95 protein-coding genes and 1 tRNA gene (1 of these 96 only partly in view) are annotated in these 96,815 nt (G+C 46.2%); 36 read left to right on the top strand and 60 right to left on the bottom strand.

The genetic code is table 11. The annotated features are described in order from the left end of the window. Both PMG71_RS17920 and PMG71_RS17915 read left to right on the top strand, forming a co-directional pair. The coding region (locus PMG71_RS17920) for a hypothetical protein (protein WP_283755082.1) at positions 1 to 194 on the top strand (194 nt) is incomplete at its 5' end. 193 nt (positions 195 to 387) lie between these two features. Further along, positions 388 to 2,517, top strand: a complete 2,130-nt coding sequence (locus tag PMG71_RS17915) for a PAS domain-containing sensor histidine kinase (RefSeq protein ID WP_283755081.1) — start codon at positions 388 to 390, stop codon at positions 2,515 to 2,517. A gap of 73 nt (positions 2,518 to 2,590) precedes the next feature. Here the strand turns inward: PMG71_RS17915 and PMG71_RS17910 are convergent, their stop codons facing one another. Further along, positions 2,591 to 3,184 carry a hypothetical protein gene (locus tag PMG71_RS17910; RefSeq protein ID WP_283755080.1) on the bottom strand — a complete coding sequence of 198 codons (594 nt, stop codon included), beginning with the start codon at positions 3,182 to 3,184 and terminating at the stop codon, positions 2,591 to 2,593. A 186-nt stretch (positions 3,185 to 3,370) separates the two neighbouring features. On the opposite strand from PMG71_RS17910, the gene PMG71_RS17905 reads away from it, so the two are divergent. Continuing rightward, positions 3,371 to 4,603: a hypothetical protein gene (locus PMG71_RS17905; protein WP_283755079.1), complete on the top strand. Its 1,233-nt coding sequence runs from the start codon at positions 3,371 to 3,373 to the stop codon at positions 4,601 to 4,603. A gap of 48 nt (positions 4,604 to 4,651) precedes the next feature. Here the strand turns inward: PMG71_RS17905 and PMG71_RS17900 are convergent, their stop codons facing one another. Further along, on the bottom strand, positions 4,652 to 5,575 hold the full coding sequence (locus tag PMG71_RS17900) for a DUF1848 domain-containing protein (RefSeq protein WP_283755078.1): 924 nt from the start codon (positions 5,573 to 5,575) through the stop codon (positions 4,652 to 4,654). A gap of 93 nt (positions 5,576 to 5,668) precedes the next feature. Here PMG71_RS17900 and rsmD point away from each other — a divergent pair, with 93 nt between their 5' ends. The 3 genes from rsmD (at position 5,669) to PMG71_RS17885 (ending at position 8,356) form a co-directional block, all read left to right on the top strand. After that, positions 5,669 to 6,208 (top strand): 16S rRNA (guanine(966)-N(2))-methyltransferase RsmD, encoded by a 540-nt coding sequence (gene rsmD / locus PMG71_RS17895; protein WP_347179320.1) that lies wholly within the window; start codon positions 5,669 to 5,671, stop codon positions 6,206 to 6,208. Positions 6,209 to 6,328: 120 nt separating this feature from the next. After that, positions 6,329 to 7,033 carry a hypothetical protein gene (locus tag PMG71_RS17890; RefSeq protein WP_283755076.1) on the top strand — a complete coding sequence of 235 codons (705 nt, stop codon included), beginning with the start codon at positions 6,329 to 6,331 and terminating at the stop codon, positions 7,031 to 7,033. A gap of 27 nt (positions 7,034 to 7,060) precedes the next feature. Further along, positions 7,061 to 8,356: an RsmB/NOP family class I SAM-dependent RNA methyltransferase gene (locus PMG71_RS17885; protein WP_283755075.1), complete on the top strand. Its 1,296-nt coding sequence runs from the start codon at positions 7,061 to 7,063 to the stop codon at positions 8,354 to 8,356. Positions 8,357 to 8,401: 45 nt separating this feature from the next. Here PMG71_RS17885 and PMG71_RS17880 read toward each other — a convergent pair whose 3' ends face one another. After that, positions 8,402 to 8,881 carry a hypothetical protein gene (locus PMG71_RS17880; RefSeq protein ID WP_283755074.1) on the bottom strand — a complete coding sequence of 160 codons (480 nt, stop codon included), beginning with the start codon at positions 8,879 to 8,881 and terminating at the stop codon, positions 8,402 to 8,404. An 83-nt stretch (positions 8,882 to 8,964) separates the two neighbouring features. Here PMG71_RS17880 and PMG71_RS17875 point away from each other — a divergent pair, with 83 nt between their 5' ends. Next, positions 8,965 to 9,261, top strand: a complete 297-nt coding sequence (locus PMG71_RS17875; RefSeq protein ID WP_283755073.1) for a hypothetical protein — start codon at positions 8,965 to 8,967, stop codon at positions 9,259 to 9,261. 6 nt (positions 9,262 to 9,267) lie between these two features. Continuing rightward, the gene (locus PMG71_RS17870; RefSeq protein ID WP_283755072.1) at positions 9,268 to 9,663 is read left to right on the top strand and encodes a type II toxin-antitoxin system VapC family toxin; all 396 of its coding nucleotides are present in this window, start codon (positions 9,268 to 9,270) and stop codon (positions 9,661 to 9,663) included. A 122-nt stretch (positions 9,664 to 9,785) separates the two neighbouring features. Here the strand turns inward: PMG71_RS17870 and PMG71_RS17865 are convergent, their stop codons facing one another. Both PMG71_RS17865 and PMG71_RS17860 read right to left on the bottom strand, forming a co-directional pair. Then, positions 9,786 to 10,235, bottom strand: coding sequence for a type II toxin-antitoxin system VapC family toxin (locus PMG71_RS17865; protein ID WP_283755071.1), 450 nt, complete (start codon positions 10,233 to 10,235; stop codon positions 9,786 to 9,788). Positions 10,236 to 10,238: 3 nt separating this feature from the next. Continuing rightward, complete coding sequence (locus PMG71_RS17860; RefSeq protein WP_283755070.1) at positions 10,239 to 10,490, bottom strand: hypothetical protein; 252 nt, start codon at positions 10,488 to 10,490, stop codon at positions 10,239 to 10,241. A gap of 247 nt (positions 10,491 to 10,737) precedes the next feature. On the opposite strand from PMG71_RS17860, the gene PMG71_RS17855 reads away from it, so the two are divergent. Further along, a complete protein-coding gene (locus PMG71_RS17855; protein ID WP_283755069.1) occupies positions 10,738 to 10,950 on the top strand; it encodes a hypothetical protein in 213 nt (70 codons plus the stop codon). Between the two features lie 129 nt (positions 10,951 to 11,079). Then, positions 11,080 to 11,655 carry a Uma2 family endonuclease gene (locus PMG71_RS17850; protein WP_283755068.1) on the top strand — a complete coding sequence of 192 codons (576 nt, stop codon included), beginning with the start codon at positions 11,080 to 11,082 and terminating at the stop codon, positions 11,653 to 11,655. 156 nt (positions 11,656 to 11,811) lie between these two features. Here PMG71_RS17850 and PMG71_RS17845 read toward each other — a convergent pair whose 3' ends face one another. From PMG71_RS17845 to PMG71_RS17805, 9 genes are all read right to left on the bottom strand, one after another. Continuing rightward, positions 11,812 to 11,937, bottom strand: a complete 126-nt coding sequence (locus PMG71_RS17845; RefSeq protein ID WP_283755067.1) for a hypothetical protein — start codon at positions 11,935 to 11,937, stop codon at positions 11,812 to 11,814. 157 nt (positions 11,938 to 12,094) lie between these two features. Continuing rightward, on the bottom strand, positions 12,095 to 13,051 hold the full coding sequence (locus tag PMG71_RS17840) for a DUF4344 domain-containing metallopeptidase (RefSeq protein ID WP_283755066.1): 957 nt from the start codon (positions 13,049 to 13,051) through the stop codon (positions 12,095 to 12,097). A 51-nt stretch (positions 13,052 to 13,102) separates the two neighbouring features. After that, entirely contained in the window at positions 13,103 to 13,945 is an 843-nt protein-coding gene (locus PMG71_RS17835; RefSeq protein WP_283755065.1) for a S1 family peptidase, read from the bottom strand. A 73-nt stretch (positions 13,946 to 14,018) separates the two neighbouring features. Continuing rightward, positions 14,019 to 14,903 (bottom strand): S1 family peptidase, encoded by an 885-nt coding sequence (locus PMG71_RS17830; protein WP_283755064.1) that lies wholly within the window; start codon positions 14,901 to 14,903, stop codon positions 14,019 to 14,021. Positions 14,904 to 15,016: 113 nt separating this feature from the next. Next, positions 15,017 to 15,595: a COP23 domain-containing protein gene (locus PMG71_RS17825; protein ID WP_283755063.1), complete on the bottom strand. Its 579-nt coding sequence runs from the start codon at positions 15,593 to 15,595 to the stop codon at positions 15,017 to 15,019. A gap of 234 nt (positions 15,596 to 15,829) precedes the next feature. Next, positions 15,830 to 16,294 carry a hypothetical protein gene (locus PMG71_RS17820; RefSeq protein ID WP_283755062.1) on the bottom strand — a complete coding sequence of 155 codons (465 nt, stop codon included), beginning with the start codon at positions 16,292 to 16,294 and terminating at the stop codon, positions 15,830 to 15,832. An 87-nt stretch (positions 16,295 to 16,381) separates the two neighbouring features. Then, entirely contained in the window at positions 16,382 to 17,461 is a 1,080-nt protein-coding gene (locus PMG71_RS17815) for a tetratricopeptide repeat protein (RefSeq protein WP_283755061.1), read from the bottom strand. A gap of 363 nt (positions 17,462 to 17,824) precedes the next feature. Further along, entirely contained in the window at positions 17,825 to 18,265 is a 441-nt protein-coding gene (locus tag PMG71_RS17810; protein WP_283755060.1) for a type II toxin-antitoxin system VapC family toxin, read from the bottom strand. Beyond that, positions 18,249 to 18,503, bottom strand: a complete 255-nt coding sequence (locus PMG71_RS17805; RefSeq protein ID WP_283755059.1) for a hypothetical protein — start codon at positions 18,501 to 18,503, stop codon at positions 18,249 to 18,251. Before PMG71_RS17805 ends, PMG71_RS17810 begins: the two co-directional genes overlap by 17 nt. Before the next feature lie 558 nt (positions 18,504 to 19,061). On the opposite strand from PMG71_RS17805, the gene PMG71_RS17800 reads away from it, so the two are divergent. Further along, positions 19,062 to 23,162, top strand: coding sequence for a WD40 domain-containing protein (locus PMG71_RS17800; RefSeq protein WP_283755058.1), 4,101 nt, complete (start codon positions 19,062 to 19,064; stop codon positions 23,160 to 23,162). Positions 23,163 to 23,192: 30 nt separating this feature from the next. On the opposite strand, the gene PMG71_RS17795 is transcribed toward PMG71_RS17800, so the two are convergent. The 3 genes from PMG71_RS17795 to PMG71_RS17785 form a co-directional block, all read right to left on the bottom strand. Beyond that, positions 23,193 to 23,753 (bottom strand): DUF4276 family protein, encoded by a 561-nt coding sequence (locus tag PMG71_RS17795; RefSeq protein WP_283755057.1) that lies wholly within the window; start codon positions 23,751 to 23,753, stop codon positions 23,193 to 23,195. After that, on the bottom strand, positions 23,753 to 24,937 hold the full coding sequence (locus PMG71_RS17790) for an AAA family ATPase (RefSeq protein ID WP_283755056.1): 1,185 nt from the start codon (positions 24,935 to 24,937) through the stop codon (positions 23,753 to 23,755). The genes PMG71_RS17795 and PMG71_RS17790 overlap by 1 nt, the downstream gene beginning before the upstream one ends. 81 nt (positions 24,938 to 25,018) lie before the next feature. Beyond that, a complete protein-coding gene (locus tag PMG71_RS17785; RefSeq protein ID WP_283755055.1) occupies positions 25,019 to 25,597 on the bottom strand; it encodes a Uma2 family endonuclease in 579 nt (192 codons plus the stop codon). Between the two features lie 156 nt (positions 25,598 to 25,753). Here PMG71_RS17785 and PMG71_RS17780 point away from each other — a divergent pair, with 156 nt between their 5' ends. Then, the gene (locus tag PMG71_RS17780; protein WP_283755054.1) at positions 25,754 to 26,479 is read left to right on the top strand and encodes a CorA family divalent cation transporter; all 726 of its coding nucleotides are present in this window, start codon (positions 25,754 to 25,756) and stop codon (positions 26,477 to 26,479) included. 53 nt (positions 26,480 to 26,532) lie between these two features. On the opposite strand, the gene PMG71_RS17775 is transcribed toward PMG71_RS17780, so the two are convergent. Further along, positions 26,533 to 27,108 (bottom strand): Uma2 family endonuclease, encoded by a 576-nt coding sequence (locus PMG71_RS17775; RefSeq protein ID WP_283755053.1) that lies wholly within the window; start codon positions 27,106 to 27,108, stop codon positions 26,533 to 26,535. A gap of 401 nt (positions 27,109 to 27,509) precedes the next feature. Here PMG71_RS17775 and clpB point away from each other — a divergent pair, with 401 nt between their 5' ends. Beyond that, on the top strand, positions 27,510 to 30,128 hold the full coding sequence (clpB, locus tag PMG71_RS17770) for an ATP-dependent chaperone ClpB (protein WP_283755052.1): 2,619 nt from the start codon (positions 27,510 to 27,512) through the stop codon (positions 30,126 to 30,128). Positions 30,129 to 30,187: 59 nt separating this feature from the next. On the opposite strand, the gene PMG71_RS17765 is transcribed toward clpB, so the two are convergent. Beyond that, positions 30,188 to 30,559, bottom strand: coding sequence for a hypothetical protein (locus PMG71_RS17765; RefSeq protein ID WP_283755051.1), 372 nt, complete (start codon positions 30,557 to 30,559; stop codon positions 30,188 to 30,190). Positions 30,560 to 30,675: 116 nt separating this feature from the next. Between PMG71_RS17765 and PMG71_RS17760 the strand changes: the two genes are divergently transcribed. Beyond that, positions 30,676 to 30,903 (top strand): hypothetical protein, encoded by a 228-nt coding sequence (locus tag PMG71_RS17760; protein ID WP_283755050.1) that lies wholly within the window; start codon positions 30,676 to 30,678, stop codon positions 30,901 to 30,903. A 49-nt stretch (positions 30,904 to 30,952) separates the two neighbouring features. Here the strand turns inward: PMG71_RS17760 and PMG71_RS17755 are convergent, their stop codons facing one another. Together PMG71_RS17755 and PMG71_RS17750 are read right to left on the bottom strand one after the other, a co-directional pair. Next, the gene (locus tag PMG71_RS17755) at positions 30,953 to 31,183 is read right to left on the bottom strand and encodes a hypothetical protein (RefSeq protein ID WP_283755049.1); all 231 of its coding nucleotides are present in this window, start codon (positions 31,181 to 31,183) and stop codon (positions 30,953 to 30,955) included. Positions 31,184 to 31,310: 127 nt separating this feature from the next. Beyond that, positions 31,311 to 31,886, bottom strand: a complete 576-nt coding sequence (locus PMG71_RS17750) for a Uma2 family endonuclease (protein ID WP_283755048.1) — start codon at positions 31,884 to 31,886, stop codon at positions 31,311 to 31,313. 184 nt (positions 31,887 to 32,070) lie between these two features. Between PMG71_RS17750 and PMG71_RS17745 the strand changes: the two genes are divergently transcribed. After that, a complete protein-coding gene (locus PMG71_RS17745) occupies positions 32,071 to 32,988 on the top strand; it encodes an alpha/beta fold hydrolase (protein WP_283755047.1) in 918 nt (305 codons plus the stop codon). Positions 32,989 to 33,041: 53 nt separating this feature from the next. Here the strand turns inward: PMG71_RS17745 and glyQ are convergent, their stop codons facing one another. After that, positions 33,042 to 33,914: a glycine--tRNA ligase subunit alpha gene (glyQ, locus tag PMG71_RS17740; protein WP_283755046.1), complete on the bottom strand. Its 873-nt coding sequence runs from the start codon at positions 33,912 to 33,914 to the stop codon at positions 33,042 to 33,044. Positions 33,915 to 34,045: 131 nt separating this feature from the next. Between glyQ and PMG71_RS17735 the strand changes: the two genes are divergently transcribed. After that, positions 34,046 to 34,546, top strand: coding sequence for a tellurite resistance TerB family protein (locus PMG71_RS17735; RefSeq protein ID WP_283755045.1), 501 nt, complete (start codon positions 34,046 to 34,048; stop codon positions 34,544 to 34,546). On the opposite strand, the gene PMG71_RS17730 is transcribed toward PMG71_RS17735, so the two are convergent. The 6 genes from PMG71_RS17730 to PMG71_RS17705 all read right to left on the bottom strand — a co-directional run bounded on the left by PMG71_RS17730 (position 34,543) and on the right by PMG71_RS17705 (position 40,255). Then, positions 34,543 to 35,565 (bottom strand): methyltransferase, encoded by a 1,023-nt coding sequence (locus tag PMG71_RS17730; RefSeq protein ID WP_283755044.1) that lies wholly within the window; start codon positions 35,563 to 35,565, stop codon positions 34,543 to 34,545. The two genes, PMG71_RS17735 and PMG71_RS17730, sit on opposite strands and share 4 nt — an antisense overlap. Positions 35,566 to 35,909: 344 nt before the next feature. Next, positions 35,910 to 36,611, bottom strand: a complete 702-nt coding sequence (locus PMG71_RS17725) for an enoyl-CoA hydratase/isomerase family protein (protein ID WP_283755043.1) — start codon at positions 36,609 to 36,611, stop codon at positions 35,910 to 35,912. A gap of 3 nt (positions 36,612 to 36,614) precedes the next feature. Next, a complete protein-coding gene (gene dpgA, locus PMG71_RS17720; RefSeq protein ID WP_283755042.1) occupies positions 36,615 to 37,685 on the bottom strand; it encodes a 3,5-dihydroxyphenylacetyl-CoA synthase DpgA in 1,071 nt (356 codons plus the stop codon). 25 nt (positions 37,686 to 37,710) lie between these two features. Continuing rightward, positions 37,711 to 38,442 carry an enoyl-CoA hydratase/isomerase family protein gene (locus PMG71_RS17715; RefSeq protein ID WP_283755041.1) on the bottom strand — a complete coding sequence of 244 codons (732 nt, stop codon included), beginning with the start codon at positions 38,440 to 38,442 and terminating at the stop codon, positions 37,711 to 37,713. 4 nt (positions 38,443 to 38,446) lie between these two features. Continuing rightward, complete coding sequence (locus PMG71_RS17710) at positions 38,447 to 39,859, bottom strand: aldehyde dehydrogenase family protein (RefSeq protein WP_283755040.1); 1,413 nt, start codon at positions 39,857 to 39,859, stop codon at positions 38,447 to 38,449. Between the two features lie 168 nt (positions 39,860 to 40,027). Further along, positions 40,028 to 40,255 carry a hypothetical protein gene (locus tag PMG71_RS17705; protein ID WP_283755039.1) on the bottom strand — a complete coding sequence of 76 codons (228 nt, stop codon included), beginning with the start codon at positions 40,253 to 40,255 and terminating at the stop codon, positions 40,028 to 40,030. Positions 40,256 to 40,380: 125 nt separating this feature from the next. Here PMG71_RS17705 and PMG71_RS17700 point away from each other — a divergent pair, with 125 nt between their 5' ends. Further along, positions 40,381 to 40,932, top strand: a complete 552-nt coding sequence (locus tag PMG71_RS17700; RefSeq protein ID WP_283755038.1) for a Uma2 family endonuclease — start codon at positions 40,381 to 40,383, stop codon at positions 40,930 to 40,932. A gap of 99 nt (positions 40,933 to 41,031) precedes the next feature. Then, the gene (locus tag PMG71_RS17695; RefSeq protein ID WP_283755037.1) at positions 41,032 to 41,925 is read left to right on the top strand and encodes a hypothetical protein; all 894 of its coding nucleotides are present in this window, start codon (positions 41,032 to 41,034) and stop codon (positions 41,923 to 41,925) included. A 175-nt stretch (positions 41,926 to 42,100) separates the two neighbouring features. Here PMG71_RS17695 and rpmA read toward each other — a convergent pair whose 3' ends face one another. The 6 genes from rpmA to PMG71_RS17665 all read right to left on the bottom strand — a co-directional run bounded on the left by rpmA (position 42,101) and on the right by PMG71_RS17665 (position 49,331). Beyond that, entirely contained in the window at positions 42,101 to 42,367 is a 267-nt protein-coding gene (gene rpmA / locus PMG71_RS17690; protein WP_283755036.1) for a 50S ribosomal protein L27, read from the bottom strand. A 51-nt stretch (positions 42,368 to 42,418) separates the two neighbouring features. Next, positions 42,419 to 42,787 carry a 50S ribosomal protein L21 gene (rplU, locus tag PMG71_RS17685; protein ID WP_283755035.1) on the bottom strand — a complete coding sequence of 123 codons (369 nt, stop codon included), beginning with the start codon at positions 42,785 to 42,787 and terminating at the stop codon, positions 42,419 to 42,421. A gap of 389 nt (positions 42,788 to 43,176) precedes the next feature. After that, on the bottom strand, positions 43,177 to 44,529 hold the full coding sequence (locus PMG71_RS17680) for a hypothetical protein (RefSeq protein WP_283755034.1): 1,353 nt from the start codon (positions 44,527 to 44,529) through the stop codon (positions 43,177 to 43,179). A gap of 198 nt (positions 44,530 to 44,727) precedes the next feature. Next, positions 44,728 to 45,066, bottom strand: a complete 339-nt coding sequence (locus PMG71_RS17675; protein WP_283755033.1) for a hypothetical protein — start codon at positions 45,064 to 45,066, stop codon at positions 44,728 to 44,730. 161 nt (positions 45,067 to 45,227) lie between these two features. Then, on the bottom strand, positions 45,228 to 48,512 hold the full coding sequence (locus PMG71_RS17670) for a CHAT domain-containing protein (protein WP_283755032.1): 3,285 nt from the start codon (positions 48,510 to 48,512) through the stop codon (positions 45,228 to 45,230). Positions 48,513 to 48,761: 249 nt separating this feature from the next. Then, entirely contained in the window at positions 48,762 to 49,331 is a 570-nt protein-coding gene (locus PMG71_RS17665) for an REP-associated tyrosine transposase (RefSeq protein ID WP_283755031.1), read from the bottom strand. A gap of 505 nt (positions 49,332 to 49,836) precedes the next feature. On the opposite strand from PMG71_RS17665, the gene gyrA reads away from it, so the two are divergent. Further along, complete coding sequence (gene gyrA, locus PMG71_RS17660; RefSeq protein WP_283755030.1) at positions 49,837 to 52,440, top strand: DNA gyrase subunit A; 2,604 nt, start codon at positions 49,837 to 49,839, stop codon at positions 52,438 to 52,440. A gap of 376 nt (positions 52,441 to 52,816) precedes the next feature. On the opposite strand, the gene PMG71_RS17655 is transcribed toward gyrA, so the two are convergent. The 4 genes from PMG71_RS17655 to PMG71_RS17640 all read right to left on the bottom strand — a co-directional run bounded on the left by PMG71_RS17655 (position 52,817) and on the right by PMG71_RS17640 (position 54,850). Beyond that, a complete protein-coding gene (locus tag PMG71_RS17655; RefSeq protein ID WP_283755029.1) occupies positions 52,817 to 53,446 on the bottom strand; it encodes a ribonuclease D in 630 nt (209 codons plus the stop codon). A 54-nt stretch (positions 53,447 to 53,500) separates the two neighbouring features. After that, the gene (locus PMG71_RS17650) at positions 53,501 to 53,695 is read right to left on the bottom strand and encodes a hypothetical protein (protein WP_283755028.1); all 195 of its coding nucleotides are present in this window, start codon (positions 53,693 to 53,695) and stop codon (positions 53,501 to 53,503) included. Positions 53,696 to 53,707: 12 nt separating this feature from the next. Further along, positions 53,708 to 54,307 (bottom strand): hypothetical protein, encoded by a 600-nt coding sequence (locus PMG71_RS17645; RefSeq protein WP_283755027.1) that lies wholly within the window; start codon positions 54,305 to 54,307, stop codon positions 53,708 to 53,710. Between the two features lie 72 nt (positions 54,308 to 54,379). After that, positions 54,380 to 54,850 carry an endonuclease V gene (locus PMG71_RS17640; RefSeq protein WP_283755026.1) on the bottom strand — a complete coding sequence of 157 codons (471 nt, stop codon included), beginning with the start codon at positions 54,848 to 54,850 and terminating at the stop codon, positions 54,380 to 54,382. A 315-nt stretch (positions 54,851 to 55,165) separates the two neighbouring features. Here PMG71_RS17640 and PMG71_RS17635 point away from each other — a divergent pair, with 315 nt between their 5' ends. The 5 genes from PMG71_RS17635 (at position 55,166) to PMG71_RS17615 (ending at position 57,896) form a co-directional block, all read left to right on the top strand. Further along, positions 55,166 to 55,393 carry a hypothetical protein gene (locus PMG71_RS17635; protein ID WP_283755025.1) on the top strand — a complete coding sequence of 76 codons (228 nt, stop codon included), beginning with the start codon at positions 55,166 to 55,168 and terminating at the stop codon, positions 55,391 to 55,393. Continuing rightward, the gene (locus tag PMG71_RS17630; protein ID WP_283755024.1) at positions 55,390 to 55,857 is read left to right on the top strand and encodes a PIN domain-containing protein; all 468 of its coding nucleotides are present in this window, start codon (positions 55,390 to 55,392) and stop codon (positions 55,855 to 55,857) included. Before PMG71_RS17635 ends, PMG71_RS17630 begins: the two co-directional genes overlap by 4 nt. Positions 55,858 to 56,002: 145 nt before the next feature. Further along, positions 56,003 to 57,424 carry a slr1306 family protein gene (locus PMG71_RS17625; protein WP_283755023.1) on the top strand — a complete coding sequence of 474 codons (1,422 nt, stop codon included), beginning with the start codon at positions 56,003 to 56,005 and terminating at the stop codon, positions 57,422 to 57,424. A 97-nt stretch (positions 57,425 to 57,521) separates the two neighbouring features. Next, a complete protein-coding gene (locus PMG71_RS17620; protein ID WP_283755022.1) occupies positions 57,522 to 57,740 on the top strand; it encodes a UPF0175 family protein in 219 nt (72 codons plus the stop codon). Positions 57,741 to 57,752: 12 nt separating this feature from the next. Next, positions 57,753 to 57,896: a DUF3368 domain-containing protein gene (locus PMG71_RS17615; RefSeq protein ID WP_283755021.1), complete on the top strand. Its 144-nt coding sequence runs from the start codon at positions 57,753 to 57,755 to the stop codon at positions 57,894 to 57,896. Between the two features lie 268 nt (positions 57,897 to 58,164). Here the strand turns inward: PMG71_RS17615 and pruA are convergent, their stop codons facing one another. Then, the gene (pruA, locus tag PMG71_RS17610) at positions 58,165 to 61,152 is read right to left on the bottom strand and encodes an L-glutamate gamma-semialdehyde dehydrogenase (protein ID WP_283755020.1); all 2,988 of its coding nucleotides are present in this window, start codon (positions 61,150 to 61,152) and stop codon (positions 58,165 to 58,167) included. A 182-nt stretch (positions 61,153 to 61,334) separates the two neighbouring features. Here pruA and PMG71_RS17605 point away from each other — a divergent pair, with 182 nt between their 5' ends. Continuing rightward, positions 61,335 to 61,460, top strand: coding sequence for a hypothetical protein (locus PMG71_RS17605; protein ID WP_283755019.1), 126 nt, complete (start codon positions 61,335 to 61,337; stop codon positions 61,458 to 61,460). Positions 61,461 to 61,603: 143 nt separating this feature from the next. Here PMG71_RS17605 and PMG71_RS17600 read toward each other — a convergent pair whose 3' ends face one another. After that, a complete protein-coding gene (locus tag PMG71_RS17600) occupies positions 61,604 to 62,995 on the bottom strand; it encodes a BCD family MFS transporter (protein ID WP_283755018.1) in 1,392 nt (463 codons plus the stop codon). A gap of 385 nt (positions 62,996 to 63,380) precedes the next feature. On the opposite strand from PMG71_RS17600, the gene PMG71_RS17595 reads away from it, so the two are divergent. The 3 genes from PMG71_RS17595 (at position 63,381) to PMG71_RS17585 (ending at position 64,772) form a co-directional block, all read left to right on the top strand. Next, positions 63,381 to 64,352, top strand: coding sequence for a sirohydrochlorin chelatase (locus PMG71_RS17595; RefSeq protein ID WP_283755017.1), 972 nt, complete (start codon positions 63,381 to 63,383; stop codon positions 64,350 to 64,352). Then, complete coding sequence (gene sipA, locus PMG71_RS17590; protein WP_283755016.1) at positions 64,349 to 64,573, top strand: regulatory protein SipA; 225 nt, start codon at positions 64,349 to 64,351, stop codon at positions 64,571 to 64,573. Before PMG71_RS17595 ends, sipA begins: the two co-directional genes overlap by 4 nt. 125 nt (positions 64,574 to 64,698) lie before the next feature. After that, a tRNA-Asp gene (locus PMG71_RS17585) sits at positions 64,699 to 64,772 on the top strand. A gap of 663 nt (positions 64,773 to 65,435) precedes the next feature. On the opposite strand, the gene PMG71_RS17580 is transcribed toward PMG71_RS17585, so the two are convergent. The 6 genes from PMG71_RS17580 to ffh all read right to left on the bottom strand — a co-directional run bounded on the left by PMG71_RS17580 (position 65,436) and on the right by ffh (position 70,688). Then, positions 65,436 to 66,401, bottom strand: a complete 966-nt coding sequence (locus PMG71_RS17580; RefSeq protein ID WP_283755015.1) for a PhoH family protein — start codon at positions 66,399 to 66,401, stop codon at positions 65,436 to 65,438. Between the two features lie 40 nt (positions 66,402 to 66,441). Further along, the gene (locus tag PMG71_RS17575) at positions 66,442 to 66,840 is read right to left on the bottom strand and encodes a KH domain-containing protein (protein ID WP_283755014.1); all 399 of its coding nucleotides are present in this window, start codon (positions 66,838 to 66,840) and stop codon (positions 66,442 to 66,444) included. A gap of 4 nt (positions 66,841 to 66,844) precedes the next feature. After that, on the bottom strand, positions 66,845 to 67,108 hold the full coding sequence (gene rpsP, locus PMG71_RS17570) for a 30S ribosomal protein S16 (RefSeq protein ID WP_283755013.1): 264 nt from the start codon (positions 67,106 to 67,108) through the stop codon (positions 66,845 to 66,847). 138 nt (positions 67,109 to 67,246) lie between these two features. Next, positions 67,247 to 67,873: an RloB family protein gene (locus PMG71_RS17565; RefSeq protein WP_283755012.1), complete on the bottom strand. Its 627-nt coding sequence runs from the start codon at positions 67,871 to 67,873 to the stop codon at positions 67,247 to 67,249. Positions 67,874 to 67,875: 2 nt separating this feature from the next. Continuing rightward, on the bottom strand, positions 67,876 to 69,132 hold the full coding sequence (locus PMG71_RS17560) for an AAA family ATPase (RefSeq protein WP_283755011.1): 1,257 nt from the start codon (positions 69,130 to 69,132) through the stop codon (positions 67,876 to 67,878). 107 nt (positions 69,133 to 69,239) lie between these two features. Further along, positions 69,240 to 70,688, bottom strand: coding sequence for a signal recognition particle protein (gene ffh, locus PMG71_RS17555; protein WP_283755010.1), 1,449 nt, complete (start codon positions 70,686 to 70,688; stop codon positions 69,240 to 69,242). Between the two features lie 344 nt (positions 70,689 to 71,032). Between ffh and mrdA the strand changes: the two genes are divergently transcribed. Continuing rightward, entirely contained in the window at positions 71,033 to 72,826 is a 1,794-nt protein-coding gene (mrdA, locus tag PMG71_RS17550) for a penicillin-binding protein 2 (RefSeq protein ID WP_283755009.1), read from the top strand. Between the two features lie 28 nt (positions 72,827 to 72,854). On the opposite strand, the gene larB is transcribed toward mrdA, so the two are convergent. From larB to hpsL, 10 genes are all read right to left on the bottom strand, one after another. Continuing rightward, a complete protein-coding gene (gene larB, locus PMG71_RS17545; RefSeq protein ID WP_347179324.1) occupies positions 72,855 to 73,634 on the bottom strand; it encodes a nickel pincer cofactor biosynthesis protein LarB in 780 nt (259 codons plus the stop codon). Positions 73,635 to 73,644: 10 nt separating this feature from the next. After that, positions 73,645 to 75,411, bottom strand: a complete 1,767-nt coding sequence (locus tag PMG71_RS17540; protein WP_283755007.1) for an ABC transporter substrate-binding protein — start codon at positions 75,409 to 75,411, stop codon at positions 73,645 to 73,647. Positions 75,412 to 75,543: 132 nt separating this feature from the next. Further along, on the bottom strand, positions 75,544 to 76,062 hold the full coding sequence (locus PMG71_RS17535; RefSeq protein ID WP_283755006.1) for a DUF3122 domain-containing protein: 519 nt from the start codon (positions 76,060 to 76,062) through the stop codon (positions 75,544 to 75,546). After that, entirely contained in the window at positions 76,059 to 76,655 is a 597-nt protein-coding gene (locus PMG71_RS17530) for a Tll0287-like domain-containing protein (RefSeq protein ID WP_283755005.1), read from the bottom strand. Before PMG71_RS17530 ends, PMG71_RS17535 begins: the two co-directional genes overlap by 4 nt. Before the next feature lie 286 nt (positions 76,656 to 76,941). Further along, entirely contained in the window at positions 76,942 to 77,094 is a 153-nt protein-coding gene (locus PMG71_RS17525; protein ID WP_283755004.1) for a hypothetical protein, read from the bottom strand. A 295-nt stretch (positions 77,095 to 77,389) separates the two neighbouring features. Beyond that, on the bottom strand, positions 77,390 to 78,262 hold the full coding sequence (locus PMG71_RS17520; protein ID WP_347179323.1) for an FkbM family methyltransferase: 873 nt from the start codon (positions 78,260 to 78,262) through the stop codon (positions 77,390 to 77,392). Between the two features lie 78 nt (positions 78,263 to 78,340). Further along, positions 78,341 to 79,507 (bottom strand): hormogonium polysaccharide biosynthesis glycosyltransferase HpsP, encoded by a 1,167-nt coding sequence (hpsP, locus tag PMG71_RS17515; RefSeq protein ID WP_283755002.1) that lies wholly within the window; start codon positions 79,505 to 79,507, stop codon positions 78,341 to 78,343. 168 nt (positions 79,508 to 79,675) lie between these two features. After that, on the bottom strand, positions 79,676 to 80,845 hold the full coding sequence (gene hpsO, locus PMG71_RS17510) for a hormogonium polysaccharide biosynthesis glycosyltransferase HpsO (RefSeq protein WP_283755001.1): 1,170 nt from the start codon (positions 80,843 to 80,845) through the stop codon (positions 79,676 to 79,678). 25 nt (positions 80,846 to 80,870) lie between these two features. Then, complete coding sequence (hpsN, locus tag PMG71_RS17505) at positions 80,871 to 81,863, bottom strand: hormogonium polysaccharide biosynthesis glycosyltransferase HpsN (protein ID WP_283755000.1); 993 nt, start codon at positions 81,861 to 81,863, stop codon at positions 80,871 to 80,873. Positions 81,864 to 81,889: 26 nt separating this feature from the next. Further along, positions 81,890 to 83,584, bottom strand: a complete 1,695-nt coding sequence (gene hpsL / locus PMG71_RS17500; protein WP_283754999.1) for a hormogonium polysaccharide biosynthesis protein HpsL — start codon at positions 83,582 to 83,584, stop codon at positions 81,890 to 81,892. Between the two features lie 139 nt (positions 83,585 to 83,723). Between hpsL and ndhM the strand changes: the two genes are divergently transcribed. Continuing rightward, positions 83,724 to 84,062: an NAD(P)H-quinone oxidoreductase subunit M gene (gene ndhM / locus PMG71_RS17495; RefSeq protein WP_283754998.1), complete on the top strand. Its 339-nt coding sequence runs from the start codon at positions 83,724 to 83,726 to the stop codon at positions 84,060 to 84,062. A 10-nt stretch (positions 84,063 to 84,072) separates the two neighbouring features. On the opposite strand, the gene PMG71_RS17490 is transcribed toward ndhM, so the two are convergent. Then, on the bottom strand, positions 84,073 to 84,357 hold the full coding sequence (locus PMG71_RS17490; RefSeq protein WP_283754997.1) for a hypothetical protein: 285 nt from the start codon (positions 84,355 to 84,357) through the stop codon (positions 84,073 to 84,075). Positions 84,358 to 84,540: 183 nt separating this feature from the next. Here PMG71_RS17490 and PMG71_RS17485 point away from each other — a divergent pair, with 183 nt between their 5' ends. Further along, entirely contained in the window at positions 84,541 to 85,950 is a 1,410-nt protein-coding gene (locus tag PMG71_RS17485) for a NupC/NupG family nucleoside CNT transporter (protein WP_283754996.1), read from the top strand. Positions 85,951 to 86,073: 123 nt separating this feature from the next. Next, a complete protein-coding gene (locus PMG71_RS17480) occupies positions 86,074 to 87,393 on the top strand; it encodes an aminopeptidase P N-terminal domain-containing protein (RefSeq protein WP_347179322.1) in 1,320 nt (439 codons plus the stop codon). A 352-nt stretch (positions 87,394 to 87,745) separates the two neighbouring features. On the opposite strand, the gene PMG71_RS17475 is transcribed toward PMG71_RS17480, so the two are convergent. Both PMG71_RS17475 and PMG71_RS17470 read right to left on the bottom strand, forming a co-directional pair. Then, a complete protein-coding gene (locus PMG71_RS17475) occupies positions 87,746 to 88,582 on the bottom strand; it encodes an ABC transporter permease (RefSeq protein ID WP_283754994.1) in 837 nt (278 codons plus the stop codon). 76 nt (positions 88,583 to 88,658) lie between these two features. Then, a complete protein-coding gene (locus PMG71_RS17470; RefSeq protein ID WP_283754993.1) occupies positions 88,659 to 89,951 on the bottom strand; it encodes a glutamate-5-semialdehyde dehydrogenase in 1,293 nt (430 codons plus the stop codon). Positions 89,952 to 90,080: 129 nt separating this feature from the next. Here PMG71_RS17470 and PMG71_RS17465 point away from each other — a divergent pair, with 129 nt between their 5' ends. Continuing rightward, complete coding sequence (locus PMG71_RS17465) at positions 90,081 to 90,530, top strand: SRPBCC family protein (RefSeq protein WP_283754992.1); 450 nt, start codon at positions 90,081 to 90,083, stop codon at positions 90,528 to 90,530. Between the two features lie 15 nt (positions 90,531 to 90,545). After that, positions 90,546 to 91,472, top strand: a complete 927-nt coding sequence (locus PMG71_RS17460; RefSeq protein ID WP_283754991.1) for a tetratricopeptide repeat protein — start codon at positions 90,546 to 90,548, stop codon at positions 91,470 to 91,472. A gap of 37 nt (positions 91,473 to 91,509) precedes the next feature. Here the strand turns inward: PMG71_RS17460 and PMG71_RS17455 are convergent, their stop codons facing one another. Then, positions 91,510 to 91,953 carry a DUF29 domain-containing protein gene (locus PMG71_RS17455; protein ID WP_283754990.1) on the bottom strand — a complete coding sequence of 148 codons (444 nt, stop codon included), beginning with the start codon at positions 91,951 to 91,953 and terminating at the stop codon, positions 91,510 to 91,512. A gap of 118 nt (positions 91,954 to 92,071) precedes the next feature. On the opposite strand from PMG71_RS17455, the gene PMG71_RS17450 reads away from it, so the two are divergent. Together PMG71_RS17450 and PMG71_RS17445 are read left to right on the top strand one after the other, a co-directional pair. Then, positions 92,072 to 95,041, top strand: coding sequence for a hypothetical protein (locus PMG71_RS17450; RefSeq protein WP_283754989.1), 2,970 nt, complete (start codon positions 92,072 to 92,074; stop codon positions 95,039 to 95,041). Between the two features lie 122 nt (positions 95,042 to 95,163). Further along, positions 95,164 to 96,815: the 5' portion of a helicase-related protein gene (locus tag PMG71_RS17445; protein ID WP_283754988.1), read on the top strand. It continues 1,993 nt past the right edge of the window; 1,652 of the gene's 3,645 nt are visible here — the first part of the coding sequence; the start codon lies at positions 95,164 to 95,166; its stop codon lies beyond the right edge, outside the window.

Here is a 96,815-nt window from a genome sequence, read left to right as displayed (position 1 = left end):
AATACCTTCGCCATTTTCCCGTAGGTTGGGTTGAACGAAGTGAAACCCAACGTATTTGTTGGGTTTTCGGCTGTCGCCGACATGCACGTTCCTCAACCCAACCTACGAATCAAGGCATTTTTGGTTTTGGCGAAGGTATTGTTTGGGTAATTGAGGTAGCTTGTCAAATGGGTAAAATATCAGAAGCAGGGTGAGTTTAAGAAAAACTTGTTTAGATCAATCCAGTCAGCCGAGCGGGTGTGCCTACCCTAATCTTTTACTATTTGCAAGTAACTGACGTTATTTTTATAAAGTTTTGTAAACAATATTAAGATCATCTCCAAAACTCTCCCTTATACTCAAAGTATTCAGAAATTCTCAAACCATAAAAAAACTCATATGTACCTTTTGAAATCTGACACCCCTTATAAAACGCCATTAAAAGCTCAAGGGACTTCCATGGATGAACATCGAGCAAATCCCCTATTCAATCAAGCACCGATAGGAATGCTGGAATGGTCTCTAGAAGGTAAGATTCTGAGGATTAATCCTCGATTTTGCCATCTGATTGGTTATCACGAATCAGAGTTACAAGGCCATTCGTTGATGGAAATTATTCATCCCGATGATATGGAGAGCGATCGCACCTTTCTCGATCAACTCCTAGAGGGAGAGTTGCAAAGCTTCATGCAAGAAAAACGCTATCTGCATCAAGATGGCTCCATGACTTGGGTTAATTTAGCGGTTTCCCTACTGCATACGAGTTCCTCTAGTCCTCCCACATTGCTGGGAGTGGTGACGGATACGAGCGAACGTCAAGCGGTATTGCGCGATCGCCGCAAGGCACAACGAGCCTTAAAAGAGAGCGAACGGCGCTTTCGAGCTATTTTTAATTCTTCCTTTGGATTTATTACCATTCTCTCTCCAGAAGGACAAGTTTTAGAAGCAAACCACACCATCCTAGAGTTTGCCGGAGTGCAACTTTCGGATGTCATCGATCAAGATTTATGGAAAGCACCTTGGTGGCCGCAAGACTGTGCGAATCAGGAACAGCTCAAAGCCAAGATTAAGCAAGCAGCTAAGGGGAACATCCTGCGCTCAACCGTTGATTTTTTGGGAGTCAACCAGCAAAAAGCTACAGTAGATTTTTCCCTGAAACCGGTGATGGATTCCTGTGGAAAAGCCGTGATGCTGATTGCTGAAGGGCGAGATATTAGCGATCGCCAAGCCTTGCAACAAGAACTGGTTTGGCGCGATCAGCTTTGGAATGCTTTCTTCAATGCGGCTCCGATTGGCATGGCAATTCTGGACAAAAAAATGCGCTTTGTGCAAGTCAACGAAACCCTAGCCACAACCAATGATAGTGCGATCGGCGATCATCTGAGCAAAACCATTAGCGACATTAACCCCCATCGAGCCAAAACCCTCGAACCGCAGCTCAAGCAAGTTTTAGCCACAGGTCAACCCTTACTCAATGTGGAAGTTTCCCATGAAACCCCACGGTTATCAGGAATTGTACGTCACTGGCTGGAAAACTATTTCCCCCTCACCACCGAGCAAGGCCAATCGAAAGGAGTGGGGATGATCTGCATTGATATGACCGCTCGCAAACAGGCAGAACAGGCTTTACGCCATTCTGAATCCTTGTTAATCGAAAAAAATCAACAACTTCAGGAAACCTTATGTGACCTGAAACGTACCCAATCCCATTTAATTCAAGCGGAGAAAATGTCCTCTCTGGGTCAAATGGTCGCCGGATTAGCCCATGAAATTAATAATCCGGTGAATTTTATTTATGGGAATTTGGCTCATGCAGAAACCTACATGAAAGACTTAGTAGAAATTCTGCAATTGTATCAATACCATTATCCCCAAACCCATCCGGCGATCTCCGAAATGAGCGAAATCAAAGACCTGGATTTTCTGCTCGAAGATTTGCCAGAACTCCTCCATTCTATGACCGTAGGGACAGAGCGCATTAGAGAAATTGTCAAATCCATGCGGACTTTTTCTCGTTTAGATGAATCAGCCGTGAAGTCCGTTGATATTCATGAAGGGATTGATAGCACTTTGCTGATTCTGCACAATCGCATGAAAGTTAAACCCGATTATCCTGGAATTGAGGTGATTAAAGAGTATGGAAAATTGCCCAAAATCGAGTGTTATGCGGGGCAACTGAATCAGGTGGTGATGAATATCCTCAGTAATGCAATTGATGCCATTGATGAATCCCTTTGCTCGAAACAAGGCCATTTAGAAGAACCCCGTGAGGGTCAAATTCGCATTACTACCCAATTGTTAGATTCAGACTGGGTAGAAATTCGCATTAAAGATAATGGGATGGGCATTCCAGAGCGGGTTAAACAACGGTTGTTCGATCCATTCTTTACTACTAAACCAGTAGGGAAAGGTACAGGTTTAGGCTTATCAATTAGTTACCAAATTGTGGTCAAAAATCATGGAGGTAAAATGGATTGTCATTCGATTCCAGGAGAGGGTACAGAGTTTATTATTCAAATTCCCTGCCAACAAGGATAATGCTGGGCGAAATCATCGGTAATGGGGGAATTACTCACCAGGTTGTAGGGGCGAAAAATTTTTCGCCCCTACTTTATCCCTCACCAGCGAGATAAATAAGAATCCCTAGCAAGCGCTCGATTGGCTCTATGGGATAGGCTTCTAGATCAATGGTTAAATCCGTATGTTCTAATTTCAGAAATTTCCACAACTCTCCATTGGTGACGCAACCATAAATCACCCGATCTGTCCGTTGGTTAAACAGTTGTGCTGCCACCATTTCTGCTCCGCATTGCCCTAGCCCTGCATTGAGGTTTTCTGGCTTGGCTTCTACTAGCATAATTACTGGATTTTCTAAGACTAAAAGACGGGGCGATCGGGCAATTAAAAAATCGACATAGCCGACTAATTGTCGGGTTTCATCAATATTGAATTCTCGTCCAGAAAATAGGCTAATTTGATGGGAGGATAACCGACGCACGGCGGTTAAAATGGGATTGATAATCCATTCACTGCGAGCTTTTTCATTGCCCTGAGCTAGGGCAAGGGGCAGATTTTCCGCTAGGGTTTCTTTCAGAAGGGTATCGGCTTCAATGGGGGGAACTGGGGATAAGAAATGAAGGGTTTCGTGAAGGGTTAAACCCAACTCGTTTTGAACTCGCAGGAGATCGAATTTGCTATAGGCCATGGCAGCTTCTCCAAAGTATCAGATTGACAGAGGAAACCTCTATACAAGATGCTTCGATCAATGTAACCCCAAAGGGAGCAAGATTGCTATAGCACAGCAATAGGCTTTCCTAGGGCGATCGTGATAAAATTAGTTTTATAAAGTACACCCCCATTAGAGTAATTACCAAGTAATAGGACAAGTCGGATGATAACACATTTTTTTTTAGCCAACTTAGGAGGAACTCTAAATTTAGTTGCGAGTGCTTTTCTCGGTGGAATTATAGGGGCAACATCTACCTTTATTCTCTTTCTCATTTTAAATAAAAAATATGAGCAAGAAATCAAAAAAATTAACAGTTACACAGCCAAATTAAAAAGTCTTGAAAATAATGTTTTCACCCTCAAGCATAAAACCCTAGATCTAGTTAAACAAGTAGGGAAGCTTCAAGAGGAAAAAGCCCAATTACAAGCCAAGATTGACGAGCTGAACAATTTAGCTTTGAATCTTGAAGGTCAAGCTAAAAAAGTTACTCCAGAGATTGGGAAAACTTTTAAAGAAAAACCGATCAAAAAAATAGGGCTATACCAATACATTTTAGAGGGTTTGGAAAAATCTATTGATTTTTATAATCCCCAAAATTATCCCCGCTTTGAAGATTATTTACAATCCCTAAAAAAACCAGCCGAGCAATTGTGGGAATCTTATAGATCGAATCAGGTTATAGTGAATTACTCCGATGCCTCAACTCAAGCAGCTTACTTAATACGTTATTACCCCCATTATGTCCAAATGACTTATGAAATTTTACAAAAGTGTTCAGAAACTTTTGCTTTTGGGGAAAAGGTAAATGCTTGCTTTTTTGGAGCAGGGCCTTGTCCAGAAGTCGCTGGTTTAGCTCAATTTTTAACCCAGTATTATCCCCAAACTAAGGAGATTTTTGTGCAAGTTTACGATATTGCTTCTGATCAATGGGCCCTGAGTCGAACAATTACCAAAGATTTCGTGATTCCCAAATTGTGGAAAGGTCAATTTTCTGGGAATGCTCGTAATTTAGATTTATGCTCGGCTAATAGTTTTCAGGCAGTTGCAGACGCGATCGAGAATAGTCATCTTTTTGTCTTTCAAAATTGTCTGAATGAAATATGGAATATATCGACGACGAAAGAGAATATTAAGTTTTTGCTTGAATCTGCTCCTTTAAACAGTTTTATTGTTATTGGAGATCTTCGCTATGCTCAAAACCGCTATATATTAGAAGATATTGCCAAATTTGTTCAAAGAAATGATGATTATAAAATCATCGTGCTAGATGAATTAGACGTACGCTCTTCCTTAAGAATCCCTCAGATAGTGATACAAAATTTGCTAACAAGTGAAGGGTATTTAATTCCTCGATCCCGCATTAAGTTTATGTTTTTAGTAATTGGCAAATTCTAATGAATACAGAATTGATAATTATTCATTCTATCGGGTGAAAATTTCTAACTATTTTACCTCTGATTCAGGTTCGAGATCGTGCCATCCGACTAAAGAAGGCGAATTCGGATTATGTGTTCGGTAATTTTCTCTTGCTTTATCAATGCTGGTAGTTGCATAACAGTATTGACACCCAAACAAACAGCTATTATACATGCCAATATCGCGGCTTTTTACGCAACCGCAAGCTTCTCGCTGCCCCGTATCTTTCTTATGACTGACTTCTATGCCAAAAATTTCCTTGATATAATCATCATCTATGCATTTACCATGGTGAATGCTATAGGATTCTAAGTCATAGGGTTCTGCACAACTAAAAAGCTGAATCTTGTGTTTTTGAGCAATCTTTTCTATTGAGGGTAAAAATTTTTCAAACCCTTGTGGAGTTTCTTCTAAGGGATAAAAGGTAATCGCTTTTTCGGTTTCAATCTTTTGGAGACGATCGTTATTTTTGCGATACCGATCCATAAAACTAATTACGCATCGGTGGGTATAACCAGAGAGTTGACTGGCAATATGCTTATATTGCTGAAGATGAAAATCTATATCAGTCTCTTGACTAAAAACAATGGGATCGTATCGCCAAATTACTTTTTGGCTACCGATGAGATGGGCTAATTTTTGAAATATTTTAATGGCAAAAGATAAAGGGGTTTGATTCTGGTCTAGAAAACTGGGGTTATTCATTACTGTGAACTGAAAGTAGTATTGATATCCCAGTTCATCTAAGAGTGCTAAAGATGACAGTAATGGGTGGGGGTTGCGCGTCCAGAATACAATGACTTCAACCTCTTTTGGAGTCAAATTAATGCGGGAAAGTTGTTGGGGATTAAAAGGATTGGGGACGATGCAGTAACCGGCTCGAATCCGGTTGATAAACCATTGATGATAAAAGGCAGGAATATCAGTTCGTCTACTGGCGCTAATAATCATTTGGCTTTCACTTTAGATGGGAGTAAGATAATTATCTGTTATGCTAACAAAGTTATTCAGTAGATAGCAAGTCTAACTCTAGTCTCAGCAAATTTGCTTATGCGTATTTATGGTAATCGTGCGATTAAAACGCTTGCGGGTTCTCTGACTCGCCCGACGGCGGGACGGGTGCGGGAGGCGGTGTTTAATATTTGGCAAGGTTCGATCGCCGGTTGTCGTTGGTTAGATTTGTGCGCTGGCAGTGGTTCCATGGGAGCGGAAGCGCTCTGTCGGGGGGCGAGTTGGGTGGTGGGGATTGAAGCCTCTTCTCGTGCTTGTGGGGTGATTCGTCAAAATTGGCAACAGATGGCATCAGCAGAGCGATTTCAGGTGCTTTGTGGGGATGTTCTGAAGCGGGTACAGCGCTTAGAAGGAGAGAGTTTCGATCGCATTTATTTCGATCCGCCTTACCAAAGTTCGTTGTATGAGCCGGTGTTGGAGGCGATCGCCGATCTCGATCTGCTCTCCGATACCGGAGAACTTGCGGTTGAACATTCCCCCCAACTCCCTCCTCCAGACGAGCTGAATGGCTTGGAAATTCTTCGGCAAAAGGTTTACGGCAATAGTGCGGTGACGTTTTATCAAGTCCATTGATCTTCTTAGAGAGGTCAAAATCGAGTAAATAGGACATAATATGAATGAGGGGTCAAGCCCCCCACTCTAGTTTCTGCGGAAAATAAAGTATTCTAGATTACATTTTTAGGACGGAGGGTTATGACACCAGCACAACAGATGGCTCGCTTAAAACAGAAGAAACCGGATAAAAACCCGCCTCAATTTCCCCTATCTGATAGAGTATCAACAACTCCGGTTGTGGAATCTTGGGTTTCTATGGGGGACTCGGATTTACCTCTGTACTTGAAGTCATTTCAGATTCCCTCCGAGAGAACTATCTATCCCTTCGATCGCTTGAGTGAACAACCAACGGCCGTGTCTAATGCTGCGGATATCACAGAATCTGGGTTACCATTCTCTGCTGGGGAGGGGATTCATTTGGATTTAGAGAGCTTGCAGGGGTTTGAGGTGGTGAACCATCAGTTTGAACAGTGGGGTATTCAGTTTCGGAATGCGATCGCCCTTCAACCTTCTAATCCGGCTTATCCTCCGAAAACGGGCACGATGGTATTGATTGCTGGGCCAAAAAGTGGTTGGATGGAAGTGCTGTTTAACCGCCCGATTCGGGGATTGAGTTGTTCTGTGACTAGCTCGCGACGGGTGACGTTGACGGGGTTTAATAGAGAGAATGAGGCGATCGCCCATACGGAGTTGCCGGAAGCGAATCTGGCAGACTCTCAGGGATCTCTGGCTCCCAATGCTCTGTTGACCTTAACGACGCAGACAGCAGAGATTTACCGGATTAATTTTTCGGCTTTTGATGGACAATTTAGTGTGGATGAGTTCTATTTTCATTGGGATTAGCGATCGCTTGGGGTTGGTCATTGGGTGATGGGTAATGGTTCTTCTAAACTTCTAAAGCAGTTTAGCGATCGCCTGTGGAGCGATACCGAATTGCGCGATCGGTTTATCCAAGCGTTCGATAACCCCCCTCCCTTGCATCCCTGTATTCTCTGGTGCGAAGACCCCCCTTTAGAACGTCCCTTTGCCGTGGAAACTCCCCAACCTTGGCAACCGGAGCGGGTGGATCGGCTCAGTTTAGGAGCGCAACCCGGAAAACATCCAGCCCACGATCGCGGAGCTTACTATTGTCTGGACTTTTCTTCTGTATTTGCAGCCTCTCCTCTATTGCACCTCTCAGGGATTCAAACGGCGATCGATGTTTGCGCCGCTCCCGGAGGTAAAAGTTTATTCACCTGGCATACTCTGCAACCGGACTTACTGGTTTGCAATGAAGTCGTCGGTAAGCGCTTAGGAACCCTAATGGCAAACTTGAGGCGGTGTCAAGTTTCTAACGTTTCAGAACCGGAGGAGGCGATCGGGCCAGACAGTATGACCCCCGTTTCCTCTGGGATGCCGTACAGTGTCGATCCCCCTAAATCCCCCTTAGAAAGGGGGACTTTTACTGCCCCCCTTTCTAAGAGCGAAACTTTTACTACCCCCCTTTCTAAGAGCGAAACTTTTACTACCCCCCTTTCTAAGAGCGAAACTTTTACTGCCCCCCTTTCTAAGAGCGAAACTTTTACTACCCCCCTTTCTAAGAGCGAAACTTTTACTGCCCCCCTTTCTAAGAGCGAAACTTTTGCTGCCCCCCTTTCTAAGGGGGGTTGGGGGGATCAAAATGCACCTAATAAAAGCGAAAAGCGCTGTATCGCCACCCAACTCGATCCCCAACGGCTTGCCCAACAATTTCCCCAAGCCTTCCAACTTGTCCTCGTTGATGCACCCTGTAGCGGTCAATCCCTACTTTTAAAACAGAAAAAAGTCCCCGGATGTTTTCATAAAGTCACCCTTAATCGTAATGCTAACCGGCAAAAGCGGATCGTTGGCAATGCCGCCCAATTAGTCGCCCCCCAAGGCTATTTACTCTACATGACTTGCACCTATTCCCTCGAAGAAAATGAGCAAATTTGTAACTGGTTACTGAAAAAATATCCCCATTTCCAACCTGTTTCGGTTCCCCATCTTCTCGATTATCAATCCCATCTGAGTGACCTGCCCTGTTATCGTCTCTGGCCTTATCAAGGCTTAGGAGCAGGCGCATTTACTGCCCTATTTCAAAACCAAAACTTAGGTGAAGTGAGAGCTATTTCTAGAGAAGATTTAGCTGCAATTAATCGATTATAGAAGTTTTCGCTGCTATGGTGTTCCTGACTCATAGCGGAAAGTGCTTTAATAGTATTCTTGGACTAAACGGGGATTGAGTTTAGCTAAATTAGATACGAGATGACCGGGAATGAGATTCGGGGGTTGTGGGAGGGTTAAACCACACCACTGGGCTACATCTACAGATAGGGTAACGCAGTCCGGGCCTTTACCAATACAGTAGGTTAATTTTCGGTATTTGCTTAAAATCTGGGGAATAGTTTGCTCTAAATGGGAGTCAGGAATTTCAAATTTGACTAAGTGTTTGATGTAGGGGGTTCTATTGGAGCGATCGATGTATCCAGGACAGAGGGGGAATTTGGGGATTTTCGGTTTGAAGGCATACCATTCTGATTGATGGTGGTATTCAAACAAACAGACAGAATGAGGAAAACCGGTTTCGCTAATGACGGTGAGATATCCCATAACCTTCTCTGGATAGAAAGATTTCCTCATTTTAAGCGATCGCGAGGCAACCCTTGTAGCGAGTTGGGCACAACGAGCCATGATTTCTTCCCAAGTCCGATCGCCCCTCTCACGTCTGGGAGTTATAATATCTCTAGCCAGCCCATATTGTAGGGGAGAAGGTTATGGCCCAAGTTTTACCAGCGCAAGATGTCGTCATCAGTCGAATTTCTGCGATCGTCGATCGCTTATTCCAAGAAAACGAGAAGTTCAGAGAGCGATTAGAAAAAGATGAAGTGATGAGCATCTTTTCTAACCTATTGACACAAGTGGATGCCCAGGAACTTTGTTCTGTGGATGAGTCGGATTTGACCGAGCGAGTCGAGCGGGTAATGGTGAGAGAGGCTGTTGCTGGAACGTTGAACGACCTAACGCCAGAACAGATGGCTATTTTTGATGCCGCAGTGGAAGGTCGATGGTAAGTCACGATGGGTTATCTACTGGATACGAATATTGTCACGGCAATTTTGAAGAATAATAGAAAAGTACAGGAGAAAATGGGAAACCTAGATGTTTTAGCTGAAAATGTTTTTGTCGCCGGAATGACTTACTATGAAATCAAACGAGGATTGATTGCTAATGGAGCGACTCGTCAGCTTAATGATTTTCAAGACTTATGTGAGAAATATCAGGTAATCGTGGGCGATTTGGCGATTTTCGAGAGAGCGGCGCAAATTCATGCCAATCTAAAACGGAAAGGAGAGCCAATGGAAGATGCAGATATTTTAATTGCGGCAACGGCGATCGCCCATAATCTGATTCTGGTGTCCCATGATTCAGATATGCAGAGGGTTGAAGATTTGAGGTTAGAGGATTGGCTTTAGGGTAGGCTGGAGGTGGAAAGATGTGGCAGTCTAATCTTGAGGTTTCGTTAGAGGCGATCGCCCATCTCGCTTCTGGAAGTTATAATATCTGTGGAAGGTCGATGGTGAGTTACTATATTTGATCAGCTTGCCAACCAGGATTCTAAGGGTAGTGCTTTCACTGCTTGCATCCGTTGAAAATCCCTGTCTCCTGAAACAAGGGTTAATCCGTTGCGTAAGGCGATCGCCGCAATCCACAAGTCATTTTCACCAATTCCCAAGTTTTCTATCCTGATTTTTCTACGCTTATTTCTCTCTTTGGGGCCAAAATACTCTAAAATTTCTGCCTTAAACTCAGCATAAATATTGGCAGTCACTTCATCAATGCGATAAATGCGAATATCTTCGAGAAACAGGTTTACCTGCGCCAGATTTCTAGCTTTTTGTTCCGACTTATAGGCCATGTATAGCAATTCACCCTGAACGATGACACAGGTAGCAACTTGTGATTCCCCCACCTCAATAATGCGGTTGATTACGGGCCTATCTCCCTGAATAATGCGGCTACAATGATTGGTGTCGAGTAGATACATAGATTAAAACTCTAGAGGGCTACGGGTTTCGTACACGCTCTCTAAGCACTCTTCCAAGTCATTACCGGCCCAGGTTCCTGCATGTCTTAATAAGGAACGGCCGGAAGCTGGGCGAAATGAGGGGGGTTTTTCTGAAGACAGGGTTTGAGGTGGATTGGAAAGTACCGTCACGCGCACGCTACATCCAGCGAGTTGGGCTGAATGGGCCATAATTTCTTCCCAAGTTCCCTCTATTTCTATAGGTTGTTGTGTCATCGATCGCTAACCTGCAAGCACGATTAGGTTGATTATAACCTTACTGGAGGAAGACTTCTGGGATTTATAATATCTCTAGCCTGTCCATATTGTAGGGGAGAAGCTTATGACCCAAGTTTTTCCAGCGCAAGATGTCGTTATCAAGCGATGCAAATTACCCAGTTCAAATAATGACTGTTGTTGTCTCCGACACTTCTCTCATTGGCTATGGTACACTTAGAATTAAGTCTATCAGATAAACAAGGAAATGGTACAAATTACCACAATAGAATTACCAGAAAACTTACAGACTTTACTAATCGAAGTTGAAAAAACTAAGATTCCGCTTACGATTCTTCATGACGGAAAACCGTTAGCCATTGTTTATCCTGCTACTAACCCCATTGCCCGTCCCAGCTTTGGAGTAATGAAAGGGACGGGTGAAATTGTGGGAGATACAGCGCTTCGCGCTAGGGAATAGGGAATAGGGAATAGGGTTGTGGTACATGGCTTTGAGCCTTTAAGACTTTACACCATAACAGCGAAAACTGCTGTATGTTAGAATTTCGATACGTTTAGCGTTAATCACCCTCATCACAGAAATAAAAACATGACAGCATTGATTTTGAATAATCCAGAAACCGCTTCGATTACGGATGAACAATTTTATCAACTTTGTGCTGCCAACCGTAACTTAAGATTAGAACGAACTGCTCAAGGGAACTTAATGATTATGCCACCGACGGGAGGAGAAACCAGTAAGCGTAATTCTGACATTAACCTAGAGTTATCTCTATGGAATAGAGAAACCCAATTAGGAATTGTCTTTGATTCATCGGGTGGGTTTACGCTTCCGAATGGGGCAGATTATTCCCCCGATGCTTCTTGGATACCCTTAGCGAAATGGGACGCTTTAACCGCAGAACAGAAGACGAAATTTTTACCATTATCTCCCGATTTTGCGATCGAACTGCGTTCGCCTAGCGATTCCTTAAAGCTACTACAAGGAAAAATGCAGGAATATATAGATAATGGTACTCGCTTAGGTTGGCTGATTAACCCAAAAAACCATCAAGTTGAAATTTATCGTCAGGGACAAGAAAAACAAGTTTTAGACCATCCTCTCACTCTATCAGGAGAAGATATTTTACCGGGATTTACTTTAAATCTTCAATTGATTTGGTAAAACTCTATATCCCAGAAAAAGATCGCATCCTGATGGGTTCGGAATGCGATCGCGTGTCTCCAATTCAAATTTAAGGGGCTTGTTGTGGCGATCGCCCCCTGGACACCCAGAAAGGCGATCGCGCCGGTTTACTGAAGTTGGCTCAGTATAGTTATTCTAATTAAGAATGGGACATGGTTGTAGGGGCGAACGGCCGTTCGCCCCTACATATACCGTCGTTGTAGCGATATCAATGTCTGGATTTCGACGCAGCAATTTCCAAAATTGGTGAGATTGCTTCATTCCGCTCCGCTCCATTCGCAATGACATACTATAACTGATCCATAAAAAAAAGACCGCATCCTGATGGGTTCGGAATGCGATCGCACTGCACTGCTCCAAGCTTCAGAATCGACAACATCCTTGAGAGTGTCTCTATCATCAGCATTGACTCAATGGCTTACCAAATATACTCAGAATTAGAAGAACTCGCCGGAGCTGAACTGGGACTCGAAGATCGATTTTCTCTGCGATGAGGTTCCATCATTCTGTTAAACTCTTTCTGGGCATTTTCATACTCATATGAACATTTTATCTCTCTTGATTGCAACGTATTCCTAGCTAAATCATTGCCAAAAAGAGTTGGATCTTCTCCATGCCATAGACAATAAATATTATAAAATCTTTGTTCAGTTACAGGATGTTCATCATAGTAAGCAGGTTTTTTATCCTCGTCTGTACTTATCAACCAACCAAACCAAATTAATGTGGCCTGCTTGTCTTCTTTACTGCTGTCTGTGAATAGAAGCGCAGCTATGGTATCTGCTTCAATTTCTTCTGCTGTCATTCCCATTGGACGTTCATCGAAAACATCCATCAAAGCGTGAGCTAATTCATGATAAAATACAAAGAGAAATCCTGAGACTGCTATCTTTTGTGATCTAAAGTTGAACCTCCAATCTTCTAGAAGGTCATCCAATCCTGCCTCTTTTAAGGTATCGTAAGTTTCGGTAAGTAAATTTATACACAGTCTTATTGATTTACTTATACTATTATATGACGAATTAAACGAATCACATTGTTGAATATTGATAGTTATGTCTTCAGGAAGGTAGTACCCGTTCGTTATGGTTGTTGCGGCTTCATCAAAGGCTCCAATCTGACGCAATCCTTCAATTACTTCACGACTACGGGCATCGGTTCCTTCATGGTAAACCACCCGAACTCTACCACCTCCAGAGCGTTGGGCTTGCAGCCAGCGTTCCTCTATTCCTTCTGTAGATAAACCCTCAGTTCTTGCTTCCCTTGCAGATACAGCAGCACTAGCGACTGGCATCACATTCGAGAAAACCATCGCTAAAGTAAATGTCACAAATTGGTTGAGAATCGTTTGGGTCGTGCGGTTTAGATTAAACATAATTAAAGTAACTCCATAATGAACGGGTTCAACGTCAAAGGTTTCTATGATTTACCAAATTCTGCCATCGGCAGGAGGTGGGGGAACCGTTTGGGGATTGATGGGTCTAGGAGCCACCCTAGGAACCACCGGAGTCTGGCCAGAAGTAGCCAAATTCAAATCCAATCCCATTGATTGAGTTATGGGGGTTAAGCGATGAATCGGAATTCCCAACTTCCACGTTTCATCCATCGGCTCTTGGGAGAGGGCCCAACCCTGAACCGGTTGACAATGGATTCCCACCACTTGTCCGGCACTGTTCAAGACTGGAGAACCGCTCATCCCCGCAGCAGTCATCGTTGTATGGGTAAATCCATAGCCTGCTGGACTCGGAGGTAAAACACTAGCAATCATCCCATTACTAAACTGTAAAGTCGCTTCCTGTTCTCTTCCCTGACCTAGGGCAGAAAAACCCGCTACATAAACCCCATCCCCTTGGGCCAATTGGGTCGAGTCTCCAATTTCTGCTTGTCCATAACCATAGCTGGTCGCAAAGGGAATTAAGACCAAATCCATCCCCTTAACTGAACGCATTTGGGAGAGATTAATCGGATAATGCTGCCCATCGTGGGTGTGAATCTGTGTGCCTCCATGCAAAGACTCCGCCACATCCCGACAGGTTAAGACCCAAGCCCTGGGCCCATCTTGGGCAATAATTGCCCCTGTACCGGTTGTCTCCTGACCACTAATTCTCACCGTAATTTGTCTGGCCCGTTGAGCAATTTCCCGTTGGGGAATTTCACCAGCAAATGCGGCTGGCATACCGGAACCCACAACCATCAAGAGTAGGGCACTCACTCTAGTCCAAGGCTGGTTTTGCCCCATAATACTCCTAATATTGGATAAAAATGTCATAACAGTTTGTCCTACTCGAAATCATCCTATAAAATGCTGCGATCTCAAACATCAGCAATTTCAACCTTTAGCCTTACCAAATAGCGTTGGGTTCTGGGGACTGGGGAGATTCTCGATGGGAAGGAGTGGATTTCGCCCCTGATGAAAAGTTGGGGAATAAGACCGATTGAGTCAGATATACAAACTCTTCTATGGGAATAGCCCAGCTTAGTTCCGTCATTTGAGCTTGTAGGGTTGGCGAAGGTTGAGACCCATCATCAAATTGATAGGGGTTACCCCAAATCGGGTAAGCGTGCATTCCATTAATGGCAATCACTTCCCCTTGCCCATTAAATACTGGCCCTCCGCTCATGCCTTTTTGAATATCATTGGTATATCCCAGTTCATAACCGCCCCCAAAAGGACGATCAATCACCAAAGCAATGTTACCCTGATTAAACACAAATCCCCTTTCCTCAATTGGAAATCCCGCCGCAAAAACCTTATCCCCCACCGCAACCGAGGTAGAATTGCCCATAGAGGCAATGCCGTAGGTTTGAGAGGTGCGAAACTGTAACAGTGCTAAATCCTTACCCTGCAACTGGCTTAAGTGAACTACTTGCCCTAAATGCTCTTGACCATCTGGGGTTTGTATGGGGAACGTCTGACCATCCCCAAACACCAGTACATGGTGATTAGTCACCACGGTATACAGGTCATTTTGTCGAGCAATGAGAATCCCAGACCCAGAGTTTTGACCGGAAATTATCTTAACTGTCACAGACTGGGCCAAAACATGCAGTTGCTCTGGGGAAAAACCGTCAGGAACTAAAGGAGAGGAGCTTGGCTCAAGGGTGGATTCTGTTGGCAGTTCACTCTGGGGTTGCTCATTCCCATTCCCAGAGTAAATCGCATGAGTCGATAGTCCAATCAACAGACCGCCAACACAGGCCCCAAATAACAGTATAGGTCGAGCCATTTGGAAATATAATCCTTTCACAAACAATAATGAGATTAAGTTTGAAGTCTGGTAAGGGTCTCACCCCCAAGATGGGGAGTAAGACCAGAAATGGGTGAACAGTCTAGGAAAAATTACCAGACATTACCACCGCTATTACCTCGCGAAGGATTACTCGGCGCAACATTGGAAGAACCAGAGCTTTCCACAGGGGCAACTTGAAGATACTTATCAACATTAACCGTATAGGTAGGGCGACCTCCGAAGGCTTGATGGGAGGGCCCTGCTGCACCCGTGCGGTTGGCCATCATCTCTTGCAGCACCTGAGCAGAGTCTTGGTCAGGACGCAGGGTAAAGAGCAAGTTATGACCCGTGCAGGCTGAACCCGCACAAACGACCGGCTGATTGTTTTGCCAGCCACTGCTCATGTATTGCAGTTGTCCTTGGGCATCATAGGTATTGAACCGGTCAGTTACAGCCTGACAACGTTGCATGGGAGTATAGCCCGAACCACTAAAATAGGTGGAAGACCACTTAATTACTGCGACATTTCCCCGTGGGGTTTGTGCATAGGTGGTCGGAATATTGCTGCTATCCATTTGACAGACAAAGCGACGATTCATTTGTGCTTGACTGGGTTGGGCGAAGGCAACAGTAGCCCCAATAGCCAGAGTTCCTGCGGCCACAATTCCGGCAATTAATTTAGAGGTCATTTAATTTTTCCTGGGTGTAATATTGATTGCAGTTCACATTATTTATGTGCTATTAACAGTCTATCACAGCTATCTGTAAATAGCAATATTTATCTGTATTTTTTATTTCCAGAAAGGTTGTTTTTTGTTTCCATAAAAATACTGATTATATCTTACAAATATAGTATTCCAAGAGAAAAAGATCGCATTTTTGATTCATCACAATGCGATCCCGTGTCTCCAATCCTAATTGACTTAACGGATTTCTTGAAGCGCTTGCTGAGTCTGTTGGTAGGCTTCCGTATTGCCTTGTTTTTGGAACAAATCGCCTGCGGTCTCTAAGTCAGAGATAGCGCCAGAGCGATCGCCCAATTGAGCGCGGGCTGCTCCCCTCCCAACATAAGCTTCGGCATATTCTGAGTAACGTTCAATTGCCTCATTAAAGTGGTTCATTGCTCCTTGAAAATCTTGTTCCTCTAGAGCAGTTTCGCCCTGAGCGTAAGACGTTTCTGCAAACCTCTTGAGTAACAGTTCCATGGTCTGCAGAAGCTCTTCTTTAGCATCTTCAATATCAATTGAGCTTTGTGCAATTTTGTAACTTCCTGTCACTAAAGAGCTATCAGCGTGAACGACTTCAGGAACGATACCAGTGACAGAGAATAGGGCGACTGTTCCAGTGAGAATGGGAAGAATTTTTGGGAAACTAAGGAAGTTGAACATTGTTAGTAAGGATAGGTGTACAAAAGATGGATAGCAGGGGGTAGATTGGGCTAGAAGGCATCACCCAATCTACAGAATCAACTCAGTTTAGTTGTGGATAGGATCGCCCAATCCGGGATTGTCAATTAAACGCACAAACCGAGCCAGACGTTGCTCATTGGTTTCATTGATAATGATATTTTCCTCTTCAGCTCTATCGTTGGATTGTCCGCTAAGAGTGAAAATGGCATTAGTATCATCACATCCAGTGGTAGATCCAGAAATACAAGCAACTTGTGTATTGTTTTTGAATTCTTCCGTCATTCCAGTGTCAAGAGAAACCCCTGAATAATTTCTTGCTAAAGTTGCAACTCTAAAGAGATTGTCTGCTCCTTCATCAAAGATTAAGTTACTCAAGTTCTCCAGTCGTTGGGAAACAGCTACACAACGATGTTCTGCACTGATGCCACCTTGATTTCCTGCGACTGTTGTTGTGACGGAGTGTCTCCCCTCATAAAATGTCCTCACCTGGCGTGTATATCCATCAACATGAATTGCTCCATCACGAGAATCACTGGATCGATTTTGAGGAATAAGCCTGATATCTTCATGATCGGGAATTTGACCGAGTAGCGGATCGGCAGATACTTTTGCTGTTCCATCTGGATTGATATCCATCACCCTTCGATCGTGCCAAACAATGAGAGGATAGGTCTGGGAATTGCGATTCATCACCGTTTCCCATTGACCGTTATTTTGGCGACAAGCAAATGTTTTTTCGAGCTTGGAGAGTTGCTGAATGATGTGAAAGACTGATACAATGTCTCCTCTTTGCCTAAATAAACTAGCTGCTTTTTGCCAGTCAGATCTTGCCTTCACATAGTCTCCCATCCGCTCATGCACTGAACCGCGATCTCTGTAAGCATCAGCATGTTGGGGGTTGACTGCGATCGCCTGGTCAAAATTGGCGATCGCCTGTTGATAGTTCTGCGATCGCATGGCTTCTTGACCCGTATTATAAACGGCGGTTGCTGTTTGCTTATTCCCGGCGGAAACAGTCAGATTTTCATGGTTTTCATTGCTGCTTGCTTGCGCGACTTCAGGAACCATGATGCCTAAAGTTGCCAGAACTGCGGTTCCCACTAACACGCGAGAGAACCCGTTGGAGTTATTCAGATTAAATTTCATGCTTTGAATTGGGTTAACGTCAGAAATCTTGGTAGATCAGGAATCTCAAGTCTGTTCCTTCCCCTGATTTATTTAGAGACACGATACCCCTTACACCCGAATGGACTAGACAAAAATCTAATGCTGGAACTCAAGCCATATCCTTCCGTCCCAAGGAATTAAGTCATTCCGAAGCGAGGACTTTAGAATTTCTTAATAATTAGAGAAAAAAACAATATTTCGCTTGTTTTCTTGGCATTTCTTAGATTAAAGCAGGTTGTTCCCAGGCTGTCTATGGACATCTGAATGTTCTTTTAATGGTGGGTGGGGTGGGCAGGAGAATGAGCTATTGATTCCATTTCGACACCTCCGAGCCTGCCCACCCTACGATGATTGAGGAACTTGAGTCATTTGGGCGATCACCGGCCCCAGTCGTGTAAAATGCTTGGGATTGAGCGTGAAGAGAGCATCAACTTCTGCTTTCAGGGCTGCTTGGGCAATCAGAGCATCAAAAATTCCGCCACCGGGAAGCTTAAGAGCAACCATACAGGCGATCGCTGCTTGATAATCCTGCTGATCTAGAGAGACCACTTGTAGATAGTGTAGCAAATCTGCGATTACGATTTCGGCATCACTAGGACTCATACGGGGTTGAATCGGCAAACGGGTGAGAATCGAATAGGTTTCTGCCAAGCTATGAGTTGATAAGTATCCCTCAACCTGTCCTCGCTCTGCCGATTGTAGTTGCGGAAAACAAGTGGGGTGTTCGGGATGTTGAGTCAGGGAAGCAGCAACCAGGACAGAAGTATCAAATAGAATTTTCATTCTTGATAGAATTCGAGTCTTCACGCAATTGCCCAATCAATTGATTAAAATCAATGTGAGCCAAAGAACCCGTTTCAATGACGAGCAGATTTTCTTTACGGCGCAGCCTGCTTTCGCCAACATCAGTAGAGGGGGGAGATTGAGGGCGATCGAGATCGGCTTGCAGAAATTCCAAGATCCTGAGTTTCTCAGCATCCGATAAATTTTGCAGGATTGGCAGCAATTCAGAAATACCCATGGCTGTTTTTTTAGGCTACTTCTTTAGGTTATCTCATCTCACACCCCATTAACCAACCCAACGGCGATCGCCTCCCAAAAGTAAACATCCGAATGTTCTTTTGGGCAAAATGCTGGGAGAGGGGCGGGCGATCGCCACCGGAATATTAAGCAAAAAAAACAACATTGACTCCCTATCTATTTGTGTCGTCAACTGGGGAAAAAATGACTGGCGATCTTGCCCTCTCCCTTTCATGTCCGTTCATGTCCCAAAGGGAAAGGAAAATCCCTCTCCCGTGGGAGAACGGGGGTAGGTAGAGGGATGAGGGGAAAACTATTAGTATAAAACCAACCCATAATAAACCGATTCTTGCTCCAAGAGCGTGAAAACCCGGAATGATACCCAATCTCTGAGAGTAAACATCCGGATGTTCCATAAGCTGAGGGACTGTAAAGAAGGAGAAAGACTGTGTAATATAGGGTTGTGTGCCTCAGACAAAAAAACTCAGACTTCAGCAGCGCAGAACCTGCCAATGTTGAACTCTGAGCCAGTCATTTCCCATCCCATTGGTATAGAGCCATGAATAACCAGCAGTTCGATCGCATACTCGCAGGACTCAATCCTACAGAGCAGCAAGTCTTGCACGAATTGCTTAACGATCGGGAAATCGCTACGACGGTAGCCAGTAATAAATCGGATGTGCAGAAAATTAGGAGAACGATTTATAAATCCTTTGGCATAAATGAAGATGATGGTCGTCGCAGAGGGCGCTTTTTTCTGATTGCTTTATTTTTTAAGCATAAACCAGAGTTGGTAAATATTCCTCACCTGAACAAATTCCAGAACATGAGTGCTGAGGAATTTGAGAAAACCTGCGATCGCCTCTCGACCCAAGAAAAACCGGTTTTACAGCTCTTCCTCCAGAACCAAACCGACGAAGAAATCGCCGCCTCCCTGAACAAAAACCCCGGAACCATTCGCAAACAGATCCGCAACATCTATCAGAAATTTGGTATTCAGGGGAATAGCAAAACCCAACGAAATTATCTGATTCCTATTTTCTTTAAGTACAAACCGGAATTCGTGAATATTCCTCCATTAACCCATGTTGTAGGGGCGCGTTTACCCAGATCTCGCTCGGAAAGCGAAAATAGGGATGTTTCATGTCCCGAAGCGAAACCCGCCCACCCACCAGGTTCCGTAAGGGCGGGTTCACGAAGATCTCGATGGGAAGACGAAAATATTGGTGAACCCGCCCCTACAGAATCTGCACCTACTAACAAACGAGACTGGGGAGAAGCGCCCGATGTCTCCATTTTCCACGGACGCACGGAGGAACTCGATACCCTGAAAACCTGGATTGCCCAAGATGGGTGTCGGCTGGTTGTCCTCTTGGGTATTGGGGGAATTGGTAAAACGGCGCTCTCGGTGAAACTTGCCCAGGAAGTGGCAGGGGACTTTGAAGCGATTATTTGGCGCTCCTTGCGGGAAGCTCCCCCCCTAAGCGAGATGCTCGACGAAATCAACCAGGTGTTCAACTATGAACCGGACAACCCAGAAGATATTCCCATCCACCGCAGAATCACCCAACTGATTGACTATCTCAAGGAACATCGCTGTTTGATCGTCTTTGATAATGTGGAAGCGATTCTGCAACCGCAAACCACTGCCGGACGCTATCGCCCAGGATATGAGGATTATGGCGACTTCCTGACGCGGTTGGGAGAAACGGAGCATCAAGGCTGCTTAATGCTCACCAGTCGGGAAAAACCGAAGGGGATTAACGCGCTGCAAGGGCCAAAATTACCGGTGCGGGTGTGGAAAGTACAGGGGTTAGATGAGGGTGCAATTGCGGAGATTCTGAAGGAAAAAGGGTTAGGGGTGAGCGCCGCAGTGAATCACCAGCTTGCGGACTCTTGCAACGGCAATCCTTTGGTGCTGAAACTGATTGCTACGCGGATTCAAGAGCTGTTTGGGGGCAGTGCGGCAAACTACTTAAACCGTGGGGAAGCGATCGCCATTCAGGATGTCTGCGATGTTCTCGATCAACAATGGCAACGTCTCTCCCTAGAAGAGCAGCATATCATGTATTGGTTAGCCATCAACCGGGAACCCGTCACCCCAGAGATCCTGCAAGAAGACATGATGGGGCAACCCTTACGGCCCGATCGCCGCCAACTAATCGAAATTCTATACTCTTTAGTGGGGCGATCGCTCATCGAAGCCATTTCCGGCAGTCGCACCACCTCCCCAGAACCCCAACCCCCCCCCACCACCCTGCAAAACGTGGTCATGGAATACCTCACCAACCGCTTCATCCAAGAAATCTGCACCGAACTCCGCACCGGCAACCTCAACCTCTTCAACAGCCACGCCCTGATTAAAGCTACCGCCAAAGACTACGTGCGCGAAAGTCAAATCCGCCTGATTCTGCAACCCATTGCCGACCACCTCCTCACCCTCATCGACCCCCAAAATCCCCGCCCCTGGATCGAAAACTTTTTACACCAATTGCGCCTAGGGGCGGGTTCCGTAAGGGCGGGTTCCGTAGGGGCGGGTTCACCAAGATCTCGATGGGAAGGCGAAAATATGGGTGAACCCGCCCCTACATCGGGACAAACCACCCCCCAATTCCTCGGATACGCTGCTGGCAACCTGATCAACCTCCTCTGCCAACTGAAAATCAACCTCTCCCATACCAACTTTTCCCAACTCCCCATCCGCCAAGCCTACCTCAAAGGACACAGCCTCAATTATACCGACTTTAGCGAATGTCACTTTGTCGGCTCCGTATTTACCGATGTCTTCGGCCCCGTCTTTTGCCTCGCCGTTAGCCCCACAGAACGATTAGTGGCGATCGGCGATGGCTACGGAGCCATTCGCCTCTGGGGATTTGATGACAGTCAACCCTTCTTAACCATTCAAGGTCATCAAGGTTGGGTGCGCTCCATTGCCTTTAGTCCAGATGGTAATCTTTTAGCCAGTGGCAGCGCCGATAAAACCGTAAAACTCTGGGATCTCTCCAATGGGGACTGTTTAGCCACCTTAACAGAGCATCAAGAAACCGTGCGCTCCGTGGTTTTTAGTGCCGATGGTCAAAATTTAGCCACCGGAGCAGCCGATCGCCTGGTAAAACTTTGGAGTCTCTCCAATCCCGAACAGCCCCAATGTCTGCATACCTTCACCGGTCATACGGAAGGGGTGTGTTGTGTCGCCTTTAGCCAAGAAGGTGACCTGATCGCCAGTAGCAGTAATGACATGACCATCCGCCTGTGGGATCGAGAAACTGGGGAGGTGAAGGTATTAGAAGGTCATGAAAATTGGGTGTGGTCGGTAGCCTTTAGTCCCCACGGTCATCTGCTGGCCAGTAGCAGCGACGATCGCACTGTGAAGCTCTGGGATGTGGACACGGGGGACTGTTTGCAAACCCTACACCGACACCAGAATGGCGTTCATTCCGTGGCCTTTAGTCCCGATGGCAATCTTTTGGCCAGTGGAAGCGATGATAAAACCATTGTTATCTGGGATGTGGGTACGGGGGAACTTCTGCATGTTTTATACGGCCATACCAACTGGATCTGGCAAGTAGCTTTTAATCCCCATGATGGGGGTAAAACCCTGGCTAGTAGCAGCGTCAATAATTTTGTTAAACTGTGGGATGTACGGACGGGAAAGTGCCAAAAATCTTGGCAGGGATACACCAATTGGATTTGGGGGGTAGCCTTGAGTCCGGATGGTAAGCTCTTAGCCAGTGGTAGTTTAGACCGCATGGTGCGGTTGTGGTGCGTGGAAACCGGGGAATGCCTGAAGACGTTGGTAGGTCACCTGGCTACGGTGCAATCGGTGGATTTTAGCCGGGATGGTGAGCTTTTGGCCAGTTCAAGCGGCGATCGCACCGTGAAGTTATGGGAAGTGAGTACGGGGCGCTTAATCCGCACATTCACGGGTCATGAAGATGCGATTTGGTGCGTGCGCTTCAGCCCCAATGGGAAACTTCTAGCCACGGGAAGCGGGGATGAAACGGCTAGGGTTTGGAATACCCATACAGGGGAGTGTTTGCATACTTTTGAGGAACATACTCGCCCCACGCGCACGGTGACGTTTAGTGGCAATGGGGAAGTGCTGGCAACCGGCAGTGACGATCTGACCGTTCGCCTCTGGAATCTGCAAACGGGGGAATGCCTGAGCATTTTAACCGGACATCAGGATTGGGTGGGGTCTCTGGCTGCGAGTTTGCAAGGATCAATTTTAGCCAGTGGTAGTGATGATACTACGGTGCGGCTCTGGAATTGGGAAACGGGGGACTGTTTGCAGACTTTGCCGGGTCATTATCATTGGGTTCATGCCTTAGCGATGAGTCAAGATGGAGCAATTTTAGCCAGTGGGAGCAGCGATCGCACCATCAAAATCTGGGATGCAAACACCGGGAACTGCCTGCATACCTTAACCGGACATAACGAAGGGGTGCGATCGCTCTCCTTGAGTGCCAACGCTACCACCTTAGCCAGTGGCAGCGAAGATGAGACGATTAAACTCTGGGATGTTCACCAGGGAGAATTGATGAAAACCCTGCGGGTATCTCGTCCCTATGCAGAGATGAATATTGCTAAAATTGAAGGCTTAACTCAAGCGGCGATCTCCACACTCAAAGCCAATGGAGCCATGGAGCGCAGTGCATAGCACCGTGGGGAATGAGTAATGAGTCAGGGATTAGATCAGTTTTTTTATACCATTTATGAAAACTTGAAAGCTGTGGGAAGTATTTTCGCTCAGGGAGAGATAAGGGGCGATCGCTTTAGAGTGAGTTCCAGCATAATATTCACCTACCAACTTTTTCAGTTCTTCTTTAGCAGAATTGAGCTTATCCGGATCGCGAAACTTTTTTTGGGTTTGTTTTTTACTGAGGCTTTGAGGTTTAAGTTGATAGGCTTTTTCTACAGCAGCTAGATCTCCAAGAAACCAAGATTCTAGTTCATGGCAAATAATACGAATCATAGCATCTGACTGTCCCGCATGGATACACAGGTTTTGGAGTTCAGTTTTCAGTTGTTTACAGTCATGGGAGTCCTGATCGTGGACAACAATAAATTTTGTGTGAGCATAACCTTGGAAAGCTTTAACTTTTTTCGGTATCGATTGATTTAGATCCTGTTTTCCTTGGTGAGCAATGCAAAGATAGGTCAATTCATGGGGGATAATTTGGGGTAAAATAACTTGCAAAACATTCTTCATTGAAGATTCTTCTAAAAGAAAAATCAGATCGTAATTCATTACGGAGTGACTCCTTCAAACCAACCTTGACTCCAGAGATAACCAGGTAAATCACCTGCGTTAACCAGATTTTGGAGAATTTCATGATCGGAAGCCCTATAGATTTGGGTAATCCCGTGCTTTTTAATTAGCCAAAAGATGCTCTCCAAAGGAACAGCATTGAGAAAATCTGGAGAATGGGTAGAAACAAAAACTTGTCCGCCACTATCAGCATAGCTGGCAAATTCTTCAGCCAGTTCTTGTAATAGAGTAGGATAAAGTTGATTTTCAGGTTCCTCTACACAGAGCAAAGGGTGCGGTTTGGGGTCAAAGAGTAAAAGCAAATAGGCAAACATTTTCATTGTGCCATCCGAAACGTAGCGATCGATAAAAGGATCTTTAAAAGCTTCATCTTGGAATTTTAAGATAAGCCGGCCGTCTTCTGTATTTTTGGCTTCAACTTTGGAAACTCCAGGGATACGCTGTTGCATCCGTTGCAGTATTTTCTCAAAAACTTGGGGATGTTCTTGATAGATATATTGGGCAACAATTGCCATATTATCCCCCGTAGGGGAGAGGTGTTCGGCATAAAGCGCATCTTTGCTACCTCTAGCATCCGTGATATGGAAGTCCGAAACATGCCAATTTTCAATCAGGGAACGGAAGGCACTGGCAGCTTTAAAGCGTTGAAATTGTCCCAGTCCTTTAATCGCAAGAATATCACTAGATTCGAGTTGCTGTTCCTCTCGTTCTAAATCTTTATCAGCATGACTAAAATTTTCTTCATTAGTGATTGCATATCCTTTCCCTTTTTGAAAGTCAAGGAAATGGTAGGGGGAACCATATTCTCCCCGTTTATAGCGCAATATTTCCCGTTTTATAACGGGTCGTCCCTTTATTTTTCCGATAATCAGCACATAAGTAACCAGACGTTCTGTGCCTAGGATATCCATGCGGAATTTTAGCTCGATGTGAATATCTTCGTTTTCTTTGCTTCTGGTGACAACTTCGTTAAATCCTCCCCGAATTTGTAGGGCTTGACGAATATTGTTTTTCAGCGAATCTCGCAGAAATCCAAACAAATCAAAAAGCGTTGATTTACCTGTACCATTCGCACCAATTATAACACAAAAACCAGGAATGTTTTTAATCTCTAAATCTTCAAAAACTCTATAATTTTTTATTTTGATTGAAACAATTTTCATGGGTTATCATCTAATCCAGAGTTGCAGGCTATGGCTAATCAGATCTGAGCTATTCCGATCGGGATATATTTATACCATACATCAACTTTCAGGCATTAAATTTAGGTCTCGATAAACCTGTTCAATGGGAAAACTAAGGTTAATACTTTTGAGTTCTATGGTGTCCCCTTCCTGATAGTTAAGGATGATCCATTCTCCAGCATCATTCTTATGATATAAATCCATGGCGATCTGAGTCGAGCTAACCAGCAAATAGTCGATTAAAGCGGGATTTTGGCGATACATCCTAAACTTGCCGCCGCGATCGTAGGCTTCCGTACTTTTGGATAAAACTTCCACAATTAAACAGGGGTAAGTAAAAAAGTTGGGGGTATTTTTGTCGCGATCGTCGCAGGTAACACTAGCATCAGGATAAGTGTAATTCTCGGTTTCAAGCATATTAATTTTAATATCAGAGTTACCGGGAATGCAGCCACTCCCCTCTAAATGAGCCTCAAACAGAGCTGTTAACCGGATAGCAATGCGTCCATGATTGACGCTACCGCCGCCCATGGCATACACTTGACCCTCTATATATTCATATTTTTCTAGTTGCTGTTCCTCCCAAGCAAAATACTCTTCAGGAGTGAAATGGGGGGAATTGTCTTTAGCTGCAATCATAGTGATGGGTGATAGAGTATGGATGATTGGCCCATGATAACATTTTTGCACAGATGAAGAATAGCCTATCTGCTTTTCCCCAAGTACAGATCGCACTTTAGGTTATACAATGGGATGATACAGGTCATTATTTGAGACAATAAGGACGATTAAAAGATGAAATTACCGGGTTCTTGGAAAATTCCTGAAGTCATTCAAAATCGCTTAGGGCAAAAAAGTGTGGGAAAACAACGGGCGATGATTGCGGAAGGTCATCTGCTCTTAATTCTCCATCATGTGCCTAAACCGAATGAAAAAGAGCGTCAAGGGGTTTTCTTTTGGCGCGATCCTCAAGAAAAATGGCAATCGAGTCATGGGGGAATGGGTTTACAACCCCTCAGAAAACATCTACAAGCCTATGATGAAGAAGTGAATCAACTCAGTGCTGAATATGAAAAAGCGCAACAGGCTGAAGATTATTTTCAATTATTAGAAGATTTGGCTCCTCTGCGACTGGCGACTCAGAATTTACACTTTGCTTTACAATCAGCAAGAGAAGGGATTCCAGATGACCGGGATATTATTGATTTACGGGATTCGGCTTATGAAATTGAGCGATCGCTCAATCTGCTCCACGATAATATGAAAAATGCCCTAGACTATCGCATTGCCCAACGGGCCGAACAACAAACCCAAATTAGTCTAGAATCGGTTAGAATGAGCAACCGTCTCAATATTTTAGTGGCCATTTTCTTCCCCTTGACCGCTACAAGCTGTGTATTTGGTATGAACCTCAATAGTGGAATTAGCTCCTCTTCCATACTGGCGTTTTGGTTTATTCTCATCGTCAGTATATCCTTGGGATTAGTGGTGCGCCGTTGGATTGTTACGGGAAAACTTTAGCGCTCAAAGACAGAACAAGATCTAGCAAGATCCTCTGAAGCTTTGTTAAGGCACTACGGGGTGGGATTGAGGATTTGATTGACGGTTAGATTGAATTGGGGGAAGTTGGGAGAGGGAAGGAAGTCATTATTCCTAAATGTGCCAATTTCTGTATAGGTTTGGTTAGTTAATTCTAAGATTAAAATGGTTTGGGTTTGGGGGTCAACGATCCAGTATTCGGGAATGCCACAGTCTTGATATTGAGTGCGTTTGGCGATGTAGTCTCGTTCTCTTTGAATTTCTCCAGGACTGACGACTTCGATGACTAATATGGGGGGAGACATGGAAAGGCGCAGGGTATTTCGTTGTGAGAGTTGTTCGATGTGTTCTTGGCGAATAATGGTGAGGTCAGGGTAGCGGTTTTTGGGTTCGCCTCTGACTTCGAGTTCTAAGCCATTTCCTCGAACTTGGTCAGTTCCTAAAATTGAGGCAAAGGCGAAAAAAATGCGGTTTGCAATTTGAAAATTCAGACCGGATTCGGGAGGCATTTCTATAAGTTCACCGTTGAAGAGTTCATAGAGTTTTTCGGAGTTGTCGTTGTACTTTAGGTAGTCTTCAAATGTTTGAAAGCGAGGGTGGGTGGTTAGCATGGGTTTAATCCATAAAAAAGGTTTTGTGATAGTAGAATCGATTTTGTTAATCCATCTACTTTAAGGATATTTGTCCCTTGTGTCAAGTTTTTTTTGATGTTTTACTAAGCTTTATCGACAATAATTTAAGGGGTGTAATAGTATTTTTGTAAATACAGCAATTTTCGCGCTTTATGAGGTACATTAATGGCGGTTTTTATAGATCGCTAGAATACCTCACTCGCCCTTATTGAGTCTGTTGTTTACTCCCCCCATTCCCCTACTACATTGACTCAACTTATTGTCCTGTGGCAACAGGGGTGGGAAATACCTATCTGCAAAGCCGTAAATCCCGAATCTCTCGCCCCTTCCGTCTTTTCTACAATGGTTGCAAAGCGTTAACCTAAGTATGGGAAAAGACTATGCAACCGAATAATCCTAATCAATTTACAGAAAAAGCATGGCAGGCGATCGCCCAAACTCCCGATATTGCCAAAAGCTATCAGCATCAGCAGCTCGAAAGCGAACACTTAATGAAGGCGCTCCTGGAACAGGATGGATTAGCCACCAATATTTTATCCAAAACCCAGGTGAATTTACCCGCCTTTCGGGACAAAACGGAAGCCTTTCTGCAAAAACAAGCCAAAGTCCAGGGAGCGGGTGGATCGATTTATCTCGGTCGTTCCTTAGATACCTTGCTCGATCGCGCCCAAACCTATCAGAATCAGTATGAGGATAGTTACATTTCCATCGAACACCTCTTACTGGCATTCCTCCAGGATGACCGCTTTGGTAAAAGTTTGTGCAAAGATTTTAAACTGGATGAAGCCAAACTCCAGCAAACCATTCGCGACATTCGAGGAACCCATAAAGTGACCGATCAAAACCCTGAAGGTAAATATGAAGCTCTAGAAAAATATGGGCGAGACTTGACCGAAGCCGCACGGCAAGGTAAGCTAGACCCCGTGATTGGCCGGGATGATGAGATTCGCCGCACCATTCAAATTCTCTCTAGACGCACCAAAAATAACCCGGTATTAATTGGGGAGCCGGGAGTCGGAAAAACGGCGATCGCCGAAGGGTTGGCACAACGCATCATTGCTGGAGATGTGCCTCAGTCCCTGAAAGACCGCGCCTTAATCGCTCTGGACTTGGGCGCACTGATTGCCGGAGCTAAATATCGCGGCGAATTTGAAGAGCGCCTCAAAGCTGTCCTCAAGGAAGTTACGGACTCTCAAGGTCATATTATTCTCTTCATTGATGAAATTCATACCGTCGTCGGGGCAGGGGCAACCCAAGGAGCCATGGATGCCGGTAACCTGCTCAAACCCATGTTAGCGCGGGGAGAATTGCGCTGTATTGGGGCAACTACCCTCGATGAATACCGCAAGTATATTGAAAAGGATGCCGCCCTAGAGCGCCGCTTTCAACAGGTGTATGTGGATCAACCCACTGTTGAGGATACGGTATCCATTTTACGGGGACTCAAAGAACGCTATGAAGTCCATCATGGGGTGAAGATTTCCGATAGTGCCCTGGTTGCAGCCGCTACCTTATCGACTCGGTATATTAGCGATCGCTTCCTTCCCGATAAGGCGATCGATTTAGTCGATGAAGCTGCCGCCCGCTTAAAGATGGAAATCACCTCTAAACCCGAAGAACTCGACGAAATTGACCGCAAAATATTGCAACTAGAAATGGAGCGCCTTTCCTTACAAAAAGAAAATGATCCCCTTTCTTCAGAACGACTAGAGCGCTTAGAAAAAGACCTCGCCAACCTAAAAGAACAGCAACATGCCCTCAATTCCCAATGGCAATTAGAAAAAGACATGATCGACAATCTTCAAGGCATTAAAGAAGAAATCGATCGCGTTAATATTGAAATTCAGCAAGCCGAACGCAACTACGATCTCAACCGGGCAGCCGAATTGAAATATCGCAAACTAAGCACCTTGCAAAAGAAACTGGCCAAAGCAGAAACCCATCTTTCTGAATCCCAAACCACCGGGAAATCCTTATTGCGCGAAGAAGTCACCGAATCCGACATTGCCGAAATCATCTCTAAATGGACAGGCATCCCTATCAGTAAACTGGTCGAGTCAGAAATGCAAAAACTCCTCCATTTAGAGGACGAATTACACCAGCGCGTCATCGGCCAAAATGAAGCCGTAACCGCCGTTTCTGATGCCATTCAACGCTCTCGCGCCGGACTCTCTGACCCCAATCGACCCGTCGCCAGTTTTATTTTTCTCGGCCCCACTGGAGTCGGAAAAACAGAACTCGCCAAAGCCCTCGCCGCCTACCTATTTGACACCGAAGAAGCCCTCGTTCGGATTGATATGTCCGAATACATGGAAAAACATGCAGTTTCCCGCTTAATTGGTGCGCCTCCCGGTTATGTCGGCTACGATGAAGGGGGACAATTAACGGAAGCCATTCGCCGCCGTCCCTACTCCGTGATTTTGTTTGATGAGATTGAAAAAGCCCATGTGGATGTCTTCAATATCATGCTGCAAATTCTCGATGATGGCAGGGTTACCGACTCCCAAGGTCATACCGTAGATTTCAAAAATACGATTATTATTATGACCTCGAATATCGGTTCCCAATACATCTTGGATTTGGCCGGCAATGACGAGAATTACGAGGAAATGCAAAAGCGAGTTATGGATACTTTGCGCTCCACATTCCGCCCAGAATTCCTCAACCGGATTGACGAAACGATTATTTTCCACTCTTTGAAACAAGAGCAACTGCGGGAAATTGTGCAACTGCAAACGGTACACTTAGAACGACGGTTAGCAGGCCGCAAAATCGCCCTCAAGTTATCCGATGCGGCCCTAGATTTCCTCGCTGCCGTGGGTTACGATCCGGTTTATGGGGCACGGCCCTTAAAACGAGCGATTCAACGGGAGTTAGAAACCACCATTGCTAAAGGGATTTTGCGGGGTGAATTTAGCCAAGGCGATACCATCTTTGTAGATGAAGAAAACGAGCGCTTAACCTTGAAGCGCTTGCCCGCCAGTTTAGTCAAAACTTAGAATATTCTCAAGAGGTCTAGAAACCCGGTTTTTTGAAAAAACCGGGTTTCTGGTAGAGCTTATGAACATTGGGCAACTGTCTGATTTTTTTCCAAGGCCAGTAAATACTGTTCCAGGAAAAAAGCTGGGATTTGACTGACCAGATTATCATCTTGATGTTGAATCACCCGATCCGATTGACAGGAGAGTTGTAGCCGATCGGGTGTATCTAAAGGTTGGGGCACATATTCAAAGGAACAAGCAATTTGTTGGTGTTGGCAACTATCTAAAACTGCCGCAATAATCATGCCATGACTACCAGGATAATCGGCAACCGAGTACCAATCTCCTTGGTAAATTACTTCAAAGCTGCGGCTATTGCGTTGGCGACACCGTTGGGGTTCCAGTTTCGCCCATTGAGAGAGGTATTTACAAAGTGGGGATTGAGTCATTATCCCTTATCAGGTTTTATTTAAGCAGTATCTGTATTCTATCAATCTAGGGAGAAGTTGAGCGTTCAATCTGTTGAACTCGATGCCAGAATTTGAGGAATCGGAGACTAAACAGTATGAGCGGAAACAGTTCCGGTGGTGGTAATGGCGATCGCCACTATACCATAGCGCACAATCAAACCCCAAGTTCGCCGACGGCGATCGCTCCTACTCATCTGACTGACTCCAGAAATTCTCTCTACTCTTATCAGCCCCAACTCTCACCCTACGGCAATCTGTTACATTTATTCATCTTATTAACGATCAGTTTAGAACTGCTCAGTTGTCAGCAATGCCAGGGCTGATGGATAGGCTTTGAGAATGCCGATCGCGACATTAGTATCTAACAAGAACTTAATCCCAATCATCACGCATCTGACGCTGAATTACCACCGGATCATCTTGAAAATTGGGTGAATCTTTTAGGACTCCCACAAAATCAGCTAGTGTACTTTTTTTGCGGGTTTCACTCTGTGGCTTGGAAATAGGCATGACCATGATTTCAACTTCTTGATCCGGGAGAGAAAGCGCTTCAGTCAAAATAATAGTTTGTCCTCGCTTAATTCCTTTCGCTCTAACGATCATAAATTTTCTCAACTGGTTTACGTCATTCTACGATTCTATCATAGTTTATTTTTAACCAATTCTCCAAAAACGGCGTATCTGCATATCGATTAATTGCGGATCGCCTGAAATCATCTTAAACAGTCCACTATGGGGTAGGATTGAGGATTTGACTAACGGTTAGGTTGAGTTCGGGGAAGTTGGCAGAGGGGAGTAAATCGTTTTGGCGAAATGTTCCGACTTCCGTGTAAGTATTGTTGATTAATTCTAAAATGAGAATGGTTTCGGTTTGGGGGTCAACAATCCAGTATTCGGGAATGCCACAGTCTTGATATTGAGTTCGTTTAGCAATGTAGTCTCGTTCTCTTTGAATTTCTCCAGGACTGACAACTTCGATGACTAACAGGGGGGGAGACATGGAAAGTCGTAGGGTATTTCGTTTCGAGAGTTGTTCAATGTGTTCTTGGCGAATAATGGTGAGGTCAGGATAGCGGTTTTTGGGTTCACCTCTGACTTCGAGTTCTAAGCCATTTCCTCGAACTCTACGATGTCCAACTAATGCTGCAAATTGAATAAGCAGAAAGGTGGCAATTTCAAAGTTTAGACCGGATTCAGGAGGCATTTCTATTAGTTCACCGTTAAAGAGTTCATAGAGTTTTTCTGAGTTATCGTCGTAGTTTAGGTAGTCTTCAAAGGTTTGAAAGCGAGGGTGAGTGGTGAGCATGGTGTTACAGCGCTTTGCGCTCTTAAGAAAAATATTCTAAATTACCCTTAAATGATAACTCATACAATTCCTCGAATTCAAGGATACTCTAAGCTGGTATTCTTTTGCCTATTGCTAGAGTAGCTATTGTCTGATTTGTGCAAGAAGTCTATTATTATCTTTGAGCAAACAGAGGAACAAGCCAATGATCAAACACGACAGCATTTCAGCCACCCAATACTATACCTGGAAAACCTATCGCTGTGCCTATGAAGTCAGTTCCCCACCGGACTCTACTCCCCAAGCTACTCCTCTACTCCTGCTCCATCCGATTGGTGTAGGATTATCCCGGAGATTCTGGGATCGCTTTATTACCGAATGGCGCACCCAAGGCTATAACCAACCCATCTATAATCCTGATTTACTCGGATGTGGTGAAAGCGATATGCCGCGAGTTGCCTATACTCCCGAAGATTGGGCAGAACAGCTCCATTATTTGATCGAGACGGTGATTCAAAAACCGGTAATTTTAGTGGTTCAGGGGGCGTTGTTTCCGGTGGCTATTGCTTTAAACCAACGTGAAAAGAGTCACACCTGGCTAAAGGCATTCGTCTTATCCGGGCCGCCCTCTTGGCCAGTGATAACCCATAGCAGCCCCGATTGGCAAAATCGCCTGCTTTGGAATGGGTTTGACTCCCCCCTAGGTAATGCTTTTTATCGGTATGCTCGTCGTCGTCAATTTTTAGAATCTTTTTCCATTCGCCAGCTTTTTGGCGAATCCTATGATGTTGATGATGAATGGTTAGATACCCTAAAAGTTGGTGCAGAAAACCCGGCAAGTCGTCATGCGGTCTTTTCCTTTTTGGCTGGATTTTGGCGCAGAGATTATCAAGAACAGATTGAAAAAATGACTCAACCGACGTTAGTTTGTGTGGGGGAAAAAGCGTCCAGCATTAGTAAAGAAGGGAAGCAAGAAAAGGCAGATCAATGGTTGACCAAATATCTTGCCCATCTGCCCAATGGAGAAGGCAAAAAAATACCAGGGCGGAATGTTTTACCTTATGAATCTACAGAAAGGTTTGTTTCTGTGGTTGCCCAGCAGTTGAAGGAATGGCAATTATAAGGCAATAGGGAGACTGGTGATTCCTTATCTCCCTAATTTTTAATTTTTAATTTTTAATTTTTAATTGATAGGGGAAAGCCTAGTTTTTCCCTTTGCTCCAGATAGAGGTGGGCGATTTTGCGGGCTAAACTTCGGATTCTGCTGATATAGCGGGTGCGTTCCGTTACAGCAATCACACCCCTGGCATCGAGAAGATTGAAGCTATGGGAACATTTGAGTACATAGTCTAAACCGGGAGTGACTAAGCCTTTGTCAATCAGTTGAGTGGCTTCTTGTTCGTAGAGTTCAAATAACTTAAAGAGTAATTCGGGGTTGGAGGCTTGAAAATTGTAGGTGCATTGCTCGATTTCCCCTTGTAGATGAATGTCACCATAGTTTAGGCGATCGCTCCATTGAATCTCAGTTAGGGCTTCCACATTTTGCAGATACATGGCCAAGCGCTCTAAACCATAGGTAATCTCGATGGCAACGGGATGGCAATCAATGCCTCCACATTGCTGAAAATAGGTAAATTGGGTGACTTCCATGCCATCGAGCCAAACTTCCCAACCCACTCCCCAAGCGCCGAGGGTGGGAGATTCCCAGTTATCTTCAACAAAGCGAATATCATGGTCTTCGGGCTGAATACCAAGAACCCGTAAGGAGTCCAGATAAATGTCCTGAATGTTATTGGGAGAGGGTTTCATCAGCACTTGATACTGATAATAGTGCTGGTAACGGTTGGGGTTTTCGCCATAGCGTCCATCGGTGGGACGACGACAGGGTTCTACATACGCGACGAACCAAGGTTCCGGCCCGATCGCCCTCAGAAAGGTATGGGGACTCATGGTTCCGGCTCCTTTCTCGGTATCATAGGGCTGGACAACTAAACACCCGCGATCGGCCCAAAACTGATTTAAGGTAGCGATGACTGACTGAAAATTCATGCCCCAACTTTCCTCGATCGAGTACAACAGTTTCTATTTTCCCTTAAAAGGGGGAGGGGTAATCACGAGTAGTGAACGACTAGTGAACAATGATATACTCCAGGAAAAGTTGCACATGGAGCATCCTACAAATGTATGAAGTCTACGGGCCAGCCCCTTGGATTAAAACCGATCGCTACGGAATTACCAAAACCCTTCCCCCCGAGACCTCTGTAATTTGGTACAAAGCCTTGCTACTCTGTGCCAATGGAGATGGAGAACTCTCACAACCCGAACGGGATTGGGTCATCGGTCATGCCACAACCTACCATCCTGAGATGAGTGAGAGCCAAATTGACGAACTTAGGAATTATGACGGAACAGGCACAACCGACGATCTTGAAAAACTCGTATTCAGCGATCCCCTAGCCAAAAAGGGACGTTATGTTCTCGTTTATGAAGCAATTCAGGCTTCGGCTGCGGATGGGGACTACAGTGACGGAGAAAAGGCGACGATTCGTAAAATGGCTGGCAAGCTCGGAATTGACGAAGCCAAAGTAGCAGAACTTGAGAGTTTGTTTGAAGAAGAACAGGCTTTGAGAGAGAAGCGGATTCGGATCTGGCATCCTGAAGGTATTCCGGGAGAAGACTAGGGGTAAACTGCTACAATTGCGTCAATCGAGGGTAAGGGTTGAATGTTAACCAGTTCAAAGCCTGCGCTGTGGAGTAAAGAGGCAAACTCGTATCGAGTCCGTTCTCCGGGGCCTCCACTTTCTCCTGGTGCGCCATGTACTAACAACATCTGCAAGTTTTTGATGCCGATATAGGGGTTGCGGACTTGGCAATCTTCAATCAGTTCAAAAATGTATAGTTTGTTACCAGGGTGCATGGCCTGCCTGACATTTCTGAGAATCGTGAGTGCCTGCTCATCAGAATAGGAATGCAAAATCCGTTTTAGGATGCTATCCCCCGGAATATCGGGTAATGTAACGCGCATATCAACGCCGATCGCCTGCAAACGCGGTTGACCAGAGACGCGAGATATCGTGTCGGGAACATCAAACAGTTGCCCCTGAATGCCTTCGTACTTTTGTAAAATTCCGGTAATGAGTGCCCCATTTCCCCCGGCAATTTCAGCAATCTTTTGGGATTGAGAAAAGTCAAACCCTTGCAAAATATCCCGAATTTCGACCCGCGACATGGACTCCATTGCTTGATCAAAAGCAGTGGCTAAATCCTGATGTTCTTGTAGATAATCGTAGAAGAGGCGATCGCGCCCAAGCTGATAAATACTTTTGCCAGTCTGTAACAGTTCTTTCCACAGAGTCCGTCGTTGCTCATGTTTTCTGGACTGGGCTAACTGACAGAAGTGATGCCATGGTCTGAGGGAAAATTCTGAGTTCAGGACTAAGTATTGTGAAACGTCGGTCAGAGAAACCATAGACCGAGAAGGATTGGCATCCGGTTCGATCGCGAACAAGTCAAAATGAGCCAGTCCCCGTAAACAGCGATGGAGCGATCGCTGATGAGTTCCGGTTCGCTTGGCTAACTCCGATACAGATAAAGAATGAGTTGCAAGATGATCGAATACCCCAAGGCTAATACAGGTCTCCGTAAAGTGGGAGACAATGCGATAGTCGAGCAGGCAAAACATTTGTTGATAAGGAATCATCAGTTATATCAAATCCGAATAATTAGTTACAGTATGTCATTGCGAGTGGAGCGCCAGCGGAACGAAGCAATCTCGATCATCTCGGTAATCTTGGCGATTGCTTCCCTCTAGTCGCAATGACAAGTCTTTAACCGGATTTGATATTATATCAAGTTCGGAAAATCAGTTACGATTAGTCATTGCGAAGGTCGCTCCAGCGGAATGAAGCAATCTCAACCATCTCGGTAATCTTGGCGATTGCTTCCCTGCGGTCGCAATGACAATGGTTTAATCGGATTTGATATTACCTGGTATTTGATTGCTTACGGATGAATGCACTTCGCTGACACCCATTATATTTTAGGTTATGTTCTCTCTGGCAATTGAGATAGGCATAGATCCTGTACTGCTAAATAATGTCCGATCGCATCTTCATAAGACGTGGCAAAAGATTCATTGAGTAATCTGCGGGTATTTTGTAATACTTGAGGGTGAATCGGCATCAACGCCTGCTGCACATCTTCAATAGTCTGTTCCAATGCAGTCGTTTCACAGGCGCGATCGACAATTCCCAGTGCGATCGCCTCTTCAACAGAAAATTGAGCGCCAGTAAACAGCAAGCGACGAGCAACGCCTACTCCCGTATATTTAGCTAATCGGAATACCCCCATTCCAGGGAGATACCCTTCTTTCACTTCTGGTATTTGGAAGAGCGATCGCGCAGTCGCAACCCGATAATCGCAAGCGAGGGCAAGTTGAACGTGAAACCGGGTACAATAGCCATCGATCGCCGCAATGGATGCCCCCGCAAATCGTTCGAGCCGCCGTAAAAACTTTTCCCATTTGCTACAAGCATCAAATGTAGGCGGTGCGGCGATCGCTGTCTGTTGAACATCCAATCCCCAAAATATGATGAGCTTACAAGTCTCGTCATCTTCGATCTCGTTGATTAATTGGAGCAATTCTGACAACCCGACTGCATTCAACTGGCTTGGATCTGACCATTGCAAGTTGACATTGGCGATCGTTTCCCGTTTAGTAAGTTTTAACGTAGTGTATTGCCTCATGCCTTAAAATTCCCCCAAGCAGCATTCAATCGTCGAACCCGGTCCCATCGTCATCATGATGACAGACTCTCCCTCCTGAGCAACGCCTTCCTGCAATAGTCGTTCGTGAGAGAAGAGAAAAGAGGCCGAAGATAAATTACCATAATTTTGCAGGATATGGGTGGTATGGCGAACATCATGCTCGGTAATATTTAAAGCATATTTGATCGAATCGATCACTTTGCGCCCCCCGGAATGAATCACCCAATGCTGAATATCTCGGCGTTTGCGATTGAAGCGATCGAGCAAGCGATCCACAGGAATTTTAACATTCCGTCCCAAAAGATAAGGAATTTGTCGATCCAAATATAAGGCATAGTGGGTTGCTTGCCAATCAAGCCGTATAGCATCGATCGCCTCTGGCATGATGTGGGAGCTGAAGCCCAGAATTTTGGGCCCAGTGGATAATCCGGGAAAAGCTCGGCCAGAAACGATCGCGGCGGCTGCACCATCTCCAAATAACGAATTGACCACTGCTGTACTGAAGGTATCATCAATTGCATACATGGCAGAACAGACTTCAACACAAAGGAGGAGACCGATCGCCTCTGGATTGAGGGCACAAAAATTGACGACCGGTTGAAGACCATTTAATCCTGCATTGCAGCCCATGCCAACAATATCAATCCGATAAATGTTCTGACGCATCCCCATCTCTTTGATATAAAGTGCGCTCAGGCTCGGACAGAGCAAACCTGTGGTGGAGACGACACTGATGTAATCAATATCTTGAGGATTCAGTCCAGCTTTTTCTAATGCTTTTTTGATGGCTGACTGTCCAATATCTAGCGCCATCTTTTTGTGTTTCTCTAGTAAATCCCCTTGGCTTTCTTGCACCCTCTGACCCTCTTGATTGGGTTTGGGTAAACAAAGGTGACGGGATTTGATATGAGAATTACTGAAAATTTTGCGAGTTTTTGGATTAGTGATATTGAAAATTTTTAATACATCGGCCTGAGTGTATTTGTGTGGAGGAGTGGCAGTACCGATCGCAATAAGTCGGGGAAATTTGGAAGAAGTTACGGAAGATTGCATGAGTGATTTGGGCGCGACCATAATGCTATTGTGTCTCTATTTTTCGCTGGTAGAGTAATGCTTGGGCAACGGCTTCGACAGTTTTATCTCCCAAACTCCCATGAACCGATTGGATGGCCAGTTTCGCCAGGTGCATCGCCAGGGGATCTCGTTGAGCTACAGTTTCGGCAAGGTGAAGGGTGTCCTCCCAGAGGCGATCGCTGATTTGAGAAACCAGTCCCCACTGTAGCGCTGTGGCACTATCCACTTTTTGCCCAAAGAGAACGATCACTTTTGCCCTCGCTTCGTTCACCAATTTAGTCAGCCGACGCACTCCCCCAGCAGCCGGAATTAAGCCTAAATCGACTTCAGGTAGCGAGAACCAACTCCCAGGGCTACAGATGCGAAAATCACAAGCTAGAGCCAATTCTAACCCCCCGGCAATGGCTGGCCCTTGAATCGCGGCGATCGTTGGCCAAGGCGCATTAGCCCAATTATCAAAAAGCTGCCGACTCTGTAAGTTTAATCCATCGGCATAGGAGCGATCACCTAAACTGGAAATATCAGCACCAGCGCAAAAAACTTTCTCTCCGGCTCCCGTCACAATACCCACGCGAATGGTGCGATCGCTCAGAGCTTCAGCGTACTGTTCTGCGAACTGGCGAATCATCCTATCGTGATAAGCATTCGCTTTTTCTGGGCGATCGAGGACGAAGAGAGCGATATTGTTTGCTTCTCCCACTCGTTTCATTTGCACTGTACCCGAAAGCTCTGTCATGGGTTTAAGCCTCTCCAGATAACTCGGCGATCGCCTCTGCCCTATCTTGCAGAGAAACCTTCGAGTCTGCCGGATAAGCCGCACGAGACCACTGTACTAAGTATTGAGGGCCGATATTATCATCCACTGAACTGCCCCCGAAGAATCCCGTACCAATCACCGGTCCCATCGTCAGATTCGTGGAAACGCCACTAGAGCCTTGAACCCCTTGGGTATTGACTGCAATTCGGCAGACGGGCAAAGCCGCCGCATAACGGGCAACGATCGCCGGATCGTCACTGTGAATCACCGCAGAGTGACCTTTACCGATCGCCTCCAACATTGCCACAGCCCTCTCAATTGCCCCCTCTATGCCATCCACTTGAATGTACCCCATCACAGGAAACATTTTCTCTTGGCTGAGGGGTTCGCGATCGCCCACCGCATGGATTTCCACGAGCAAACTTTTAGTATCCTTCGGCACAGAAAAACCAACTTGTTGAGCAATCCAAAGGGCACTTTTCCCAATGGCTTTGCGATTCAGTCCAGTTTCCAGAAAAAGGTAATTGCGTAGTTTTTGGGCGGCTTCATCGGTCACAAAATATCCCCCCGATCGCCCTAAAGCGACCTTGAGTTGGGGAGCAATAGTGCGATCGGCCAACACAACCGATTCACAAACACAGGGAAGCGCGTGATCGAAACTGTTACTGGTGATAATTTGTGCGGCTGCTCTCTCAATATCAGCAGACTCATGTACGAAACAGGGGACATTTCCCGGCCCCATCCCCATCGCAGGATTCCCGGACCGATAAGCCTCCCGGACTCGTTTGGGGCCCCCAGTTGCTAAAATCGCGCTAATTTTGGGGGATGCCATTAAAGCATTCAGAGCGAGAAGGCTGGGTTGGCGAATCGTCTGAATTACTCCGGATGGTGCGCCTGCTTGTTCCGCGACTTCTGCCATTAAATCTACAACGTGAATCGAGCAATTTTGTCCCGCAGGATGAGGAGAAAAAATAATCGCATTGCGGGTCATCACACTGATAATCGCCTTGTAATAGACCGTCATCACGGGATTAGTACTGGGGATTAAGGCGGCTATGACTCCTGCCGGTTTCGGAAAGCTCATGATCTTCTTTTCTTCATCAATCTTAGGCTCGATAAAATCAGCAATCCGATATCGATTTAGCAATCCAACCGAACAATCCAGATTCTTTTTTACATTATCACTGACATTACCGGATCCTGTTTCACTGACCAACCATTCCGCATAAAATTCAGCCTTTTCTTTGCCAGCTTCAACCATTGCCTCGACAATTTGTTTCACTTGTTTTGTCGGATAGCGACTAAAAACATGAGCTGCCTTTTCTGCTCTCTCTAATAACAGATGGACTTCCTGTTGAATTTTGTCTAATTCGGTTTGATGATTCGTAGTATTCACTTTTCTGTCTCCGGTATTGCCCAACCCTCAATTTTTACCAGGTTTTGGGCTAGGACTAAGGTAGCGATGACTGACTGAAAATTCATGCCCCAACTTTCCTCGACAAGCACAACAGTCTCTATTGTCTCCCAAAAGGGGAATTTAGAAAAGCTGCTGTTTTAATTTTGCCTAAAGATACTTGTCTATCCGCCGCTCTTCTAGGATAGCCTTCACTTCCTCATCAGTCGGTGCAGGTTTATCTATTTTTAATAACCCTCGCATCTGTTCAATTGCCCTAGAACGTTCTGCCGTAGAAATCCTCAATTCTGGCAAAGACTCGATAATAAAACTGACTAATGATAGACGTTCTCTAACCGAGAGCTTTACCACTTGCTGTTTAACCTCTTGTAGTGACATAACATTGCTTGAATTGACATGATATTATAGTCAGTAGTATACAAAATTATCAGATTTGAGCAAACGTCATATCCTCCAAAGCGCTACCTATTAGAATCACATATCAAGCTAACACTGCAAACCCTATGCCTAAATTAACCATCAAAGACCTAGAATATCTCCAAACCCAGCATCCCAACTATCGGATGGAATTAGTTCAAGGAGAAATTATCTGTATGAGTCCTTCCGGATTAGAATCAGAAGAAGTTGGCATCGAAATTGCCGCCCAACTTCGGAATTGGGTGCGTCCTCGTCGCTTAGGTCGGGTATCGGGTTCTAGTGGTGGCTTTCGTTTACCCAATGCTGATGGAGATGTTCGCGCACCGGATGCTTCTTTTATCCTGGCTCAACGTTTACCGCGCACTACGGAAGGGTATGCCGAATTAGTGCCGGATCTCATGTTTGAAGTGAAGTCGAGAACGGATAATATCGACAAATTGCGCCAGAAAATCCAAGAATTCATCGCATTAGGAACTCAGGTAGGAGTATTGGTCGATCCGAGAACTCGGACAATGGAGGTTTATCGACTCAATCAAGACCCGATAACGTTAGGGGATGGAGATGTTTTCACTGTTCCAGAATTGCTCCCTGGATGGGAATTACCCGTGGTAGAAATCTGGGCCCCAGAATTTGATTAAATGGAGCATTTATTTCCTGATTACATCATGAGCCATTTTTTCAGGTTTAATGCTTCATACAATGCTAAATTAAGACATTGGTTTTAATGCAGGGAAATTATGGCACGACAACCTTCTCATTCTCCACCAGAAGAGCGTCCCTCTTGGCTGAAACGGCAAATGCTGAAGATCTTGCGATCGCTCATTACCCGTTTGCAGGCGATCGCCGATCGCCTAGAAACCCCACCCCTTTCCACTCCCCAACAGCCCATATTTCCCCTCTGGGATCAACTCTTAGCATGGGTGCGTGGAAAGTTATCCGATCCCTGGAATAGCACCATCAATGATTTTGACCTCAGTTTGCTCATCGGTGCAGTCATCACCCTCTCTCTGATCCTCTCCGTTTCCCTCATTCCCCGTCCTGCTCCAGAACTCGCGCAACTCCCCGAACCCCCAGAACCGACAGAAACCATTGAAGAACCAGAAATAGAAGTACCAGAGATCCCATCAGAACCCGAAGCACCTCCAGAGGATACCGAACCCGAACCTATCCCTGAAGAGAGTCCAGAACCGGTTTCTGAATCTGTTGAAGAAGACATCAGCGCAGAACCTGAACCCCCAGAAACAGAAAAACCCCTTGAGGAAGAAGAAACCAACGAACCCATTCCCGTAGAAATTGCGCCCCCTCCCATTCTCACCCCCGAACAACGGTTAATCGTCACCATTCAAGAGCAAGTTAACCAATTAACCCAAAAATATGAAGAGGGTTTAATTGATTCTCTGCAAGCCGATTTCTTGAATAGTCTTCTCGTGCTAAAAGTCGATCGGCGCTGGTATGAATTACCCTTAGAGCAACAAAAGCGTCTTGCAAACGATATGTTCAAGCGTGCCCGCAAACTCGACTTTACCCGTTTAGAAATCCTCGATCTTCAAGGTTATTTATTAGCCCGTAACTCCTTAGTGGGCAACAACATGGTCATTCTCAAAACCCAAGACTTTGATGCCACTACTTAAAAATCTCAGTAATATCAAATCCGGTGAACGGGAAAAGAGAAGCGGGCAAGATGCCCGCACTCCTAGAATCCCTTGATCTTACTGGAGTGGGAGCGTCTCGCTCCCTAGACCTTTAATTAGGGTGTTTCCGCTTCGCGGACATGAATAACCGGACTTGATATGAAACCCATTCAACCTACGAAGTCGCTTCAGCCGGATAAACACTCACTTTCTTACGATATCGACCATTACGCTCAAACGTAACGATACCATCAGTCAGAGCAAACAGGGTGTAATCCCGGCCCACACCCACATTTTTACCCGCATGGAAAGTCGTTCCTCTTTGACGAACAAGAATATTGCCCGCGAGGACACTTTGTCCACCATAGCGTTTCACACCCAAGCGTTGGGCGTTCGAGTCACGGCCGTTTCGTGTACTTCCAGTTCCTTTCTTATGAGCCATAGGAGTTTTGAGATCGATTATCTATTATCTAGTGTACAAAGCTTACCGCAATTAAGCCTCAGAAGAAGCTTCAGCAGACGCTGGAGTTGAGGCTAACACTTCTCCATTGACATTAATAGAATTAATCATCAAACGAGTGCGTTCTTGGCGATGTCCGCGTTTTTTGCGGGTTTTCTTTTTCGGTTTCATCTTATAGACTAAAACCTTGCGATCGCGGAAATGACGCATTACCGTTCCTTCCACCGTCGCGCCACTCACCAGAGGCTGACCAACATGGACATCATCACCATGTTGGATATACAACACCTGGTCAATCGAAACCGTTTGTTCCGGTTCCACCGCCAACAGTTCAATGTCATAAAAGCGACCGGGTTCTACCCGTAATTGCTTGCCGCCCGTTTCAATAATTGCGTAACTCATGGGATATCGGTTCCTTCAGGTTGCCGTACAGGTAGCTGGTTGTAGCCAGCATTTGGGGATGCTTTTACCTGATCCGAGCAGGGATTAAGCAGACAATCTAACATTATCTACCTTAACCAACTTTTTGTCAAGTTTAATCCCCCTCAAAATCCATAGTAGGGGCAGGTTTACCAGTCTTTCCATCACTCACCCTTAATCTGAAAACCCTTGAGAAATTCTTGCGCTGCCCGATCTGGGATTAGTTCTCGCATCACAATCATTTGCGGAATATGCAGAGAGGCTAACTCATTAGACATCTCCTAAAACCCTTAAAACCAGAAGTGTTGAATCTCGACATAAAACTTTACATTCTTCAGGAAGTGTTTTTCTTGGCTCGATTTGAGGGGTTCTCAGTTACGCTGATGTTTAATCCATCTTCGGGCCAATTTCCAAGCACTAAAAGAACAAAGAAAACTCCCGACTAAAGCAACCAGAAAGGGCAGGGGAAATTGCCATTCTAATTGTTTGAGATTCTGGAAATCCCAGGGTTCAGTCATTAAACCAGAGGTTGAAGCGACGATCGCCCCCGCAGCGATACCCACACCGATCGCCTGAATTTCGTTTTGCAAAGCTTCGTTTTGCTGTTGTAAGATGCGATCGCTCTCGGCTTGTTCGATCTCCACTAAACCGCGAATGGTGGCGATCGCCTGATCCACCAACTCCGTGCCATCGGCAAAATAGCTTAAATTGGTTTGAATTTGGGCATGGTAATAGGGTGCAGTCTCCTGGGCAAATTCATAGAACAATCCCAATTTTTCAGGAGCAAGGTTTAAGGTTTGAGCTATTTCATCCAACTTGTAATCATAGTTTTTTAAGTTGGTTTGAATGGTATTGCCAAAATCATCCATCTTTCGCAGAAAGCGCCGATAGGGTAACGATTCTTTCGTTAGATTTTTCAGTTGACCCTTGAAGTCCGCCAGATCGTCCTTGGTTAAATCATTAGACTGTCGATTATCGAGTTTTATTTGCAAATCATCTAGGGTTTCTTCGATGTTTCCATAGCCTTGCTTCAAACCTTGGTAAATCTCGCGACTATCTGCAAACGCTTTCACAATTTTTGTGCGATAAAAGAGCAAATCCGTCAGCAACGGTAAGCATTGATTTACCGCATCGTGCGCTTGTTCATCCCGGAAGAGCCAGATCAGAACATGGCGATCGCCGCCGGTTTTATCCCGGTTGTCATAGGCAAAAATTGAGTTACCAAACAACTCACCGGATTCATATAACTGCAACTCATCCGGGTCAAATAATCCGGTAAAACAGCTATTGGCTAGACTCTGTAAATAATCAGGGTCGCGTTGTTTATTCGGGCTGGGAATATAGGCCGTAAGAATCAGGGTATTGCCCAGAAAAAACGTTTTTTTGCCTGGATTGGTAAAATGATGTAGAATAGCATTAGGCTTAAGAATTTTCCCCAGTTCATCAAGGGAGACTTTCTCTAAATTCTCTCGATCATCCTCATAGCCTAGATTAAAAAATAAACAGTAACTATCTTTCAGTTGCCAGGCTTGGGCGGAACCTGAAACAAGAGCCGATGAATTGAACTCAATTTCCTCTTGCTCATCCTTTAAGCTTACCCCAAACGGCTCTAAGAGGCGATCGCACTCCGTCCAAAACAGGTGATCCTTCCCCTTCTGACACAGTTGATAGGCGAACAAATAGACATTAGGCGCGAGAACAAGCGGAGCAGGAGTAGAATTCATAAGAGATAGAGAGGATTTTTGCATCAGTTCAACCGTGTGCCCCTCATCCCCCAACCCCTTCTCCCGCAGGAGAAGGGGAGCAAAGTCCCTCTCCCGTGGGAGAGGGATTTTCCGCAAAGCGGATATGAAAGGGAGAGGGCAAAACCGAGTCTATAGTCATCCATGTCCCCTTGCGGAAATCCATTGAAAAGGCTAAATTTAACCATCTGACTGAAGAATGCGCTTACGCAAACTCTCCGGGATTTGCGGATAATGATTATCCAGGGTTTTATCCGGTTGCGTCTGGGGTTTAGGACTATCCTTCTTGAATTTAAACTTGCGGTTGTGAGCGGCAAACACCTGATCGCTCAATTTCGGATAATCAGAACACCACTGGCCCAGTTTATCGGCAAACACCTCATTAGACTCATCTTTTGACTCCACCACCAGCGTATTCAGGGCTGGCAAACCTTTCATCGCTCCAGACGTAGTAAAGATATTATTCGGGTTCGTTTCCCAGACTTGGAGAAACGCTTGCATATATTCTTCATCAGTCATATCAGAAACCGGGTTTCTACCACCTCCCCTATTTTATCGCAGCCCATGAAGACCAGAAACCTGCGTAGACCAGAAACCTGCGTAGACCAGAAACCCGGTTTCTTTAAGAAACAGGGTTTCTTTGACCCCAGGGTTTCTTTGACCCCACCAAGATCAGAAACCTAGACCCCAACCACGCAGAAGCCCGCCCAATAATAAGGCTCATCGTAGGGGGTATACTCTGGTTTATATCCCCGCGCAAAACGAGCCATCACCCGCTTTTTCCCAGGCTCAGACATCAACCGACACCCCCTTACCCAGCCTCGCAACTCGCCCACCGTCACCTGTCGCATCCACTCCTGGGTCTGCTTCAGCGCCAACGTCACCGAGGGGCGCGGTTCCGTGAACAACCGTTCGTAAAAGTAAATCATAAACAACGCCGTAGACACATCATTCACGGCCCAGAGGGTTCCCAGGACATGGCGGGAACCGGCAAAGAAAAACCCCGCCAAAATACTGATATATTCATCACTGGTGGCTGTGATATCCGAGATCGCCGTTTCGCAGGCCGAGAGAACCACTAGGCGACAGTGGGGTAAGCGCAGATTAAAGATTTCTGGCAAAATCAGGCATTTGTCTGGCTCGAATGTTCCCCGACGGGAGCGGATGGCTGGGGTGCGTCGGTCACCGGTTTCGCCCATTTGGGAACCGGCCAGAATGAGGCCGGAACTCTGAGGGTGGACAAAATTAAAATAGCCATGACAGGCAAAATGGGCAAAGTCCGTCGTCGTCAGTTGGCTCAGGCGTTGGTTAAACTCGGTTTTCGTGGCTTGCTCTCCCTGGAGAATGGTGGGGGGAGCGCTAAAGGACTGTTGAATGGCTTCCACTTCCAGGTCGGTATACTCCAGGTCGGCTGTGGGGTTTTGCACCGCGAACAGGGCTTCACCGGAAACCGGCGCATCTTGCGAGACCGAGAGCTGTAGGATCTGGCTGCTGGGGGCGTAGCGGATACCTTGGGGGAAACGGTCGGCTAAAATGCCCCCCTCCAGGGGTAAGGCGTGCAGGGGGAACAGGTGCAACCAGCGATAGGGGACTAAGATTAACTGCTGGCAGGAGTCCGGAAGGGCGGCCACCAGGGTATCGAGTTCTAGGATTTCGGCCAAGGCTGCGAGATAGGTGGGTAACTGGGTTTGCCAGGGGGTGAGGTCGTCTTGCTGATAGCTGGACAGATAGAGGTTGGTCAGTTCTCCGAGGCGCTCCAGTGCTTGGGGGTCAGTGGTCAGGACTTGGGGCTGGGTTCCCTGGTGGGTGACGATGAAACTGTGGACACCTTTAGCAGTAAAGTACCACTCGACTAGCACCGTGTGGGGGTTGACCAGCCCTTGAATTTCCCCGTAGGTGATGGGGGTGACCTGTTGACCATAGCCGAATTTGGGGTCGTGGGGGGTAATGTCTTCTGCGATCAACTGGTCGAGCTGCTGGCGCAGAGTGCGGACAGTGGCCGCCGGAACTCCAGACCCACCGCCAACCGGGGCGCTGCGGCTGTCCCCAGGGGTGGGACGGGAGTCCGAGTCTCCCCCCTGCTGTTGCTGGACTTGCCACCACTGCTGATAGAGGTCTCGGTAGCGCTCCCAGAGGTCGGGGGGAATGGCTTCCGGTCGCAGTCGGGTGGCTGCCAGCAGTTCCACCAGGTTGCGGGCCTTGCTGCGCTCGGCATATTCTAGGGCCCCAGAATCATCCTCCAGCTCAAGACAGACTTCGATCATGCTCTGATAGAGCTTTTGCCATTCTTCCGCCAGTTTTTGTTTATCTGCATCTCCACCCAGAATAATGCCCCGGCGTATCTCTTCTACGGTGTCAATGGCTTGGGCAAAAGTGCTGTAGGCGTTCTGCGGTTGTCTTGCCTTCCGGTAGGCCAGACCCAGGTTCCACAGGGTTGCGGCATGGTCTTGCGGAAAGGCTTCGCGGGTTCTCACCTTTAGCGCTTCCTGATAACGCCGGATCGCCTCTTCCAGGTTCTTGGCCCGCTCTCCCCTGATGCGGTCACGGTAAGCAGCTCCCAGATTATTTTGGGTCATGGCCCACTGTTGGGGAAAGGCTTGACGGGTTCTCACTTGCAGGGCCAGAGAGTAAGCGGAGATCGCCTTTTCCAAATTCTCGGCCCGCTCTCCCCTGATGCGCTGATGGTAGGCTCCTCCCAGATTATTTTGGGTTGCTGCCCAGTCTTGGGGAAAGGCCTCACGGGTTCTCACTTGCAGGGCCTGAGAGAAAGCGGCGATCGCCTCTTCTAGGTTCTGGGCCCGCTCTCCCCTGATGTGGTATAAGTAGGCAGTTCCCAAATTATGTTGGGTCATAGCCCAGTATTGGGGAAAGGCCTCACGGGTATACACTTGCAGGGCCAGAGAGTAAGCGGCGATCGCCTTTTCCAGGTTCTCGGCCCGCTCTCCCCTGATGCGGTTACTGTAGGCAGCTCCCAGATTATTTTGGGTGGTGGCCCAGTCTTGGGGAAAGGCCTCACGGGTTCTCACTTGCAGGGCCAGAGAGTAAGCGGCGATCGCCTCTTCCAGGTTCTCGGCCCGCTCTCCCCGGATGCGGTTACTGTAGGCTTCTCCCAGATTACTTTGGGTCATAGCCCAGTATTGGGGAAAGGCCTCACGGGTTAACACTTGCAGGGCCAGAGAGTAAGCGGCGATCGCCTTTTCCAGGTTCTCGGCCCGCTCTCCCCTGATGCGGTCTAAGTAGGCAAGTCCCAGATTATTTTGGGTGGTGGCCCAGTATTGGGGAAAGGCTTCAGGGGTATACACTTGCAGGGCCAGAGAGTAAGCGGCGATCGCCTTTTCCAGGTTCTCGGCCCGCTCTCCCCTGATGCGGTCTAAGTAGACAGCTCCCAGATTATTTTGTAGAGTTGCCCATATCGGTGGGTTCGTTGCTTGGGTAAAAACTGTAAAGGCAATTTCGTAGCAGATGATTGCGATCTCCAGATTATCAGCCCGACTGCCTAATGGAAATTGTTGAATTAAATTACCAAAATTACCAATAACTGCGGCAATACCCTGCCTCTGTTCTGCTTCAACTTGTTCCAGTGTCTGACTGGCCCAAGCTGGCAAGATTTGAGCTAATGTTAAATCTAATTTGTCTAAATTCTGTTGCAAGAGCGGATAAACCCCGTTCGGGTCTCCTCTACTCTCCTCTGTTGCTTGCAACACTGTCATCCAAAACTGCTTATACTCTTGCTCTGTCGCCCGTTCCCCGTTCCCCCGCAGCACCCGCACCAGTTGCCGCAAAAACTGCGCCTCATTCTCCCTCCCTCCCTGCTCCATCTGCTGGGCGATAGTCTCACACACCTGGAGAAACTCCCCATTCACCAACTCGCGGTTCTCGTTCAGTATCCGTCCCTCGTCCCCATCAGGACAAGTGAGCAGTTGTTGGATCAGGTGAAGATAAGCGGCGATGCGTTGTTCATCCATGGTGACGATGGGAAACCGAGTTTCTGGTGACTTTCCCCCATCCTATCCCAAGGTTGAGGGAGAAACCCCCTGCGTAGACCAGAAACCCTTGCGTAGCTCAGAAACCCGGTTTCTTGAAGAAACCGGGTTTCTTAGACCCCTCCACGGGAAGATTAGAAGTTGGGTTTTCTTGCACCTCCTGCGTAGACCAGAAACCCGGTTTCTCGAAGAAACCGGGTTTCTTGGCCACCTTGGCTATACCCCCCTTGGCTACTCATCAAAGAGCAAATTTTGAATCACCTCATCCCGTCCTCCCTCCTCGACAAACTGGCGATAGGCATCCACCGACTCAAACAGCGATGTCACCCTCTCACATTGGGGTAAAGTGCCACCGCGCACTTGCAGATATTCTGGATAACTGGAATATGGCCAATCTTCAGCCGACTCGACCAAATTCGCCTCCACTGGGTTCAGGTGAATATAGCGGGTTAAATGGGCTAAATAGCGATCGTTATCGACCAAAATGGCCTGAAAGCGTCCCTGAAATAATGAACCGACACGCTCATAACGCCGATTCATGGCTTTTGTATAGGACAGGGTAAACCGTTGCATGTGCTGGGAAAAGTCCGCCTGATTTAAGTAGACTAAAAAATGGTAATGATTGGGCATCAAGCAATAGGCTAAAACGTCCAAGACTTGCGGTTCAATGAAGTAATGGCGAAACTGACGCAAAAAGTAGAGATAGTTGTCAGTTTCAAAGAAGATCGCTTGCCGATTATTTCCCCGATTATAAATGTGATAATAACATCCTTGCTGAAATTGCACCTGACGATAGGGCATTCTTTTTACCCCAGAAATCGGGTTTCTTGCAACTTTCTTATTTTATCCTAAGTTGTGGGAGAAACCTCCTGCGTAGACCAGAAACCCGGTTTCTTGAAGAAACCGGGTTTCTTAGACCCTGCGAAGAACAGAAGCTGGAATTTGGAGAACTTTACCCTCTCACTTAAAATGGAGGCTTCTTAGAGAAAAAACGAAAACTATCGAGTTATTAGACGTGGTTGCTCTGACGGTTGACTTACCTGAATATCATTGCGTAATTGTATCCAGTTATCAGCATCGCCAGATATCTTGTCTTTCTGTGGCGATCGCCATTGGGTAAGCGGACAGCAAAGCAATGCCCAGCATTATCACCCCCATCAGAGTCCTGGAGACCAAAGGATTCTGAAAATATGTTAAAATTTGATAAGTAAACACTCATAACTTGGTCAAGCCAAACCCAAAATCTGGGACGGAATACCAAGTTTTGTGGTTTCTGAATTGTTTTCTGCATGGAGCCTTGCCCCGTATGAGTATCCCCCTAGATCGGATCGTGCCCACGGACTTAAGAAATGAGATGTCCCGGTCATACCTAGAATACGCCATGAGCGTCATTGTAGGTCGAGCGCTTCCCGATGCCAGGGACGGACTCAAACCGGTTCACCGCCGGATTTTATATGCCATGCACGAGCTGGGATTAACCCCCGATCGCCCCTTCCGGAAATGTGCCCGTGTCGTCGGGGAAGTCCTCGGTAAATACCATCCCCACGGCGATACAGCCGTTTATGATGCCCTGGTTCGCATGGCCCAAGACTTCTCCATGCGATCGCCCCTGATCAACGGTCATGGTAACTTCGGCTCCGTAGACAACGACCCCCCAGCCGCCATGCGGTACACCGAATGCCGCCTCCAGGCAATCTCCACCGAAGCCATGCTGCAAGACATCGAAGCCGAAACCGTAGACTTTATCGACAACTTCGACGGCTCCCAGCAGGAACCCATCGTCCTCCCCGCACGGGTTCCCCAACTACTCCTCAACGGTTCAGCCGGTATTGCCGTGGGCATGGCCACCAATATCCCCCCCCATAACCTGGGAGAACTGATTGATGGTCTAGTTGCCCTGATTGACGATCCAGACTTAACCGATACAGACCTCATGCGGTATATTCCCGGCCCCGACTTCCCCACAGGCGGCAAAATTCTGGGAACCTCTGGCATCCAAGAAGCCTATACCCTGGGGCGCGGCTCAATTACCATGCGCGGCATAGCCGATATTGAAACCATTGAACATCGGGGGCGGCCGTCACGGGATGCGATTATTGTTACTCAACTGCCCTACCAGGTGAATAAGGCTGCCTTAATTGAGCGGATCGCCGAACTCGTCAATGATAAACGCATCGAAGGCATTGCCGATATTCGGGATGAGAGCGATCGCGACGGAATGCGGATCGTCGTCGAACTGCGGCGCGATGCCTATCCTAGGGTCGTTCTCAATAACCTCTACAAACAAACCCCCCTACAAAGCAACTTCGGGGCGAATATGTTGGCATTGGTCAATAATGACCCCCAACTCCTCTCGCTAAAACACTTCCTCAGCGTCTTCCTGGAATTTCGCGTAGAAACCATCACCCGACGCACCCAATACGAACTCCGCAAAGCCGAAGAGCGAGACCATCTATTGCAAGGCTTACTGATTGCCATGCAATACTTAGACGAAATTATCCAACTCATCCGTCGCGCTGCCGATACCCCCAGCGCCAAAACTGAGCTGATCGAAGACTATTCCCTCTCCGAAATGCAAGCAGATGCCATTCTGCAAATGCAACTGCGGCGCTTAACTGCTCTAGAAGCCGAAAAAATCCGTCAAGAACATGAAGAATTGCAACTTCGCATTGCAGATTTAAAAGACATTCTCGCCAACCGCAATCGCATCCTAGAGATGATTAAGGCAGAATGTGCAGAACTAAAACAAAAATTTGCCACTCCCCGACGCACCCAGATCGAAAAAGCAGAAGGGGATCTCGTCGATATGGACTTGATCGCCAATGAAAAAGCGGTGATCTTAATTACAGAACAGGGCTATATTAAACGGATGCCCGTCGATACCTTTGATGCCCAAAGTCGGGCAACGCGGGGTAAATCTGGTGCAAAAATGAAGGAAGATGATGGTATTGACCATTTCTTGACCTGTTGCGACCATGATAGTCTGCTGTTTTTTAGCGATCGCGGTGTCGTCTATCGTCTCCTCGCCTATCAAATTCCCAGCAGCTCCCGCAACGCCAAAGGCACACCCATGGTACAAATGTTACCCATTCCCATGGATGAGAAAATCACCTCCATTATCCCCGTCTCCGAATTTAGCGACCATGAATACTTAGTGATGCTCACCCAGAAAGGCTATATCAAACGCACTGCCCTTGATGCCTTTAGTAACATTCGCACCAATGGATTAATTGCTATCTCCTTAGCTGAAGGCGACGAGTTGCGTTGGGTCAGAAGAGCCACGGAAGAAGACAGTATCATTATTGCCTCTGCTCAGGGTAAAGCCATTCATTTCAGAACCAATACCGATCAAGTGCGTCCCTTGGGACGGACGGCACGGGGGGTAAGGGCAATGAAACTGGTGGACGGCGATCGCCTGATTAGCATGGATATTTTACCCGGTCAGGTACTCAATGAGGTCATGGTCGATCAGACCGAAGCAGAAGAAGAAGTGAATGAGCCACTCGACACCGAAGACATCGACACCGCGCCCCTCGGCCCCTGGGCATTGGTCGTTACCACGAAAGGTTATGGAAAACGAGTACCCGTCAACCAATTCCGACTACAAAACCGCTCTGGAAAAGGAATTATTGCCACTAAGTTCAAATCCCATAAAAGCAACGATCAGTTAGCCGCTCTACGCATCGTTCACCCCGACGATGAGTTAATGATGGTCACCTCCCGTGGCATCATTATTCGCCAGTCTACCAATGCCATTTCCGTACAGTCGCGGGGTGCAACCGGGGTCTTAGTGCAACGGTTAGATAAGGATGATACCATTGCCGCAGTTGCTCTAGTGCCCACCCACGCGGAAGAAACCACGGAAGGGGAAGACGTTGAAATGGACACCCCCCAACCCTTACCAGAATAAATGAGGTGCAAATTCTGGCTATTCATGTCCGCGAAGCGGAAACACTATAAATTAAACATCTAGGGAGCGACAATTAAACATCTAGGGAGCGACAATTAAACATCTAGGGAGCGACAATTAAACATCTAGGGAGCGAGACGCTCCCACTCCAGCAATATCAAGGGATTGGAGGAGTGCGGGCATCTTGCCCGCTTCTTCACTTTTTATCCGGACTTGATATCATATCAAGTCCGATTGTTCATGTCCGCGAAGCGGAAATACCCTGATTAAAAACTGAGGGAGCGAGACGCTCCCACTCCATTAATATCAAGGGATTGGAGGAGTGCGGGCATCTTGCCCGCTTCTTCACTTTTTATCCGGACTTGATATGACTCGATTAATGCTCTAACACATCTTTGTACTGCAACAAATCCAAGGCAACTAAAACCGGGATACAGCCAAAACACTCTTGAGCCAGTTCCCAGCGCTCTTCTCGGTGCAACATTTGGATCAGTTTTTCTTTCACGCTCAGAAGATAGCGCACATCATTAGCAGCATAGCTGAGTTGTTCCTCGGAAAGGTTGCCGACATTTCCCCAATCTGAGCTTTGGGCACTTTTATCGAGTTCGACTTTTTCCAGTTCTTGCACTAATTCTTTGAGTCCATGACGGTTGGTGTAGGTGCGAGCAAGTTTGCTGGCGATTTTGGTACAGAAGATGGGATTGACAATGATATCGAAATGATGGCGAAACTGGGCCACATCAAATCGAGCAAAGTGAAAAACTTTGTTAATCGTTGGGCATTCTAGGAGTTGTTTAAGGTTAGGGGCTGTGGTTTGTCCTTTGGCAATCCGGATGGCAATGACATGGCCTTGGGGGTCAGAAATTTGCACTAAACAGAGGCGATCGCGTAGAGGTAATAGGCCCATGGTTTCAGTATCGACGGCAATTTCTCCGACTTGCATATAATGGGCGAGTTGTTCATCATTAAGATCCTGCTCGCCGATCTGAAAGGGTTGAATGGTCATAAATTAAGTAATGAGTAATGAGTAATTCGAGATTCCCCTATCTCCCCATCTTGGCTATGGCTGTTGTTCGGTGGGGGTTTCGGGGTTGGAGGGGGGGGATTTTTGGGAAGCGTGAATAAACCAACCGATGACTAGAACCAGGACTGCACCAAGAATATACCCTAAACCGGCAAATCCAAAGCGATCGGCGGCGAAACTAATCCATTGTCCAAGTCCTTGTTTAGGTGGGGGATCGTTCATATCGCTCATAAATACTATCCCCTATTGACTTTCAAAAAGTTCGGAGAGTTCTTCGGTACTGGTTCCTAAAATTCTGGCGAGTTTGGAGATTTCATTATCCGTGAATCCATCCCGAATTTGGATCAGTTCTTTGGGAGACCGACCGACGATGCGGGCGATCGCCCCAATTTGTTCGTCACTAATTTCTTTACCTCCATACACATCCCGCAGATCTTGGGGGGAAAGTTTATAGGAGTCACAAAAGCGGACGAACTCTTTATCGCTAATATCGAGTTGTTCTTGGCGATCGCGCAATAGGAACATGATCGCCCGCGAGCCATGATCAGGACGCTTAAAGCGATCGACATATTGCTTGTATAACTCATTGACTTGTTGGGGAGTGCCTCCCAACTGTTTCACTAAGTCGGTACAAGCCATTTTCAGGGCTTTATTGAGGGTTTTGTTTTGTTGAGAGAGCTTTTCGTTTTCCTGTTGCAGTTTTTCGGATTTGTTGATGGTGTCAACAATACTGGCGGCAAATTCTGGAGTACATAAGCCTACATCCGCCTCTTCATAGGAAATGGGGATGTAAGAGCGGTTAGGATTAAATTGTAAGCGTAAAGCCTGATTATTTTCTTCCATAAGGTTCTACATAGTTGCGCTAACCCAAGCTTCAGAAGGGGGTTTCTGAATCTGGGTCTATTGTACTTCACCTTAACTCTGAATTCGATTAGAGGCCAAGCGATCGGCAATGCGGGTGGTTTCGGGGAGACGGTATTGGGGAGTACAATCGAGCAGTATCCCCAAATGACAGGCTAATCCAAATCTACGAGGATGTGCCAATCCTTGACCATCGCAAAGAATTAAATCAGGGGTTGTGGTGAGTTGACGGAGTGCTTTGAGGATGGGGGGCACTTCACGAAAGGAGAGAAAACCGGGAACATAGGGAAAAATGGTCGGACAAAGGGCGATCGCCGTTTCTACTAGCTTTAAATCTGGAAAACTCAGTACGGCAACTGCTGCTCTGGTGGTTTTGCCCCCATTTTCAAAGCCTAGATCGACTCCAGCTACCCAATGGACTGTTGAAAGTCGATCCGAGGTAATGACGCGATCGCGCCCTTGTTCTTGGATTAATTTAGCTTCCTCTATGGATGTTGGCCAACTGAGCGCTTCTGGAGTATTCATAATCTATCGATTCCCAGAATAATCTTTACTATTCTAAGGGCACTTCCAAGACAGTTGTTGCTGTGTAGGATACGCGATCGCCCGCATATCCAGAGTGAGGTGAGTCAGTGGGGAGATGCGTGTTAAAATTCGAGTAATATCAAGTCCGATTGTTCATGTCCGCGAAGCGGAAATGCCATGATTAAAAACTTAGGGAGCGAGACGCTCCCACTCCAGCAATATCAAGGGATTAGAGGAGTGCGGGCATCTTGCCCGCTTCTTCACCCTTTATCCGGACTTGATATAAATTTGGATTCAATCAGCAAAAATAAGTTTATGCCCGAACAATTAAAACCTAAATCTAGGTTCGTTTTGCCCCATAAAGGACAGACCCTTCAAGAGCAGATAGATAAAAATCAACCGGCTCTTGCCCTCTTAAAACAGTGGATAGAAGAAGAACCAACTCCAGAAGAAGTGCATGACCGAGAACAATATTGGCAAACGGTAAAGGACATCATTGATCGAGAGCGTCCATCAGGCTTTAAGTTATATCATCAAGAATGATCATCTTTTTAGATTCAGGAATTGTCGGATTTATTTCATCTCCGAGTTATTTAGGCGAAGCCCAAGAATGCAAACGGTGGTTGTATCAAATTTTGGCTAGAGGGGCTTATCTTGTTTCTTCTGATATCTGTGATTATGAAGTGAGGCGAGGTTTATTATTAGCAGGTTTAACTGGATCTAGAAATGATGGACTAAAGAATCTAGATCGGTTACCAGAAATTATCGATTTTCTACCGATTACTCAACCGGTACTCAAGGAAGCATCTAAATTATGGGCGGAAGCTAGAAAACAAGGGATACCAACTGCCGATCTCAAAAATATTGATTGTGATATGATCGTATGCGCTCAATGGAAACTCCTTCAAGAAGAATATCCTGGTCAGTATGTTGTGATTGCTACGAGTAATCGTAAACATTTAGAGCGTTTTGCTGAAGCTGAAATTTGGCAGAATATTCGCTTTTAAAATCCCCGATTGTAAGGTGGGCAGGAGGATAAGCGATATCATTCAAATTCTACAAGCATACCCTGCCGACCCTATCCGAATAGTACGCGATCGCCCCCCAATCGAGTTAAGCTAGAGATCGGGTTAGGTTTCGTGGAGAAGATCGATGACAACACTCATACGTCGTCCTTTGTTAGTCAGTGGCTTAGGCTTAGGTGCGATCCTGTGGTTATGGGCAAATGTCCAAAGTTCCGTGAGTGAATGGGGAGAATGGGTTACCCTGGGGGCGATCGCCTGGGGTGGGATCTGGTGGTGGCGGCAAAACTCTGGCTCTGTCCCTGTGGAAACCCCTGCTCAACCCGTCAATCGGGAAACCCTGGAACGGACATTTACCCAAGTTGAAGAGGCGATACTCCTTTGGAGTCGCTTCGCGAACGCCGAGTTAGCCACCGAAGATATAGATATTTCCAGTTGGCAAAACCGCCTAGATGAACTCAGAGCCGAAATTAATCGCCAAACCCTAAGCATTGCCATTACTGGCGGTAAAAATGTGGGTAAAAGTAGCCTGTTCAATCTCCTCTCCCCAGATTGGCAGATCGTAGAAACCCCTGCCCTATTTACGCCCAATCCTAGCGAAGATCTACAAAGCCAGATTGAAGAACAACACCGCAACAGTGATGTAATTTTGTTGGTCATTAGTGGAGACTTAACCGATTCTGAATATCAAACCCTACAAAAGCTTAAAAATAATCATCATCACGTGATTTTGGTTCTGAATAAAAAAGACCAATATCTACCCCAAGAATTGCCCAGTATTCTCCAACAAATCAACAGCCGGATGACGGGTAAACTAGAGAAAGAAGATTTAGTGGTAACTGCCGCTATTCCTCAAGCAATCAAAGTCCGCAAACATCAACCCGATGGCACAATAGACGAATGGATGGAACAGCCAGCGCCCCAAATTGAACCCCTGAAAACCCGTCTCGCGCAAGTGGCTACGGCTCCTAGCGCCCCCATTTTAGCCACTATCCAGCGCCAAGCAGAAGCCTTACAGAGCCAGATCCAAGCCATCTGGAACCAAAAACGCCGCGATCGCGCTCTACCGGCGATCGAGCAATATCAATGGATCGCCGCTACCACTGCCTTTGCTAACCCCATTCCCAGCCTCGATCTATTAACCACTGGCGCAATTACCGGTCAACTGATTTTAGACCTAGCCAAAATTTATCAACCGAACCAATCTTTTAACCTCCAACAAGGTCAAAAAGTAGCTGGCATTGTCGGTGAATTAATCGTCAAACTCGGCTTAGTCGAACTCTCCACCCAAACCATTACCAGCATCCTCAAAACCAACACCATCACCTATACAGCAGGGGGACTGGTACAAGGCATCAGCGCTGCCTATTTAACTCGCATTGCCGGATTAAGTTTAATTGAATATTTCCAAACCCAAGACTTTCAACCCGAACAGGGATTAAACCTAGAAAAATTGACCGCAATGATTAAACAAGTCTTTGAACAAAACCAGCGCACCGCTTTTGTGCAATCCTTTGTCACTTCCGCAGTCAATCGCTTGAAACAGGCGTAAAGTTCTTCATAATTAACTTTCAGAGCCTGATTACGAGTCCTTAGTAAACGATAGGTGAAAATGTATTTTTTCACTTGTACTTCCTGTAATTAATCTCATGACTCAATTTACCATAGACATCCCTCCTACTATCTCTGAAGATGAAGCCAAGCTCTTTCTAGCAGCAAAACTGTTTGAAGTGGGGAAAGTCTCTATCGGTCAAGCCGCAAAACTCGCTGGCTACTCTAAGGGAACTTTTATCGAAATGATCGGCAAGATGGGTATTCCGGTTATAAATTACCCTGCGGTTGAATTAGAGCAAGAGATCCGGTTATGAATCCTGAAAGTCATGGGTACAGTAGGAATGCTTATCCAGGCCAAACAGAAAAACATTATCTCTGCTATTAAACCTATCCTTGAATCCTTAGCAGAAGCTAATTTTAGGATCTCAGATGCAATTATTGATAAAGCCCTTGAACTCGCTGATGAATAATATCAAGTTCGCTTATTCATGTCCGCGAAGCGGAAATACCCTAATTAAAAATCCAGGGAGCAAGATGTTCCCACTCCAGTCATATCAAAGCATTCGAGGAGTGCGGGCATCTTGCCCGCTTCTTAACAAATTTTCATGTCCGCTTGCGGAAACCGGACTTGATATAATTGGAAAAAACAAAGAAACCAAGTTTTTCAGCGAGAATAGAAATCCGGTTTCTTTCCACCTCTGGCAGATCAGAAACCGGATTTCTTGCCCCTATCTAAACCTACTCGTTACCTTCAATGGGGGCGAACCCTTGACGCTGGATGTTTTCCGTAATAGTCCGGGGTTCGAGGAACTGAATCAGGTAATCCGGGCCACCCGCTTTAGACCCGACTCCGGAGAGCTTGAAGCCACCAAAGGGTTGCCGAGAAACGATCGCCCCCGTCGTATTGCGGTTAATATACAAATTGCCCACCTCAAACTCGGCCATCGCTTGGTCGATATGGCTGGGAGTGCGGGAATAGAGACCGCCAGTGAGGGCAAAATTGGTATTATTGGCAATGTCCAACGCTTCCTGGAACGTCTTAGCCTTGATTACTGCAACCACGGGGCCAAAAATCTCTTCTTGGGCAATGGTAGCCGTCGGTGGCACATCCTGGAAGATCGTCGGCCCCACATAATAGCCCTCTTTCGCGCCAGAAACATTGGGAGCCAACATTTCTAGAGCCACTTTAGCCTCCTGTTTTCCGGTGGCAATATAGCCCTGAATGCGTTTCATGGAGGTCTCATCCACGACCGGCCCCACCTTGGTACAAGGATGGTCTGCGGGCCCCACATTCAAGGATTTAGTCGCTTCTACAAACCGCTCCAAGAACGCATCATACACCGGTTCCAGGACGATCGCCCGCGAACAAGCGGAACATTTTTGACCGCTATAGCCAAAGGCAGAATCGACGACCCCTTGCACGGCTTGGTCTAAATCCGAACTCTCATCCACAATCACCGCATTCTTACCACCCATCTCAGCAATGACGCGCTTCATGTGCTTCTGTCCCGGTTGCAGTAGGGCAGCATTGGCATAAATTTGACAGCCAACTTCCTGGGAACCAGTGAAGGCAATCATATGCACATCCTTGTGTTTGACCAAATGGGCCCCCACGGTCGATCCTTTTGCAGGTAAAAATTGAAATACACCTTTAGGGATTCCTGCCTCAATCAGCACTTCCATCAATTGGGCGGCGATCGCCGTACTCACCTCCGCAGGCTTGAGAATCACGCAGTTCCCCGTTACCAGAGCTGCTACCGTCATCCCCGTAGTAATGGCGATGGGGAAATTCCAGGGAGAAATCACCAGGGCAATGCCTCGCGGTTGATACGTCAGGCGGTTATTTTCCCCAGCAATATCATAATTATGGCCGCGATCGAGCCGTTCCATTTCATCGGCATAATAGCGACAAAAATCGATCGCCTCGGAAACCTCTGCATCCACCTGTTGCAGCACTTTCCCCACTTCCAGCATCACCCAAACGGACAGTTCTGCTCGGCGCTGTTCCATCAGATCGGCGGCTTTTCGCAGAATCCGCGCTCGCTCTGTTGCGGGGGTGGCTTTCCAACCGGGAAAGGCTGCTTTGGCGGCATTCAGGGCGGTTTCTGCTTGTTCAACAGAAGCCATACCAATCTTGGCCACTAACTCCGTCGGGTCAGAGGGATTGACAGAATTGATACTCTCTGCGGTTTGGACAAACTCACCATTAATGTAAGGCAGAATGGTTTTACCCAGTTGGGGACGGACTTTATTTAACGCAGATTGCGCCCGTTCTCGGTTAGTCACTTGGGCAAAGTCGGTATCTGCTGCATTTTTAAAGGCAGTGGTTTTCTGGGGTCGCGATCCCGTTGTTTTCACCACCGGAGGCCCAATGAGTTCTTCAATGGGGCGGTTTTCTTGGCTTTGACGCAAGAAGGAACTGTTAGCGGTATTTTCCAGCAAACGGCGAATCAAGTAAGCCATACCGGGGAGCAGACTACCGTAGGGAGCATACATCCGCACCCGCAACCCTCGGTTTACCATGGCTTTAGCGAGGCGATCGCCCATTCCGTAGAGAACTTGGTATTCAATGCGACGGCGGGGAATGTTCAGAGTTTCGGCGATCGCAATAGCTCTGGCTTGCGATCGCACATTATGGGAGCCAATAGCCGCATTCAGATACTCATGATTTTCCAACAACAACTGCGTCAGCAACTCAAAGTTAGCATCCGTGGCCACCTTATCATCAAACACCGGTTGTGGCCAGTCATGTTGCACCGCTTTAATTGTTTCCTGATCCCAATAGGCTCCTTTTACTAAGCGAATGGTAATCGGATTTCCCCGTTGTTTAGCCCAAGCAATTAAATCTTTTAAATCTGCTTCTGACTCTCTCAGATAAGCTTGCAGAGTTACGCCAATATCGGTACGGGTTTTAAACTCGTCTTCGAGTAACAATTCTTTGAGAATGGCAAACGTAATATCTTTATAAACATACTGCTCCATATCAAAATGGATAGCCGCTCCCTTTTCTTTCGCATGACGCAATAGGGTACGGATGCGCTCGATTACCCGTTGCTTAGATCCCTCAGCATCCAGGGGATCGAACTGGGAATAAAACGCCGTCAGCTTAACCGAAACTTGCACCTTGGGCAAGGGTTCCCCATCGGCTTCATCAATTTCGGGGATGGTTTTCCACCGTTTCGCCGCTTCCGTTAATTGATCGATTAAGTCGATATAGCCTTGCAAATAAGCTTTTGCTTCCGTTTCCGTAATCACCGCTTCCCCTAGTAAATCCAGGGTAAACGCCATCTTCTCCTTACGGAGATTTTCCACAGTTTTTAACACTTGCTGTACGGTTTCCCCAGCAATATATTTCCGCGCTAGGGTTTCTACCGCCGTGGATACAGTCGTTGCAGCCACTTGTCCCGGCATGGAGTCAGCTTGGGTAAAATTAAGAATCCCCTTTAATGCGCTGGGTAATTCTACTGCTTCCGTTGTCATATATTCTTGCAAATGCCGCGCCACTTCCGCCTTAGAGCGCAGAGCAGGCAAACAATCAATAAACCGGAACAATTGCACCCGCAACCCTGGGTTATTCATCGCCCAGTCTAGGAGCTTATCATCCCAACGCATCTGATCGCGCATCTGGGCAAAGATAGAGCGCTTTTCCCCTTGCGCTGCGAGTAGTTCCTTGGCGATCGCCAGGGTTTGGCTCTCGTAGGTTGGATTTTCGACTTGTGCTACCACAGATTCTTCCCCCTCGGAATGAATGTGAATCGAGAATTAATCTTGATTTTTTGTGTATTTTTCCAATATATCTCGAAAGTACGGTATGATTGAAAGTTTGTTAAGAATCACAAACAAAACCCAGAGCGGGCAAAACCCCGTTTTTCCGATTCCCTATTCCCGATCCTAAACTGCTATATCCCATGGCTCAAACCCTTTCTGCACAAGAGATTACCCTAGGAACTCTCAAACAAACCTTGGGATTGCAAGTGGCTAAAAATAGTAACTTCTTTACGGAATGGTCAGAAAAACTTCCTTCCTTGTTCTAGCCATCCTAAAGCGCCTAAGCCAAGTTTTCTAGCGGTAAGGTGGGCAAGGATCTTGGCGTAAATCTCAATCTCCCCACTACACCTTGCCCACCCTACTGGACTTTAAAATTTCTAAAATAAGACGCTTCTCGTTTAGTCATAGCTTATTCTAAATCGCCTTCCATGACTAGGGCGATCGCCTGTTTGGTGTTTTCCTGGAACTCGCGGATATTCACCCTACCCAAGAGCCAGGTTGCCGCAATCAAGCCCCCCGCTTGCACTACAAACACCAAACCATAGGACAATACCGGCTCAGAAAACAAGGCTTTTCCCAGGTCTAAAACCGCTCCTCCTAACACGGTGGCGCTTCCTCGCGCCATGGCCTGAGCGAGTCCCCAAGCGCCGATAAACGTTCCGGCAGTTTCCGCAGCCGTTAAATCGAGCATTAATCCGATCGCTCCAGCCGTCAAGACTCCAGAACTTAATCCAAACAAAAACAGGCTTAACATTAGGGCTTGAGGATTACCCGTAAATCCGGAAAATAACAGGAATCCAGAACAAAATGCCGTCCCCACACAGCCACTAAAACAGGTGCGCTGTTTGCCTAATCTAGGCGTAATCAAAAACCCAGTGGAACCAATCCCAATTAAGGTTCCCATGCCAAAAAAAGCATTGAGTCGTGCAGTTTCTGAAATGGGCATCTGGAAGACTTCGCCCCCATAGGGTTCTAAGACGGGATCTTGCATAAACAAGCTGATGCTCATGAAGAGGAGAAAGGTGAAGAAGATCCCGGTTTGGCGACTAGCAGTGAGGATTTTCAGAGCATTACCGAGGGTAATTTGATCTTCTCGGTTAGTGGCGCTGGTGCGATCGCCATAAAGCGAATATTTTTTCTCAATTCCTAACGTTCCCATCACTGCGAGGAAACAAACCAATGTGGGCACAATAATAAACAGGCGATTAATCGAGGCTTGCAGATCTTCCGGGGGCGAATCTAAGCCCAACTGTTTCAATAAGCTACTACTAATAATTGCCCCAACTACAATCCCCACCATTAACATAGACCAGACAATACTGACCAATTTAGAGCGATTGCTCTCATCAGAGACATCAAATAAGAGGGCAGCAAAGGGGGTAGAACTGGCACTTAAAGCCAATCCATAGAATACAAAAATCAGTGCCAATAAACCCGCCCAAGCATAGGTTAAGGGAGTCCATCCCAAAGTAGCCGCACTATTGCCCAGTTGCCAAACCACTTGCAAGGCAAGAAATGAAGTGGTGGTAAACAGCAGAGTACCCATCCAAACATAGCCCGTGCGATGGTAACCGGCGATCGGTTTTGCGTCCGAGAGTTGACCAAACCAGATCCGTGCTGGCGAGACAAACTGATGGGCGGCGATCGCCCCAGATGCAATTAAAGCGGGCACTTTCAGCTCATCAATCATCACCCGATTAATCACCCCCAAGGTTAGCAGGGACATAATCCCTAAACCCATTTGAAAGAGTCCCAAGCGGAACATTGTCAATAGATTAATTTGGGATTTAGACTCACCCATTTTCATCATCCTGGTTGACCTTTTAAACCTTAAGAATTTCAATAGGGTACAAACACGCTAGAACCTTATGCCAATGAGCGCCAAGGGACGTTTGGCTAGTCTCCTATGCTTAGAATACAGAATTTCTGTACTGTGCGCTCCACTAAGTTAGATTATCAAAGGCTCAAATCATGAGTGCCAATTGCCTTTTGCCTGTAATTCACTCCCCCTACACCAGCGCCAAGCGCTGTATCCCCCACCCCTGCATAGCCTTATGCTATGAGTTTATCCTACTATGCCATAGGGTTATCTTGACACTCCCCGACCTAAAGGTGCGGGGATTCTTGAGCTAATCACAGCCCTTTCAAGTCACCTCTACTTAGGTCTTAAATCTTAACTAGCGATCATGCAACTTCAATCTAGACCGTCTTCAATTCAACTCTCTCCCCTAGCCATCAACCGCCCGTTGTTGATGATTGGCCATGGGAGCCGCGATCGCGAAGGGAGAGATGCATTTATCGATTTTGCGGCCGCTTACGAAGCCCTAGACCCCTCTCGGCCCGTGATTCCTTGTTTTTTGGAGTTAACTGAACCGAGCATTTTAGAGGGGGTTAAACGCTGCGTAGAGCAAGGCTATACCGACCTTTCCGCCCTGCCGATTTTGTTATTTGCTGCCCGCCATAATAAGTTTGATGTCACTAATGCCCTAGATGCGGCTCGCTTAGAGTATCCGCAAGTGACATTTCACTATGGTCGGCACTTTGGTATTACTCCCAGTATTTTAGATCTGTGGCGCGATCGCCTAACCGCCCTCGATACCCCCGACTATCCCCGCGCTGATACCGTACTCCTGTTTGTGGGGCGCGGATCGAGCGATCCCGATGCCAATGGAGATGTCTACAAGTTAGCTCGCATGGTGTGGGAAGGAAGCGGGTATCAAACCGTCGAAACCTGTTTCATCGGCATTACCCATCCCCGTTTAGAAGAAGGATTTCGCCGCGCCCGACTCTATCAGCCCAAGCGGATTATCGTGTTACCCTATTTCTTATTCACTGGGGTATTGGTGAAGAAAATCGCCGATATCACTGCCCAACAACAGGAAGAATTTCCAGAGATTAACCATGTATGCTTATCTGAGATGGGTATCGATCCTCTTTTAATGCAGTTGGTGCGCGATCGCGAAATTGAAACCCAGTTGGGACAAGTACAGATGAACTGTGAGTTATGCAAATTCCGGTTAGCTGCCCTCGGTGATGGCGATCATTCCCATTCCCACGATCATGGACATGGACATCATCACCACGATCACGATCATCCCCCAGTCGATCCCTATGCTGATCCTCAAGCCTACCATCAACGGATTTGGCAAGTACCATGAGTGAAAACAAAACCTTTCAAGTCGGCGATCGCGTGCGCGTCATTGCCATGCCTCCCTACGTCAAAACCGCAGAACCCATGCCCATGCTCCGTCCACCCGATGTCATTCAACTCGGTGAACAAGGCACAATTCTCGACTGTCGTCCCGGAGGATATTGGGGCGTTCGCTTTCCTGGAGGCGCATTTTTGATGGATAGCCAATACATCGAAGTCGTCACCTGACAGGGAGCGGGGGATGGGAAGATTGCTCATTCCCCTATTCCCCCATTCCCCTATTCCCAAAAAAAATTCCCCAAACCCTTGACAAACCCCAAAAATCATGTAACTATGGATATTGGCTTACACAAGGGACTGTAGTTCAATTGGTTAGAGCACCGCCCTGTCACGGCGGAAGTTGCGGGTTCGAGCCCCGTCAGTCCCGTACAACTCACGCAAGACTATCGATAAATCATCGGTTTTCACGAAAAATATTGACCTGCCGCAACGCACCACCCCCACCAAAAAATCCCTAATAATTCAGACGGTGCGTTATGCGGAAATATCATTGATTTGTAACCATTGACATTTTCTGGCCGCATAACACACTCTACCTATGATGGTATCGCCCCCGGTAGGGTGTGTTGCGGCATCGATAAATTATCGGTTTTCACGAAAAATATTGACCTGCCGCAACGCACTACGCCCACCAACAAACCCCTAATAATTCAGACGGTGCGTTATGCGGAAATATCATTGATTTGTAACCATTGACATTTTCTGGCCGCATAACACACCCTACCTATGATGGTATCGCCCCCCGTAGGGTGTGTTGCGGCATCGATAAATCATCGGTTTTCACGAAAAATATTGACCTGCCGCAACGCACCACCCCCACCAAAAAAAACCATCCATAAATATGTGAATTGAACCAATAATTCAGACGGTGCGTTATGCGGAAATATCATTGATTTGTAACCATTGACATTTTCTGGCCGCATAACACACCCTACCTATGATGGTATCGCCCCCGGTAGGGTGTGTTGCGGCATCAATAAATCATCGGTTTTCACGATAAATATTGACCTAGCCGCAACGCACCGCCAACCTAAAGAGCCTTTTCATAGCGTTCATAAGCCGTGACAATTCGTTGTACCAAAGGATGACGCACTACATCCGCTTGAGTCAACTTACAAAACCCAACCCCTTCCACATTCCTTAAAATATTCTCAGCCACTGCCAAACCCGATCGCTGATTTCCCGGTAAATCCGTTTGCGTCACATCCCCGGTTACCACCATCCGCGACCCAAACCCCAGCCGCGTCAACACCATCTTCATCTGAGCTGGAGTCGTATTCTGGGCCTCATCGACAATAATAAACGAATTATTCAAACTCCGACCGCGCATATAGGCCAACGGAGCCACCTCAATCACTCCCCGATCCATCAAATTGCCAATCTTCTCCGGTTCAATAAACTCATAGAGGGCATCATAAAGCGGCCGCAGAAACGGATTCACCTTCTGTTGCAGATCTCCAGGCAAAAACCCCAACTTTTCCCCCGCTTCCACGGCCGGCCGAGTCAAAATCAAGCGCTCATACTGGTTATCTAGCAGCGCTTTAACTGCCAGCACCGCCGCCAAATAGGTTTTTCCGGTTCCGGCTGGGCCAATACAAAACGTCAAATCCTGGGTACGAACTGACTCCACATAGCGCTTTTGGGCAAAGGTTTTCGCCCGAATCTCCTCCCCTCGACGGGTACGAGCGAGGACATTTTTCTTCAGATCCTGGTGTTCGTCCTGCCGGCCCGTATCCAGAGCATGGCGGGCCGTGAGGACATCCACACCAGAGAGCAACTTACCCTTACCCCAGAACTCTTCGAGCGATCGCACCAAAGCCGAACACAACTCCACCTGTTTCGCTGTGCCCGAAATCAGCAATTCCTGACCCCTCAGTACCACAGTTGCTCCCGTTTGTCTACTGAGGATTTTCAGGTTCTCGCCTTGGACTCCCGATAATGCGATCGCACTATCGGGACTCGGCAGTTGAATGATTGCCTGTTCACTGCTCATCATCCACCCCAACCCAAGCAACAAATTGCCAGTCCTTTAGTCCTCATCGGCGATAAGGCCCTTGAACTCGACGCGGTTCCGGTCGCGAGGGTTTGCGCGGTTTACTCCGATCTCGGACTTGACCCTCCTCATGGTGTTCATGAGACTCATGGCGATCGCCCGCCACATGGAACCCACCATACACATCCAAATAAACCGACTGTCCAGCGGCCTGAGCCGCCGTTAACAGCACCGTTTTAATCGCCTCTATATTCCGGCCACCCCGGCCATAAACCTTCGCCTTATCCTTCGACGAAAACGCCACCCGTATCCAGACCAGAGGTTTACTCGTAGACACCTCACAATCGATCTTCAACTCCTCTGGAAACTCTAGAAACGGATGAATCAGCATCCGCACCAACTCCAAATAATCTGGAGTGGGTGAAGTCGATTGTGTTGTCATATCATTAGTTTTCCGCAGTTGTTGCTTTGAGTTGTTCAAAGACATTCGCTTTTTCAAGAATGTTACGCACAGTATCAGTCGGTTGAGCGCCTTGTTTCAAGCGCCGTACAATTCCCGGCACATCAAGACGAGTCTCATCCGTTCTCGGATTATAAAATCCCAACTCTTCCAAAGGACGAGCTTCTCGACGAGTCGTACTCGGCATCGCCACAATCCGATAGCTCACTTCCCGCTTCTTACCAAACCGTTTCAATCGTAACTTAATCATCGCTTTCCTTCAGCACTAAGCTTTTCGATTTTAGACACTCAACTCCTAATCTTACCATTTTTTCACCGCTATACCCATAATTAACAATTTAGAACACAAATCCTCTCCGTTCCTCCATGTCTCTGTGGTTCATCCCCCTCACCTCCTGTTCACCTTTTTTAGCTCTTCAACCAATAGATGAACCCTGGTTAACGGGTTATTCGAGTCATTCTCCTCTTGCTCTTTCATTAACCGTTTGGCTCCTTTAATAGCCCTCTCCTGTTCTGTTCGGAGACAGGTATAATAATCTCTACCTTTTTCTTTTTCATAAGATTCATTAGGCTTAAGAATCTCCTGCTTTTTAAATATTCTGTCCACTTTGTCGCATACTTGCTCACTGGTCAATGGACTACTCGTATACTCGAAATGTAGTAAAAACCACAGATCGAAACAGGGAATTGAAAAGATCGGTTCATCATCCTTGGTCATTTTACACGCTTCGTCAAATTCTAGGCGATCGCCATCAAACACGCAATAGAGGCGATCGGGTTTTTCCTTCTCTTGCAACCGCTTCCCTTCTTGCACCACTTTTCTGGCATCACCACTCTTTCCTCCAGACGCGGCAACCACTTCAATCTTAGTCGTCACTAATTGCAGCTCTTCTTTCAAAGATTGAAAATATTGATCTTCTGTCTTACCCTCAACCACAATAAGAAAATAATCTTTTGGCTTTCGATCGCCCTTCTTACGTTTTAAATTATTCTCTGATTTGCCTTTACGCGCCATGATTAAATCTTCAAACCTCCCACAAATGGAATCGCACCATAGCGCCCCAGTAAATACCCTCTTTGCAAAGATTCATCCTCACGGGGACGAAATTCTAGGAGTGAATATAAATGAGTTTTTTGCCGATCTTTTTCCGTAAACCAAATTTGATCTTGGCGAAACAAATCTTGGTCTAAAAGCGTGGTATCATGGGTAGTAAAAATCAACTGAGCATGATGGGGATTTGTTTCTGGATTATGGAACATTTCTACCAAACTACGGGCTAAAGTAGGATGCAGACTCCTTTCGAGTTCATCAATCGCGATGACCTTCCCCTCTTGCAACGCTTCAATCCATACTCCCCCCAATTCAAATAATCGTTGTGTTCCATCAGATTCATCATCGATAGACCAACTTAGTGAAAAAGAATTACGGGAAGAGGTGCCTTTTTTATAGGGTTTATAAGCAAAACTAATTCTTTCATCTTTAAAACTGATGTTAGAAATTTCATTATTAGATTGATTTAATAAGTCAACTATTTTTTTCTTAAAATCTTGATCTGAAATACATTTATGAGCTGTATACTCTCTATGTTTTTTTTTAGAATCTAGCGTTGTAATTACATTAAGATTCGTCTTGAACCAATTAAACACCTCTAGCAGTTGAGGATGATTATTTTGAGCTGCATGGGATAAAAACAAGGAATTGGGGCGCACTAACACTTTGATCCGTTGCTTTTCACCTTTTAAGCTGGGAAAAGACCATTCATAGCCGCGATCGCTAGGATTCAAGTCTTTATTTTCAATATTATGTTTGCGAGTAAACCAAGTTTGCGCTCGTTGTTTTGGATAAGCAATTAACCATTCTTCAATGACATGAGTTTTGTATAAACAAACTCCATATTCATAGCGAATACTATTTTGAATGAAAAGAATCTTGAATTCTGTAATACTATTAGGAAAGACCATACGAAATGGGGATTGTTCGATCTCATATTCCAGGAGAAAAGACTGAACATCAAATTCATCTCCCTCTTGCATTCGACTAGCGGAATTTATGACAATATTCTGAAGCGTTTTCAGAGCGCGAACTAAATTACTTTTTCCAGAGGCATTGGGGCCATAAATTGCTGTACTCTTGAGCAAGTGTAAATCCTTAGAATTGGGCGCAGCAAAGGTATGGCTTTCCCGGAAATTATCCACATCCTCAGAAGCCACCAGACTTAAAGTTTGACATTCATTAATTGAGCGATAGTTAGTAACGCTAAACTCGATTAGCATAAAATTTGAATTAATTTCCTATGGGTTGAGGAAGCGTGTATGTCCGCTTTGCGGAAAACCCAACAAAGTCAGACGCTTGGTTGGGTTTCACTGCTGTTCAACCCAACCTACAAATTGCCAAACCCCTTCTTTTTCTTTTTCTTCTTCTTCTTGGGCGCTCCACCATAGCCTTGCCAACCCGGAGCCGGAGGCCGTCCTCCCCCGAACATCCCAGGGCCACCGCCTCCTCCAGGGAATGCCCCTGGTAAACCCGGAAACTGGCCCTGGCCCATCTGCTGCATCATCGATCGCATCTTTTGGAAATCACTCACCAGCTTACTCACATCCTTCTCCGAATGGCCAGACCCCTTGGCAATGCGCCGCCGACGACTTGGAGAACTCGACAACAAATCCGGATTCTTGCGCTCCTCGGTGGTCATTGAACCAATCATCGCCTCCGATCGCTTCAACTGCAACTCACCCTGCTCCAACTGATCCGCATTCAACTTGCCCATCCCTGGGATCATCTTCATCAGACCCCCCAGAGACCCCATACTTTTCATCAGCCGGGTCTGCTTGAGGAAATCAGTAAAATCAAACTGGGCCGAAAGAATCTTCTCCTGCATCTTGGCCGCATCGGCCAAATCCACCTCTTCCTGAGCCTTCTCCACCAGAGTCAGCACATCGCCCATCCCCAAAATCCGAGAAGCCATGCGCTCCGGATAAAACGGTTGCAGAGCCTCTACCTTCTCCCCAACGCCGATAAACTTAATCGGTTTGCCGGAAATTCGCCGCACGGACAGGGCTGCACCCCCGCGACTATCCCCATCCATCTTGGTTAAGATCGCCCCGGTAATCCCAATCTGTTCATGGAAGGTATGGGTCAGATTCGCCGCCTCCTGACCCATCATCGCATCCACCACCAACAGCGTCTCTTGGGGATTCACGGCCGCTTTAATGTCTGCCAACTCGGTCATCATATCGGCATCAATTTGCAGCCGACCCGCCGTATCAATAATGACCGTATCGATTCCTTCCGCCTTGGCCTTCTCTACCCCTTGCCGGGCAATCTCTACCGGATTGACATCCGATCCCAGCTCAAACACCGGCACATCAATTTGTTTACCCAACGTCATCAACTGATCGATCGCCGCCGGACGATAGACATCCGTTGCCACCAACTGACAAGAGCGTTCCTGTTTCCGCAAATATAGGGCCAACTTCGCCGATGCGGTGGTTTTCCCCGTTCCTTGCAACCCCGCCATCAACACCACTGTCGGAGCCTTTTCCGCGTTCGCTAGGGGTTCATTCTCGCCCCCCATCACCGCCACCAGCTCATCATAAACAATCTTGATGAACTGCTGATCTGGGCGTACCCCGCTCACCACTTCGGCCCCTTGAGCCTTGGACTCGACCTCCGCAATAAAATTCTTCACCACTTGCAGATTTACATCGGCTTCGAGCAAAGCGCGACGGACTTCCCGCAAGGCTTCCTTAATATTGTTCTGACTAATTTTATCTTGTCCCCGGAGGCTTTTCCAGGCAGACTCTAGGCGATCGGCGAGGGCATCAAACATATACTCAATAATCTTATTGACTCAGGTTAAGCATTCAATTGAGGGGCATCGCAAGGCAATGCGTCCCTAACTGACCTGAGAGCATTTTAGCGGAGGGCTTGGTTGCCTCGCAATCGACTCTTTGTAGTTTCTTCATGATAAGATAACTCTAATACCATATTTTGGCTTATATGTCAATATAAATCCAGGAAACCGTAAAAAATCTTTTGAATTTAAGTAAAATTGCTTTACAATAGGCACGAATGATCTCAAAGTTCCTCAACCGTTCTAACCATCATCGATTAAGCTGTTAATCTATAAACCTTTGGTGCTTCCTATTCTAACCCTTTAAGATTGAACACTTTATGCTCTTAACCAAGTCCCGTCCCATTCCCACAACCCACACTACGGAGCGTACCACTGGGCGTAACTACCAAGGATTAGTCCTCTTACTTCTGATTACCCTCGGCTTGATGGGGGGCATTGGGACTCGGCTGGTACATTTGCAACTGCTCCAAGGGAAAACCTACGAACAAGAAGCCAAAAATAACCGCATTCGCGTCATTCCCAAACACCCCGGAAGAGGTAAAATACTCGATCGCCATGGCAAGATTCTGGCCGGTAGTAGCCTTTCTCACTCCGTCTATCTTTGGCCCCTCGCCAGCCGTAAAACCGAATGGCCCACCACCCTCAAACGGCTCTCGGAAATCCTCAACATTCCCGAATCAGAAATTCAAAACCGCCTGGATAAAGCAGAATACAGCTCTCCCTACCTCTTGCGGATTGCCAGAGGACTCACCGCCGAAGAAGTGACAGCCCTAGCCGAATATAGTCGGGAACTCGAAGGGATAGAAGTGGATGTGGAAGCAGCGCGGGAATATCCTTATAAAGAAGTCGCTTCTCATGTTTTAGGCTATACCGGAGAAATTAACGAAGAAGACTTAGAGAAAACAGAAAATGAAGGCTATCGCCTCGGCGATATTGTCGGGCAAATGGGCATTGAAGCCGCCCTAGAAGAAGAACTGCGGGGAGGATGGGGCGGTCGAGAAGTGGAAGTAGACAGCAAAGGGCAAGTGGTACGCATCCTCGATCATAAAGCCGCTCAAGCGGGCGATGATGTACAGTTAACCTTGGATTTAGACCTGCAAATGGCGGCAGAAGCAGCTCTAGGAGATAATAAAGGGGCGATCGTGGCCATGAATCCCCAAAATGGCGAAGTCTTAGCCATGGCTAGTAATCCCAAATTTGACCCCAACATCTTCTCTGGGCGCATTAGTGAGGATCAATGGAAAGAAGTACAAGGTAGAGACCATCCCTTTGTGAACCGTGCCCTGCAAGGGTTTCCCCCGGCTTCTACCTTCAAGATTGTCACCACCGCAGCAGCTATTGAATCGGGAATCTTCTCTCCCTACACCGTTTTGGGAACCTTTCCCTATGTTCAGGTTGGCGGGATTAAATTCTGGGACTGGAACCGCGCTGGTTTTGGGCCGTTAGACTTCAGGGGAGCCATGGCCTGGAGTAGTGATACCTTTTTCTATCAAATTGCCCAAGGAATTGGCGGAGAAATCCTAATTGACTGGACAAGAAGATTTGGATTTGGGCGCAAAACCGGGATTGAATTAGAGCAGGAAGAAGCAGCCGGTTTAGTCGCTGATGATGCTTGGAAGCGAGAAAATATCGGTTATGAGTGGTTTGTAGGCGATACGGTGAATATGTCCATTGGCCAAGGATTTTTATTGTCTTCTCCTCTACAAGTCGCCGTCATGTTTGCAGTAGTGGCTAATGGAGGAGATTTAGTGAAACCTCACTTAGTCAAACAAGATGGAGATGATCGTATTTGGCGAGAGTCTTTAGGTCTAAGTCCCATTACTGTTCAAATCTTGCAAGATGGCCTGCGTCAAGTGGTGAGTGCGGGAACGGGAGGGGTAATGAATAGCCTGTCTTTACCGATTAATGCGGGGAAGACGGGAACGGCTGAAGATCCCCCCCGTTTATCCCATGCTTGGTATGGGGGATATGCTCCTTTAGATAATCCAGAAGTGGTGATTGTGGCCTTTGGGGAAAACTCCGGAGGGGGTGGCGGTAAGTTTGCTGCTCCTAAAGTGCGTCAAGTGATGGAGGCTTATTTTCAGTTAAAGAAACAGCGTCAGGCAGAGTAATTAAGAGCGAAAATTAAGAGCGAATACCCTATAACCGTTGAGCTGTTCTGAGGATTTGGCCGGCTAAAATGGCGGCTCCAAATCCATTATCTATATTGACGACTCCGATGCCTGCGGCACAGGAGTTGAGCATGGTGAGTAGGGGGGCTAACCCGTTGAAACTGGCTCCGTAACCGATGCTGGTGGGTACGGCAATGACAGGAGATGCGACTAAACCGGCGACGACACTGGGTAGAGCGCCTTCCATGCCAGCGACGACAATTAAGACATGGGCTTGGTCTAAAACAGCACGATTGCTGAGGAGGCGATGGATACCGGCGACACCGACATCCCACAGCCGTTGAACGCGAAAGCCGGAGAGTTCGGCAGTCATGGCGGCTTCTTCGGCAACGGCTAAATCGGCGGTTCCGGCGGAGAGGATACCGATGATACCGGGGTGATGAATTTGGGGAGTACCGATCGCACAAATCCGAGCCATGGGATAGTAGATTAGATGGGGTATGCGATCGTCTAATTCTTGATACACATCGGGTTCAATGCGAGTGGCCATCACCACTGGGTTGTTCTGACGTAGGGTATTCATAATCTGGGCGATTTGATCGGGAGTTTTTCCCGGCCCCCATATGACCTCTGGGAAACCGGTTCTCAGGGCACGATGATGGTCAATACGAGCAAACTGATCTTCTTCTGCACTTGCAGAAAGGGGTTCAAAATCAAAGTATTTGAGTTTATTGAGAGCAGATTCCGGAGTCATTTTCCCCCCGGCTACTGCTTCTAAAAGGCTGTGTAGTTCTTCTGTATTCATTATTTATGACTCATTACTCATCAACAATCTTGAGTTGATCGAGATTCCAGAGTGCCCCACCCAGGGCAGAATATTGAATGGGTTGAATGCGATCGCGAACGGCCGTCATTGAGAGTTGATTCACCAAATAAATATAGGGCAAATTTTCCTGAATGAGTTGCTGCACTTCTCCATAAATTTGCTTACGCTTCTTTTCATCTAATTCTTGCGCTCCTTTAATGTAGAGATCGGCAATTTTCTGCTCCCAAGGGTCAGGTCTCCAACCGTCGATGGGGGGTTGTCCGGCTTGGGGTTGTTGGTTAAAACTATGCAAGGAACCCTCCAAAGACCAGACATTGGCGCTATTATTGGGTTCTACCCCACCTCCTCCAAAGCCGATGATGTGGGCATCCCAATCTAGGGTATTACCGAGTTTATCGACGAGGGTACTAAAGGCGATGGGTTGGAAATCGACTTGAATGCCAATTTTGCTTAAATCTTGTTTGATTTGTACTCCTAATGCTTCTCGAATTTTATTGCCTGCATTGGTGAGAAGGGTAAAACGAACGGGATTACCGAGATCGTCTTCTAATTGTCCCTGGCTGTTATACTGAAAACCGGCTTCTTGTAAGAGGGATTTTGCTTTTTCTTGATTAAAGTCATAGATTTTTAAGCCTTCTTCTGGTGAGAGATAGTAGGGACTTTGCACGGGAATATTAGAGTATTGGGGTTCTCCTAAGCCCCGATAGATATTATTGACCATGGTTTGTCGGTCGAGGGCGTAGGCGATCGCCTGGCGAAATTTTACTTCATTAAACCATCGGGATTTGACGGGATCGACTAATGGCTTGCCATCGCGACTGGCCTTATTTAAGTTAAAGGTAACAAAGACAGAACTGAGGGTGGGTTCTCTGCCATAAATGGTAAATTTGCCCCGGTTTTCTTCTTTTTTGAGCAGGGAAAAATAGTCAGGAGAAACATCGACTAAATCTAAACTGCCGGAACGAAATTGGAGAAAGTTGGTATCGGTGGATTCGACAATTTGCCAAATAATCTGTTCAATATAGGGTAGGCGATCGCCCTGTTCATTGGTTTTCCAATAGTAGGGATTTCGCTTGAAAATCACCCGTTGAGTTGTATTATATCGTTCTAGTTGATAGGCTCCATTAACTACGATTTTTTCCACAGGTGTGTCTGTTCCCCAGGTGGAGAGGAAGATGGGATTACCTTGGGAATCTTTAGTGTCTATGGTTTCTTTTAAGACATGGGCGGGTAAAATGGGTAAGCCGGTACTGCGTAAAAACGGGGCAAAGGGTTCAGGAATCGCAAACTCGACTTGGCGATCGCCTAATTTCCTTACAGTCGGTAGAGCGCGACTTTCTCCAATGAGCAACACAAATCGGGCAGAGGTGGGAATAGCATCATTAAGATACACATCGTTGTAGCTAAACACCACATCATCAGCCGTGAGGGGATAGCCATCTGACCATTGCAAACCCTCCCGGAGGGTAAAGACAATACGCTTACCTTCATTGGAAATTTGCCAAGATTCGGCTAATCCGGGTTCAATTTCCCCAGTTAATCCATTGGTTTCTACCAGTCCTTCATAGGTGAGTCCAAAGATATTCGGAGATTCTTGACTGAGGGCGTAGTTAAAGGTTTTGGGATCGCTGAGAATGGCTTGCACCAGTTGGGGTACTTCGGCCGCAGAGGTGCGAAATGGGGTCGGACTACAGGCAGATAAGGCGATCGCCATCACCACCATTACCACTCCTATCCATCGACGATATCCCATCACCATAAGCCTATGTTTGTCTGAAGCTGCTTATTGATTGTACAGCAGACTTACAGCGCTTTGGGCGAGAGAGTGGTGGATGGGGGGATGGGGGGATGGGGGCGAAAAATTTTTCACCTCTGTGAGTGGAAAGGGAAATTAATACTCACGGGCTAAATACTGCCATTCCAAAATAATCACCGAAGGAATAGAAATCCGTATTTCCCCATCTTCCACCGGCAAAGACAACTCTAGGGAACCCGAAGCCGAAACTGACTCTAGGATATCCGTTAACTCATACTGTCCCACATTGGGGGCAGGAGCCTGATCTGCAAAAACATCAGAAGCACTCAACCGGTTACCCTGACTATCTTTTAGCGTTAGAGAAGCGGGATGTTGAAATACGGTTTCATTGGGAAATCCCACTAAACGTAACTGAACATTGGCTAATTCTCCCACTTTGATCCGCTTAAACAGAATCACTTGCCAGGTTTTGCCCCTCCCATCTCGCAAGCTATGGCGAGATTGATAGAGAGTTTGTCCCGGTGCTTCCACTTGTTGGCGAATGAGGGCCGATGCGGGTTGGGAAACCAGGAGCGTAGAAGGAAGGAGGAAGAGCAGAGCGGCTAAAAGAGCCACTAGCCAGCGTCTTCCTCGGTGGGGTTTAAGTGCTTTCATTTGGATTCAGAAGCAACATCATCGGGAATAAAGACAGCGTACATGCCGCGAAGATCCCCTACCTTAAAGTCATAGGCTAAATCTTGGGGATAGTTTTGTTTGACAAATTCTGGTCGTGCTGCTTTTGCTCCATGACAGCCTAAACAGGTGGCTTCTACGTTAATGCGGCGATAGTAGCGCCGTCCGGATTCACCATTGAGGGTTTCATCTTGCCAGAATCCCATTAGTTCTGGATGGCTATCGAGCAGTGCAAGGGCGGCTTCTGCTTCTGGGGTGTCTGGAGTATGAGCGGGGTTACGGTATTTGGTGGCCATTTGTTTGACTTGCCATCCATTTTCTTGGCTCAGTTTTTGGGCTTTCATGCCTACGGGTTTACAGACTTGTTTGAAGGTTTCCGGGGTGATGGTTTCGGTCTTATCTTTGAGGGTTGAGGCTAACCCAGAGCGCATGGCATCTAGGTTTTCAATTTCTTCGATGGCATGGGAGAGTTGACTGGGATTGGGATTGGCGAGGGCTGTCTGGGGAGCGCAGAGGCTGAGGACGGTTAGACAGACTACCAGAGCGCCCATGGCGAGGAGTTTGATCGGTTTCATGACTAAGCTCGAAAATTATTGCTTAGTTGTATAGTAATGGATCGGTTGCAGAAAGTCTAGGATTGGGGACGCGGAGATCGCTTATATCAAATCCGAAGAATCAGTTACAGTATGTCATTGCGAATGGAACGCAGTGGAATGAAGCAATCGCACAATCCCCGAATCTTGGCGTTTCCGCTTCGCGAACATGAAAGCGAAGCTTGCGAGAAGCGCGAATGCTTCGCTGCGATCGCAATGACAACTGTTTAACCGGATTTGATATGACTGATGACTGATGACTTATTACTTAATTACCCATTACCAATAGGGTGACGGTTTTCTTTTCCAAGACATACTCGCTGTAATCGGCGAGATGATCGAGTCCTAAGCAACTGAGAACGATTTCTAGGGCTAACCAGAGGGTTATCCTGGGGATTAAGGTTTTCCATCGGACTTTCATGGTTTGAGTTCCTCGGCAGGAAATACAAAAGCATACGACAGGTTAGGGCTTGCATCTGGATGGTTTAGCCTCTAGTTCTAGGATGCTCTAGAGATGTCCTAGATGACGGTGAGCGCAAGTGGAGATGCGATGTGATGGATCTCCTGGAGATCGGTGATCTCGGTTCTGTCTCTAACCTGATGTTTGTACTATAGGGAGCTGATGGAGCAGAGTGTGGGAAAACCAGGACAGTATTTTAAGTGGATTATGGGGTGAAGTGTTCGTAAACGCCGAATGCTTTGTGGAAAGTGCTGTATTAGACACATGCTAAGGTTTGAAACTCTGTTGCTAGTCTAGCAGGGACGATGAAAATCATTTTAATGCGGTAATTATTAGGTTGTTTTTCAATTTTAATAAATTTGGCATTTGACGGATAAACCTCTTGATTTTTAGGTTTAGCAAAAGCATAACAGGTAAATCCAATTGATTCGATAAAGTTGAGTAGATTTTTATTGGGGTAAGCCTCTGATAAAACTAAGGGTTGATCTCGGATCAGCAAATTTTTTCCACCTAATAAAATTTCAAAATCCGCCCCTTCAGCATCTGTCTTAATACCTGAAACTTTTAAAGATGGATATTCTGACATCAAGTTATCTAACGTGTTAACTTTAACGATCATCTTTTTCCCTTCATTGTCTGTCCTGACTAGTGAGTTCAGTTCAGGCATAGAGTTCAAAGAAATTTCCATCGTGCCAGCTTCAGAATAAAGTGCCTCTCTAATAATGTGACAATTTTGAAATTGTGAAATGTTTTCTTCTAAAGTTTTAATAACTCTTGGATCGGGTTCAAATGCATAAACCTCACGGGATAATGGAGCCGCCAGCAAGGTATAGTATCCAATATTTGCCCCGATATCAATAAAGCTCTTCTCTTTATCTAAAAATCGAGTTAATACAGCTTCCGATCCCCAATCTAGTTTCTCTTTTTTCAGAAAAAGCTCTGTACCAAACTGACTGCCAAAAGGCAAGATCATGGGTACATTATTGAATAAAACCATTTTCTGATTGACTTTGATTATCTTATGGAATCCACGCAATCCATAGCGGTATAAAAATTTTCCATAACCTATTTCTTTAGCAGCCCTAGAGAAATAGTTAAGTTTTCTAGAAAAATTTGAGAGTATCACGATCTCTGCCAATTAACGAATAAACTCTTTATATTCTATTATATTCTATCTCCAGGCTACATGATTGTATGAAGACTGATTTTAAAGAAATTCTTGATAAACACCGATCATTTGTTGAGCGATCGCCGGCCAGCTATAGTGAGTTTTCGCATAGTCTGCGCCTGCTGCTCCCCGTTTCAGTCGTTCTTGGCGATCGCTCAGAGCCAGTCGTAAACTATCCGTTAAAGAATTGACATCACAACCACACACCCAGCCAGCCGCCGATCTTTGAATATCTTCCCAAATATAAACCCCTGTGGAGATGACGACAGCAGTTCCAGAGGCGATCGCTTCGGCTACCGCAATGCCAAAATTCTCATAGTAGGAAGGCAACACAAACAGATCCGCGTCCCGCAACAGTGCTGCTTTCTCCTCACCCGTGACAAACCCTGGAAACTGGGTACAAGGGGCTAAAGGCGAGGATTGGATTTGCTGTTTAATTTGCTCCACATAGGCGGTATTTTGAGGATTTCCGCCCGCTAAAATGAATTCAAACTCAAATTTTTCATTTACCAGGGTTTCCAGGGCAGGAAGGAGCAAATCTAAGCCCTTTTTCGGGTCAATTCTCGACATATAGAGAATCAGGGGTTTATCTGGGGGGATGTTCAGGTTGGCTCTGGCTTTTCCCGGTTCTGGCAGTTGGGGCAGTTGTACACCCAAGGGAACCACTACGCTAGGGGTATCGGTTCCGAAGCGATCGGAAATTTTCGCTTCAATGCTGCTGGTAAAATGGATGGCGGCTGCTCCAGCAATATTAGGCTTTTCCCACAGCGCCGTATAGAGGCGTTTAAGCTGTCGTTTTTTGCGTAAATCTGCTGGATCTAAAGTGCCCAAAGGACGCATCAGATAGGGGATTTTTTTCCGTCGGGCAATAGTAGCTGCCGCCGAACTGACGGGAGAAAACAGGGCATGAATATGGGCAATATCATACTCTGAGGCATGTTCAGACAGCCAGTTTAATAAATCTAGGGAAAACTTGTAGCGTCGGAAGGGAGAGCAGCGAAAGTAACGAATGTGATAACCATTTTCTTCCACAGGGCGGTCTAGAGGCACATCTAAAGGCGCTTCTCCCGTATCGCCATTGGAATCTGTAGTTAGAATAGTTACTTCAATACCCGCATCACTCAAGGCCGCAGACAACCCTTTGACCATCTGACTGGGGCCACCATAGACCAGAGAAATCGAAGGAACAATTTGTAAAACGCGCATTATAGTTAAGAGTATAGAAATTTATAGCATATGTACAAAATCTCCCCTCATCCCCCAGCCCCTTCTCCCGCAGGCGCTGCCCTGAGCGAAGTCGAAGGGAGAAGGGGAGAGAAGTCCCTCTCCCAAGGGAGAGGGATATAGGGAGAGGGCAAGATATCCACTTAAAATTTAGGCAAGCAACTGTTCATAAAACGATAATTGTTGTTTTGCCAAAGCCGTATTGGTATAGTGAAGCATAGCCCGTTCGTAACCTTTTTGCGCTAAATCTTGCCGTAAGTCTTGATTTTCCATCATTTGACGCAAACAGTTTCGCAAACCATCTACATTCGCTTCTGGAAAAATTAATCCCGCTTCCTCAATCACATGGGGAATTTCCCCAGAATCTGAACCAATGACCGGAACTTTACAGGACATTGCTTCAATTAGAACATGGCCGAACTGTTCTTTCCAACCGGCTGCTGTTAAGGTTTTAAACTTATAGGTCGTCTCAGAGGGTAAAACCAAGACATCCATTAAATTAATATAGCGATAAACTTGATCGTGGGGGACACTTTCCACAAAAACAAGCCGGTCTCGTAAGCCAAATTCTGAAGCCTTGTTTAAAATCTCTTGCTTCAAATCACCGCGACCGAGCAACACCCATTTCCAGGGATGTTCTGTAATTCCTTTTAAGGCTGTGAAGAGGGTTAAAAGTCCTTTTTCTTCCACAAATCGCCCCACAAAACCCACCACAAATTCATCCGGCTTAATGCCCAATGATATTCTTAACTCTGGTTGCTCTTGGGGGGAAAATAATTGCTCATCTACCCCCAGTTGGGGCATGACTTTAATGGGGCCATCATAGCCATGATCGCGCAGAACATCCGCTCCGTCTTGGTTTCCCGATATGATTCCGTGGGAATTTTTCAGATTAAAACCCTCTAACACAGAGATGGGAAACTTAACTTCATAGGGTAAGTTCCACCAGGTGAAAAATACATTTTTAGCTTTCAGGTTTAGTTGCTTATTGAGAGTAATCAATTCTGCATGACTAAAGGCTTTTGCGCCTTGTTCGGTCTGCAAGATATTGGGCTTGAATGTTTTTAGCAGTTGCACTAAATCTAGACCAAAGGTTAATAGCCCTTGGTTATTTTCACTAAAGTTAGACAAGGGCACAACCCGAAAATTACCCTCATCGACGGGTTGAGTTTCAATAATCTTATTTTGTACGCCTCCCGGTCGCCATCGTTTGGGGACAACGACGGTTACTTCTATGGTGGGATCGAGTTGGGCTAATTTTCTCAGTTTCTCGCGGTTGAGATCGACAATATAGGTGTGGCTGGCGATTAAGATTTTCATGATAGTCTAGAGTCCAATAACACCATTAAACCGATTTAGAAGTTGTCCATTTTTCGTCTTGCTGGCTATACATTTGTCCGGTTTTCCAGAGAGTTTTGAGTCGAGTTTGCCAAGCACTGAAGTAACCCATGGTGTAGAACCCTGCGCGACTGACGATTTTGAGGGGGGAACCACTTTTATTGCAGGGAGGATGACCTAAAACGTGGCAGTCAAATAACTTGCTAAAGAACCGGACTTGCTGACCGACGGTCAAATTTTTGAGTCCCATGAGAAAGTGGTTATGGTAGAAGGTAATCTGATATTCTAGCGATCGCGTAGAAATATCGTGACATCCTCCCGTTTCTTCCCCTAAATGCACCAAATTGGCCTCTGGATCGTACCAGATTTTGTATCCGGTCTGGCGCAAGCGCAAGCAAAAATCGGACTCTTCCCGCACCGCACTACCGCGAAATCGCTCATCAAATTCTAAGCCATGTTTGCTAAAAATATCACGCCGGAAGGACATATTACACCCCCGTGCAGAAATGACTTCCTGAGCTTTCGTGGTATGGACTAAATCAATGTGATACCAAGCAATGCCGGGATCGAAGGCTTGGGGGGGTAAGTCTTCAATGGTGTAACCATCCTGAGACTCGCCCAACTTCATGCGGTCAAAAACGCGACCAGCTACAGCGCCGACTTCGGGGCGATCGTAATTGCGAGCATGGGCCATCAAATACCCTTCCGGTAACACCACATCATCATCAATAAACAGCACCACATCCCCACTAGAGCGCCGTACCGCATAATTTCGCGCTCCGGGTAAACTCGCCCAATTCACTCGAAATAGCTTAATTTTACCTGAATTAGCCATCTCATTCAAAAACGCTTGCACTTCCGGTTTATGCTCGGCGGTTTGATCGACGACTATCAGCTCAAAATGGGGATAATCCTGCTTGAGGACATCCTGGATACTATCGCGTAAGGGTTCCTCACGTCCATAGGTAGGAATAATTACAGAAAGAAAAGGTAAATTCATAGTTAATGACTCTAAGTATAGGAATACTATCTCCTCTTTTTACTCGATTTACGCCCATTTTTGCCAGATTTAGCCGATTTAGATTTAGATTTCTTGCGTTTTTTCGGATCGGCTTGTGCTTCCAGCAGCGCTTCCAACTCTTGCTTTTTCTTCTGTTCCTCCTTGTCAATGGCGGGTAACTTTAACGTAATGCCAGCAAACAACCAATAGTAGACACACACCGGATCAGTATCCAGAGGATACCAATAGGTTTGGTAACTGATAATTAAAATAAATACCCAGAAGCAAGCGCCAAAGTTTCGTAAGCTTTTATCTTTCACCGAACGATAAGATTTAAACGTTTCCCAGGTGAGAACTGTAACCATCAACAAAAACAACGTCAGCCCTGGCTTCCCAAGTTCAAATAGTATTTTTGGAAACCATGTTTCCACCAAAAAAGTCCTCCCAAATGCTCTAGCAGAGTTAGTTGCACGTCCTAATCCATTGCCAAATAAACCAGCTCTCTTGGCAGAACTTTCTGCTTGTTCAGCAATAAAATCTGCGGGGTTAGATGCACCGACTCGACCGATTAAACTATCCCATCTTTCTTGCACAACATCGGGGAATGCTACAGCAGCACCTCCCAATAGCAAGGTCAATCCCAATGCAATGGGAATAAATCGTTTTAGGTTGGCAACTTGACCCGTCAGCACCAGTAAAATAATCGTTACTACTGGTACAAGCATTGTGGCAATTCGTTGCCCTGAAATTACAGAACAAACGAAGTTTAAACCCATGCCAACAAATCCAGCCATTTGCCAGGGAAGAGAAGGATCGCAAAAAGCGGTGGCAAACGTAAAAAAGGCACTACAAATCATGTACCAACCCCAGTGCCAAGGGGAAGGTAGGGTGCTGGGAAGACGAATTTGATTTTGTGATGGACTGAAGGTTAAAGAGCCTCCCACTAAACATTTGGCTTCAATATCTGCCTTAAACAAAGCATCTCCTGTCGCACCGCGTGTTCCGTTGCATGTACCAGATGAAAGCATTTGATATTGCATCAAACAGAGAACACAAGTAATAATTGCAAGAATTGTGGTTAAGCGCGTGATCCAGAGCAATTCTTTTTTTCCCCGAATCATATAAAATCCACAACTAATTAAGGGAATATATCCCATAAAAACTTTTAAGCCTAAAATGCCTAATAAAATAGGTTTATCCCCTTTGTATATTCTTTCAGTTGTATTGATTGCTAGAATGACAAATATACAATAAGCTAACAGAGCGAACATGAAGGGAACTAAAGCTTTGGGCACAAGGAAGGGTAAACGATATCGTTTTGTATATTGATAGATGCCCATTAATCCGGGAATGTAGAACGCATCTTTTGCTAGGTGAAGGAGGGCATTCCCTCCTCCTACCCAATAGACAAAAGTACCGCTAAAGGGCATATAGATATAGAAGGCCCATAGAGCTTGAATGGGATAGTTCAAGGAAAATATGAGAACAGCAATTCCAAATAATCCGACGACAAAAAATGAGGGTTCGCCCATGGCAGCAAAGGCAATTAAGCCAAAAACTGAACCAATACCGATCGCCTGTCCGAGGACTCCATTGAACTTTTTGCGAGCGTTGGCGGATTCGCGTTTTTTGGCGGCTAGTTCTTCTTTTGTTGGCGGTGGTTTGACTAGAGTTGCTGGATTAGGTGCTTTTCCTTTGGATTTGAGTTTAGTTTTGGCCATGAGGGAAGCGGAAACGACTCTGCGTTATTGGGTTTGGGAGATCAATACAATTGCACCCTTGCCTAAGATAGCTTAGAGATTGCGTCCGTTGCCGAGCAATGACAGAATACCTGTAGGCTGTTTTTTTATTGACTATTATATGCTACTGAAGTCTACGACCCGCCATATCCGCATTTTTACGGCTGTTATTGAGAAGGAGGAACTGAATCCTTCTGAAAATATGCTGACTCTGGATGTCGATCCGGATAATGAGTTGAATTGGACAGATTCGGCGCTGAAAGCGGTCTATGGGAAATTTGAGGAGTTGGTGGCGGCTTATGAGGGCCAGGATTTGACGGAGTATAATCTGCGTCGGATTGGCTCGGATTTGGAGCATTTTGTCCGATCGCTCCTTCAGAAAGGAGAACTCAGCTATAACCTGGAAAGCCGGGCAGTCAATTACAGCATGGGTTTGCCCCAAGTCGCCGTCGATCAATAATCCTCCCGACCTAAAATCCCTCAAACGGATTAGGCGGTTCGGGTTGAGGACGATCGCCCCCTGCTAACTCTGAAGGCGGTCGTTCATCGCTCCAACCCCACCAAGCTTGCCCACATTCACAGAGATAGAACTCTTGCCATTTGCGGCGATGACCTTCCGTATAAACAGGCGATCGCCGATTTAACCAAACCCGCTCGGCTTCCCTAGAAGTCGCCGCACAACGAGGACAACAAAACTTAAACGCATGGGTCGCCTGCTCTGTCCAAGCCGGTGGATTAATCTCAAACGCTTCCATAAACCTCAAATTCTCCCTAAACCAACGGAGTGCTTATATCCTAAGCTTAAACCCCTTAACCTCAATTTTTCATCGATTAGGGCCATTCTGGACTTGACATCGGTCTAATTCCAGAGTCTGATAATAGTCAAATTGGTGTGAACTCACCGGATTGGCTGGCTACTGTAAGGAAGCACTCTGCCCATGAACCCCATCTTAAACCTAATCTCCGCCCTCGGAATCGTCGTCTTATGTCTGATCGCTTGGGTGGGTTCCGAAGACCGGAAAGTGGTTCCCTGGAAAACCATTATCTTTGGGATTAGTCTACAACTGATTATTGGACTGCTCGTTTTCGTCCTCCCTACCCGCGACCTCATTGCCCAACTCAATAATCTGCTCAATGCCCTCTTAGACGCTTCAGAAGCGGGCGCTCGCTTCCTATTTGGGGGGGATACGTCCGCCTTTGTGCCCGATCCCAACCGGGTGGTTGGCCCGGGGCCAGCCGGACGGTGGATCATGCGGGCAGTGGGTCAACCCTATGTAGCCGTTCCTGGAGATACCCTAGGTTCGGATAATCTCAATCCGGGCTATATCTTCGCCTTTCGCTCTCTACCGCAAGTGGTCTTCTTTTCCGCTTTAGTGGCTCTGCTCTATCGATTGAATATTATTCAACCGATTGTGAAGGTCTTCGCCCAAATTTTCCAGAAAACGATGAAAATTAGCGGGGCAGAGTCCCTATCAGGAGCCGCTAATATTTTTGTGGGTATTGAATCGGCGATCGCCGTTAAACCCTTCCTCGCTAAAATGACCCGTAGCGAAATCTGTGCCATTCTCACCAGTTGCTTTGGCTCCATCGCTTCCTCTGTCCTCGGACTCTATGCCGGATTTTTGCGCCCCGTCTTTCCCTCCATTGCCGGTCATTTGGTCTCCGCTTCCATTATGACCATTCCTGCTTGCTTCGTAATTGCCAAAATCCTGGTTCCCGAAACCGGAACACCGGAAACCCTGGGCAAAATTCCCGAAGAACCGGAAGAAGACCCGGAAAAACGCCCTAATCCCATGGACAGCCTGATTATGGGAGCCTTAGATGGGGTGAAAATGGCTGTGGGTATTGCGGCGGTCATTATCGCCATTTTGGGCTTAGTCGCCCTAATTAACATGGGATTTGATAGCTTATCCGGATTACCTGCACCAGTCGGTACTGTCTTTCAAGTGGTCACCCTGCAAAATATTATGGGCTTCCTGTTCTTCCCCTTGACCATTCTCACAGGAGTTTCCCTAGATATTAACGAGATTTGGCAAGCTTCCGTGATTATCGGTCGTCGCGTCTTTGAAACCAATGTGCCACCCTATATTAGTCTTGCTAATCTTAGCCGCACTGGAGCCATTAGCGATCGCGCCATGCTCATCGTCAGCTATGTTCTCTGTGGCTTTACCCACTTTGCCTCCTATGGCATCTTTGTTGGTGGACTCTCTTCCCTGATTCCCGAACGGCGCTCCGAAGTCTCTTCCCTCGGCTTCAAAGCCCTCTGGGCCGCCACTCTCGCCACCCTCATGACCGGTTGTATCGCCGGACTCTTTGACTTCGGTAATCCGGCTACATTAGGACGATAACCCCCTTTGATCCGAAGCGCTATTAAGATAAATGCATGGAAAATTGACTTAATATTTAACCTAGTCATCAAAGGAGGTCTAATTAGCGTGGTATCATCCCTCTCCGAGGCCGTTTCGGTACAACTGCAAGATGAATATCGTCAACGTCGGGAAAGATTAATGGCTCAAATGCCAGGGAGTACGGCCATTTTTCGCAGCGCTCCGTTGGCCGTCATGCACCATGATGTGGAGTATCCGTTTCGCCAGGATAGTGATTTTTTCTATCTGACGGGGTTTAATGAACCGGAAGCGGTGGCGGTTTTAGCCCCTCACCATGAGGAACACCGGTTTGTTTTGTTTGTGCAACCGAAGGAGTGGGAAAAGGAAGTTTGGAGTGGATACCGCATCGGTGTGGAGGATGCAAAAGCATTGTATGGTGCAGACGAAGCCTATCCGATTGGGGAGTTGCCAGAAAAATTACCTCAGTATTTGGCGAAAGCCGATCGCCTATATTATCACTTGGGTATTGATGAACGGTTTAATCAGACCATTTTGAAGCAGTGGCAGTCTTTACTGAGACAATACCCGAAAAAAGGCTTTGGCCCCACATCCTTAGAAGACCCGATGACCCTGTTGCATCCGCTACGCCTGGTCAAGAGCGAGGCGGAATTGGCACTGATGCGTAAGGCGATCGCCATTTCTGTAGAAGCCCATCATTTAGCCTGGGATATGGCTAAACCGGGCATTTATGAGTATGAAATTCAAGCGGAAATGGAGCGCCTCTTTCGTCGTCGGGGAGGGGTGGGGCCGGCTTATCCGTCTATTGTGGCTTCTGGGGCTAATGCTTGTATTCTCCATTACATTGAGAATAGCAGCGCCCTAGAAGCAGGGGATTTGCTCCTGATTGATGCCGGGTGTTCCTATGGCTATTATAATGGGGATATTACCCGTACTTATCCGGTGGGTGGCAAGTATGGTATGGAACAACGGGTAATTTATGAGATAGTCCTGGAGAGCCAACGGCAGGCGATCGCCCAAATTAAACCCGGTAACCCCTTTAATGCGGTTCATGATACTGCCCTTCAAGTTCTAGTCGAAGGCATGATCGAATTAGGCTTTTTAGTGGGAGAACCGGAAGAACTGATTAAAGAAAATAAATATAAGCCCTATTACATGCATCGGACTAGCCATTGGCTCGGTCTGGATGTCCATGATGTGGGAGCCTATAAACAAAATGAGGAAGAGTGGCAAGTGCTACAACCGGGTCAAGTGTTAACCGTGGAACCCGGCCTGTATATTGCTCCCTTAGTGAAACCAGCAGAAGATCAACCGGAAGTGCCTCAGCAATGGCGGGGGATTGGGATACGCATTGAGGATGATATTTTAGTGACTGAAACCGGGTGCGAAGTGCTGACGGCCGGGATTCCTAAAATGCCAGAAGAATTGGAAGGTAAGTTAGGATAAATGGCGATCGCCGGGTTGACTAGGGGATAGGGAGATAGGGGGCGACACCATAATGGGTAGGGTGTGTTATGCGGCTAGAAAATGCGAATGGTTACAAACCAATGATATTTCCGCATAACGCACCATCTGGATTATTGGTTAAATTCACATATTTATTGATGGGGTTTGTTGGTGGGGGCGGTGCGTTGCGGCTAGGTTAATATTTATCCGCAAAACCGATGATTTATCGATGCCGCAACACACCCTACCGGGGGCTACAGAACCCCGAATTCAATTTTGGGTTAAATTCACTTTCCAAGAGGGGGATTTAGGGGGATCGATGCTGTATTGCATAGCAGAGGAAAAGGCTATATCACTTTTCACTCTTATAGCGCCAAAATTCTCCTAGAAATGCGACTAATCCAGACATCACAATTAGAATTACACTGAGGGCATTAATATCGGGTTTTACGCCGGTTCTGATGCGGCTAAAGATCTCCATAGGCAAGGTATTAAAGCCACTGCCTGCCGTGAAACTGGCGATCAGGAAATCATCCATACTGAGGACAAAGGCGAGGAGGCAACCGGAGACAATACCGGGTAATAATTGGGGTAATAGGACTTGTATAAAGGCGTTAAAAGGGGTTGCCCCTAAGTCTAGGGCGGCTTCTTCGAGGTGTGGGTCTAAATCGGCGAGTCGGGTGGAGACGACGAGGGCAATATAGGCGAGGCAAAAGACGATATGGGCAGCGACAATCGTCCAGAGACTGAGGGGAATGGCAAAGACGGCAAGGAAGACAAGGGTGGCAACGGCGATCGCAATATCAGGAATAATCAGAGGTAAATAAGATACTCCCAGATACAGGGATTTACCCCGAAATTTATACTTAGCTAATCCCACTGCCATCAATGTGCCTAAAACTGCCGAAACGCCCACGGCACAAAAGGCGACAGTTAAACTATTTTGCAGAGAGGACAAAATTCTCCCATCCGAGAACAGTTTGATGTACCAATCGAAGGTAAAGCCTTGCCAATTGGCACTATAGGCAGATTGGTTAAAGCTATATAAGGCTAAGACGGCAATGGGCAGATACATAAACCCAAACATGACCAGGGTAAACCCAATTTGCCAGGAAAAGGAAAATTTAGATTTAGTCCCCAAGGAGTCAGGGATTAGGGTTTCTTCGGGGGGTTGAATCGATTGGGTCATGGTTGGGGAATGGGGGAGTGGGGGAATTGGGGAATGGGGGAATGGGAAATAATCGCCGCGTCGTCTGTGCGTCTCCCTATCCCATATCTCTGTGGGTGAAGGGTTTGGCATGGGTTCCGGAGTAGGTGGCGGCAATATGACCGTTTCCGGTGACTTGATATTTGTAGGTGATTAATCCTTCTAATCCTACAGGGCCGCGTGGGGGCATTTGTTGGGTACTGATGCCGACTTCTGCGCCAAATCCGTAGCGGAAGCCATCGGCAAAGCGGGTGGAGCAGTTATGATACACGCCTGCCGCATCGACTTGATTCAGGAAGAGTTGGGCGGCTTGGGGGTTTTCCGTGACGATCGCATCCGTATGCTTAGATCCGTATGTGTTAATATGATCCATAGCTTCCTCTAGGCTTTCGACTTGCTTAATGGCTAAAATCAGATCGCTGTATTCTGTAGACCAGTCGGCTTCTGTGGCTGGGGCAATCCCTAATAATTCTACGGTTGCAGGGTCTCCCAGTAATTTTACGCCTTTTTCTTGTAGCGCTTGGGCAACGGGGGGCAAGATCTGGGGAGCGCAAGATTGATGGACTAAGAGGGTTTCGATGGCGTTACAGGCGGCGGGATATTGGGTTTTTGCGTCTACGGTAATGGCGATCGCCTTTTCTCGATCCGCAGATTCATCGAGATACAGGTGACAAATGCCATCGGCATGACCCAATACGGGAATGTTGGTGTTTTCCTGCACAAATCTGACAAAAGAGTTGGAACCCCTAGGAATAATCAGATCTACATATCGATCTAACTTTAACAGGGCTACGGTTTCCTCGCGGGTGGTTAAAAGTTGTACCACATCTGGACTAACGGCAGTTTGCGATAAGCCTTGACGAATGGCTTTGACAATGGCTTCACAGGAGTGAATGGCTTCCTTTCCACCCTTAAGAATGACCCCATTACCTGACTTAATCGCTAGGGTAGAAATCTGGATCGCCGCTTCTGGTCTGGCTTCAAAAATTACACCCAAAACCCCTAACGGACAACTGATCCGCTTCAGCACTAAGCCTTGATCTAATTCCCGATGGATTTGCACGGTTCCCACGGGATCGGGTAACTTTTGGACATCTCGCACCCCAGCAATATTGGCGTTTAGCTTAGTTTCATCCAGTTTCAGGCGATGATAGAGGGGTTTGGCAATACCTGCGGCGGTTGCAGCATCGCAGTCAGCTTGGTTGGCGGCTATAATTTCGGGTGCAGCCTGCTCTAGGGATTGGGCGATCGCCTCAATAGCCTGATTTTTCTGTGCTGTAGTGAGGGCAGCTAACTGACGCGCTCCTTGCCGAGTTTTCTGGGCGAGTTCGACTAATGTGGGGGAAGCCATGGGCAATTAACAAGTAACAATTAATAATGGAGTTACCTCTACTTTGAGGGAGAGGATTGTTTTCAAATTAGTTTATCACATCCTAAAATACAGAACGAGCAATTCATCTTATTTCCCGGTTCTTTGAAAATGTCTTCTCGCCAAGTTTTTGAGCAATCGATTGAGATTAAAGCTAATGCCACAACTGTGGAGCGATGTTTTACTGAGTTGGATTTGATGCACCAATGGCTCAATCCGATGTTGGAGTGTCAACCGGTGGGGGTGTGGAGTACGGAAGTGGGGAGTCAATCCCGGTTTATGATTAAAATTCCGGTGATACAACCGACGCTCAGGAGTCGGGTGATTGAGCGGCAACCGGGGTTAGTGGTGTGGCAGTTTGAGGGTTTTTTTCAAGGGTGCGATCGCTGGGAATGCCAACCTATAGAGTCTGGAACTCGTCTGGTAAACCGCTTTGAGTTTGAGATTGCTAATCCTTTGATTGCATTTGGGTTTAATCGGTTTGCGGCGGGTTGGACTCAAGAGGATATGAAAGCACAATTGGGCCGGCTGCGGCAAGTGGCACAGAGGATCAATTCATAATTAACAATGATAGTGATGAACATGGGTTTTGGTAGTCGGTGGTGGTTTGGTTTTTGCTGTGCTGCGGCGATCGCGATGCCGTTCTCTGGTAGCGCGGTACAAGGGTTTGATGGGGTGAAGTTGGCTCAGGTTGAGGTTAATGCTCAGGCAGTGGAGTATCTGAATCAAGGGTTGCAATTGATTCAAGGGGGGGAGGTGGAACGGGCGATCGCTGCCTTTCGAGAGGCAACGCGGTTGGGCCCAAATTTGGCTCCGGCTCAGTATAATTTAGGTCTAGCTCTGCGACAGATGGGGGATCTTCAGGGGGCGGCGAGTGCTTTTCATCAAGCGATTCAGATCGATCCGAATTTTGCGATCGCCTACGCGAATTTAGGGGCAGCACTGTTGGAGGGGAGTAATCTGCAACAGGCTCAGGACTATCTGCAAATGGCGATCCAGCTCGATCCGAAGTTGGGGGTAGGGCACTATAATCTGGGATTGGTACAAAAGTTACAGGGAAATGGGGAAGCGGCGATCGCCTCATTTAAGCAAGCCATTCTGTTTTCTCCCACTGCTCCAGAGCCTTATTATTATTTGGGTTTGATTTATCAGGAACAGGGGCAATTAACTCCAGCGATGGAGATGTTGCGCCAGGCAGTGGAGAAAAATCCAGAGTATTCCCAAGCTTATTATGCGATCGGCTCCATTTTATTACAACAAGGGCAATTAGATGAAGCCCTGAATTCCTTCCGAAAGGCTGCCGAAGTCGATCCCAATTATGGCAACGCCTATTATGGCGCAGGGTTAGTATTTATGCAAAAACAGAACTATCAAGAAGCACAGCGCGTCTTAGCCTTTGCCCAGGAATTATATGAAGCCGATGGGCATCAACAGTGGGCAATGATGGCGGCTCAATTATTACAACGAGCGCGAGAGTTATATCAATTAAAAATTAAAAATTAAAAATTAAAAATGGGTCTGGTTTGGGGGCGAGTTAGTTCTAATCATGCAAGATTTCGGGAAAATTGGCATCGCCGACTTGTTCAAAACTATAGATACAATCTTCGGGTAAATCGGGATAATCTAAAGGGGTTTCGCGCACGACTAAATCTAATCCCGACTGATAACCATAGAGCATTGCTTCTTCAAGATAGGGTTTTAGGCTGGGATTTTCTTTCATCAGGCGCACAATTTCCCGGCGCTGTTCTCGAATGGTTGCTCGCCAGCTTTTACTGCGTTTTTCGGGCTGAAATTGCCACTTTAAAAAATGTCCCAATAACACGCCTAAACGATTTCTGAGTTCTTGACGCTGCTGTTTACCCAAAGATTGCAGTTCCTCAACAAGATTGGCAATATCTAATTGTTGGAATTCGCCGGTTTTTAATACGTGAGATTGCTGCATCAGCCAACCATAAAAATCGGTTTCATAAAGACGATTTTCCATTCTCTTCGCCTCATCTCTCCATCAGTGATAGTATAGCAGATTCCTTTCAAGTGCTGATTATGACTTGTAAGGGGGACGGGGCGATCGTATACTTGAATTGACGGTAGCTTTAATGACTATGGTTAGTTCCTTACGACAAGCCAATGATAATCTCCCCAGGGTGGATTATAGAGACATCCTCGATCGCATTGTACAGGCGATCGCCAATCAGCCCCATTTATTTCGAGTTTCCGATGATTCTGAGCGATTATTGGTTAACATAGAGGCGATCGCCCATCAGATAGCCCAGCAAAACCTCACCGATCCTATCTTAGGGGTAGATTGGCGCGTTCGTGCTGCTACCGTCAACTTCAGTGACTCCTGCGCTGCCGAATTTCCCGATAAAATTCGAGCCATTAGACAAGCACTCCTAGAGCAACTGCAATTGAGCTTAAGGGCAAAAAACTTAGAAACCAGCGCCTTTTTATCCAGTTTACTTCAGGATTTCTCCACCTTTCAGAATGCACAACCGAGTTTAGATTTAAGTTATCCCTTTAAAGCTTATACGGGATTACAAAAAGAACGGCTACAGATTCAATCCCCTGGCTCAATTAAATTTCATAAGTTAACCATCACCGTCGATGGCGCGGATCGGTTTGATCAGCATTTACCTGAAGAATTGAGGCGTTATCTCTCTGAACAGCTTCATCCTGAAACCGATGAACAGCAGGACGATCTACAAGATGTTCTCACCGATCTCATCAGAGACAAAAATTCCGATCTGGATCGGCTAAAGCGGCTCATGGATACGGAAGTTTTGGGACAACTGAAAAAAGCAGCAAAAATTCAGTATTTAGAATATTTAGAGCAAAATATTAATGCATCCAAACATCCAGAAGTTATTTATCTCAGGGATTTGATTCGTCGGCTGAAAGCCTTGAATGATTATATTGCCGATCCCAATAAAGCGGACGCAGAATATGCATTTTCTTATCAAGGACAACCTGTCAATTTTCGCCAACTCTTCTCTCGTGCGGAAGCTTTAGATATTTTACCCGTTATTCCCATCATTGAAGGCTACTTAGGCGAAACGACAGATCCCCTCCATCACAGAAGACAATTTATTTTTGGACTGAAACTAAAATTCAATGGCCCAGTGCAAAATCAGGGCAGCGATAATGCTTTTGATTATTACTGTAGCTTACTGGATCTAGATCGAGAAGAAAATCAGGCTTTAACTCGAAGTCAATATGGTGTAGCAAAGATCTTCAAAGTCGCGTTTTTATATTTCTTTGTTTTTGCATCCGATTGCGATCCAGAGGCAGAAGGGTATAATTATAGTAATGAGTTAAACTACGATCCTGTCGCTCGTTTTGAAGCGAAAATTTTAGGGACACTGCAAGGAGATAACGATGAGGCAAAAGTCAGTCTGTTACGAGGAATTCTCAGAGGATTAGACCAGCGCAACGCTAGAGAAAAAGTTAACCGCTTGGTGAAATTAGTCAAAGAGACCTTAAAACAGAGAAGGGTTTTACCTGCTGATGAACAGTGTATTCATGTGGGGGTGAGGAAAACGTTATTGGAAAGAGATGTTGAGGAAATTTTGCGGCGACAAACTCTGTTTCGGGAAGTTCTGAGAGGAAATCCGAAGCAGTGCCTTCAGTATTTATCGGTGGGAGAAGCAGCAGTCAATCCGGATATTTTCTGCCAATTACCGGTTACCATAAAGATAGAAGATATTCGCTATGCCGAAACGAGCGATTCTCAATCTTTTTCGATGAGCTATAATCTGGAGCGTCTCCAGAGTTTTCCGGTGCTGCTCATGCCTAGGAAATGTCGTGCTTCTCAAGAATATAGTAGGTTAAAAAATCGGAAGCTTGTCTTATTCGAGATGGATACACAAGCAAATCAAGACTTAGATAATCAACAAGCCTTTTTGTATCGCTTTACCTTTACGCTGCTCTTTTATATCGTCGTTCAACAGTTAGCCAGTTATCTCCCCAACCGGGAAAATCTATTTATTCCTATTGTCCGCTTTCATTTAACGAATAAAAATGATTCATCGCCTCTGGAAGAATTCATGCTCAATTTGTCGGTTACTGTCTCTCATTTGCTGAATGAAGAGAACATACTGGCTAATTTCCAAGGCTTTGATATTACTAGGAACAATGTTCATAAAACAAGAAATGGTCTCAGTTCTCTCTATTCTCGACTGCCTAAAGTTTTCTCCTTTGATAACCGAGAGGAAACGCCTCAATTAGAAAAGTTAGCCATTATTGTGGTCTCCAGCCGCGAAACGGATGCCCATTATCAAGCGGATCGATCTCAGCATCTGTCTAATTTAATGGGCGAAGTGGTGAGCGTTACTCGTCGGCAAGATGATCGGATAGAAATTAATTGTTTAAGTACCTTTTCTGATTCTTATTCGCGCTCAGAACTGTTTAAAAATCCCTTGGTTCTCCGAGATAAAATAACAGAACTCTATCAGCAAGGATATCGGCATTTTGTTTATATTGCCAAAGCGCCCTATACCAGTAGCTTAAATATGACGGTTGAAGAGGATCGTCTGTTTTTTATGTCGCGATCGCTGATTCGTTGTCTACGAGATAATAACCCGGATATTCTTATTTATCCGATGTTTTTTGATAAATATTATGTGCGCTCTTCTATGAATCTAAAACCCAAATCTTTGTATGTCCAAGATATCCGCGAGTTAACCCAGTTGGTGAACGATCCGAGTCAGCAAGCTGTGGTGTTTTTTAATTTGTTTAATGGATTGAAAGTGGGGAAAAAAGATGAGCGATTTTATAATGGGGTGATTTCCTATGCTACCCTGTTAAATACTTATAATGGAATTTTGGATAATGAAGTGATTTATCAAGGGTTGCTACATGAGGGGGAGTTAAAACATGATATTTTACAGTATTTGACCCTGTTTCATTTTTCTCGCTATGAAGCGACGCGCAATATTAGCTTAAAGCTCGATCCCTATCAAAATATTATTGGGGATTATTCGGTGGGTAAGTTGTCTTTGTTTAAGCATATGAATGGGAAGTCAGAGTTTAATTCTTTGGCGTTTCTGACGGAAGTGAAAAAGGCTTTGATTTGATAAAGGGTTGCCCTCATCCCCTAGCCCCTTCTCCCACGGGAGAAGGGGAAAAGTCCCTCTCCCACGGGAGAGGGATGTAGGGAGAGGGCTTATATTCACGTAAATTAAGGAGAATTTTAGCGATGAAAATAGAAGATCAAGGACGACCGTTTGAGATTGGGTTTAATCTTGGAATTCTTAATTATCTTCAGCACAAAAAACTTGCACCACAATGGGTTGATTATTATCGCCAAGAGTTAACTCACTTAAACTTAAATGAAATTAATAAAAAACTGATTGAAAATGCGAGTTCGATGAGTTGTAGCGATCGCCAGATCATTGAAACCTGGAGTCAGCTTTTACTCTTGAAGGGGTTTCTGGGTGGGTATAATTTTTTATCTGAATATCTGCAAGGGACGGAATGGCAAGACTTTGAGAATCGTGTAGAGGTGCTTTATTATCAATGTGCGTTTGCGGGGGACAATAGTCTGAAGACGCATCCGAAGAGTCAAGAGCAGCTCTCTGAAGGGTGGTTATCTCAGTTAGAGGGACTCGATCGCGATAATTTGGAGATGTATATTAACCAATATCAGGGTACAGGAGAGTTTTTGAGAGCGGATACCCTGTTGTTGCTCCGCTATACTCGAAGTTCGCGACAAGAGTATCGCATTTTGGTGGTGGATGAATCGGTATTTGCCATTCAGTCGGAAAAAGATCTGACGAATGTACAAGATTTTATTGGACTGATTAAAAGCAAACTTATTAAAGAAATTAACTATTTGCGCTCGAAAAGTGTGTTTTCTAAGCTGAGAATTGATACGGGAGAAAATCCGGATTTAGACTTTTTGTTTTCTCCCGGTTTGAAGGATTATTTTACGGCGTTTAAGTCCAAGGATAAGGAGAGCGCGAAGCTGATTCAAGCGGCAGGATATGCCTATAGTTTCTATCAGTTTGCAGAGAAAACGGGGATTATTCCTAAAAAAGCTAAGGTGATTTTGAGTGCGATCGGATATAGCGATCGCGGAATGAATACCATGACGATCCATCCGGAAAACCTCTCTTTGTTTGAAACCTGTTATCAAATTTACAAGCATGAGTCCAGTGGCAAAGAGATGATCTCAGTGCGAAAACAGGTGTTTAATCAGATCAAGCGTCAGATGGGTTCAAGTTTCGATCGCGGTAGGGAGTTTGTGGAACAGTTGATTAATATTCCCCCAGATCGAACCACAGTAGTTACCCATCACGAGCAAATTCAGGGGTTTCTGACTTCGGTTGCACCCCTTCCCGATGATATTGCACACCAGTACAATCTCGATTCTAGCCTGGATTTACGCAATGGCCATGCGGAGTTGATTCGGCGATCGCTCCTTTCTGATAGCTTGTATCTTTTTTTAACGGGGAATCCGGGAATTGGCAAAACCACGGCGATCGCCAATTTCCTCCAACAGCATCAAGATGAAGGGTTTCTCTTCTTCTATGTTAGTCCCCGCAAACAAGTTAACCTCGATATTCTGGAAAAATTTAAGGATCATCAAGGAAATTGGTGCAGTGAAAACCTCGTTTGTTTAAACACCAATTCCCAAATCATTGCCGAACAAAAAGGTTCCTATACTGTACAATATCTTTCCCCTCAATGGCAAGGAAATTTTAGGCAACAATCCGTTTTATTTCTCGATGGAACTCAAGATCAAAAGCAGCAGAAAAAATACCCTTCTCGTTTGCAACGCAAAACCGAAGATTTGATCGTCGCAGCACCCCAAAATACAGCCGGAGTCATTCGCAGCATGTGCGAAGC

Source organism: Roseofilum acuticapitatum BLCC-M154 (assembly GCF_030068475.1).
GTDB classification, from domain to species: Bacteria; Cyanobacteriota; Cyanobacteriia; order Cyanobacteriales; family Desertifilaceae; genus Roseofilum; species Roseofilum acuticapitatum.
Note: the sequence above shows the minus strand (reverse complement) of the source record. Positions and strands in the feature narration are given on the sequence as shown.

Excerpts from the sequence above, each read along its gene's own strand:
- PMG71_RS17910 (WP_283755080.1), bottom strand. The coding sequence starts at position 3,184 with ATGGCCTATAGCAAATTCGATCTCCTGCGAGTTCAAAACGAGTTGGGT.
- PMG71_RS17905 (WP_283755079.1), top strand. The coding sequence starts at position 3,371 with ATGATAACACATTTTTTTTTAGCCAACTTAGGAGGAACTCTAAATTTA.
- PMG71_RS17900 (WP_283755078.1), bottom strand. The coding sequence starts at position 5,575 with ATGATTATTAGCGCCAGTAGACGAACTGATATTCCTGCCTTTTATCAT.
- PMG71_RS17890 (WP_283755076.1), top strand. The coding sequence starts at position 6,329 with ATGACACCAGCACAACAGATGGCTCGCTTAAAACAGAAGAAACCGGAT.
- PMG71_RS17885 (WP_283755075.1), top strand. The coding sequence starts at position 7,061 with ATGGGTAATGGTTCTTCTAAACTTCTAAAGCAGTTTAGCGATCGCCTG.
- PMG71_RS17880 (WP_283755074.1), bottom strand. The coding sequence starts at position 8,881 with ATGGCTCGTTGTGCCCAACTCGCTACAAGGGTTGCCTCGCGATCGCTT.
- PMG71_RS17875 (WP_283755073.1), top strand. The coding sequence starts at position 8,965 with ATGGCCCAAGTTTTACCAGCGCAAGATGTCGTCATCAGTCGAATTTCT.
- PMG71_RS17870 (WP_283755072.1), top strand. The coding sequence starts at position 9,268 with ATGGGTTATCTACTGGATACGAATATTGTCACGGCAATTTTGAAGAAT.
- PMG71_RS17865 (WP_283755071.1), bottom strand. The coding sequence starts at position 10,235 with ATGTATCTACTCGACACCAATCATTGTAGCCGCATTATTCAGGGAGAT.
- PMG71_RS17860 (WP_283755070.1), bottom strand. The coding sequence starts at position 10,490 with ATGACACAACAACCTATAGAAATAGAGGGAACTTGGGAAGAAATTATG.
- PMG71_RS17855 (WP_283755069.1), top strand. The coding sequence starts at position 10,738 with ATGGTACAAATTACCACAATAGAATTACCAGAAAACTTACAGACTTTA.
- PMG71_RS17850 (WP_283755068.1), top strand. The coding sequence starts at position 11,080 with ATGACAGCATTGATTTTGAATAATCCAGAAACCGCTTCGATTACGGAT.
- PMG71_RS17845 (WP_283755067.1), bottom strand. The coding sequence starts at position 11,937 with ATGAAGCAATCTCACCAATTTTGGAAATTGCTGCGTCGAAATCCAGAC.
- PMG71_RS17840 (WP_283755066.1), bottom strand. The coding sequence starts at position 13,051 with ATGTTTAATCTAAACCGCACGACCCAAACGATTCTCAACCAATTTGTG.
- PMG71_RS17835 (WP_283755065.1), bottom strand. The coding sequence starts at position 13,945 with ATGACATTTTTATCCAATATTAGGAGTATTATGGGGCAAAACCAGCCT.
- PMG71_RS17830 (WP_283755064.1), bottom strand. The coding sequence starts at position 14,903 with ATGGCTCGACCTATACTGTTATTTGGGGCCTGTGTTGGCGGTCTGTTG.
- PMG71_RS17825 (WP_283755063.1), bottom strand. The coding sequence starts at position 15,595 with ATGACCTCTAAATTAATTGCCGGAATTGTGGCCGCAGGAACTCTGGCT.
- PMG71_RS17820 (WP_283755062.1), bottom strand. The coding sequence starts at position 16,294 with ATGTTCAACTTCCTTAGTTTCCCAAAAATTCTTCCCATTCTCACTGGA.
- PMG71_RS17815 (WP_283755061.1), bottom strand. The coding sequence starts at position 17,461 with ATGAAATTTAATCTGAATAACTCCAACGGGTTCTCTCGCGTGTTAGTG.
- PMG71_RS17810 (WP_283755060.1), bottom strand. The coding sequence starts at position 18,265 with ATGAAAATTCTATTTGATACTTCTGTCCTGGTTGCTGCTTCCCTGACT.
- PMG71_RS17805 (WP_283755059.1), bottom strand. The coding sequence starts at position 18,503 with ATGGGTATTTCTGAATTGCTGCCAATCCTGCAAAATTTATCGGATGCT.
- PMG71_RS17800 (WP_283755058.1), top strand. The coding sequence starts at position 19,062 with ATGAATAACCAGCAGTTCGATCGCATACTCGCAGGACTCAATCCTACA.
- PMG71_RS17795 (WP_283755057.1), bottom strand. The coding sequence starts at position 23,753 with ATGAATTACGATCTGATTTTTCTTTTAGAAGAATCTTCAATGAAGAAT.
- PMG71_RS17790 (WP_283755056.1), bottom strand. The coding sequence starts at position 24,937 with ATGAAAATTGTTTCAATCAAAATAAAAAATTATAGAGTTTTTGAAGAT.
- PMG71_RS17785 (WP_283755055.1), bottom strand. The coding sequence starts at position 25,597 with ATGATTGCAGCTAAAGACAATTCCCCCCATTTCACTCCTGAAGAGTAT.
- PMG71_RS17780 (WP_283755054.1), top strand. The coding sequence starts at position 25,754 with ATGAAATTACCGGGTTCTTGGAAAATTCCTGAAGTCATTCAAAATCGC.
- PMG71_RS17775 (WP_283755053.1), bottom strand. The coding sequence starts at position 27,108 with ATGCTAACCACCCACCCTCGCTTTCAAACATTTGAAGACTACCTAAAG.
- clpB (WP_283755052.1), top strand. The coding sequence starts at position 27,510 with ATGCAACCGAATAATCCTAATCAATTTACAGAAAAAGCATGGCAGGCG.
- PMG71_RS17765 (WP_283755051.1), bottom strand. The coding sequence starts at position 30,559 with ATGACTCAATCCCCACTTTGTAAATACCTCTCTCAATGGGCGAAACTG.
- PMG71_RS17760 (WP_283755050.1), top strand. The coding sequence starts at position 30,676 with ATGAGCGGAAACAGTTCCGGTGGTGGTAATGGCGATCGCCACTATACC.
- PMG71_RS17755 (WP_283755049.1), bottom strand. The coding sequence starts at position 31,183 with ATGATCGTTAGAGCGAAAGGAATTAAGCGAGGACAAACTATTATTTTG.
- PMG71_RS17750 (WP_283755048.1), bottom strand. The coding sequence starts at position 31,886 with ATGCTCACCACTCACCCTCGCTTTCAAACCTTTGAAGACTACCTAAAC.
- PMG71_RS17745 (WP_283755047.1), top strand. The coding sequence starts at position 32,071 with ATGATCAAACACGACAGCATTTCAGCCACCCAATACTATACCTGGAAA.
- glyQ (WP_283755046.1), bottom strand. The coding sequence starts at position 33,914 with ATGAATTTTCAGTCAGTCATCGCTACCTTAAATCAGTTTTGGGCCGAT.
- PMG71_RS17735 (WP_283755045.1), top strand. The coding sequence starts at position 34,046 with ATGTATGAAGTCTACGGGCCAGCCCCTTGGATTAAAACCGATCGCTAC.
- PMG71_RS17730 (WP_283755044.1), bottom strand. The coding sequence starts at position 35,565 with ATGATTCCTTATCAACAAATGTTTTGCCTGCTCGACTATCGCATTGTC.
- PMG71_RS17725 (WP_283755043.1), bottom strand. The coding sequence starts at position 36,611 with ATGAGGCAATACACTACGTTAAAACTTACTAAACGGGAAACGATCGCC.
- dpgA (WP_283755042.1), bottom strand. The coding sequence starts at position 37,685 with ATGCAATCTTCCGTAACTTCTTCCAAATTTCCCCGACTTATTGCGATC.
- PMG71_RS17715 (WP_283755041.1), bottom strand. The coding sequence starts at position 38,442 with ATGACAGAGCTTTCGGGTACAGTGCAAATGAAACGAGTGGGAGAAGCA.
- PMG71_RS17705 (WP_283755039.1), bottom strand. The coding sequence starts at position 40,255 with ATGTCACTACAAGAGGTTAAACAGCAAGTGGTAAAGCTCTCGGTTAGA.
- PMG71_RS17700 (WP_283755038.1), top strand. The coding sequence starts at position 40,381 with ATGCCTAAATTAACCATCAAAGACCTAGAATATCTCCAAACCCAGCAT.
- PMG71_RS17695 (WP_283755037.1), top strand. The coding sequence starts at position 41,032 with ATGGCACGACAACCTTCTCATTCTCCACCAGAAGAGCGTCCCTCTTGG.
- rpmA (WP_283755036.1), bottom strand. The coding sequence starts at position 42,367 with ATGGCTCATAAGAAAGGAACTGGAAGTACACGAAACGGCCGTGACTCG.
- rplU (WP_283755035.1), bottom strand. The coding sequence starts at position 42,787 with ATGAGTTACGCAATTATTGAAACGGGCGGCAAGCAATTACGGGTAGAA.
- PMG71_RS17680 (WP_283755034.1), bottom strand. The coding sequence starts at position 44,529 with ATGAATTCTACTCCTGCTCCGCTTGTTCTCGCGCCTAATGTCTATTTG.
- PMG71_RS17675 (WP_283755033.1), bottom strand. The coding sequence starts at position 45,066 with ATGACTGATGAAGAATATATGCAAGCGTTTCTCCAAGTCTGGGAAACG.
- PMG71_RS17670 (WP_283755032.1), bottom strand. The coding sequence starts at position 48,512 with ATGGATGAACAACGCATCGCCGCTTATCTTCACCTGATCCAACAACTG.
- PMG71_RS17665 (WP_283755031.1), bottom strand. The coding sequence starts at position 49,331 with ATGCCCTATCGTCAGGTGCAATTTCAGCAAGGATGTTATTATCACATT.
- gyrA (WP_283755030.1), top strand. The coding sequence starts at position 49,837 with ATGAGTATCCCCCTAGATCGGATCGTGCCCACGGACTTAAGAAATGAG.
- PMG71_RS17655 (WP_283755029.1), bottom strand. The coding sequence starts at position 53,446 with ATGACCATTCAACCCTTTCAGATCGGCGAGCAGGATCTTAATGATGAA.
- PMG71_RS17650 (WP_283755028.1), bottom strand. The coding sequence starts at position 53,695 with ATGAGCGATATGAACGATCCCCCACCTAAACAAGGACTTGGACAATGG.
- PMG71_RS17645 (WP_283755027.1), bottom strand. The coding sequence starts at position 54,307 with ATGGAAGAAAATAATCAGGCTTTACGCTTACAATTTAATCCTAACCGC.
- PMG71_RS17640 (WP_283755026.1), bottom strand. The coding sequence starts at position 54,850 with ATGAATACTCCAGAAGCGCTCAGTTGGCCAACATCCATAGAGGAAGCT.
- PMG71_RS17635 (WP_283755025.1), top strand. The coding sequence starts at position 55,166 with ATGCCCGAACAATTAAAACCTAAATCTAGGTTCGTTTTGCCCCATAAA.
- PMG71_RS17630 (WP_283755024.1), top strand. The coding sequence starts at position 55,390 with ATGATCATCTTTTTAGATTCAGGAATTGTCGGATTTATTTCATCTCCG.
- PMG71_RS17625 (WP_283755023.1), top strand. The coding sequence starts at position 56,003 with ATGACAACACTCATACGTCGTCCTTTGTTAGTCAGTGGCTTAGGCTTA.
- PMG71_RS17620 (WP_283755022.1), top strand. The coding sequence starts at position 57,522 with ATGACTCAATTTACCATAGACATCCCTCCTACTATCTCTGAAGATGAA.
- PMG71_RS17615 (WP_283755021.1), top strand. The coding sequence starts at position 57,753 with ATGGGTACAGTAGGAATGCTTATCCAGGCCAAACAGAAAAACATTATC.
- PMG71_RS17605 (WP_283755019.1), top strand. The coding sequence starts at position 61,335 with ATGGCTCAAACCCTTTCTGCACAAGAGATTACCCTAGGAACTCTCAAA.
- PMG71_RS17600 (WP_283755018.1), bottom strand. The coding sequence starts at position 62,995 with ATGGGTGAGTCTAAATCCCAAATTAATCTATTGACAATGTTCCGCTTG.
- PMG71_RS17595 (WP_283755017.1), top strand. The coding sequence starts at position 63,381 with ATGCAACTTCAATCTAGACCGTCTTCAATTCAACTCTCTCCCCTAGCC.
- sipA (WP_283755016.1), top strand. The coding sequence starts at position 64,349 with ATGAGTGAAAACAAAACCTTTCAAGTCGGCGATCGCGTGCGCGTCATT.
- PMG71_RS17580 (WP_283755015.1), bottom strand. The coding sequence starts at position 66,401 with ATGATGAGCAGTGAACAGGCAATCATTCAACTGCCGAGTCCCGATAGT.
- PMG71_RS17575 (WP_283755014.1), bottom strand. The coding sequence starts at position 66,840 with ATGACAACACAATCGACTTCACCCACTCCAGATTATTTGGAGTTGGTG.
- rpsP (WP_283755013.1), bottom strand. The coding sequence starts at position 67,108 with ATGATTAAGTTACGATTGAAACGGTTTGGTAAGAAGCGGGAAGTGAGC.
- PMG71_RS17565 (WP_283755012.1), bottom strand. The coding sequence starts at position 67,873 with ATGGCGCGTAAAGGCAAATCAGAGAATAATTTAAAACGTAAGAAGGGC.
- PMG71_RS17560 (WP_283755011.1), bottom strand. The coding sequence starts at position 69,132 with ATGCTAATCGAGTTTAGCGTTACTAACTATCGCTCAATTAATGAATGT.
- ffh (WP_283755010.1), bottom strand. The coding sequence starts at position 70,688 with ATGTTTGATGCCCTCGCCGATCGCCTAGAGTCTGCCTGGAAAAGCCTC.
- mrdA (WP_283755009.1), top strand. The coding sequence starts at position 71,033 with ATGCTCTTAACCAAGTCCCGTCCCATTCCCACAACCCACACTACGGAG.
- PMG71_RS17540 (WP_283755007.1), bottom strand. The coding sequence starts at position 75,411 with ATGGTGATGGGATATCGTCGATGGATAGGAGTGGTAATGGTGGTGATG.
- PMG71_RS17535 (WP_283755006.1), bottom strand. The coding sequence starts at position 76,062 with ATGAAAGCACTTAAACCCCACCGAGGAAGACGCTGGCTAGTGGCTCTT.
- PMG71_RS17530 (WP_283755005.1), bottom strand. The coding sequence starts at position 76,655 with ATGAAACCGATCAAACTCCTCGCCATGGGCGCTCTGGTAGTCTGTCTA.
- PMG71_RS17525 (WP_283755004.1), bottom strand. The coding sequence starts at position 77,094 with ATGAAAGTCCGATGGAAAACCTTAATCCCCAGGATAACCCTCTGGTTA.
- hpsP (WP_283755002.1), bottom strand. The coding sequence starts at position 79,507 with ATGCGCGTTTTACAAATTGTTCCTTCGATTTCTCTGGTCTATGGTGGC.
- hpsO (WP_283755001.1), bottom strand. The coding sequence starts at position 80,845 with ATGAAAATCTTAATCGCCAGCCACACCTATATTGTCGATCTCAACCGC.
- hpsN (WP_283755000.1), bottom strand. The coding sequence starts at position 81,863 with ATGAATTTACCTTTTCTTTCTGTAATTATTCCTACCTATGGACGTGAG.
- hpsL (WP_283754999.1), bottom strand. The coding sequence starts at position 83,584 with ATGGCCAAAACTAAACTCAAATCCAAAGGAAAAGCACCTAATCCAGCA.
- ndhM (WP_283754998.1), top strand. The coding sequence starts at position 83,724 with ATGCTACTGAAGTCTACGACCCGCCATATCCGCATTTTTACGGCTGTT.
- PMG71_RS17490 (WP_283754997.1), bottom strand. The coding sequence starts at position 84,357 with ATGGAAGCGTTTGAGATTAATCCACCGGCTTGGACAGAGCAGGCGACC.
- PMG71_RS17485 (WP_283754996.1), top strand. The coding sequence starts at position 84,541 with ATGAACCCCATCTTAAACCTAATCTCCGCCCTCGGAATCGTCGTCTTA.
- PMG71_RS17475 (WP_283754994.1), bottom strand. The coding sequence starts at position 88,582 with ATGACCCAATCGATTCAACCCCCCGAAGAAACCCTAATCCCTGACTCC.
- PMG71_RS17470 (WP_283754993.1), bottom strand. The coding sequence starts at position 89,951 with ATGGCTTCCCCCACATTAGTCGAACTCGCCCAGAAAACTCGGCAAGGA.
- PMG71_RS17465 (WP_283754992.1), top strand. The coding sequence starts at position 90,081 with ATGTCTTCTCGCCAAGTTTTTGAGCAATCGATTGAGATTAAAGCTAAT.
- PMG71_RS17460 (WP_283754991.1), top strand. The coding sequence starts at position 90,546 with ATGAACATGGGTTTTGGTAGTCGGTGGTGGTTTGGTTTTTGCTGTGCT.
- PMG71_RS17455 (WP_283754990.1), bottom strand. The coding sequence starts at position 91,953 with ATGGAAAATCGTCTTTATGAAACCGATTTTTATGGTTGGCTGATGCAG.
- PMG71_RS17450 (WP_283754989.1), top strand. The coding sequence starts at position 92,072 with ATGGTTAGTTCCTTACGACAAGCCAATGATAATCTCCCCAGGGTGGAT.